Below are 115,343 nucleotides of genomic sequence, written 5' to 3' on the forward strand. Positions count from 1 at the left end.
CTAAAAGCGATTCTTGCTGAACTCTAAAATATGATTGCTCGGGGAATAAAACATATAACGTCATTACCCAAGTTTATTAGGTTAAGTTTAGCTGTTTTTGGAACCGGTATTGCTTCAGGTTTGGTAGGCATCCTTTGTCATTACCTTTTGGAGTTTATACAAATTCTTGTATTTGGTAATGATAAATCGAATTTATTGTCACAGTTTAACTCTGTAAGTCCCTTTCGACGATTTGCAGTATTGCTTGTAGTAGGTGTTTTGGCTAGTTTATTTTGGTATTTCCTTCAGAGACGAGTGTCCCTCCTTTCTATTAGTAAGGCTAAGCAACTCGTTGGTAAGAAGAGTCCAAATTTTCTTGGCCAAAGTCTACATGCTTTGATGCAGGTTGCAATCGTTGGAGCTGGTTCCTCAATTGGTAAAGAAGGAGCGCCTCGAGAATTAGGCGCTCTATTTGGTGGTAGTCTCTCCAAAGCCTTGCATTTGGATGTTGTTGATAGACAATTGTTAATTGCTTGCGGGGCAGGCGCTGGCTTAGCTGCGGTTTACCAAGTCCCCTTTGCCAGTACACTGTTTGTTCTGGAAACCTTAGGTGTTGCTTGGAAATCAAAAAACATTGTTATCATTCTTGTGACAACTTACTTGTCAGCTTATTGTGCTCGCCCAATCGTTGGTAAGGAGGCAATGTATCAAGTCGGTAAAGTTAGCTCAGATCCTGCTAGTCTGATTCAGGTTATTGTTCTTGTATTAGTGATAACTCCGCTGGCGATGATGTTTAGCTTCTTAGCTAAAAAGGCTAGCAAAAGTCGTATTACTGATAAACGCATTCTGTGGACCATGCCACTATCTTATATAGTACTAGGTGGGATTGCAGCTTTATACCCTTTAATCATGGGAAATGGTCAGGTGCTAGCACAATGGTTATTTTCAGGTGGGGTTTCAGCATACCTACCTCTTATCCTTGTCGTCAAAGGACTTGTGGTATGTTTGCTTTTATGGGCAGGCTCTTATGGAGGAACCCTAACCCCTTCCTTTACTTTAGGTGCTGGATTGGGTTTCTTATTGACAAGTTGTCTTGAGATTTTTGGCTTATCACTCAATCCTACTCTAGGAATGTTACTCGGTGCAACCGTATTTTTAGGAATAACTTTAGATGCTCCTCTAACTGGGATAGCCTTAGTTCTAGGTTTTACTGGTCAAGGAGGGCTGGTAGCAGTACCACTAATCTTAGCGAGTCTACTATCGAGGATATTAAAAAATAGATGGAAGAAAAAACAATGAATATTCATTTTATCTTACACGAAACGTTTGAAGTCCCAGGAGCCTATTTAAAATGGGCACAAGACCGTGGGCATAATATCACATCAACCAAGGTATATGAGGAAGAGCTTCTTCCTGAAACCGTTGAAGGTATTGATTTTCTAATTGTTATGGGTGGCCCTCAGTCACCTGATGAGGATCGTCAGGCCTTCCCTTATTATGACCCAGAGGCTGAGATTGCATTTATGCAAAAGGCAATTGCTGCTGATATCTATATTGTAGGGGTTTGCCTAGGTGCTCAACTTTTATCTGTTGCCTATGGTGGTAATTACGAGCATAGTCCAGAACGTGAGATTGGTGTTTTCCCTGTAACATTAACTGAGGCAGGTTTAGCGGATGAGCATGTCAAAGGTTTTGGCAAAACCCTAAACACTGGCCACTGGCATGGTGATATGCCTGGATTGACTTATAATGCAGTTGTTCTTGCTACTAGTCAAGGTTGTCCGCGCCAAATTGTTCGCTTCAGTCCTAAACATTATGCCTTTCAGGCACACTTAGAGTTTGATCCTAAAGCTATTGATTTACTTATAGCTGCTGATGGTGAAGAGTATTTACGTAAGCAAAATAAAGAGTTACCTTTTGTTCAAACACCTGAACAATTGCGTGCCAACGATTATTCTGAAATGAACAAAAAGTTATACGATTTCCTTGATTCATTGACTCAAGCTTAATCCACTTTTAAAGTTGTTATTTATCCACTATATAATAGTAGAAAAATATTTAAAAATAAAAATTAAGAAAGGTAGAGCATGTGTTCTGATTTGAACACGAGCGGAAAGCTAGGAAAATAGATAATCTTCATTTGTTTTCTGTCTGCTTCTTTACCATCAAAAAATAGAAAGGAAGGGTAGTTCGGGTTTGAAACTGAACCCGGGCTAGAGGCTGTGTAAAAAAGATAAATCCTCCTAGATGCGAAGCATCTTTGTCGGATTTCCTATTTTTACTTTGCCTTTTTAACGCCCTTGGTATCTTATATTATGTCTATTCATATTGCTGCTAAGCAAGGAGAGATTGCTGATAAAATTCTTCTTCCAGGGGATCCATTGCGTGCGAAATTCATTGCTGAGAATTTCCTTGAAGATGCTGTATGTTTCAATGAGGTTCGTAACATGTTTGGTTACACAGGAACATACAAAGGTGAACGTGTCTCAGTAATGGGAACAGGAATGGGGATGCCATCTATCTCTATTTATGCGCGTGAGCTTGTCGTTGACTATGGTGTTAAAAAATTGATTCGTGTGGGTACTGCTGGTTCATTGAATGAGGATGTTCACGTTCGTGAGTTAGTTCTTGCACAGGCCGCGGCGACAAACTCTAACATTATCCGTAACGATTGGCCACAATACGATTTCCCACAAATTGCAAGTTTCGATCTCTTGGATAAGGCTTACCACATTGCCAAAGACCTTGGTATGACAACACATGTTGGTAATGTCTTGTCATCTGATGTTTTCTATTCAAATTATTTCGAAAAAAACATTGAGCTTGGTAAATGGGGAGTGAAGGCTGTTGAAATGGAAGCAGCAGCACTTTATTACCTTGCAGCTCAACACCAAGTAGATGCTCTTGCCATCATGACTATTTCTGATAGTTTGGTCAATCCAGATGAAGACACTACAGCTGAGGAACGTCAAAACACTTTCACTGACATGATGAAAGTTGGTCTTGAAACACTAATTGCAGACTAGTGAATTAGTGACAAAAGCCTTTTTTACCATTTGCCAAGTCCGTCTAGGTTTTAAGACAAGACCAGTAGCTATGAGGAATTTTAGAAGCTCTTTGAAATCCGTATTTAATCATCCTTCCTTGGCGGTAAGGGCATAATGGTGCAGGATAATCGAGTTTTGCATGAATCTTGATGTGAGTATCAGTTTCAAAAACGAGTGAAATAATGATATTTGGGTCTTTAGTTCCGATTAATTTTGTGGCGTTCTTAATAAGTCTCATAAGTTTTCCTAATGATGGTTTGGTTGCTTTTCATTATAGCTCTTATGGGATTTTTGTCTGCATTCAAAAAGCTTTATAATCTTTACAGTGGTTTTACCCACTACAGAAATTATAGAGGCTTAATAAAAGGGAGAGCGAAAAGCTCTCTTTTTTTGCTTGATGAAACATAATATTTCTGATAATATAATCGTAATTAATTATGATTTAAGAGGAGCTTTCCCATGTCAGACATTTTACATTATATTGTTGAGCATCCATTTTATTGCCTTATTCTATTAGGAGTTGTTGTACTAGCCTGTGGGTTGGGGCCATTTTCAAGTAGTTCAACAGAAAACAAGCGCTCAGCAATTATTAATAAGCACTACAACGATACTTTTAAGAAATAAGAAGGGCTAAATGCAGTCAGAAAGCAGATATTAGAGATAGGCAAAAGCCTGTCTTTTTTGTATAATAGAAGATAACGATTAGTTTTTTTATAATCACAAGTAAGAACTAGGAAGATAAAAATGCCAAATATTGAAGAATTAAAACAACGACAGGAGAAGATTCGTAACTTCTCTATTATTGCCCATATTGACCACGGTAAATCAACCCTTGCCGACCGTATCTTGGAAAAGACTGAGACAGTGTCAAGTCGTGAGATGCAGGCGCAACTCCTTGATAGCATGGACCTCGAACGTGAACGTGGAATCACTATTAAACTAAATGCCATTGAGCTTAACTATACAGCTAAAGATGGTGAAACATACATTTTCCACCTTATCGACACACCAGGACACGTGGACTTTACTTATGAGGTGTCACGTTCTCTTGCTGCCTGTGAGGGTGCCATCTTGGTGGTGGATGCAGCTCAAGGGATTGAAGCTCAAACTCTTGCCAATGTTTACTTGGCCCTTGATAATGACTTGGAAATCTTACCAGTTATCAATAAAATTGACCTTCCAGCTGCAGATCCTGAACGTGTGCGTACAGAGGTTGAAGATGTCATCGGACTAGATGCTTCTGAAGCTGTGCTTGCATCAGCTAAGGCCGGTATTGGTATCGAAGAGATTCTCGAACAAATCGTTGAGAAAGTGCCTGCACCTCAAGGTGATGTTGAAGCCCCTCTCCAAGCCCTTATCTTTGACTCTGTTTACGATGCTTACCGTGGGGTTATCCTCCAAGTGCGTGTGGTTAACGGAATGGTTAAACCAGGCGATAAGATTCAAATGATGTCTAATGGCAAGACCTTTGATGTTACTGAGGTTGGTATTTTCACACCTAAAGCTGTTGGTCGTGATTACCTTGCGACAGGAGATGTTGGTTATATCGCAGCCTCAATTAAGACCGTTGCGGATACCCGTGTCGGTGATACCGTAACCCTTGCGGATAATCCAGCTGCTGAGCCACTCCATGGCTATAAGCAAATGAACCCAATGGTGTTTGCAGGTCTTTACCCAATTGAGTCAAATAAATATAACGACTTGCGTGAAGCCCTTGAAAAGCTCCAGTTGAACGATGCCAGTCTTCAATTTGAGCCTGAAACGTCTCAAGCCCTTGGTTTTGGTTTCCGTTGTGGTTTCTTGGGTCTTCTTCACATGGATGTTATCCAAGAACGTTTGGAACGTGAGTTTAACATCGACCTCATCATGACAGCGCCATCGGTAGTTTACCATGTTAATACTACTGACGGTGAGATGCTTGAAGTGTCTAACCCTTCAGAGTTCCCAGATCCTACACGTATTGATGCTATTGAAGAACCTTATGTTAAAGCTCAAATCATGGTTCCTCAAGAATATGTTGGTGCGGTTATGGAGTTGGCACAACGTAAACGTGGTGATTTTGAAACCATGGAATACATTGATGATAATCGTGTGAATGTTATCTATCAGATTCCACTTGCCGAAATCGTCTTTGATTTCTTTGATAAATTGAAATCATCTACACGTGGTTATGCAAGCTTTGACTATGAATTGTCAGAATACCGCCGTTCACAATTGGTGAAAATGGATATTCTCCTTAATGGTGACAAGGTCGATGCCCTTAGCTTCATCGTTCACAAGGAATTTGCCTACGAGCGTGGAAAACTTATCGTTGATAAGCTTAAGAAAATCATTCCACGTCAACAATTCGAAGTGCCTATCCAAGCGGCTATCGGTCAAAAAATCGTTGCCCGTACAGATATTAAAGCCCTTCGTAAAAACGTCTTGGCTAAGTGTTACGGTGGTGACGTTTCACGTAAACGTAAACTCCTCGAAAAACAAAAAGCCGGTAAGAAACGTATGAAAGCCATCGGTTCGGTGGAAGTACCCCAAGAAGCCTTCTTGTCTGTGCTTTCAATGGACGAAGAAGAGAAATAAGAGTAATAGTCAGAATGTGATGTTCTGGCTATTTTTGTAAAAAAGTTATGATAAAGAAGATTCTAAAATTTCCCTTCTCAAAGCGTGGAGGGATTTATACTGCGACTATACTCACACTTTTCTTTTTAGGAAATGCTTATACAAAGCATAAATTTCACGAAAAAGCTGTAGAAGAGTTACAGACGGCCCTAAAAGCAGATAAGGTAACTTCCAATGAGATTTTTGGTAGCCGTCAACAATATGTTGCCATTAGTCATGAAGAACCCACTTACTATAATTCTGAAGATAATGTAGCTACAGAAATGATTGGTAGAAATCATTTTGTTCGCTATTACGATACCATGAGTAGTCTGCATCAAGCTCATTTCGTAGTTTATGATATTAACAAAAATTTTGAAAAGAAAATTATTAATTTGACCCCATATTTGAAGAAAATCAAAAATTTTAAAGATATTAAGGAGTTTGGTGTGTCTTTAAGAGAGATCGATGGTTATGATTATGTTTTCTTGACTCCTTCTCAAAGCGATAAGCAATTTGCTTATAATCTAGATACCAATCAATTTTTGACCAGAGACCTACCAGATTATTCTTACAGTAAAGATGAACTGCTATATTTCGGTGATAGGAGTTCTGCTCATAATCAGATGAATGATAGCACCATGTGGGGTTATTTAAAGAGAGAAGGAAACTTAGATGAGCTTTTAAGGAAGTCACCAGCCCCAAAGGACAGCTATTTATCTGCTCAGCTAAACCTTATCATAGAAATTGATAATGTAGACACTTCCAAAGAGGAGAATCAGATTAATCTATTTAATGACAATCCTGGAGTCAAGCATATTTACGAAGAGGCTGTTAATCAGACAAGAACAAACAGTAATACCTTAAAGAAATTTAAAGTATTGACCCGTCAAGGTAAGGAGGGAGATTTTCCGGTCGCTCCAACTGAGCCAGTGAAAAGGAAAGAACCTGATAAACCAAGCGAACCAAAGAAAGTTCCAGAATTTAATGTTTTTCCTGATTCTATTTTTCCTATTAAACCTCTAAGTTTTAGTGAGATTCTTAACCAAAAGGCTCAACAAGACTATCAGAAAGACTATCGAGCTTACGAAAAAGCACGTCAAAAAGTTCAAAAGGATTACGATAGGGAATATAAAGCCTATAAAAAGAAATTGGCTCAATATGAGTCTTATAGAGATAGAGAGTACGAAACACAATCACAAATCTATTTTTCTCCTGAAGAACAAACTAATGATATCTTACATTGGTTGGGAACAAATGGAGAGCAAGCGATTGTAATTTCTGTAGAGGACGGTGCTGGTATCAGGAAGGAAATTCATTCTTTTGCTGATATTAAGGAGTGGGTAGATAAACATGATTACGATAACACTATAAAATCGGACTTTAGAGATTATAAAGGGGTTGACTAAGTATTCTTGAATGCCAATGAGGCTTCTACAAACCCTACACAAGCATTTTTCTCAGCTTTAGGCTATAATAGACAAAAAGGAATCTTGGGAGGGCCACTATGGATATCATGAGTTTTATCCCCAGTCAGCGACAGGCTATTCTGGAGCGTTTTCAGCAAGTGGAGGCCTTGGGATTAGGCGCAGTTCGTATTGAATTGAAGGTTGCTAATCCTGTTGGCATCATCTATGAGTGCTTTATTTTAGCAGGGGAGAATTATTTTTCTTTTCAGGCAGTGGTATCCTTCCGCATTCTCTATGAAAAGGACTTGGAACGCATTTCTTTGGATGTCGTAGATATCCCTGGTCGCTCAAGTTTGTCTAATTATCTCCAGTTACTAGAGATTTTTGAAGGCTTGCAAAATTATCTTAATCGAGAGTTTGCTAAGGTAAAAAATACATGAACATCTGATAGTAATCGGGTGTTTCTTTTTGCGATGGAAGTTCAAAATTTCACAATCTTTTTTTCACAAGATTGTCTGAAAACTGTGCTATAATGATAACAGAATTGTGAAGTGATAAAAGTTTGTGAAAAAACGAGCAGACTTTGACACTTTGTGACTTATACTTGAAAGGAAAATTGGCTCTATCATTTTAGGGCCAGAAGGACTGTGTTCATGTCAGAAGAAAAGCAATTGTATGGTGCGGATTTAGTGGTTGATAGTTTGATCAACCATGATGTTGATTATGTCTTTGGGATTCCAGGTGCAAAAATCGATAGGGTTTTTGATACTTTGGAAGATAAGGGACCTGAATTGATTGTTGCCCGTCATGAGCAAAATGCTGCTTTTATGGCTCAAGGTGTTGGACGTATCACAGGGAAACCCGGTGTAGTATTGGTAACATCTGGTCCAGGTGTCTCAAATTTGGCTACTGGTTTGGTAACAGCGACAGATGAAGGAGATCCTGTTCTTGCTATTGGTGGTCAGGTTAAGCGTGCAGATCTTTTGAAACGTGCCCATCAATCAATGAATAACGTTGCTATGCTTGAACCGATTACCAAGTATGCTGCTGAAGTACATGATGCTAATACACTTTCTGAAACGGTTGCTAATGCCTATCGCCATGCTAAGTCAGGGAAACCGGGTGCAAGCTTTATTTCAATTCCTCAAGACGTGACTGATGCTCCGGTCAGTGTTAAGGCTATCAAGCCTATGACGGATCCAAAACTTGGTTCAGCATCTGTTTCTGATATTAACTATCTCGCACAGGCGATAAAAAATGCCGTATTGCCGGTTTTACTTTTAGGGAACGGTGCTTCATCAGAAGCTGTAACTTACTCTATTCGCCAGATTTTGAAACATGTTAAATTACCAGTTGTTGAAACTTTCCAAGGTGCTGGTATCGTGTCACGTGACCTTGAAGAGGATACTTTCTTTGGTCGTGTAGGTCTTTTCCGTAACCAACCGGGGGATATGTTGCTTAAGAAGTCGGACTTGATTATTGCCATTGGTTATGACCCAATTGAGTATGAAGCACGTAACTGGAATGCTGAAATTTCAGCACGTATTATCGTAATTGATGTTGAACCTGCTGAGGTGGATACTTACTTCCAACCAGAACGTGAATTGATTGGCAATGTAGAAGCAACCTTAGACTTGCTTTTGCCAGCTATTCAAGGCTACAAATTACCTGAAGGATCAGTTGAATATCTAAAAGGGTTAAAAAATACAGTCGTCGAAGATGTTAAATTTGACCGTCAGCCTGAAGAAGGTACGGTACATCCACTCGATTTAATTGAAGTTTTACAAGAACAAACGGATGATGATATGACAGTTACCGTTGACGTTGGTAGTCACTATATCTGGATGGCTCGCTATTTCAAATCGTATGAACCACGTCATTTGCTTTTCTCAAATGGGATGCAAACTTTGGGGGTTGCTCTTCCGTGGGCCATCTCTGCAGCTTTGGTTCGTCCTAAGACAAAAGTCATTTCTGTTTCTGGTGACGGTGGTTTCCTCTTCTCAGCACAAGAATTGGAGACAGCAGTTCGTTTGAAATTGCCAATTGTTCATATTATCTGGAACGATGGCCATTACAATATGGTGGAATTCCAGGAAGAAATGAAGTACGGTCGTTCATCTGGGGTTGACTTTGGTCCTGTAGATTTTGTAAAATATGCTGAGAGCTTTGGAGCGAAAGGTTATCGTGCAACAAGTAAAGAGGAGTTTTCTAGCTTGCTCCAAGAAGCCTTGGCTCAAGCTGTAGATGGACCAGTCCTTATTGATGTTCCAATCGACTATAAAGATAATATTAAACTCGGCGAAACTATTTTGCCAGATGAATTTTACTAAAAAGAGGGTGTAGACATGTCTGAAGCCATAAAATTATTTCAATATAATACTTTGGGAGCCTTGATGGCTGGGCTTTATGGAGGTACTTTAACAGTTGGTGAATTGTTGGAGCATGGAGACTTGGGTCTTGGAACATTAGATTCTATTGATGGGGAGTTGATTGTTCTTGATGGTAAAGCCTATCAAGCTAAAGGCTCTGAAGGTAAAGTCGAAGTGGTAGAAGTTTCTCCAGATGAAAAAGTTCCCTATGCAGCAGTCGTACCTCACCAAGCTGAAGTTATCTTCCGTCAACGTTATGAAATGACTGATAAAGAACTTGAGGATCGTATTGAATCTTACTATGATGGGGTTAATCTCTTCCGTTCTATCAAAATTAAGGGTCATTTTAAACACATGCACGTGCGCATGATTCCTAAATCAAATGCGGATATTAAGTTTGCTGATGTTGCCACTCGCCAACCTGAGTACGAGGTAGATGATATTTCAGGTACCATCGTTGGTATTTGGACGCCAGAAATGTTTCACGGTGTGAGTGTTGCTGGTTATCACCTTCATTTTATTTCAGACGACTTGACATTCGGTGGTCACGTTATGGACTTTGTTATTGAAAATGGTATTATCGAAGTTGGTCCAGTTGACCAACTCGACCAACGTTTCCCAGTTCAAGACCGTCAGTATCTCTTTGCTAAATTCAATGTCGATGAGATGCGTGAAGATATTACCAAGGCTGAATAAAATATTTTAAAGCTATCAATCGATTATAGTTAGAACTTTCCTTGATGATTAGGAAAGTTTTTTTGTTTTTATAATTATTTCGATATCGAAATAATTGACAGATGTAATTATTGATGTTACAATTCGTACTATAAAGTTCGATATGGAACTAAAACTCAAAGAAAGACATGGTGTTTTATAATGGATTATTTGAAAGTGCTAGTCGAAGAGATTCATTCAGTTGTAGTGGCAACGGTTGATGAAACGGGGCATCCACATACAACTGTTATGGATATGATGTGGGAGGATGGGAAAACAGTCTATTTTTTGACAGCTGATTTTAAACCTCTCTACAAGCGTCTTAAGGAAGATGGACGTGTAGCAGTGACAGGGATGACTCAAGGTGCCGGAACTATGGATCGTAAATCTATTTCCCTAACCGGTCAGGTGAAATGGATTGGAAAAGAGCATTTAGAAGAGTTGTTAAAAGCCAATCCATACATGTATGAGATTTATCCGACGGAGGAGGGACGTAGTCACCTACAAGTATTTCGTTTTAAAAATGCAGTAGGCAATTTTTATGATTTGACGCAATTGCCTCCCTATCAAGCAAGATTTGAAATTGAGGGATGATAAGATGACAAAGATTCAAGATGCAAAGAAAATTATTGAAGAAGCAGATAAAATTGTGATTGGAGCGGGAGCTGGCTTATCTGCAGCGGCTGGCTTAACCTACTCAGGCTCACGTTTTGAGGTTTTCTTTAAAGATTATATTGCTCGTTATGGCATGCAGGATATGTACTCTGCAGCTTTTTATCCTTTTGAGACCGCTGAAGAGCGCTGGGGTTATTGGGCTAAGCATATCTATCATAATCGTTACCAGCCAGAGGGACTTTCGCTTTATAGAGATCTTTTCAACTTGGTTAAGGACAAGGATTATTTTGTGATTACGACCAATGTAGATGGGCAGTTTATGAAGACAGGATTTGCTCCGGAACGTTTCTTTGAAGTGCAGGGCAACTACGGAGAGTGGCAGTGCTCCGTTCCTTGTCGTCAGAAAGTCTTTGATAATAGAGGAGCTGTCATGGAGATGCTAAATGAAATCAAGGACTTGAAAATTCCAACCGACTTGATACCGTATTGTCCTCATTGTGGAGCGCCAATGACCATGCATTTACGTGTAGACCAGGCTTTTGTCCAAAATGAGACTTGGGAGGCTTCTTATGAAGCTTATCTAGGATTTTTAGAAGGGATAGAAGATCAAAAGGTTGTCTTCTTAGAATTGGGTGTCGGATACAATACGCCGACCATCATTCGCTATCCTTTTGAGAAAATGACAGCAGTATTTCCAAAGGCCCATTTGATTCGCCTCAATCGTGATGAGCTTGAAGGTTTTGCTGCTACAAAGGAAAAGACAATTTCTATAAATGATGATATGAGGGAGGTACTCCGACAATGGCTAGCAGACTAGAATATTTGATTGATGTTTTAAAAAGCGAGCAAGTATTGACAGAACTAGAGATTCCTGAAAAGGTAGAGGAGCAAGAAGTGTTATATCGGGCTCTTCAAAATGTCCGCTATCCAGCACCGGTGACAGCCGACTTTCTCTACCAACAAGACCGTTATTTACAAGAAAAACTATTAGAAAAAGGAGTTGTAGACTTAAAAGACTTGACTCCGATTCGGCCCAATCTCTACCTGTGGCAAGGCGATATCACTCGTCTGGCGGTTGATGCCATTGTCAATGCGGCCAACAGTAAGCTTTTAGGCTGTTTTGTACCTAATCATTCTTGTATTGACAATGCCATTCACACAGCTGCGGGGGTTGAACTACGTTTAGCCTGTCAGGAGCTCATGCAGGAGCAAGGAGAGGATGAAACTACGGGTCAGGCAAAGATGACCAAGGCCTATAACCTACCTTCCCGCTATGTCCTTCACACAGTTGGGCCTATTATCTATGACGAAGTGACAGATTTGGAAAGACAACAGTTGGCCTCTTCGTACGAAGAGTGTTTGAACTTAGCTTATGAAAAAGGTCTGAGAAGCTTGGCCTTTTGTTGTATCTCAACAGGAGAATTTCGTTTTCCAAATGAAGAGGCAGCTAAGATTGCGATAGAGACGGTTCTACAGTTCCAGAAAGAACACCCTGATATGGTAGTTATATTCAATGTTTTTAAAGATATTGATTATACGATTTATCAAGCATTATTAAAAAAATAATGTTTCTATATAGAAGTAGTTGACGGATGTAACAGACAGTGATACAATAACTTTAATATTTCGATATCGAACAAAAAGGAGACATAATGGACAAGATGTTAGGGGGCTACCAAGCTCTACAGATTCGATTGTTAAACGGGCGTATTTTTCAAAAACTCTTGAGCAAAGAACCAGAAGCTCAATATAGAAGTGAACAAGGAAAAATTTTAACAGTGCTTTGGCAAAAAGAAGATGGTCGAGCAACTGCGACAGATATTGCCCTTGCTTCAGGACTAGCAAACAATACTCTGACTAGTATGATTAAGAAATTAGTTGACCAGGGCTTGGTTACGATTGAACAGAGTGACCAGGACAAGCGCAAGAAGTTTGTCGTTTTGACCGAACTTGGTTGGGCGCAAAAAGAAATCGGAGACCGTGTCAGTAAAGAATTGGGAGAGATTTTCTACCAAGGCTTTTCAGATCAAGAAATCCGAGAATTTGAAGACTTTCAAGAGCGTATAATCTCAAATCTAAAAGCTAAAGAGAATGACATCTAGGGAAAGGAAGTAACAGTTATGATTGGAATAACAGGTGTAACAGGAAAATTAGGTTCTTATGTGGCTAATCTTGTCGATAAGAAAGGAATGGTTTCCGTACACTTAGCACGAAGTCCAGAGCGTGCAAAAGTTTATGCGTCTGCGGAAATCCGTAGAATGTCGTATACCAATACTCCAAAAGTGGTTGAGGCCTTAAAGGGGATCGATACCTTGTTGATGGTTTCTGCTCGGGAAAATCCAGAGCGTGTCAAGGAGCACAAGGAGTTTTTAGATGCTGCAAAGCTTGCGGGGGTGAAGCATATCGTCTATACCTCCTTTTATGGGGCAGATGAGAAGGCAACTTTTACCTTGTCTCGAGATCATGCCCAGACGGAAGCCTATATCAAAGAGTTAGGGTTCACCTATACTTTTTTGAGAGATAATTTTTATTTGGACTTCTTGATTGATATTGCACTTGAAAATGGAGAAATTCGTGGTCCGGCTGGCAGTGGGCAGGTGTCAGCTGTTGCCCGTAAGGACACATCTAGGGTTGCAGCAGAAATTCTTCTAAATCCTAAGGAGTGGGAAAATCAAACCTTGAATTTGACAGGGCCAGAGGATCTTTCCATGGAAGAAATCGTAGCGCTTCTCTCAAAAGAGACAGGTGACGCCATCACGTATGTGGATGAATCAGTAGAAGAAGCTTATGAGTCACGAAAAAAGTGGCCAGCACAAACTTGGGAGTACGATGCTTGGGTCAGTACTTATACAGCTATCAAAGTTGGGGAACAAGCTGGAGTTTCAACAGATGTCGAAAAAGTCCTAGGGCATCCAGCAAGCAGCCTATTGGATATTCTTAGAGACAGAAAACGTATTGAGGAAGAACATGATTGAATACAAAAATGTAGTTCTGCGCTACACTGAAAAAGAGGTTCTTAGAGACGTCAATCTCCGAATTGAGCAGGGAGAATTTATGGTCTTGGTAGGACCTTCAGGATCTGGAAAAACCACCATGCTCAAGATGGTCAATCGTCTTTTGGAGCCGACCAATGGTGATATTTATATGGATGGCAAGCGGATTAAAGACTATGATGAACGAGAGTTGCGTCTTTCTACTGGTTATGTTTTGCAGGCCATTGCCCTCTTTCCAAATCTAACTGTTGCTGAGAATATTGCTCCCATTCCTGAGATGAAGGGCTGGAGCAAGGAACAAATTGCCTCTAAAACAGAAGAACTATTGGACAAGGTGGGTCTGCCTGCTGCAGATTATGCTCATCGCTTACCAAGCGAGTTATCAGGTGGTGAGCAACAGCGGATTGGGATTGTGCGGGCCATCATTGCAGAACCAAAGATTCTATTGATGGATGAGCCCTTTTCAGCTTTAGATGCTATTTCTCGTAAGCAGCTACAGGCTCTTACTAAAGACTTGCACAAAGAATTTGGTATGACGACTATTTTCGTTACTCATGATACGGACGAGGCCCTGAAATTAGGCGATCGGATTGCAGTTCTACAAGAAGGAGAGATTGTACAGGTGGCGGATGCTGAGACCATTCTAACCCGGCCAGCCAACGACTTTGTTGCGGCTTTATTTGGAGGTGCTCACCATGTTTAAACTACTTGCAACCTTTCAAGAACGCTTTGGAGACTGGGTCACTGCACTGGAGCAACATTTGCAACTGTCCTTACTGACCTTGCTCCTTACTATTTTTCTGGCTGTTCCACTGGCTATTTATTTAAGTACGCGCAAGAGAGCGAGCAACTGGGTCCTACAGTTAGCTGGGATTTTCCAGACTATACCTTCCATGGCCCTTTTGGGACTCTTCATTCCCATCATGGGGATTGGAACGCTTCCGGCCTTGGCAGCTCTGGTCATTTACGCCATTTTCCCCATCCTCCAAAATACCATCACCGGTTTGCAAGGAATTGACCCAAGCCTCGAAGAAGCAGGGGTCGCTTTTGGGATGACCAAGTGGGAACGACTTAAAAAGTTTGAAATTCCTTTGGCCATGCCTGTCATCATGTCTGGGATTCGGCCAGCAGCTGTGATGATTATTGGGACAGCAACTTTAGCCGCTCTTGTTGGAGCTGGAGGATTGGGCTCCTTTATCCTTTTGGGTATTGATCGCCGGAACTATAGTCTCATTTTAATCGGGGCTATTTCATCAGCTATTTTAGCCATTCTCTTCAATCTTATTCTCAAATGGCTGGAAAAGGCAAAGCTGCGTACTATTCTAGTGGCCTTTGCTGTCATGGTCCTTGGTTTGGGAGCCAGTTATGCTCCAAGCATCATTCCTCATAAGGAGAAAGACAATCTCGTCATTGCAGGGAAAATGGGACCTGAGCCAGAAATTTTTATGAATATGTATAAGCTTCTCATTGAGGAAAATACTAATATGACGGTGACGGTTAAACCCAACTTTGGGAAGACAGATTTCCTTTACCAAGCCCTGAAAAAAGGAGATATTGATATCTATCCAGAATTTACAGGTACGGTTACAGGGTCTCTCTTGCAGCCAGCTCCTAAAGTGAGTAACGACTCTGAAGAAGTTTTCAAAGCTGCGCGTGATGGTATAAAGAAACAAGACAATCTCGTTTTACTTAAACCCATGGCTTATCAGAATACCTATGCGATTGCAGTTCCAGAAAGTATAGCTGAAGAATATCATTTGAAGACTATTTCTGATCTTAAGGGAGTTCAAGATAAACTGAAGGCAGGATTCACTCTGGAGTTTAACGACCGTGAGGATGGCAACAAGGGCTTGCAGAAGGTCTACGGACTCCATCTACAAGTGGCAACGATGGAACCAGCCCTTCGCTATGAGGCTATCAAGGCTGGTGATATTCAGATAACAGATGCTGAACTTGCTCGCTATGATTTGGTAGTTTTAGAGGATGATAAACATCTCTTCCCTCCTTATCAAGGGACCCCACTCATGAAAGCTGAATTACTCGAAAAACATCCAGAATTGGAAGCAGTCCTCAATAAACTGGCTGGTAAAATCACAGAGGAGCAAATGAGACAGATGAACTACCAAGTAGGGGTAGAAGGCAAGTCTGCTGCTAAAGTGGCACATGAGTTTTTGGTTCAAGAAGGTCTTCTAACATAGAAGCAGATTTCCTTATGAATTCTTAAAAATCTTCGATTTCTATTCGAAGATTTTTTGTTATGAAAATTTTACTTCTCACTTGACAAGTGAGTGAACACTCACTATAATAATCTCATATTCGGAAAGTGAGTAAGCACTCACCTAGGAGGATGCAAATGAAAACATTGCTACATTTACAAGATTTAGAAAAATCTTTTGGTCGTCAAATGGTCTTAGATCACGTTGGTTTTGATTTACAGCCTGGAGAAATTATTGGTCTAATTGGTCCATCGGGTGCTGGTAAATCAACTATGATTAAAACCATGTTAGGCATAGAAAAGGCGGATAGCGGTATGGCTTTAGTCTTAGACCACACCATGCCAAATCGTCACATTCTTGGAGATATTGGCTATATGGCTCAATCAGATGCTCTTTATGAGGCCTTGTCAGGACAAGAAAATTTGGAATTTTTCGGTCAGCTAAAAGGCCTATCAAGAAAAGTCTTAAAGGATGATATTGCCCATGTAGCTCAAGTAGTCGATTTGACAGAACATTTAAATAAGGCAGTATCTGGTTATTCCGGAGGGATGAAACGACGCTTGTCGTTAGCCATTGCACTTTTAGGAAGTCCGCAACTCTTGATTTTGGACGAACCAACTGTTGGTATCGACCCTTCGCTTCGAAAGAAAATCTGGCAAGAGTTGATGGCGCTCAGAGACAAGGGGGTAGGAATCTTAGTCACCACTCATGTTATGGATGAAGCAGAGCTTACGGATAAGGTTGGGCTCTTGTTAGGTGGAAAAATCATTGCCTTTGATACACCAAAAAGTCTCAAAGAAGTCTACGGTGTTTCAAGTATTGAAGAAGTCTTTTTGAAAGCAGAAGGAGAGTAGGATGAGAACCTTGGCTATTGCGAAAAAAGTGATGAAAGAATTGTTTCGTGACAAACGAACTCTTGCCATGATGTTTGTAGCACCAGTCTTTATTATGTGGTTGATGAATCTCATGTTTTCGGCTAGTACAGCCGTGAATATTAAACTAGCAACACAAGATCTGCCAACTAGTTTGGTGACAAAAATGGATGATCTGGACCATGTTAGTGTACAGACTTACAAGGATCTCAATCAAGCAAAGAAAGACTTAGCTGATGAAAAAGTAGATGCAGTGGTTTCTTATAAAAATGGTGAATATCAGGTAGTTTATGCTAATACAGATGCCTCTAAAACATCTATGACTCGACAAGTATTGCGGACGAGTATCGCTAGTGAAGGAAGTAATCAACTAATGGCTCGTGTCAAACAAGCTCTTCCACAATTGAAATTGGAGGCAAAAGCTCCAGAAATCAAGGAATCCTACCAGTATGGTGATAAAAATACAAGCTTTTTTACAAGTATGATTCCAGTTTTGATTGGCTTTGTAGTTTTCTTTTTTGTTTTTTTGATTTCAGGTATGGCACTTTTGAAAGAGCGTACCAGTGGTACACTAGAGCGTTTATTAGCAACTCCAGTCAAACGTTCTGAAATCGTTTATGGTTACATGTTGTCTTACGGACTCATTGCGATTCTTCAAACAGCAGTCGTAGTCCTAGCAGCTATTTGGTTATTAAATGTAGAAGTTGTCGGAAATCTATTTAATGTTATAATTGTTAATGTAGTACTGGCTCTTGTGGCGTTGGCCTTCGGAATTCTCTTGTCTACCTTGGCGAAATCAGAATTTCAAATGATGCAATTTATTCCCCTTGTCATTATGCCGCAGCTCTTTTTCTCTGGAATTATTCCATTGTCATCAATGGGAGACTGGGCTCAAACGGTAGGGAAATTTTTGCCATTGACCTACTCAGGTGATGCAATGAGTCAGATTATTCTTTACGGACGTAGCATTGGAGACGTTTTGCCAAATATCGGCGTTCTACTGATTTTCCTTGTCATTTTGACAATCCTCAATATTGTAGGCTTACGCCGTTACCGTAAAGTTTAAAGGAAAACACAAAAAAATACTAAAAGGGATGACTGTTTAATGGATAAGACTATTTTTGAATCATTTGAAGATTACTTAGAGGAGGCAGATTATCCTCAAGGGAAGAAAAAGATTATGCGGTCGGCAGTAGATCTCATTTCTAGCAAGGGCTATAATGGCACCTCTACCCTTAACATAGCTAAGCATGCTGGACTCAGTCAGGCTACCTTATTTAAGTATTTTAAAACGAAAGTCGATTTGTTAACGGCTATTTTACACCCTGTGGTTCCTGGACTATTCGGAAGTTTTTTTGAAGAACTGTTAACTTTTGAAACGACAGAAGAAAAAGTTCATTATCTTGTCCATAATCGAATGACCTATCTCAAAAAGAATCGTGCTCTGATAAAAATCATTTTTCATGAAATATTCTCTAATAATAAACTAAGAAATGAACAGAAGTTCATCTGGAATTCTATCCAGGATAAACTTCTGATACTCCACAAGGAATTGCTGGCAGATCCACGTGTTAATCCTGAATTAACCATTCCTCAAATGGTTCGCATCTGTGTAGGTCCTTTGTTAGCTTATTTTGCTCAACTATATATCGTTGGCGATAATGGCGAAATGGCAGAAGAGGACTTAGACTTGTTAGAAAAGCAAATCTTAGGTGGTTTGTGGAAGTAGCAATTTTCTAAATATAGAATGAAAAAACAACTTTTAAAAGTTGTCTCAGATTGAAGACAAAGTCCTCAGAAGTTATTCTTCTGGGGACTTTTCTTGCTTTGAAGGAGTATAATAAAAGAAAAAGGTATTTGATGAGGTGCTTCTATGTTTCACAAAGAAAACCCTGAGTACAATCGACGTCAAGTAGGCTTCTATACGCTTGATGAACTTGTACCTAAAGACCATTTTCTAAGAAAAGTTGAGGAAACGATTGATTTTTCTTTTATTTATGATCTTGTCGAGGATAGTTATTCCTCCGATAATGGTCGCCCTAGTCTAGACCCTGTTTTATTAGTTAAAATTCCGTTGATTCAATGTTTTTATGGCATTCGTTCTATGCGCCAAACCATCAAGGATATTGAGGTGAATACAGCTTACCGTTGGTTTCTTGGCTTATCTCTGGACGATAAGGTACCACATTTTACAACTTACGGTAAGAACTATAGCCGACGCTTTCAAAACAAGGAAGTATTAGCACACATTTTTAGTCATGTGCTTCATCATGTTTTGGAAGCAGGGCTCATTGATTCCTCAGAAATCTTCATTGATGGGACCCATATCAAGGCAACTGCTAATAATCATAAGTACAAAACTGTTGTTGTTGATCAAAAAGCTAAATTCATGAGTGAACAACTGGAAATTGAGATTAATTTAGATAGGAGAAAACACGCAAAAAAGTTCTTAAAGCCCGCCAAAAAAGGCGAGGCTAAACCTAAGAAACAATCAACGATAGATCCAGACAGTGGTTGGTTTCACAAGGGAGAGCACAAGGAAGTCTTCGCTTATAATGCTCAGGTAGCTTGTGATAAACATGGTTGGGCCTTGGCTTATACAGTTGAAGCAGGTAACATCCATGATAGTCAGGTCTTCCCTACTCTTTTTGCCAAGCTAGAACCCTTCTCACCTGAATTCATTATTGCGGATTCAGGTTATAAAACACCTAGTATTGCCAAGTTTCTTCTAGAACAAGGGATTACACCAGACCAAGAGGTAAGAAAGATTTTTTACGTCCAAAAGACTTTGTCTATGACGAACATTTTGACTGCTATCTTTGTCCAGAGAACCAGATATTAACTTATCGTACAACGACACGTGAAGGTTATCGAGAGTATAAAAGTAATCCTAAAATTTGTAAGACCTGTCCCTTGTTAGCGATTTGTACTGAAAGTCGGCAGCACCAAAAAATTATTGTGCGTCATATTTGGAAAGATGCTCTAGAAGTCTGTGAAGATATCCGTCATCAAAGTGGGATGAAGGAACTGTACCAACACCGGAAAGAAACGATAGAACGGTTATTCGGAACAGCAAAAGAATACCATAACTTACGTTATACCAGAGAAAAAGGAAAGTCCAAAATGGAAGCTAAGGTTGGTCTTACTTTAGCGTGCCTAAATATCAAAAAATTAGTAAAAATGATGGCAGGAAATACCTATAATTTTACTCAAATACCTCAATATTATTGGATTATGGGAGAATTAAGTATGAATATAAAAAAGACAAACATCGTTTTTTGATGTTTGTCTTCATTCTGAGCAGGTTTATATCCTGTGTATTATTTTTTTGTTTAATAGGAAATTTCTTTGAAATTCCCTATTAAACAAAAATCTCTCCGAGGGATGCGCAGCTCGCGGCAGGGAAGTTTGCCTTGTGGCACCGCTCGCGCGCGAAGTGTGTGCAAGCACACACTTTTTAATGCAAAAAGTTATTGATAATTATTATAAATAAATATATTGTTAGTTGTAACTAATAGTCGTATAATATATTTACCGACGATATCGTCGGTGTGAATGGAGGTTGACGATATGACTGCTAAAAAAAGGCTTATTGCGGCTGAAAGGAAGAGAGAAATTATGAATTCGGCAGCTAAAGTAATTTCCAAAAAGGGATTGGAAAAGGCAACTATGGAGGAGATTATCGCCGGGACTACTTTATCCAAAGGGGGTGTATATCATTATTATGGGAGCGTGAATGAGATTTTTAAGGATATCATGAGGTTTGGAATTGAGTATAGAAATAACGTCATTAAAGAGTATTTAAGCGAATGTAAAAAGGGTGAGGAAATACAGTTTATGGCAAGACAGCTTGTAGACAAGATTATTGATGATAACCCTTATATGCCTCTTTATGTAGAATTCCTAATCGCTCAAAAAAGAAATCCGGAATTAAACACTATGATGCATGATTTACAGACTGAGACTATGGAAAGCTTTAAGAGAGTCTTTAAAAATGATTGGGAATGGCTATATAGCTCTAATGAAGTTCATTTTTTTACTGATTACATGAATGCATTAATACTTGCTTCTAATATTTTAGAGGCTAGGGAGAACTTTAAGAAGAACAGGAGGTATTTGGAGGACATGATTGTTTATTTATTTAAACAAGGAAAGGAGAAAGATAATGGGGGTTTATAAAAAACTATTTCGATATGTTCCGGAGGTTAAATTGCTGGGATATGTGGCAATATTGATATCAGGGATATCAGCTTTTTTGATGGTATATGGATATTACTACATATATTTATTCCTAAAAGAAGTTGTTGTAAATGGAAACTATGAGAATGCAGGATTTTATTCAACAATAACAGTCATTTGTTTAACGATAAGTGCTGCTTTATATCTGACATCAGGGCTTGTTTCTCATAAACTTGCATTTCGCCTTGAGACAAATCTTAGAAAAAGAGGTATTGACGGGCTTACAGACTCAAGCTTTAGATTTTTTGATCTAAATTCCTCTGGTTATATCAGAAAAACCATAGATGATAATGCAGCTAAGACACATATGGCTGTAGCACATATGCTGCCTGACAATTCACAAGCCTTCCTAGTTCCGATATTCACACTGGTCTTGTCATTTTTAATTAGTATCAGAGTGGGATTGCTTATTGTAATATTATCGGTTGTTTGTGGCTTGATTTTATGTATGATGATGGGAAACAAAGATTTTATGAAAAAGTATCAGGAATCATTTGATAAACTCAGTTCAGAAACTGTCGAGTATATCAGAGGCATTCAGGTTGTAAAAATCTTTGGAACCAGACTTAAGTCATTCAAGGCATTATACGAGGCTATTATGGACTATTCAAGGTATGCACTGGATTATTCTATTTCCTGCAAACTGCCCTATGTTGTCTATCAGTTGATATTTTTGGGGCTTATAGCAATCATCAGTATTCCGCTTTGTTTTTTTATTTTAGAAGCTAAGAATCCGAAGTTTATGGCAGTAGAACTTATTATGATATTCTTTCTAAGTGGCGTAATCATGGTTTCGTTTATGAAGATAATGTGGGCGAGCATGAATATTTATAACGCTAACTTTGCCATTGACCACTTAGAAGAATTGTACAAAAAGATGCAGGAAGACAAGCTCTCATACGGAGATAGGACTAATTTTGACAACTATGATATCGAATTTGAAAATGTAAGCTTTTCATACGGCGAGAATAAAGTTCTGGAAGATTTATCATTTTCACTTAAGGAAAAGAGAACCTATGCCCTGGTGGGACACTCAGGTTCAGGAAAGTCTACGATAGCAAAGCTTTTATCAGGGTTTTACAAGGTGGATAAGGGAGCTATTAAGATAGGCGGACACAGACTTGAAGAATACTCGAAAGAAGCTATTATACGAAGCATTTCATTCGTATTTCAAGACAGTAAGCTGTTTAAGAAGTCAATATATGACAATGTTGCACTTGCTGATGAAAAAGCCGGAAGAGAAGAGGTATTAAAGGCTCTAAGCCTTGCTGGCTGTGATGAAATTATCGCTAAGTTTAAGGATGGCGAGAATACAATTATCGGCTCAAAGGGGGTATATCTTTCAGGGGGTGAAAAACAAAGGATAGCTATAGCCAGAGCAATACTTAAAAATTCGCCTATTGTCATAATGGATGAAGCCAGTGCCGCTATAGATGCGGATAATGAGTACGAATTACAAAAAGCCTTCAAGAACCTGATGAAGGATAAGACAGTAATAATGATAGCCCACAGGTTGACAAGCATCAGGAATGTAGATGAAATCATCGTTTTGGAGAATGGCAGGATTGTGGAAAGAGGAGATAATGATTCGTTACTATCTGCACAGGGACTATACTGTAGGCTTTTAAACTTATATGAAACTGCAAATGATTGGAGGGTGTCAAATGAAAAACTATTATAAGAAAAGATATGCCTTATCTGAACAGGGGGCTGCCAATCTTTCAAAGTCGACTTTATACTGCTTTTTGACATATTGTATAAATATCGCTCCAATGTTTATTTTAATGGCATTGTTTAATCAACTTGTCATCGGAAAGGCATATAGTACCATTCAATACATTGTTATGGGAGTGCTTACCTTAGTGCTTATGTATATCCTGCTCTCGAAAGAATATGTAAGTCTTTATAATGCGACATACAAGGAGTCCGCTAACTTAAGAAAGGGTATAGCAGAGAACCTTGCTGACCTGCCATTAGCTTATTTTTCAAAGCACGATTTGTCAGACCTTTCACAAACAATAATGTCTGATGTGGAGAGGATAGAGCATGCTATGAGCCACTCCATCCCTAAGGTAGTAGGTATGTGGATTTTCTTTCCGCTTATGGGGCTAATGATGCTTATTGGGAACTGGAAAATGGGACTTGCAGCCATTATACCTACTCTTCTTTGTTTCTTGATTACACCTTTAGCTAAGCAAAAGGAAGTATTTGAGTACAGCAAATATTTTGGGGTGCTTAGGGAGAATTCAGAGCTTTTTCAGGAAGCCATAGAACTGCAGCAGGAAATAAGCAGCTTCAACCAGTCGGACAAGGTAAAAAAGACCTTGTATAAGAAAATGGAGGAGAGTGAGAGGGCACATTTTAAGGTTGAGCTTTTGTCTATGATTGCCGTAGGGCTATCATCGTCCCTATCCTATATCAGCGTGGCTGTAGTAATAGCAGTGGGTATACAGCTTCTTTCTCATGGTGAGATTAGTCTTCTATACCTTATAGGTTATATCATAGGAACAATCAAAGTAAAAGAGCTCTTTGATATATCTATAGAGGGTATGACGGAAATGTCATATATAGAGCCGGCAGTAAGACGAATTAAAGAGATTAAGAGCGCAGTTCTTCAGGAGGGTGAAGACACGGAGCTTAAGAGCTATGACATAGAATTTAACCATGTATCATTTTCCTATGACAAAGCTACTAAGGTGCTTAAAGATGTGAGTTTTACAGCAAAGCAGGGTGAAGTCACAGCCCTTGTGGGGGTATCAGGTTCAGGTAAAACCTCTGTCTTAAGAGTAGTATCAAGGCTTTATGACTATGATGGAGGCAGCATACTGATTGACGGAAAAGACATTAAAAATATATCGACGGATTCTTTATTTAAGAAGATATCCATAGTCTTCCAGGATGTGACGCTCTTTAATACCAGCATACTTGAAAATATAAGGCTTGGTAGAGAAAGTGCAACTGATGAAGAGGTAAAAGAAGTGGCTATTCTTGCTAATTGCTTGGACTTTATAGAAAAGCTGCCTGAGGGATTTAACACCAAGGTGGGTGAAAATGGTACTGAGCTTTCTGGCGGAGAAAGACAGAGGTTATCGATAGCAAGGGCATTTCTTAAGGATGCACCTATTCTTATACTTGATGAAATATCTGCAAGCCTTGATGTAGACAATGAGAAAAAGATTCAGGATAGCCTAAATAAGCTTATAAAGAATAAGACAGTCATCATCATTTCTCATAGGTTAAAGTCCATAGAAAATGTGGATAAAATAGTTGTTATTGATGATGGCAGGGTTGAAACAGCAGGAACTCATAAGCAACTTTTAGAACAATCAAAGGTATATAAAAATCTTATTGAAAAAACTAACTTGGCAGAAGAATTTAGTTATTAAGGGGGATAGAGATGAAAGAAAATAAGTTAAAAATAAAGGATTTGGTGACTATAGGAGTATTTGCGGTAATATATTTTGTATTTATGTTTGCTGTGGGTATGATGGGAGTGATACCTATTCTCTTCCTTATATATCCTACTATACTGGGGATTGTAACCGGAACAATTATTATGCTTTTTATGGCAAAGGTACAAAAGCCTTGGGCACTGTTTATACTTGGGATGATTTCGCCTATTATTATGCTTTTAGGCGGCCACACTTATGTTGTTGTCCTTCACTCACTGGTGGTGATGTTTATAGCTGAGATGATTAGAAGAGCTGGTGGATATAAGTCTCTTAAGTTCAATATGCTTGCATTTATGGTATTTAATACTTGGATTTGCGGTTCTCTTATGCAGATGCTTTTGGCAAGAGAAAAGTATATTGAATTATCTATGATGATGGGCAAGGAATATGTGGATGCTCTGATAGAACTTATCACCTATCCTCATATGGCGCTTGTTTATGCAGGCGCTCTCATTGGAGGCCTTATAGGAGCGTACATTGGTAAAATCTTACTTAAAAAACATTTTACGAAAGCAGGTATTGCCTGATGTTTTACAATCAGAATAACAGGCTCAATCCCAACCCCATAACCAAATTTATAGCGGTAATTCTACTTGGTATGGGAGTGGCGCATTCTATGAATCACTACTTGGAATGGGCGGCAGTACTTACCATTTCTACAATGTACTTTATAAATGGACTTATAAAGGACGGGATAAAGAACATCCTTGTATTTGGAGTCTTGTTTTTCGTGCCAAATTTCAGTGTGCTTGCTACATTTCCACTTGTTTTGAAGATGCTTCTTTCCCTGGTTTTTGTATGCAGGATGTTTTATCTTCCGTATTCCGCAGGGAAATATATGATAAAAACCTCAGATGTGGGAAGTATCATTTCGTCCATGGATGCTCTTAAAATACCAAGCACCGTATCCATACCGATAACTGTTATGTTTCGCTTCTTTCCGTCATTTGCAGAGGAGAGAAATAATATCAAGATGGCGATGAAGATAAGGGGAATAGATACCAAGAATCCTGTTAAATACCTGGAATACGTACTTGTTCCCCTCCTCATCATATCATCAAACATAGCTGATGATATAGCAAAGGCAGCAGAAACCAAATGTATTGCAAACCCGATAAAGAAAACCAGATATATATCTGTAGGTATAGGTTTGATTGATTTAATTTATATCAGTTTAATAACACTGATTGTTGGTGGAGGTTGGATATGCTGACTATAGAGAATTTATCGCTGTCTTACGGGACAGATAGCAAGGTTTTAAGCGATATTACCTTGAAAGTGAAGGATGGAGAATGTGTGTTGCTCACAGGAGAGAGCGGAAGTGGGAAGTCTTCTGTTATAAATTCCATCAACGGCTTAGCCTTTGAATACGAAAATGCTCAAATATCAGGAAGTATTAAGGTTGGTGAAAAGGAGATTAAAAACCTTGAACTCTATGAAATATCTCTTATGATAGCCAGTGTTTTTCAAAACCCTAAGACACATTTTTTTAATGTGGATACCACTCTTGAACTTCTGTTTTATCTTGAGAATATAGGGCTTGATAAAAAAGAAATGGAAAGCCGAATGAATGAGATGTTAGATGTTTTTAAGATAGATCATCTTTTGGGGCGTAGTATATTTGAGCTTTCAGGAGGAGAAAAACAGATTTTATGTGTTGCTGCTGCTTATATATCGGGGTGTAAAATCATTGTTCTTGATGAACCCTCATCTAACTTGGATGAGAATTATATTGATATCTTAAAAGAAATGCTTATCATTCTTAAAAATAAAGGGATAACCCTAATCCTTGCAGAACACAGGATTTATTATCTAATGGATGTAGCAGACAGAATAATTATCATTCAAAACGGAAGAATAGCGAGAGAGTACACTGCACTGAGCTTTTTGTCGGTTACGGACGCTGAGATAGCTGGTCTTGGACTTCGCTCAAGGTATAAAACAGTCTTAAATAAGCCTAAAAACGATGGTGGCAAAGACCTGATAATCAAGAAACTTTCCTTTAATTTTGCCAACAAGGGAGAGCTTGAAGTGGATGATGTATCCCTTGATTTTGGGAAAATATATGGAATCATCGGAAAGAATGGTTGTGGCAAGTCAACCTTTTTGAGTGTGATGACAGGGCTTTTGGAAAAGGGAAAATGTGAAATAGAATATGATGGAGAAGCTTTAAGCAGGAAAGAAAGACTTAAACAGTCTTCGCTTGTTATGCAGGATGTCAATTATCAGCTGTTTGCCGATTCGGTTGAAGAGGAAATGAGGCTTGGAGTAAAGAAGATTGAAGAAGATAGGATTAATCAGGTATTGTCGGGGCTTGGACTTGCCAAACTAAGGGACAGGCATCCTATGAGCCTTTCGGGCGGTCAAAAGCAAAGGGTTGCGATAGCTTCTGTTCTCTGCAAAAACTCGAGATTCATATTCTTTGACGAGCCAACAAGTGGAATGGATTATAAGAATATGCTCAAAATATCAAAACTGATAAAGAGTATGAAAACAGAGGATAACATCATCTTTATCGTATCACACGACACAGAGCTCTTAAATGAGGTTGCTGACAGTATACTCTGTCTGCAGGATTATAGGATATACAATTAGATGAATGAGTGACTGATACCCTAAGCCTGATAGCGGTTTGGGGTATTATTTTGTAAATGGTTGCCTTTAGTTTGAAGTGAGTTTGAAGTAACTTCAAAGTGGATTGATGTAAATAATTGTGACACCGAATCCTGCTTAGCAGGATTTTTTATCTAAAACGACGAAGTGATTCTAGCATTTCAGTTCTACTTATTAGGTTATATTGTTTGTTACTCTACAGATTTCAGTGCTTCGAGCATATTGACTTTCTTAAGATGTTGGTTCACAAAGATCCCCAGACCTGTCAGAATGACAATGACTACAAGTGTTGGAACGGCATAGATGAGCCAGCCAAGACTTGGATTGAACATGATATTTTCAGGAGGGATAACATCTACCATGTATTGATGCAGTCCAAATCCAACCCCGAATCCAACCAAGATACCAATGAGTGAAAGATAAATTGTTTCTCGATAGATGTAGAGCGTCACTTCTTTATTAAAGAAACCTAGAACCTTAATAGTTGATAATTCACGAATACGCTCTGCCACATTGATATTAGTTAGGTTGAAGAGAACTACTAAAGCAAGGAGTATAGAAACACCAATCAATACTGCCATAACACGGTTAAGTGAGTTGACAATGGTCTTGATTTGTGCTTTTTGACTTGTATTCTGAACAACGCCTGTTACACTATCAAGCTTCATAAATTGACTTGCTGTTTTCTCAACATTTTTATCTGAGTGATTCTTCAGTGTAAGAATATTAGCATTCTGATTAGCTTTTTCACCGAAAGCATTCTTATAAGTCGTTTCATTCATAAAGATGAAGTGTCCCATGTACATCTCAGAAATACCAGCAACTTTGAGTTTAATGTCCTTGTCCTGACTAATTTGAACGGTTAAATAATCACCTACAGAAACACCGGCTAGGTCTGCCAACTTCTCAGAGATAATAATCCCTTTGTCTGTCAAATCTAGTTTTTGACCAGTTTTACGATCATCGAGTTTGATGAAATTTTGAAGAGTGTTTTTATCTTTGTCTTGGATGACAAGTGTTGTGATATCTTGACTATCATTATGACTTCCTACATCTTTTGATAGTGTTTCGTAATGAATAGAAAGATGCTCCTTGACATTGTTTTTGTTTATTAATTGTTGTAAGTTTTCTTTTTCTTCCCTAATTGTCAAGTCAAGTGCAACAAAGATGTTCCTCTGATTAAGTGAGTATCTTTCAAGCTGTTTGAGTTAGCTCAAACAGCTTTTTTGCGGACTGATAGCCATGAATTCGTCTAGGTCTTTCATTGATAGCCTTTGTATAGTCCTCTAAAAGATTCTGATTTAGTTCTTTTAACGAACACCCCTTCGGAATGAACTCTCTTAGTAGTCCATTGAAATTCTCATTTGTACCTCGTTCATAAGATGAATAGGCATGTGCAAAATAAACATCTAATCCCTCTATCTTACTCAATGATGAAAATTCGTTTCCATTATCTGCAGTTATGGACTTAATGGGATAAAGTTTCATACACTCTAAGACTGCTTGATTGACATACTCTGCTTTCTTTTCCACGAGTTTCTTTGTGACAGCATAGCGTGTTTGTCGTTCTACCAAGGTTAGAATAGAAGGTTCTCCTATTGTCTTTCCACCCAGAACAGAATCGATTTCCCAATCTCCAAAACGGGAACGATTATTGATTTCTTCTGGCCTTTCTTCAATTGACTTTCCTAGATGTTTCTTGGTAGAGGGGCGCTTGGTAAATTTCTTACGGATCCGCACTGCTCTTGGCAAATCAATGACCTTAATCTCTAACAATCCTTGATGGATATAGTTATAGAGCGTCTTGGTTGAAGGAACAACTGCATCTACATGTTGGAGTCTATAGGTATGAACAAAGGTATCCACGCTATGCACCCTTGGTTTCTCTCTCATTGCTTCTGTAAATGCTCTCAGAAAGTCATCCGATACGGAATCCAGTTTCAAATAATAGCTGGCTTCTCTAGCATGACGATAACGGTTATGAGCAGCATCTGCATAATAGTGTTGGTAATAGACCTTTTGCCCATTTACTTTTTTCACTTGTGTTATGGAACCACGATTAATTTCACGAGTAATAGTAGAGCGATTTCTCCCTAGTCTACGAGCAATCTCAGCAGGTTTGAGTCCTACGCTTAAATAAGCTTCAATTTCCCCTCGCTCAGCTTCAGATAAGTGCTTGTATGATTGATTTGTGGTAGAATAATTAGTGGACATGTTCATCTTCCTTTATACTGTTTTTCGCAACTCTAGTATATCAGATGAACATGTCTTTTGTGTTGCACTTCATTTTACAATAGGGCTTTTCTTTTTCTTGCTCATTAAGATTATTCTTATTAGCTACAATCATATCGTAACGAATGATGTTAGGGAATTGTCGAGTGTTAAGGTCTCCGATAGAAGAACGAATACCAAGTCCAGCAAAAAGAAGAGCGATTGAACCGCAAACACCGAAAATAGTCATGAACATCCGTTGCTTGTAGCGGAAAATATTACGGGCAGTTACTTTTTGTGTAAAGCTCATTCGTTTCCAGAGAGGGCTGATGCGCTCAAGAAGAATCTTAGAACCTGATGTTGGAGGTTTTGGAAGAAGAAGTTGAGCTGGCTTTTCACCTAATTCGCGTTTAGCAACCACAAAGGCAGGAAGAACAGCGGACAAGAGAGCAAGAATAATAGCTAGAACAGTTTTAAAAGGATAGAAGTGTAGCTCAATTGGTGCGATTAGGATACTCTTCTTAAAGCCACTGTATATGATGGAAGGAAGAAGAATGTGCCCAGTAGCAACACCAATTGTAGTACCTATCATGCTGGTTAAAAATCCATAAATGAGGAATTTACGGATGATGTCCTTATTTTGGTAACCAAGAGCTTTGAATGTTCCAGCCTTAATACGTTCCTCTTCAACGAAGCGCCCCATCGTTACGAAGGTTACCAAGGCAGCAATAAAGTAGAGGATAACAGGAAAGATATTACTTAGATTCCGAAAAGCAGAAGCATTAGTCTCATAGGAAACGTAACCTTGTGACCAAGGAGCTTCACTACGAGTGTAGACATCATAGCTTGGTTCAGCAATGCTATCGATTTTTTCTTGAGCTTCCTTTATCTGCTCCTTCTTTTTATCGATTTCATCTTGTGCTTGTGTCAATTGTTCTTGGACAAGAGGATTCTTATCTTGACCGCTGGCTTTCGCTTGTTCTAGTTTCTTGTTAAGTTCAGTCTCTGCCGTTTGAAGTTGACTTGTTTGTTGGTCAATCTTAGCCTGTGGATCAGCTTTTAATTCTTTCAAACGGTTAGCAGGTTGATTTTTTACTAATTTTTCGAGCTCATTTTCGTGTTTGGAAACCTTGTCAGTGTAATCCTGGGTATAGGGGTTAGCACTATGGACGTCTTTGTAAGCTAAGCGTGCAATCATGTAGACGTCGGAATCAAAACTAGATTCAGGAACTACCGCATAACCTTTGAGTTCCCCACTACCAGCTGTCGATGAACCGAGGTCAACACTTGATAAGATTTCAGAAGACTGAACAAAGCCAGTGATGGTAAAGGTGTGTTCTTTTAAGACATCCTTACCATTGTCACCCTCTTTTTCAGAAAACGAGATCTTGTCACCTATCTTATATTTGTCTTGATAGACTGAAGAAAGAGCAATTTCACCTTGCTTACTTGGAAGTTTTCCTTTTACAACCTCATAAGTTGAGATATCTTTTGGTTTTGAAAATAGTCGAAAGGCATCAGTGGAGTCTTTCAGAACGACATCTTTAAAGTAACCGTACTCAATGTTTGCCTCTGAAGAGACTTGATTTAGGAGGTCTTGATCCGACTGGTTAAGTCCATAGCTACCAGTAACTGTGAGGCCAGCAGTTTGGTGTTTAGTGAAATAGCTTGTTCCCGTGTGTTGCATATCAGGTGTCGTCACCTTTAGACCCACAAGAGCGAAAGAACCCAAGGCCATGAGTGAAGCAATAGAACCCACCCGTCCTTTAGAACTAGAGAAAGACTTTCTGATATCTTTCCAATAAGTTTTACGATTCATGAGACATCCTTTCTAGTACTCGAGGCTATCAATATATTGTGGAGTTGCATTGAGTTCAATACTTTGAACACGCGCATCATGCATACGAATCACACGATCAGCAATCGGAGCAAGCGCCCCGTTGTGAGTGACAATGATAACAGTAGCTCCTTCATTGCGAGCCTTATCTTGGAGAATCTTCAAGACCTGTTTTCCAGTATTGTAATCCAGGGCTCCTGTAGGTTCGTCACAGAGGAGAATTTTAGGATTTTTTGCGACGGCACGAGCAATAGCTACTCGTTGTTGTTCACCACCAGACAATTGTGCAGGGAAGTTGTTGATGCGTTTCCCAAGACCAACATCAATCAAAGTTTGTTCCGCATCTTTAGCATCCGCGACAATTTCAGAAGCCAACTCTACATTTTCTTTGGCCGTTAAGTTTGAGACCAAGTTATAGAATTGAAAGACGAATCCGACATCGTCTCTGCGATAAGCTGTTAATTGCTTCGCATTATAATTGGAGATGTCTTTCCCATCGATAATGACTTTTCCTTCATCGTTGGTATCCATACCACCAAGAATATTGAGAACAGTTGATTTTCCTGCGCCTGAAGAACCGAGTATAACCACTAACTCCCCTTTTTCGATCTCGAATGTGATATCATTGTTTGCGATGATTTCCACATCACCTGTTTTATACCGTTTGTAACTATGTTTCATTTCAATATACGCCATGTGTATTTGTCTCCTTTAAAAGTTATCGGCTGCTAAAACAACAACCTGTTGAATGATTACGAACGTTATTTTATGATTTTTTTAATACGATTGCTACAACAAAAAACAACAATGTGTTGAAATAACGAAGAAAATATGATAATCATAACTGAAAATTCCAGATGATAGTTGACATTTTCAAAATTCGAGATATACTTTAATCAACAATATGTAGAAATAAGGGGTTCGTATGCAACAGAGACAAACGACAACTAAGTCAGATATTAAAGAAGCCTTCATTCAGCTTCTGGCTACAAAAAGTTTAGAGGATATAACGATTAGTCAGTTAACTAAAAAAGCGGGTGTTAACCGCTCGACATTTTATCTGCACTATCTAGATAAACAGGATTTTTTAGAGCAATTAAAAGAAGAAACCATAACGACGGTTCGTATGATTTTGAGGAAAGAAACCTTTTATCCCAAAGAAGCCTTAGAAGCCATCTTGTCTTATTTCCAAGAGAACAGTGCTTTTTTTGCTGAAATTGCAAAAAATCCAAGCTTTCGTTTTGCAGACAACATTCGTTCTTTTATCTTGGGGATGATTGAGTCTACGCCACGTTCTCGACCAGTCATTGTGGCAGCTTATCAAATGCCGGAGCGCTATGCTATTACCATGTATGTTTCTGGTTTGACAGGACTTATTGTCGACTGGATTATCAATGGGACTCAAGAAAGCCCCCAACAATTGACCAAGATTATACTAGGTTCTCCAGGGATGGAGTGGTTTCAGGGGTAAGGTGTAGATGGACAAGAAATAATTTAATTTGATACTTTACTAAATTTTCTACACTCACTTGTAGTTTTAAAACAAGGTTAACAATTTAAGGAGCTGAACTTATCAATGAATCAATATACCATCCAACAATTTATCGTCGATGCTTTTACAGATACCGTTTTTAAAGGCAACCCGGCTGCTGTTTGCCTTTTGGATAAATGGCTGTCAAATGATACCTTACAGAATATCGCTAAAGAAAATAATCTTTCTGAGACAGCTTTTACGGTTAAAAATGGTGACCACTATGAATTACGTTGGTTTACTCCCGGTGGGGAAATCGATTTGTGTGGCCATGCTACCTTGGCAACGGCCTTTGTTCTCTTTCGATTTATTGAAAAGGATGCTGAAAGTCTAACTTTTGCAACACAGAGTGGGGAACTTTTAGTTACCCAAAAAGATGAGTACTATGAGCTGAATTTTCCAGCATACTCCATGCAACAGGTTGCAGTCACAAGTGAGATGGAAGAAGCAATCGGGGTCCGTCCACTTGAAGCATGGCTTGGAAGAGATCTAGTTTGTATCTTGCCACATGAAAATGATGTCATCTATGCAAGTCCAGATTTTGATAAAGTAAAAGCTTTAGATGGGCTCCTCCTGAATATCACTGCAAAAGGAAGCGAGTATGATACTGTGACTCGAAGTTTTGCCCCAAAATTATCAGTCAAGGAAGATCCAGTCTGTGGCTCAGGACACTGTCATGTCATTCCTTTGTGGGCTAATAAGTTGGCACAAGCTGAATTTAGGGCTTACCAAGCCTCTGAAAGGAGTGGACTGCTCTTTTGTCGTTTAGCAGGAGATAGGATTTACCTTGCAGGAAAGGCTGCCCTTTATAGTCGTGGTGAGATTTATGTGACAAACTAGATTTCTTCTTGTAAAAAAATGAAAGTACTAGCAATAACCGTTAAAGTAAATATAAAAACAAACGATGTCTAGCTCAGCTAGGCATTTTAAATTTCACAACATTTTTTGAAGAATTTTCAGAATAGACTTGACAATTTTGAAAATAAGCGTATGATAAGACTATGAACTTTTAAAAATAGTAATTTTACTATATTAACTCATGTCGACTACGGTTGGTATGGTGAAGTGACTAGATGGTTCTAATAACTATTCTATAGAGCGTTGCGTCCGAAAGTCATTCCTGACACGGCTCTTTAAAAACAAAAGGAGAAGATTATGAAAACAGAACCGATTCATCGTACCAGTATGTGGAAATTTAAGTTAAGTGCTGCCACCATGACTTTGATTCCCGCTGCCGTGGGGATTAACTATGTTGCCAAAGCCTTGGCGGAGGGGTTAAAGTTGCCCGTTTGGCTGGGGTCTTTGGGAACCTTTCTTGCCAGCATGTTGGCTGGGCCGGTTGCCGGTGCCATCAGTGGTTTCATCAACAACGTGATCTATGGGCTGACCTTATCGCCAATTTCAACCGTGTATGCGATTACCAGCATCGGAATTGGGATTGCTGTCGGAGTTTTGCACGCCAATGGGTGGTTCTCGTCAGCGCGACGAGTATTTGTTTCTGCTATTATTATTGCCTTCGTTTCAGCTGTCATTTCAACGCCACTCAACGTCATCTTTTGGGGTGGTCAGACCGGTATCGCTTGGGGTGACTCATTGTTTGCGGTAATGGTCGCCAATCATGCACCAGTGTGGCTGGCCTCATTTACCGATGAGTTTGTCTTGGATATTTTGGATAAAGTCTGCGTGGCCTACCTGGCATTCTTCATCTATCGTCAGCTGCCGAAGCGGATGGTGCACTTCTTTAGCGGTGTTAAATGATGACTGATCAAACATTGATTTCTGGAGCGCCACAGGTCAAGCTCAAGTGGTACCAGGTGATCGATCCGATTACTAAGCTCTTGTTCATCTTGGACATGACGTTGTTGAGCTTTGCCAGTATGAATATATTGCTTCAGGCCGGATTAATTCTTGTCGCAACACTGCTATTGTTATTTTCCAAATTGAGTTCTACCATCTTTAAGGCGCTGGGATTCAGCCTGTTTCTGATTTGCACCATGCTGATCATCCAAGGGTTATTTTACAGTCGGAATCAAACTGTGCTGTTTTCTGTGCTTGGGGTGTCGTTCTACAAAGAAGGCCTGATTTACGCCACTACTCTGGGTTGTCGAGTATTGGTGATTATTTTGACCAGTGGCTTTTTTATGGTGACCACGAGTATTTCAGAAAACGCGGCCTATTTGGAACTGTCCGGATTGTCTTATAAAACCGTCTACGTTCTGATGTCGGTGTGTTATATTTTGCCGGAAATGATGCGAAATATGCGGAAAATCCAGCAGGCACAAAAAGTTCGCGGAACCAATCCGCAAAAAACGTTGATTCAGAAATTAAAGTCAGTCCTGCCGGTTCTAATTCCATTGGTGATTAAGACCTTGGATCAATCGATGACGCGGTCGATTTCTCTCCAACTGAGAGGTTTTGATAATCTCAACCGGACTGTCAGAACCTCCCAGCGCGTGTATCGCCTGTCGCGGACGCTGCACATTGGTCTGACTGGATTGGCAATTTTATTGATTGGGTGGAAGATATGGACGAAGATAAACGGATTGTAATTGAAAATTTGACTACCCGTTATCCGGGTACTGAGCAACCACAACTGCGTCAGATTAACGCGGAGGTTCATACCGGCCAGGTGGTTGGGATTATCGGGAATAGCCACTCCGGCAAATCGACTTTGTGCCATGTGCTAGCAGGGGTCATTCCCAAAATTATGTCTGCTGAGATTGAGGGCGACTGGCACATGTTTGGCCAGCGAGTGTCCGACAATTGGCCCGTTTATAATGCCATGAATGGAGTTGTACTGCAAAATCCAGCTGGCCAACTAAGCGGGTTGGCAGACACGGTTGCCGATGAAATCGCCTTTGACTTGATTAATCAGGGAATGGCTGAAGGACTGATTCAAAAACGGGTTGAAGAAGTTGCCACGCAAATGGGGCTGATTGAACAGCTGAATTTGCGTCCCGAGAGCCTTTCCGGTGGTCAGAGCCAGCGGTTGGCAATTGCCACGGCGATTGCGGCTAACCCGGCTGTTTTGATTATGGATGATCCGACCAGTCAGATGGATCCCCTTGGCCGCCGACAATTTTTTCAATGGCTGGCCCAAGTCAAAGAGACGACTGTCTTCATTGTCACCAGTGAAATTGACGATTTGTGCGAAGTCGCCGACGTTGTGTGGGTGCTGCACGAGGGTCAAATGGTAGCCCAGGGCAGGCCGGGTGAGGTGTTTAATCATTTAGCAGCTGACTGGCAGATTCCAGCCCCGACAATCCAGCAACTTGCTCAAAAAATGGATTGGCACTTGGCTGATGGCCGGTATCCGGTGAATTACGCTGATCTGAAGGAGGTTCGTTATGTCCACAATTGAACTGAACAACCTGACGTTCACTTATCCGGAACGGCCCTTTAGCTTGGATGTTGAAGACAAACACTTCGCCGATCCGATGGTGGCGATTGTCGGCCAAAATGGTGCCGGCAAATCAACGCTCTTCAAATTGTTGACGGGCTTGCTGACACCACAAACCGGTGTGATTAAGATCGATGGAGAAAATTTTAATGATCTTAAACCAGTCGAAAAGTTACTGAAGGTTGGAATTACTTTTCAAAATCCTGACGATCAGCTTTTCAACCCGACCGTTCAACGAGAGGTGGAGTGGAGTGTCGCGCAGGTCATGGATGACCAAGACACGATTACGAGGCGGGCTTTAGCGGCTCTAAAAAGAGTTGGCTTGGATGATAAAACAGCTGAAAGTCCATATGACCTGTCATTGTCGGAACGCAAGCTGTTGAGCGTTGCCACAGTTTTGGCAGTGGATCCGGCGATTTATTTATTTGATGAGCCGATGATGTCGCTTGATTGGGAAAGCCGGCGCAAGTTGACCGCAATTTTTCATGAGTTGGCTGATTCGGGCCACCAAGTTGTGACCATCACCCATGACATGGATTGGGTCGCCGCCGAGTTTGAGTCGGTGTATGTTATGGAACACGGGAAGTTTGGCTTCGCCGGCAGTCCACGGGAATTGTTCAGCGATCACGAACTTGTCCAGCGAGTGGGATTACTACCACCGCGGATTATGGACATAGCGGAGTCGATGGGTGATTCACAGACATATTTATCGGTTGATGATTATTGCCAGAAAAATCGAGATGTATAGAAAAAGTCACCTCTGCGGGTTTTCCAGGTTGAAGGATTAACTTCAGCTTCTGGCAAGAACTCACATGGGTGACTTTTGTGTTTAATAACGTTTCATGATCATCGGGTGCTTCCTCAGATGACTCGGTTTGATTTTACTTTGTTTCATGGTCATAATCATATACCATTTCTTCGGTTCTTTATATATATTCCTCGAATGGTCTCCATCCCCTTAATCGTGGATGAGGCAGTCCGGAGACTTCGATAAAATTTATTCCGTCGCTTAATTGGCCTATGATCTTGTTCTATTAAATTGTTCAGATACTTCACAGTTCGATGTTCTGTTTTGGTGTATAATCCGTTTCTCTGTAACTTTCTAAATGCAGATCCTATAGAGGGTGCTTTATCTGTTACGATGACTCTAGGTTGTCCAAATTGTTTATGGAGTCGCTTTAAGAAAGCATACGCCGCCTGAGTATCTCGTTTCTTTCGTAACCAGATATCCAATGTTAAACCGTCCGCATCAATCGCTCGATAGAGATAATGCCAACGCCCCTTAATTTTGATATAGAATTTCATCCATTTTCCACGAATAGAAGGACTGTTTATTTTTCTTTTTCCAGAGATGATAGAGGATTTTACTGTATTCTTGAACCCACCGATAAATCGTAGTGTGACAACATTTATTCCACGGTCATAAAGCAATTCCTGAACTTCACGATAGCTCAGATTGTAACGTAGGTAATAACCAACAGCGACAATGATGACGTCTTGTTGGAATTGTTTGTCTTTAAAATGATTCATCTCTCAAGCCTTACTAACCTTTTTTCTGTTCTTTGAGAAGCTGAAGGTCGTGCCAGTAACTATCTCTTTGGTTTGATTAATTCCGTCATTTATTTGGTGCTTGCCCTACAAAAAGGCTTTTACGGTGAGGTCTTGACAACTCTTTACTTCACAGCCATGCAGCCGATTGGTCTTTTGGTATGGATTTATCAAGCCCAGTTCAAAAAAGAACAACAAGAATTTGTTGCCCGTAAGTTGGATACGGTTGGATGGACCAAGTACCTATCAATTAGTGTGCTTTGGTGGCTAGCTTTTGGTCTTATTTACCAATCAATTGGAGCTAATCGCCCTTATCGTGATTCTATTACTGACGCGACAAACGGTGTCGGTCAGTTCTTGATGACAGCTGTTTATCGTGAGCAATGGATTTTCTGGGCTGCCACTAATGTTTTCTCTATCTACCTCTGGTAGGGAGAAAGCCTTCAAATTCAAGGAAAATACTTCATTTACCTTATCAACAGTCTCGTTGGTTGGTACCAATGGAGTAAGGCAGCTAAGAAAGCTTAGTACTTATGTTTATCAATTATTAAGAGGATCCAGAAGGGTCCTCTTTTTGAGTTTATTTCTCTTATGTAGAAGCTAGTGACGATGCTTATCACATTTAGAATAAAGATAGTAATGTACGTTTACCTAAATCCTTAAAAAGACCTAGATTGGTACTCTAGGCCTTTTTGTATTGTATTATAGAAGTGAGAATCACATGTTATTGGAATAGAAATAGCCAAACATATAGCAAAAAAGTAATAATCAAGTCAATGACAAAACGAATTTGGTGGTGTGATTTATTGAATTTTTTGTTATTTTGACCATTCAGGAGAGCGCCCCCGCAAATTGTCGAGCTAGCAAATAGCCATATATAAAATGCTAAGGTACGATTTACCATAACAAGGAGAAGTGCTAAGATACCAACAATGGCACCTATTATAATAAATCCAGTTCCTAAGCTTTTTTTGCCTTTTAGAATAGCTGATACAGCTGCAGCAAGATGAAGCAGGACAAAAGCAAGAGCTAAGAAGACAGTGATGATGGTTAAGATGAGATAAAGTGACATAGATGTTTCCTTTCTAGGATAACCTGAGTGCTATTTTTTATGATTGATTTTATTAAGAATCATAAATGATACTACAAGATTTAAAACGATAACCAATAAGGTAAAAAGAGAGTATCCAAAGAGTTCGATGGGAATGTTAGGGTTGAGATAGTATAGAGAAAACCAACTCGTTAGAATGCCCGTTAATAATCCAGGAACATAATTTCGAAGGACAATTGTCTGAATCAGATGTCCGAAAACATGGTAGATATAAGCAATTACAATGGTTGTGTAAATAGTATAGTTGTTAAACCAGTAACTAAGAAAAAGTGATAAAAGTAGGATAAGAAATTGCTCCAAGACAATAGCATTGAAGGCAAAAGGCGTGTAATAAGACAGGATTCGATTGTTTGGAAACTGTGTCGATAGTTTCTTGATAAAGGATGGCATCCATATGATTTCTTCCAGTTCGTGAAGCATGAATAAACTCGGAAAAAGCAAATAAAATTGTAGGGGAGACATTAAAGCCAGTCCTTTCTAGATAACATGAGGTTCATTTAGAACTTGCGTACAGTATCTCCAAATAAAACTGGACCACTTCTTGTCCGCTATAGGACTTTCCATTTTTTAACCACCAGCTGAGAGTTTCAATGAAGTGACTGACGACCAGATGCTTAAGGTAAGAGTGCGGAATGTTGGGGTGAGCTTTAATCAGTTCGTCGGCCACCATTGGGTAGACATCGTGTTCCAGCTCTTTTCGCAGCTGCCGGATAAAATAATCATTTTTGGAGAACAAGAGACTGGTCACGTGGTCTTGATTTTTCTTGAAGTGCTGAAAGATATGGGCTAAGTAGTCTTGAGGTGAGAGGTGTTGAGCACGTTCAAACAAGTGGTGAAAGAGTTTTTGACAGAGTTCATCCAATAATAATTCCTTACTCTCGTAATGACTATAGAAGGTCGATCGCCCGACATCAGCGAGGTCAATGATTTCTTGAACCGTTATGGTTTCATATCCTTTTTGGTTGAGTAACTGTAAAAAAGCACTATAGATAGCTTTTCGAGTCTTAGTAATGCGACGATCTTGAGCTGGCATATGGACAATTTGAACAAACTGTTCAATAACGTACATAGAGAACGGTTTGGTTCTATCCTTTCTGTTGATAGTATTGGATAATAGATAAAGAAGAGAAGAGATAATAGTCTCATTTCTCAGAATATCTATAGAAATAAATGTTTGACGCAGTAGCTAGTTGGTCTCTTTTTCGCTCTTTGGCTCCGAAGAGTACCTAATCAGCTTTTCAATGCTGGGAATACGAATAATTTTTTATAAAAATTTATTCTGTCCCACTCCCATTATCATTATATCAAAGGATTAAGTAATATGAAGACAAAACAAGCAGTCTGGTTGGCTTTTTTATTGAATCTAAGCTTTGCCATTGTTGAGTTTATTGCGGGTGGGATTTTTGGATCCAGTGCGGTCCTGGCTGATTCCGTCCATGATTTGGGAGATGCGATTGCTATTGGGATTTCAGCCTTTTTGGAGTGCATTTCAAATCGTGAAGAAGATAGCCACTATACCTTGGGCTACAAGCGTTTCAGCCTCTTAGGTGCCATGGTGACCGCTGTGATACTGATGACAGGGTCTGGCATGGTGATTTTGGAAAATACGGTCAAACTCTTTCACCCCCAACCTGTCAATGAAGAGGGACTTCTCTGGCTTGGAATCATTGCCATCAGTGTAAATGTCTTAGCAAGTCTTGTGATTCGTAAGGGACAAACCAAGAACGAATCCATTCTCAGCTTGCACTTTTTGGAAGACACCTTGGGTTGGGTGGCCGTCATCCTGATGGCGATTGTTCTAAGATTTACCGACTGGTATATTCTGGATCCGCTCCTGTCCCTTGCCATTTCCTTCTTTATTCTATCAAAAGCTATTCCACATTTTTGGAGCACGCTCAGGATTTTCCTAGATGCCGTACCAGAAGGGGTAAACATCCAGAAAATCAAGACGGATTTGGCAGAGTTGGACCATGTCGCTAGTATTAACCAGCTCAATCTTTGGACCATGGACGGCTTGGAAAAGAATGCCATTGTCCATGTTTGTCTGGAGCATGTCAAGCATATGGAGGTCTGTAAAGAATCTATCCGTACCTTGCTCAAAGAAAGGGGCTTTCAAAATGTTACCATTGAGGTGGATGAAGACCTGGCAACCCACCGAGCCCATAAGCGCAATATCGAAGAGCTGGAAGCAGAAAGTGAGCAGGAACACCATCATTAAGGATTGCTTTTTAAACTCTTAGAAGCTTCTCTAGGAGTTTTTTTGATACTAAGTTAACTAAAGTAAGCCTTTTCATGATAAAATAGAACAAACGTGGAACAAGGAGTAATTATGAGTAAAAGAGCTGTATTGATGATGACTTTTGGGTCCCCAGAAGAGATTACCTATGAAGGAGTAGCAGAATTTTTCACAAATATACGCCGTGGGGTACGTCCTGAACTGTATGAAATTCAGACTTTATATGACAATTATGTCCGAATCGGTGGAACGCCGCTCCAAAGGATAACAAAGGAAGAAGTGGACTTGGTTGCTACTGCTCTTGGAAATCAAGCGTCGGTTTACTTTGCCAACAAATTTTCCCGCCCTTTCATCACAGATACGATTAAAGAGATGGAGAATGACGGAATTGAAGAGTGTTTGTGTTTGATTCTAGAGCCCCATTATTCATACTATTCAGTCATGGGCTATGAAAAATTTTTAGAAAGTGATCAAATTAAGTTCCAAATTATCAAGGACTGGTACCGCGAACCTGACCTACTCCACTATTGGGCTGATGAGATCCAAAAGATTTTAGATCAGATTGGAGACGACAGTTATAAGGTGATTTTTTCAGCCCACAGTGTCCCAGTTTTGGCACTAGATTTTGGTGACCCCTATATCGATCAGATTTATGACAATAGTCGCTTGATTGCGGAGATTTTAGGGCTTGAAGAGGAGCAGTACACCAATACTTGGCAGAGTGAGAGTGATATTGGTATTCCTTGGATTAAGCCGGATGTCTTAGAATATCTGCGAGATGAGAGTGACCACCCCGACCACTATATTTTTGTTCCTATTGCCTTTATTAGTGAGCATATTGAGGTTCTTTTTGATAATGATGTGGAATGTAAGGAGCTTTGCCAAGAGCTAGGTGTAGCCTATCACCGACCTCCTATGCCAAATAGCGATTATCGTTTAATTAAGGCCCTTCTTTCAACAATTCAGTCTCATATAGATGGTGACTATAGTTACTATCAACCTCAGCTGGAGACCTTTGATGAGCTGGAAGCTCCTTCTAGCACAGGTCAGATTTTAGATGAGGAAAAGGATATTCAAATGCCCGATTTCGTCAAGAAATTGATTGCTAAAAAAGGTCGCGAAAATGTCAAAATGCCTTATCTGGTCAAGAAAATGCTAGAAAAAAAGTATGGGAAAAAATATGATTAGTTGCTATTGTTTGAAAGTAATTTGGAGGGCTTGATTTGAGCCAGAGCTTAATTAAAAGTGTATACTAACAGTAACTAAAGAAAAAGAGGTAAACATATGAAATCAGCAATTTATACAAAAGCTGGTCAGGTTGGTCTGGCAGAAATTGACCGTCCACAAATTGAGGCTCAAGATGATGCTATTATCCGCATTGTCCGTACCTGCGTTTGTGGTTCCGACCTTTGGAGTTACCGTAATCCCGAAATCGAAGAAGGGCATAGTAATAGTGGTCATGAGGCTATCGGAATCGTCGAAGAAGTTGGTGAGGCTGTCACTACTGTAAAACCATGTGACTTTGTCATCGCGCCTTTCACTCATGGTTGTGGAGAGTGTGATGCCTGTCGTGCCGGTTATGATGGGACTTGTGACCGCCATATCGGCAACAATTGGTCTGGTGGCGTACAGGCTGAGTATATCCGTTTCCATTTTGCCAATTGGGCACTTGTGAAAATTCCAGGTCAACCTTCAGATTACAGCGAAGGCATGCTTAAGTCACTTTTGACTCTTGCTGATGTTATGCCGACCGGTTACCATGCAGCGCGTGTAGCTAATGTGCAAAAGGGTGACAAGGTAGTCGTTATTGGTGACGGTGCTGTAGGTCAATGTGCGGTTATCGCAGCCAAAATGCGTGGTGCCTCACAAATTGTCCTTATGAGCCGTCACCAAGACCGTCAACAAATGGCCTTAGAGTCAGGCGCGACAGCAGTCGTAGCTGAACGTGGTGAAGAAGGAATTGTCAAGGTGCGAGAAATTCTCGGTGGTGGAGCAGATGCTGCTCTTGAATGTGTGGGGACTGAAGCAGCCGTCGACCAAGCTCTCGGTGTTCTCCATAATGGCGGGCGTTTAGGTTTTGTCGGCGTTCCTCATTACAATAACCGTGCTCTTGGTTCAACCTTTGCCCAAAATATCTCAGTGGCAGGTGGAGCAGCCTCAGTTACTACTTATGATAAACAAGTTTTGTTAAAAGCAGTTCTTGACGGTGATATCAATCCGGGTCGTGTATTTACTAATAGCTACAGCTTGGAAGATATTAATCAAGCTTATAAAGATATGGATGAACGTAAGTCTATTAAGTCTATTATTGTGTTTGACTAACGACAAAATTCTAGTAGATGATTTCTACTAGAATTTTTTTAATATAAATCCCAATTCGGAGTTGAAAATTTCTTGGTTCGGGTCAGATAAGAATGCGTAAATAGAACTTCCATTAAAGAACTCATGACCTGGTCGACAGATGGCTTTTATAGGGAGACACCAGACAAGATTTCCTATCGTATTGAAGAGGGCTGTAGCGTTGTAGAGATGGAATGTTCTGCACTTGCATCAGTTGCTCAATTTCGTGGAGCTATTTGGGGCTTACTTCTCTTTACGGCAGATTCCCTTGCGGATATTGACAATTACGATCAACGAGATTGGGGCTCAGAGGCTTTTGATAAGGCTTTGGAGCTTTGTCTGGATATCATTGTCCAGATGTAATCCTAATTCAATAGAAAAAAGAGCATGATTAAAGAATCTTGCTCTATTCGTTTTATAAGCTTTATTTCAAAATATCACGAAGTTCTTGGGTGGTATCAGCTATAAAATCAGGATTTTCTGCCAAAAGAGTTTCGTTTTTCCCAAATCCCCAGGTCACTGCTATTGTTTTGATGCCAACCGTTTTTCCACCGATCAAGTCAAACTTGGTATCACCAACAATGACAGACTGGTCTTTAGGTGCCTGATTTTCAGTAATGGCACGCTGCAAGACATCAGCCTTATGAAAGGCAGTAGGAGTAGATCCATAAATGCCATCAAAATATTCAGTAATTCCAAGGTGTTTGCACATTTCTAGGGCTATAGGCTCATTTTTTGAAGTTGTGATAAAGATTTTCTTGCTAGGATCTTGACTAAGTTGTTGAAGGATTTCTTTTATGCCATCATAGAGGTGAGCCTCCAATTGTCCTTTAGTCTCATAATAGTCACGATAAATTTTTACGGCTTGGGCAGCACCTTCTTCACTAATCTCTTCTTTAAAGGTTACCTCGAGAGGTGGTCCCATAAAGGTGCGAATTTTCTGATCACTAGGAACAGGAAGGCCTAGTCTTTCAAAGGTTTGAACAAAACCATTGTGGATCCCCTCAGAACTATCAACGAGAGTACCATCAAGGTCGAAAAAAATGTATGTGAGTGTCATAGAGTTCTCCAATATAATGTCGTTGGTTTATTATATCATGATAGGTGGGAAATAATCAGATTAAAATAGCTAGGCGTATAAAATATCATCCTACCAATCCAAAAACACCCCAAAATTAAGCTTTTGGGGTGTAAATCACGGGGTGCAATAATTAAGTTATTAACGTAAATGAGGTGTTAGTTACGTTTTGGTTTGACTGCCATGCCTAGGCCGAGTGCCGCACTGATAAGACCAAGTGAAACTAGAGCAGCGGATTGGCTAGAACCTGTTTCTGGGAGTTCTTTATGTGTTGGTTGCAATGGCGTTGGTGCCTCGTAGACCGTACCCTCAACGTAGTATACATTTCCTGGAACAGTTGGTGTTGCTGGTTGCACCGTTTCAGGCTGGTTAGTTGCTTTAGTAACCAAGTGAGTCGTTGCAATGACTTCGTAAGTATCCGTTTGAATACGATAAACACGTCCTTCTTGAACAGTTTCAATCACGTAGTTTGAGAATTGTTTGTTCAAAAGATCGGCGAAATCTTTATCGATATCGAGGTAGAGACCATTCGTTCCTTTTACCAATGGGTCAAAGTCTTTTTCATCATATTTCTTACCAACTACGGTCAAAGAAATCCCAGCATCTTGAAGGGCTTTTAGTGTAGCATCTTTAGTTGGTGTTTTGGGAGTAAGGTCTATATCTTCGTCAGTGACCAAGAAGGCGAAGCGACGATTGTTCTTTCCAGTTCCCCAAGTATAATCAGGTGAAGTTGCAATATGTGATAATGCTGTTGTTGCTTCCTCGTCTGAGCCAGTAGTACGGATGGCTTTTAATTTACCAACAAAAGCGTTCGTATCCGTGGTGAATTTAGAACCTCCGAAATCATGGTAAGTTGTGTTTTTGCTTGATTCATAGTCAACCAAACCAAGACGTGCTTGCACATTTTTAGATTCCAAATCACGCACAAATTTTTCAATGTTATTAGCTACGTCAGTGATATGGCTGTCCATTGAACCAGATTTATCGACAATAAAGACGATGTCAGTAGTTCCCTTGACTTCTTGGCGATTCACCACATCAGCCTCTTTAACAACCTCAACAACAGTCGTTTTATTGACCGTTTCAGTCGTTGTTGCGACATATTCATTTGTTTCTTCAGTTGATGTTGCTGTCTCGCTTGATTTGACAGGCTCTGACTTACCAACAGGTGTGTTCTTGTCAGCAAGCGTTGTTGTTTTAACGGTTGCTGTCGCAGATGCTGTTGCGATAGCCTCAGATCCATCAGTGCTTTCTTTTGCTGTTACCGTTGGCTCTGTAGCATTAACATCGATGCCTACAACATCTCCCACTTTTGCATTTTCTACTGGGATTACCGGCGTATTGGCCTTAGCTTTAATCTCTTCAGTTGCTTTGGCAATAGGTGTTTGAGCTGTTGTTGATTGAGGTGCTGCCTCAGTCGTCGTGGCAGGAGTTGCTGGCGTTGTTGTTGCTGTTTCATCGGCTGATACAGCAGTCCCTGCAAAGATAGTAGCTAGAGCTACAGAAGACAAGATAAGCGATTGCTTACGAAAACGAATCTGTTTTTCCATAATAATTCCCCTTTTTATGAATATAAAAATGATATACTAGCTTCTTTTGAAAAGGTTGTCAATCTTATTTAAGGCTTTTTTAAGTTATTTTTAAATGAGTTTTCAGTGTATTTTAACACATATCTCACCGAAAAAGTACTAATTAGGGAGGTTTAGATTCGTATCGTTTATCTAGTAAATACCATTTCAGACGAGAGAAAATCATTTGTCAGTCACTAACCCTTGAAATACCCGATAAAATATGTTGTAACTTACAAAAAGTAAGACTTCAAAAAGAGACTTTCTACTTAGATTTTAAACATTCAAAGATGATGATATAATCTGACTTTTTTGAGGGTTTACAAGATGCCTTCTTAAAAAATAATAGATGTTTTTTTGCTCAAAGGTTATAGTTATTTTCCGTTAATACATTTTAGGAATCAAAAACACTCAATTCCTTCCAAAAAATCTTAGTCATAGATTGACATTAAAGAAGTTTTAAGATAACTTTAAAGTAACGATTTAATCCGATCTTATCGAGGAGTTGCCATGAAAAAAATAAATCTTCTTTATTTATTAGCTATTCTGGCCATCATTTCTGGTCTTTTACTGTATTACTTGCCAGACATGACGTCTGGACATAATGCAGAGTCAAATAAAACAAGTCAGACTTTTAAGGAGAAGACAATTGTCCATGATTTTGGTACGACAGAGTTGAAAAAAGCTCCAAAACGTATCGTTATCCTCGACAACCTCTATGGTGAAATCTTGGATCCTCTAGATATCACTCCAGTAGGGGCGACAACTGGTCAAGCTGATAGTCAAGAATTTTCAACCCTCTTTAAGAAACAATACAAGGATGCCAAAGTGGTTTCAGTTGGTTGGCAGGGTAATCCAGATTTGGATAAGATTGCTGAGTTAAAACCTGATTTAATCCTTATGACAGGCGAGCAGGAAGACCTCTATGATGAGCTGTCTGAAATTGCACCGACTGTTGGCTACCAAATCAACACCGATGAAAATTGGGACTATCATGAAACCTCTCTTAAGGTGGCAGAAATCTTTGATAAACGTGATGAGATGAAGAAGGATCTCGATAGATTGGATGCTAGGGAGGCCGTTTTCGCGGAGAATGTCAAAGCCAAGTTTGGCAACCAGAAACTGATGTATCTGCGCGTGACTGACAATGACATCCGTTATTATGCTTACGGGCATTTTGGTTATCTCTATGATACTTATCATTTCAATCGAGCGGAAACCTTCAATCCAGATGATATGTTACAAGTTATCGATCCAGATAAACTAAAAGACATTAATCCGGATCTCCTGATTGTTCAAGCAGATTCTCAAGAACTCCTAGATAATAAACTTAAGAATACCCCTGTCTGGACTAGCTTAAAGGCTGTTCAAAATAACAAGGTCATCTATGCTGACTACTCAACCTACATGCTGGGCTTTGGGATTGTCTCCCAAGAAGCTATTATGAAACAGATTTCTGATGAATGGGGATTAAATTAAACTAAAAACGACCGGTAGGGTCGTTTTTCTATGTTCAAAGTAAGTTTAACTGACAAACAAACGTTTAATATGTTTTCTCAAGGCAAAATAGAGCTGAATGGTCATGGGAATCCAAATCAAGGGCTCGCATAGGATAACGCCAAGGTAGCGCATAGAAGGAATGACCAAAAGAACAAAGAGAATTTTTCCAAAAAGCTCAATAAAACTTGAGGTTAAAGGTGTCAGTTTCTTACCAAGACCTTGCAGGCTATTTCTAAAGATGAAGAGCATTCCTAAAATAGGATAAAAGAGAGAACTGATACGGAGGTAGCGACTAGCATTATCAATAATCACAGCATTATTTGAACCAGAGATAAAACCAGCTAAGAAGGGGCTAGCTACATAGAGGAGGACACAAGCAATGACAGACCAAGTTATAGAAACAAGACAAGATTGCTTTAACCCAGCTACTATGCGTTTGAACTGTTTGGCCCCGAAGTTCTGAGAGGTGAAGGTCGTCACCCCAGCAGCAAGTGAAGTCAAAGGGAGAACGGCGAAGGACATAATCCGTCTTGCCGCCACTTGAGCGCTAATGATGAGAGGGCCAAAGCCGTTAATGGCATACTGTAAGGTTACAGTCCCAATAGAAACAATGGAATTCATGAGTCCCATGGCCATGCCTTGTCCAAAAAGATCCAAATAAAGACTTGAATCAAGGACAAAGTCTGACTTACTTGGTAGAAGGAAGGTCACTTTTTTCTTAATATAGTAAAGACAGAGAATTGCCGAAAGTCCTTGAGAAATAATAGTTGCTAAGCCTGCTGATTGAACACCAAGATGGAGTTGGGTAATAAAGAAAAGGTCTAAAACGATATTGACTATAGCTGAAAAAATCAGAAAATAGAGGGCTGTCAGACTATCACCAACCGCTCTGAGGAGACCTGCACAAAGATTATAACCCAAAGTAACCCCAACACAGGAGACAATCATAGAAATATACTGGTAGGACTGCCCGATGATAGAAGCAGGTGTTCCTAAAAATTTTAGCAAAGGATAAAGCCCAAAATGTCCTAGAATCATAACCAAGGCACTTAAGACCAGACCGATGACAACTGTGGCCGCAACGGACTGACGAAGTTTCCTAAAGTCTTGGGCACCATAATAACGTGCGATAACAACTCCCATACCATTTCCAACACCTAAGGCAAAGCCGATAACCAAGTCAAAAATAGCAGAAGAAGCCCCTACAGCAGCCAAGGCATCTGGACCTAAAAAGCGTCCCACAATCATGACATCCGCAGTATTATAGAGTTGCTGGAAAATATTGGATATCAGAATTGGTAGAGCAAAGATTAAAAGAGACCGCAAAATGGGGCCTCGTAAAAGATCAACTGACGAATTTTTCATAGACTTATTATAGCAAGATTGTAATTGTGAAACAATGACAAAAAGCCATCCTAGGATGACTTTCGACTATTTTTTAGATAGCGGGTAAGTATTTGTGTCATATGGTTGTAGCCCGCCGCAATCATTGGAATTTGTATGTAAATATAAGGTAGGGTGTACTGGCTCTTAGTCTCTGATATGAGGTGAAAGAGGATGCCACCAAAGAGATAGAGAAAGGCATAAAGTCCCAACGTTGCTCCGTCTCCCATTCGTTTATAAGTGAAAGCATAGTAGAACACACCACCAAGATATAGGACTAGGAGATAGCCTTGCATATAGGTTACGAAAAAGAGATGCAAGGTCCCGTCGTGATAGATGGAAGTCGCAAACCTATTCCACAAAGGTTGAAACTTGTCTTTACTTGGCCCATTCCAGATGGACTGGAAGCTTCCCTCTGTCCAAGAACTGATAAACTTGGTACTGAAGAACCAACTGGCCTCATCGGGATGTGCTAAGAGATATTGAACACGCTTATCAAAAAGGTGATTGGCACTTTTTTCAATCTTTTCGATATTGCCCTTTTTCTTGGCGTAAATGTCACGGACATAGCCGGTATACCATCCTGGCATGCGTTTAGAATCGGGTTTGTCCTGTAAGCCCATGGCCAGCCAAGCAATCTGAGGTGTCCCAGGAATTTTTTGATGAGTGGTAATCTCGTAGTAACTGGTCGTCGCCTTATGCAAGGTCAAAGGAAAGGCAAAGAAAGCCAAAACTAAAAGTAAATAGCGATACCGTTTTTCTCTAAGCATCAAGAGTATTAGAATACCAGATAGAGCAATAATGAGAATAATATTATTGCTCCTTACCCAGTAAGCCAATGATAGCATGACCACCGAAAGAATCGCATTCCTAGCCCTACCACGCCTTAAGTAACGTAGAAAGAAGAGAATGGCAAAACTAGAAAAGAACAAGCCATACATAAGTCCATAGGCAAACATGATGTTAAAGACTAAGGGTAAGAAACCAAAGCTCATGATGACAGCCAAACGACTAACTAAAGGCCTCGTAAACAGTTCATCCGTGATTTTCCAAGTAGCATAGTTCATACCAATGACCATGCCAAGATTCAATACATAGAAAACTGAGATAACTGGTAAAGGAATTAGATAGAGAACCAAGCGTTCAAAACTAAGCAACCCCAACTGATGCGGATAGCGGTAGAAGTAGGCTCCTGGTTTTATTAAGGAGAAGTTGCCAGCATTGAACTGGACCGCCCCTTTAAAGACAGTACCTGCATCGTCTCGACCAGCAAAACTGGTCAGAAAAATCAACAGTAGGCCAAAACTCACAAAGCAAACGGAAAAAAAGATGAAAATCTGCTTTGTTGTCAGTTCCTTTAAGATCTTGGGCCAGAGAAGGGTCAAAAGCAGAATGAACCCACCTGAAACATAAACATACCAAGGAACGCTACTAATCTCTGCCCACTCAAAGTATCCCGTCATCATGGTTGTGCGAATGAAGAAAGCAGTCACAAATAAAAGCCCAAAGACTAAGAGCCCCACATAGCGCCCTAACCATTCTAAAACAGAACTCGTATATGACATAAGAGCCTTCATGCTGAAAGTCTCCTTTAATATAGGTAATTACCCTTATAGTTTAGCACAGTCGCCGGAAAAATGTAATGAAAATCAGAAGAAAATCTCATTCATCAACGAAAGAAATTGCTCTAATGAAAACATAGAAAAACTCTCTCGTTTCTATAACAAGAGAGTTTGATTTTGTAAAGCAGACTATTTCATCCGCATACTATCAATTTTTTCTTCAGTCGGTGTGACACGTAAGGTCTTTTGTCCCGTATAAGTTACAAATCCAGGTTTACCGGCTGTTGGTTTGTTGAGTTTCTTAACATCAATCATATCGACTTGAACCAAGTTTGACAGACGAGCCTTAGAGTAGTAGGCTGCCAATTCAGCCGCATCTGTTTTGACCTCATCAGTAGGGTTAAGATTGTCCTTGATAACCACGTGACTCCCTGGAATATCCTTGGCGTGGAACCAGAGCTCACCCTTTTTAGCCATCTTGAAGGTCAACTCCTCATTTTGCAGGTTGTTACGACCAACCATGATAATGGTCTTACCATCAGAAGCCAGATACTGTTCAGGTTTCTTGCGTTTATGACGTTTGTCAGTTGAACGACGTTTCATAAAGCCAGCCTGAACAAGCTCCTCACGAATATCCTCGATTTCATCCATGTTGGCTTGAGAAAGACTGAATTCCACACTCTCCAGATAATCAATAGTCTGCTTGGTTTCCTCAATCAAACCAGTCAAGTGCTTAACAGCTTCCTTGAGTTTCTGGTATTTCTTGAAGTAACGCTGAGCATTTTGGTTAGGCGTTAGGGCCACATTTAGGGGAATTGTAATCTTTTCACCAGTGTAGTAGTTGTCTAGCTCGACACTATCCTTATCATTTGGAACCATGCTGAGGTAAGTGGTCAAAAGTTCACCTTTTTGACGGAATTCCTCGGCATTTTCAGTCGCTGCAAGCTCTTTCTCCTGTTTAACAAGCTTTTTCTTGTTTTTTTCCAACTCATTTTGCACTCGGTGGATCAAATCACTAGCTTGTTGTGCCACACGGTCACGCGCCGCCTTGTCCAAGTAGTAGTAGTCTAAAAGGGCTGACAAGGTTTCAAATTCAGGTTGGTCCTGACTATCTGAGAATCTTACAGCTGAAAATGCTTTAGCTGTTAAGTTTGGCTCAACTTCACGATTGAAGAAGGCACGGAAATTCTTGAGTTTATCAGTTTCAAGTAAGGCTGACAATTCATTGGCCGTGTCACGCCCCAAACCTTGGAAAAGTTTTTGAAGATTTCTAGCTGACAAATCCTCAGTTTGTAGGATCTCAAAGAGTTTTTCGTCTGGAATGTCGAAAGGATTCTTAGCATCCGTCTTCGGTGGAGCGATGTAGGTAGATCCAGGCAGAATAGTGCGGTAACTATTTTGTGAGAAACCAACGTGCTTGATAGATTCGATGATTTTGCTCTCGTTTTTGTCAATCAGGATAATGTTGGAGTGTTTCCCCATGATTTCCATAACAAGAGTAACCTTAACGCTATCACCGATTTCATTTTTATTAGAGACGGAAATCTCAAGGACACGGTCGTTTTCCAGTTGCTGGATATCCTCGATAACCGCTCCCTGAAGGTATTTCCGCATAATCATGGTATAAGTGTTTGGATTCTGCGGATTTGGCAAGTCAGCCTTGGTCGTCTGAATACGCCCAAAGACAGGATGAGCCGAAAGCAGAAGCTTGTAATTCTGACGATTGTTACGAATGGTCAGGACTAACTCACGCTCAAAAGGCTGATTAACCTTCTGGATACGCCCGTAGAGCACCTGCTCACGCAACTCAGTCGTCATATGATGAAGAAAAAAGCCGTCAAAAGACATGGTGTACTTCCTTTCTTGTTAGTGATAATAATTGTTTTATTTTAAAAATAAAATTTTCTGTGAGACTTTCCTTAGGTGTTGGCGGACGTCAGCGAACTTTTACAAAGTTCCATGACTAATTTTTGAGCCTAACGTCTCAAAAATTCCGAGCGCCTGAAACCTTTTAGTTTCAGGCGCTTTTAACACGGCGGAAAGTCTCGGTTAATTGCTCGCTCTGCTCGCAAAAAAGTTATTTCAAAAACTTGAAGAGTTTATGAACTTTGTTAGTTATTTTTAAATAAATTGCATACGTTATGAACGTAAATATTGCCTAACTATTATAGCACAAAGAGAGTAAAAATGCTTTGGATGGGTAGTCGGAATTGAGTTTGTTATTATTATGGACCATTCTTTATTACAAAAATTGTTACGCTAAAACAGTTAAAAGTTATGTCTTAGATTATAATGAATACCTTTGAATTTATATCTGACTTGTGGTATCATTTAATATGCTGAAAATTAAAGGAGCATTAAATGAACGATATTAAAAAGATATGCAATGCGACTAATTTGAAATACCTAGCTGTTGCACTTATGTTTTTGGACCAAATCTATCAGATGTTCGGGAGTATGGGGGCACCTATATGGTTGACGATGTTGGGACGTCTGTCTTTCCCAATTTTCCTCTTTCTTGCTGCTGATAGTTTTCACTACACTCATGATCGTATGGCTTTTCTCAGGCGTCTGCTTTACATGAGTTGGTTTATGATCATTGGCAACGCCATCATTGGTAGTATTTTTCATAATGGTAGTATCGGTTTAACCAACAATGCCTTTTCAACCTTCTTTATCACTGGGATTTTTATTTGCTCTTGGGATTTGTTGGCTAAGGGGCTTCGCGATAAATCGAACAAGGAGTTGATTCAAGGGATTGGTGTCTTTCTCTTGCCAATTCTATCATCTATTCCGGTTGTAATCCTTTCAGGCATATTTGAAACGCCACATGCAAACCCAATCGTTGTGCAGATTGTAGCCTTTACCTTGTCACTTGTGCCAAGTATTATCATGGTTGAGGGTGGCTTTGTGATGGTTATTTTGGGGTTGCTATTCTATATTTTCCGTACCAATCGCATTGCTCAAATCATTGTCTTGGCTGTTATTTCTGTGATTGCCCATCTCTTTGATCCGACGGGTGTGCAATGGATGATGGTCTTTGCTGCGATTCCTATGTATTTCTATAACGGTAAGCGTGGTAGTGGTAACAAGAATTTCTTCTATATTTTCTACCCAGCCCATATTTATCTCTTGTGGATCCTAGCAAGTTTGTTTAGATAAGATGTCAAAGACAGTCCTTGTACTGTCTTTTTTCGTGCTCAAGGGCCATTTTTATGGTTTGTTTCCTGCTTCTAAAACTGCTATAATTTAAGGCGTAATAGAATCAAGTGATAAGTCAATTGGAGGTATATCATGACAAAAGTAGCAGTAGTATTTGCGGACGGATTTGAAGAAATCGAAGCCTTGAGCCCAGTGGATGTCTTTCGCCGAGCAGGATTTGACTGTAGCATGCTAGGACTTGAAAGTGCGTCAGTAACTGGCTCACACGGGATTCAAGTCGCTATGGATGGTGTATTTGATGGCAATTTTGCGGATTATGACTTGGTGGTCCTTCCTGGAGGTATGCCTGGCTCAACTAATCTACGCGATAACGAAACTTTGATTGCCTCTCTTCAAGAGGCTGCAAAAGCTGGAAAATATGTTGCTGCTATTTGTGCGGCACCAATTGTTCTCGAACGTGCTGACTTGCTCGAAGGGCGTAAATTCACATGTTTCCCAGGTGTTGAAGAGCAAATTACTTCTGGCGAGCATCAAACTGACTTGGTAGTTGTTGACGGCAATATTGTCACTAGCCGTGGTGCTGGAACAGCCCTAGCCTTTGCATACGCCTTGGTTGATTTGTTGGGTGGCGATGGTCAGCAGTTGGCCCATACTATGGTTTACGACAGATTGTTCCAATAATCTTATTTAAGACTCTTGTTCAAGAACTCTAACACTCCTTGTTAGGAATATTGACAATTTATGTTACTCTATGTGATGATAGAGAATGTATCAAACAGAGGGCCTAGTTATAGGCTGGAGAGACCTTAGCTTAATTTTATGAGCTTTGGTTTTTTCTTTTCTCCTTTGACATCTGTCTTGAAAACGGTTATAATAATCACAAAATAACCTTTAAATGAGTCCAGAGAGGCTTAAAAGGTCGGACAGGTGAAAAAACAGGGTTCTCCTGTGATTTTTTGTGCGACCTTGCCATGTGGCGAGGTTTTTTTGATGACATTTTGCAGTTTAGAAAGGGTTGTCATGATTTTAGTTGAAGATTTAATCATTGTGAGTCAGCGTGAGATTGCACCTCGTATTTTCGAAATGGTGCTTAAGGGAGAGATGGTTGCAGATATGAAGGTTGGTCAGTTCGTCCACCTCAAGGTGCCAGACCCAAGCAAGCTCCTTCGTCGTCCTATTTCCATTTCAGAGATTGACTATGACAAGAAAGAGGCAACCATTGTCTATCGAGTGGAACGCGAGGGAACTGCCATCCTTTCTAAGATGGTAGCTGGGCAAACCATTGATACCATGGGGCCTCAGGGAAATGGTTTTGATATTTCCGTTATTGAGGCTGGGCAGAAAGCTCTCCTTGTTGGTGGTGGTATTGGTGTACCGCCTTTGGTTGAGACGGCTAAGCAGTTGAAGGCTAAGGGTGTTGAAGTTGTATCAGTCATTGGTTTTGCCAATAAGGATGCTGTCATCTTGGAGGATAAGCTCAAAGCTTGTGGTGATGTTTATGTGACAACTGATGACGGTTCATACGGTATCAAAGGTTACGTTTCGACAGTTATTGATGGTTTCGACTGGACTCCAGATGCCGTGTATAGTTGCGGAGCTCCAGGCATGCTTAAATATGTCGATAGCAAGTTTGAAAACCATCCTCATGCCTATGTTTCTATGGAAGCTCGTATGGCTTGTGGTATGGGAGCTTGTTATGCCTGTGTGGTTCACGTTAAAGGAGAATCTGACGCCAAAAATCTTCGTGTTTGCGAGGAAGGGCCAGTCTTCCCTACCGGAAAAGTCATCGTCTAGGAGGTTACCATGTCAGAGATTAAATCAGAAAATCGTTTAGCTATTAGCCTTCCAGGGATTGATTTGAAAAATCCTATTATCCCAGCCTCAGGTTGCTTTGGTTTTGGTCAAGAGTATGCCAAGTATTATGATTTGGACAAACTCGGGTCAATTATGATTAAGGCAACGACTGCCAACCCTCGTTTTGGTAATCCAACACCCCGCGTGGCAGAAACTCCATCAGGCATGCTTAATGCCATTGGCTTGCAAAATCCAGGTGTTGATGCTGTCTTGTCTGAAAAACTCCCTTGGTTGCAGGAGCATTATCCTGAGCTTCCAATCATTGCCAATGTGGCTGGATTTTCAAACGAAGAATATGCGGAAGTTTCTCACAAGATTTCCAAAGCTAGCAACGTCAAGGCTATCGAGCTCAATATCTCCTGTCCAAACGTAGACCATGGTAATAACGGCCTTCTCATTGGACAAGTTCCAGAGCTTGCCTATGCGGCAGTAAAAGCTAGTGTCTCTCACTCTGATGTGCCCGTCTATGTCAAACTGACACCAAGCGTGTCTGATATTACAAGTGTCGCCAAGGCAGTCGAAGATGCCGGTGCGACAGGTTTCACTATGATTAACACCTTGGTTGGTACACGCTATGACTTGGCTACTCGCAAACCTATCATTGCCAATGGCCAAGGTGGTATGTCAGGCCCAGCTGTCTTCCCAGTAGCCCTTAAGCTTATACGCCAAGTTGCTCTAGCATCAGACCTCCCAATCATCGGTATGGGTGGCGTGGATAGTGCCGAAGCGGCTATCGAAATGTTTATCGCTGGTGCTTCAGCCATCGGTGTCGGAACGGCCAACTTTGCAGATCCCTATGCCTGCCCTAAAATCATCGACCGCCTCCCTGAAGTCATGGACAAGTACGGCATCACAACACTTGAAGACTTACGTAAGGAAGTTAGAACAGACTTGTTGGGGAAATAGAATAAAAATAGCATTTTTAAGGAGTTCAACAAAGGTATAATTACTTTCATCTCCCTTTGACATTCCCTTATAAAAGCGCTATAATAGAACAAATTGAACTGAACCTTTAATCGAGTCCAGAGAGGCGAGAAAGGTGTACTGAGATGCTACGGCATCACTAAAGGGTAGGGACTGCCCTATTTTCGTGCAACCTTCGCTGACTGGCGGAGGTTTTTTGTGTGAAAGGATATAAGAAATGAGAGAAAATCGTCCTGTTATTGCCCTTGATTTCCCGACCTTTGAGGATGTGAAGGCTTTCCTTGCTAAGTTTCCCGCTGGTGAAAAGCTCTATGTGAAGATTGGTATGGAACTTTACTATGCAGCTGGGCCTGAGATTGTGCGCTACGTTAAAGAGCTTGGCCATAGTGTTTTCCTTGACCTTAAGCTTCACGATATTCCAAATACTGTGAAATCAGCTATGCGTGTCTTGTCTAACCTTGGCGTTGATATGACTAATGTGCATGCGGCTGGTGGTGTGGAAATGATGAAGGCTGCGCGTGAGGGCTTGGGAGATGGTCCAATCTTGATTGCTGTAACACAGTTGACCTCTACCTCTGAAGAGCAGATGCGTGATTTCCAAAATATCCAAACCACACTTCAAGAATCAGTGGTTCATTATGCTAAGAAGACTGCTGAAGCAGGTCTTGATGGTGTTGTCTGCTCAGCACACGAAGTAGCAAAAATCAAAGAAGCGACAAATGAAGATTTCGTTTGTTTGACACCTGGTATCCGTCCAGCAGGAGCAGCAGTTGGTGACCAAAAACGTGTCATGACACCTGCCGATGCTCGTCAAATTGGTTCAGATTACATTGTTGTAGGTCGTCCAATTACACAAGCTGATGATCCAGTAGCAGCTTATCACGACATTAAGGTCCAATGGAACGGTCAATAAATTTTCAAAAAGACCTTATTTCATAGGAAAATAGATGGAATTAGGTTATAATAAAGAATAGAAAACGCTTTACGGAGGATAATAATTATGACATTAGCATCACAAATCGCATCTGACTTGCTCGATATCAAGGCTGTTTACCTTAAACCTGAAGAACCATTTACATGGGCATCAGGAATCAAATCACCAATCTACACAGACAACCGTATTACTTTGTCTTATCCAGAAACTCGTACCCTTATTGAAAATGGTTTTGTGGAAAAGATTAAAGAAGAATTCCCTGAAGTAGAAGTGATTGCAGGTACTGCAACTGCTGGTATTCCTCATGGTGCGATTATCGCTGACAAGATGAACCTTCCATTTGCCTACATCCGTAGCAAACCAAAAGATCACGGTGCTGGTAACCAAATCGAAGGTCGTGTGGTTAAAGGCGAAAAAATGGTTGTTGTTGAAGACTTGATTTCAACTGGTGGTTCAGTACTTGATGCTGTAGCAGCTGCAGAGCGTGAAGGGGCTGATGTTATCGGTGTTGTGGCTATCTTTACTTACGAATTGCCAAAAGCTGAGAAAAACTTTGCGGATGCTGGTGTGAAATTGGTTACTCTTTCAAACTACACTGAGTTAATTAAAGTCGCTAAAGTTCAAGGTTACATCACAGCAGACGGACTTCAACTTTTGAAGAAATTCAAAGAAAATCAAGAAACTTGGCAAGACTAATTATCAAGATTTAAGGCGGAACGTTTTAGGCGTTTCGCTTTTTTTAGTATAATTTAGGAAAAGATAAGCAGGGAGAGTATATGATGACAATTAATGAGTGGTCAGATGCAACTACAATGGCTGAAGCCGTGCAAAATAAGACGGTCAGTCCCCGAGAACTAGTGGAGACTACCATTCGTGAAGCAGAGAGGACGAATCCTAAAATCAATGCTATCGTCAGTCAACGCTACGAGAAAGCATTGAAAGAAGCAGAAACTAGAGACTTTTCAGATAGGCCTTTTGCTGGAGTTCCAATTTTCCTAAAGGATTTGGGGCAAGAGCAAGCTGGTGAGCCGTCAACCGCGGGTTCTCGCCTATTTACAAGTTATCGTGCAACGGAAACGGATAATTATGTTAAGAAACTTGAGGAACTGGGCTTCATTATTTTAGGGCGTTCTAGCACTCCTGAGTTTGGCTTCAAAAATATCAGTGATGCTCAGAGTCATGGTCCTGTTAATTTGCCTGACGATGTGACACGTAATGCTGGTGGATCAAGTGGTGGTGCGGCAGCTCTTGTGAGTTCTGGCATTTCTCCCTTGGCCCCAGCTAGTGACGGTGGAGGCTCTATTCGTATTCCAGCCTCCTTTAACGGCCTAATTGGTCTTAAGCCTACCAGAGGACGAATTCCTGTCGGTCCTAGTTCTTTCCGTGGCTGGCAGGGAGCCTCTGTTCAGTTTGCTTTGACTAAGACTGTACGAGATACAAAACGTTTACTCTATCACATGCAGACGTGTCAGATGGAAAGTCCCTTTATTATACCGAAGCTTAGCAAAGTGTCTTTAGAAGAACCAGTTAAACCTTTGAAGATTGCTTTTTCGACTCTCTCTCCTATTGGTGGTAAGGTGTCTGAATCTGCTATTGCAGCGACAAAAAAAGCTGCTAGAAAATTGGAAAGTCTAGGACATTATGTGCATGAAATCAGCGACCAGCCCTTGAATGGGGTTGAAGCCATGCAGTCTTACTACATCATGAATAGTGTCGAGACGGCTGCCATGTTTGATTCCATAGAGGCTGGTTTAGGACGGAAGATGACCCTTGAAGATATGGAGTTGATGACTTGGGCTATTTTCCAATCTGGGCAAAAGATTCCTGCTAAAATTTACTCTAAAATTCTAGCCCAGTGGGATCAGTATAGCCATCAGATGGCGAATTTTCATGAGACTTACGATATTCTTCTAACACCAACAGTTGCGGATGTGGCACCTAAGCATGGACAGTTTGCCCTTTCTGAAAACTTACAAAATCAACTCAAACATATGGCTGATTTTGACTGGCCAAAGCAGCAGGAACTTATTTGGGAAATGTTTGCGGACAGCTTAGACTGGACACCTTTCACGCAACAAGCTAACCTGACGGGACAACCTTCGATTTCTTTACCTGTCTATCGGGAGGAGCAGGGTCTCTCACTCGGTGTTCAACTGACAGCTGCCAAGGGAAGAGAAGACCTCCTCTTACACTTAGCCCAACAGATGGAAGAATGTTCGATTTTTAGCTAGACATTCTCATTTCCGGTTCAATATTTTGTGAAACCCTTTCAAATAGTGTAGGCTAAGATTATAAGTTTTTAACTTAACTTCATTTTTTAAGGAGACACACATAGATGAAAAAGAGATTTTTCGCCGTATTTAGCCTAATTTTGGCTGCGGTCTTTTTGGTTGCCTGCTCGTCACAGAGTACAGGTGAGAAGAACTGGGAAAAGATTGAGAAACGTGGGAGCATCAAGGTTGCGACTGCTGGAACACTTTACCCACAAACCTACCACGATGATAAGAATAATCTGACTGGTTATGACGTTGAGATTCTCAAAGAAGTTGGAAAACGCCTTAAGTTGAAAATTGACTTCACGGAGATGGGCGTGGATGGCATGCTTACCGCTGTAAATAGTGGTCAAGTAGATATCGCTAACTACTCACTCGAAGATGACAACAAGAACGTTAAAAAATTCTTGCGCTCTGAACCATACAAGTATTCATTCACTTCTATGGTAGTTCGTGAATCAGATAATTCAGGAATTTCTTCATGGAAGGACCTCAAAGGCAAGAAAGCAGCTGGTGCTGCAAGTACCAAGTACATGAAGATTGCCAAAAAAATGGGTGCTGAACTCGTCGTATATGACAATGTTACCAATGACGTTTATATGCAAGACTTGGTAAATGGTCGTACAGACGTTATCGTCAACGATTACTACTTGCAAAAGATGGCAGTAGCTGCTATCAAAGATAAGTACCCTGTTAAGATCAACGACGGCATCTACAGTAACCCTTACTCAACAAGCTTTACTTTCTCATTGAAGAATAAAACCCTTCAAGAAAAAGTTAATAAAGCTATCAAAGACATGAAGAAAGATGGTACCCTTACCAAGATTTCAGAGAAGTTCTTTGCTGGTCAAGACGTTACAAAGAAAACCAAAGTTGACTACACTGAGATTGATATCTCTGATGTTGAATAATATGAGCGATCCAATTGGATCGCTTATTTGCTAAAGAAATGTTTAGAAAGATAGACTTATGATTATTGATTTTTCACTGATTCTAAAAAGCATTCCCTATGTTCTATCAGGTTTGCCCTATACATTGGGGATCTCCCTTTTAAGCTTTATGGTGGGGAATGTATTTGCCATCATCCTTGCCTTTATGCGGATGTCGCAAAAACCTTGGTTGAAGTATCCTGCCCGTGTTTATATTTCCATCATGCGTGGCGTCCCTATGTTGGTCGTGCTCTTCATTCTTTACTTTGGTCTGCCTTACGTTGGTGTTCAGCTGCCCGCCCTTCTTTGTGCCTTTATTGGTTTCTTATGTGTTAGTGCTGCTTATATGGCAGAGATTTTTCGTTCATCCATAGCTGCCGTAGATAAGGGGCAGTGGGAAGCCGCTCGCTCTCTTGGTCTTCCGCAGAAGTCTATTATCCGTCGGATTATCTTACCTCAGGCCATGCGTATAGCAGTAGCACCACTTGGTAATGTCATTATCGACATGGTAAAGAGTTCCTCGTTGGCGGCTATGATTACAGTGCCTGACATTTTCCAAAACGCTAAGATTATCGGTGGGCGTGAGTATGACTACATGTCCATGTATATCCTAATCGCCCTTATTTACTGGACTTTGAGCTTTACTCTTGAACTGCTTCAAGGTTATCTTGAAAAACGTTTAGCTACCTATTGATTTTTGAAAAAATTGTTTGAATATCTAATAAAATGTTGAAATTTATTTAATTCTAATCTTATAAATGTGGTATAATAAAAACGATTTAAAAATCAGAAAGGTATTTTGGAATGAAGAAGAAAACAGTCGTTGCAACGACCGTATCAACCCTACTTGTCTCAACTGCCATCTTGGCCAATGCTGTCCATGCTGACGAGGTAGAAACTCATGCAACTATAACAGCACCAAGCACTGAAGTAGTAGCTACAGAGGCAACTACCAATGCGACATCTACTGTAGCAACAACTGCATCTAGCGAGTCTGCAGCACCAGTAGCTAGTTCAACATCAGTTGTTACTGCTTCAACAGCTGAAACAAGCGAAACACCCGCTGCTACAGCAAGTGAAACTGCAACTGTAGCAGCAACTCCTACAACAGAAGTCGTGACAAATGCTAGCACAAGTGCCAGCAACGACACTGTAACTGTCCTTCACACCAACGATGTTCATGGTCGTATGGTTGAAGATGATCGTAACGGGGTTATTGGTGATGCTCTTTTGTCTGGTATCGTAAATGATTCTCGTTCAAAAGGAACAACTCTTGTCTTTGACTCTGGGGACTCATTCCAAGGTCTTCCGATTTCAAACAGTTCTAAGGGTGAAGACATGGCAAGCGTCATGAATGCTGTTGGTTTTGATGCCATGACAGTGGGTAACCATGAATTTGACTTTGGTCTCGACCAATTGCGTCGTTTGAGCAAACAAATCAATTTCCCAATCATCACATCTAACGTATATGTAGATGGCGTCCGTCTTTTCCAACCATCTACAATCGTTGACAAAACACCTGGTGTTGATGGAGATGAAGTAGTCGTTATTGGTGTCACTACACCTGAGACAGCTACTAAGACACACCCACGTAATATCCCTGGTGTCTCTTTCACTGATCCTATTACTGAAGTTAAGGCTGTTGTTGACCAAGTGGAATCAAATGCCCGTGCCGAAGGTAAGGAATACAAGACTTATGTTGTCCTTAGTCACTTGGGGATTGATACAACAACTCCAGTTGAATGGCGTGGATCAACTTTGGCAGAAGCTCTTTCAAATTATGCACCTTTGAAAGGAAAACGTGTTCTTGTCCTTGATGGTCACTCACACACTCTTCACACAGCGACATACGGCGATAACGTTACTTACAACCAAACTGGTAGCTACCTTAACAATGTTGGCCGCGTCGTTTATAATTCTGACCGTGTCTTGTCACATGGTGTGATCTCACACGACGAAGCTAAGAAAAATTATCAAGTTAACCCAACAGTTAAAGCTATGATTGATGATATCCAAGCTAAGTACAAGGCGGATTCTTCAAAAGTCGTTATTGAAAATAGCCCAGTTAAACTTAGCGGTGACCGTATGGACGTTCGTGTTCGCGAAACTAACCTTGGTAATGTGGTCGCCGATGCTCTCTTAGATTACGGACAATCAGCTTTCACACACAAGTCTAACCTTGCCGTAACAAATGGTGGTGGTCTTCGTGAAACAATTGCCAAAGACAAACCAATCACTAAAGGTGATATCATTGCCGTTCTTCCATTTGGTAACTCAGTTGCTCAAATTCAAGTAACAGGTCAAAATATCCATGATATGTTTGTCAAATCTCTTGGTTCTATTCTCCAAGTTGACGAAAGTGGTAAAACTGTTCTGGATGAAAATGGTCAACCTCTCCTTGAACCATCTGGCGGTTTCCTTCAAGTTTCTGGAGCTCGTGTTTACTATGACACAACTCTTCCAGCTGAAAAACGTATCTTGTCAATTGACATTTTGGATCCAGAAACTGGTGTTTATAAACCACTTAACACAAACGAAACATACTATCTTGTAACCAACGACTTCTTGGCTGCTGGTGGTGATGGCTTCACAATGTTGGGTGGCCCTCGTGAAGAAGGTCCTTCAATGGATACCGTCTTTGCGGATTACTTGACACGTGCAGACCTTTCTAAGTATGCAGTTATCAATCCAAACTCACGTACCATTTCAATTTCAAGTGCTGATTTTGCTGCCTTGAACAAAAAAGAAAATGCAGCAGACCCTACACTTAATCCTTTGGCACCAGTCACTCCATCAACTATTGCTAAAGATTTAGAAACTAGCAAACCAGTGGTTTCTAAAGTAGTAACGACTCCTAATGGTAAAGTATTCTTCATTTCAACAAGAAGCGAAGCACTTAAAGAAACTGAAAAAGTGACAGAATCTTCTGCTCAAACTGAAGTTCTTCCTACAACTGGTGACAAGGGGTCACACGCAGGCCTCCTTGGACTTGGTATGTTGCTAACTCTCTTTGGACTTAGTGGAAAACACAAAGGTAAGGAGAAAAACTAAGAAGTTTGCAGATAAAAAAAGAGTTAGCCGAATGGTTAACTCTTTTTTGTTTTCTTCTTGTTGCTATGTGTTTTTCGATACTGGCTTGGTGTTTGGTCGTAATAGTGTTTAAATTGGCGGTTGAAATTGGATAGGTTATTAAAACCAACATTAGTAGCAATTTCCAAAACTGGTTTAACGCTATTACGAAGCTCCTCGCAAGCAGCATTGACTCTTGCCTGAATGATAAATTCTGTACAAGAGGTACCTGTATGTTGCTTAAAAATCGTCATAAAGTGGGTCTTACTATACCCCATAAGCTCTGATAACTTTTCAATCGTGAGATTTTCGGCATAGTGTTGGTTAATGTAATCAATGATTTCCCGAATCTTTTCATTCTTACGATAATGATCATCAGAAGTTTTTCGCTCTACCAAACGATAGAAGTAGAGGAGGTAGATTAATTCTTCTAGTTTTGACTTGAGAAGAAGTTCATAGTGACGATCTTTCTGACGAATCATCTTAAAAATCTCAAAGAGGAGAGCTCTAATTTCTCTATACCCCTCGTCTGACGATCTCAGGCATTGTTTAAACTTGAAATTAGAATTCTGCAAAGGCTGTAGGTAGCGTAGACTAAGCGGATCCACCAGCGACTGCCCCAACATATCCAAATGAAAATGTAGGGTGTCCGTATGATGAGGCTGATTATCTACGGGGTGAATCGAATGAAGGCCATTCGGACGTATTAAAAAGATATCTCCAGCCTGACTATCAAAATAGTCATAATCAATATGATAACGAGCAGTCCCCTCATAAACATATTGAATCTCAAGCTCAGGATGCCAATGAAAAAGAATATCAGGGCGCCCATTTTCAACCTTGGTTTCCGTCAATCGAAATGGAAGCAGATTATCGTCAAAGTCTATCAAATGTTTTAAATCAGTATCAGTAGTTGCTTGACTCATGGCAAACCTTTCAAAATCATAGGATAGTACCATGATAGCATTTTCTTTCTTAAAAAGCTTGAGTAAATCGTCTGATGGTATTGATAGGTTTTATTTTACATAATTTTATTTCTGTATTTATGATGCAAAAATAAAAAGATGACAGAGCATCTTTTTACATAAATTTAGTTATGTTTATTTTCCTAGACAGAACTGGCTAAAGAGTTGTGTAATGAGTTCATCTGGGGCAGCGTCACCAGTAATTTCTCCCAGAATTTCCCAAGTGCGTGTCATATCAACCTGTAGGAGGTCAACAGGCATGCCTAATTCAAGACCTTGATTGACTGCTTCAAGGCTTTCGAGGGCTTTTTCAATGAGTGAAATGTGACGGGCATTTGAGAGATAAGTAGCATCTTTCTCCACTAGACCAGCATTATCAAAGAAGAGCTGATTGATACGATCTTCAATTTTGTCAATGTTTTCATTCTTGAGGACTGAAATTGGGATAACATCTTCAGGAAGCTCTTCCATTTGGATTGCTTGTGGAAGGTCTGTCTTATTTAGGAGAATGATACGATTGCTATTTTGGCTGATTTCGAGTAATGTACGGTCTTGCTCAGTTAACGGTTCCGAGCTATTAAGGACAAGAAGAACCAGGTCAGCCTCTTCGAGAGCTTTCTTAGAACGTTCCACACCAATCTTTTCAACAACATCATCTGTGTCACGGATACCTGCGGTATCAATTAACTTAAGTGGAACGCCTTTGATATTAACGTATTCTTCAATGACATCACGTGTTGTACCCTCAATGTCTGTAACGATAGCCTTCTCCTCACGTAGGAGATTGTTAAGAAGACTAGATTTTCCGACATTTGGTCGACCAATGATTGCTGTTGAAAGACCTTCTCGTAGGATTTTTCCTCGTTTGGCAGTAGCCAAAAGATTTTCTAGAAGTGCTTGGAATTCTTGAGTCTTTTCACGGACAAGATTTGTAGTAACTTCTTCAACATCATCATACTCTGGATAATCAATATTCACTTCGACTTGAGCTAAAGTGTTAAGGATTTCTTGGCGAGTGTTGTTAATGAGATGCTTGAGCGAACCATCAAGTTGAGAAACGGCAACGGCCATAGCCTTATCAGTCTTAGCACGAATCAAGTCCATGACAGCTTCAGCCTGGGTCAAGTCCACACGACCATTCAAGAAGGCACGTTTAGTAAATTCTCCAGGTTCGGCCATACGAGCACCAGAACGGATAAGGAGTTGAAGGATTTCATTGGTTACAGCGACACCACCATGGGTGTTGATTTCCACGACATCCTCACGCGTAAAGGTCTTTGGTGCACGCATAACACTGACCATGACTTCATCAATGGTTTCATCATTTTCCACGATATGACCGTAATTGATAGTATGTGAAGCGACCGTTTCTAGATTTTTTCCTTTAAAAACCTTATTAGCAATAGCAACAGCATCGGTTCCAGATAAGCGAACAATACCGATAGCACCTTCACCTAAAGGCGTTGAAATTGCAGTAATCGTATCAAATTCTTTGGTAATTGACATAGTTATTCCTTTGGATTTTTTCTGTATTAGTTGTAAAATGATTTAATTTCATTGTAACGCAAAAGACCAGTAGTAGCAAGGATTGGTGCCGATAAAGTCAAGAAAAAAGAGCCTAGGCTCTTTTTGTTTATTTGTGACGTTCAAAGTATGATTTAGTTTCTTTGAAAATGATTGGTGAGAGGACAAGGAGGGCAATCAAGTTAGGCAATGCCATCAAACCGTTTACGATATCCGCAATTTTCCAAACAACATCAAGAGTGAGGTAACCACCAAGAGCAACCATGACTACAAAAATGAGGCGGTAGAGTGGAAGGAATTTCGTTGATTTGAAAATGAATTCGAAACAACGTTCACCGTAGTAAGACCAACCCAAGATTGTTGTAAAGGCAAAGAGAACCAAAGAAAGTGTCAAGGCAATTTCACCAAATGTACCAAAAACAGATGAGAAGGCTGCTTGTGTCATTGGGGCACCTTCTAGGCTACCTGACCATTGACCCGTTACAAGGATAGCAAGACCAGTAAGCGTACAGATGATGATCGTATCAATGAAAGTACCTGTCATTGAAATCAAACCTTGTTCAACAGGTTCTTCGGTCTTAGCAGCAGCTGCAGCGATAGGAGCTGATCCAAGACCTGACTCATTTGAGAAGACACCACGCGCAATACCAAGACGCATTGCAACCATGACTGTCGCACCAGCAAAACCACCAACGGCTGCTTTACCAGTAAAGGCAGATTGGAAGACCGTTTCAAGGACTGGAAGAAGTTGATTAAAGTTAGTAAAGATAACCACAAGAGCTGCTAGGATATAAAGTCCAGCCATAAACGGTACGACTTTTTCAGAAACTTTTGAGATAGATTGAATACCACCAAAAATGATAGCAGCAGTGATAAGGGCAAGTAGGATACTTACGATTTTTGGTGACCAGTCAAAGCTATTTTGAAGTGAGGCGGTGATTGAGTTTACTTGAGAGAAGGTACCAATCCCCAACCATGCTACAAGTACACCTGCAAAGGCAAAGAAGTATGCTAAAGGTTTAGCGATTGTTTGCCATTTCCCAGAAAAACCATGTGTGATGTAATACATTGGTCCACCAGATACATTACCTTGGTCGTCAAGTGTACGGAATTTAATAGCCAAAAGACCTTCGGAATATTTGGTTGCCATACCAAAGAAAGCGGCAATCCACATCCAGAAAAGGGCACCAGGTCCACCTGTCTTGATGGCAGTAGCTACACCGACAATGTTACCTGTACCAACAGTTGCTGCGAGAGCAGTCGCAAGGGCTGCGAAACTAGAAATATCTCCTTCCCCTTTATCTTCAGCAAAGATAAGTTTAAAAGCTTTAGGAAGACGAAGAACTTGCAAAAGACCAAGACGAATTGTAAGGTAAATCCCAGTTCCTACAAGAAGGACCAGAAGGGGTGGACCCCAGACAAAATCATCAATGGTAGTAAAAAAGTCTAACATAAATTTACAATCTCCTTTAACCGAGACGTCAAAAAAGAGGTTTGGCTTAACCAGACCTCTGAGAATACAAAGCTATTACTACAAGTTAAAAAACTTGCGATGCTTTCTGTCCTTTTACCTGAGAGTTTCGGTTGTTACCCCTTGCCCCTTCGGTGTCTTGTATACAGCTAAGGCTGCTTCAAGATCTCTCCAGAAGTCCGTCAATCACCAGTCATCCTGATGACATCACTCGGTTCTTATTTTATTGTGATTCTATCTTATCGAAAAAAACGAACAGTGTCAACACTAATTTTCATCAAAACTATAAAAATCCGAATATTATTCTTTAGAATGTCTTCCTCTAAAGCTAGGAATATGGGCAATCTTAAGCAAAGTACTTCCAATAAAAACAAACAATTATCTTCTAAAGTTATTTCAGATCCATTATGAATAGAATCTGCATTTTCATCCAAAAAATGATAAAATAGTAGAGCTTATTTTTGAGAATGGAGAATATGATGAACCCATTATTAACTGGTATGAATGACAAACAGGCCGAAGCCGTCCAAACGACTGAGGGGCCTTTATTGATTATGGCTGGTGCAGGATCTGGGAAGACACGTGTGCTTACCCACCGCATTGCCTACCTCATTGACGAGAAAATGATTAACCCCTGGAATATCCTAGCCATTACCTTTACCAATAAGGCAGCTCGTGAGATGCGTGAACGTGCTATGGCTTTAAATCCAGCAACTTCAGAAACCTTGATTGCAACCTTCCATAGTATGTGCGTGCGAATTCTTCGTCGTGAAGCGGACCATATTGGCTACAACCGAAACTTTACGATTGTAGATCCTGGGGAACAACGTACTTTGATGAAACGTATTCTCAAGAATCTGAACCTGGACCCTAAGAAGTGGAATGAACGTGCCATCTTAGGGACGATTTCCAATGCAAAAAATGACCTCTTGGATGAAGTGGCCTATGAGCACCAGGCCGGTGATATGTACACCCAAATCGTTGCTAAATGTTACAAGGCCTATCAGGAAGAGCTCCGTCGAAGTGAAGCTATGGATTTTGACGATTTGATTATGATGACTTTACGTCTCTTTGACAAAAATCCTGATGTTCTCGCCTATTATCAGCAGCGTTATCAGTACATTCACGTGGATGAGTACCAAGATACCAACCATGCTCAGTATCAGTTGGTAAAACTCTTGGCATCTCGCTTCAAGAATATCTGTGTCGTAGGTGATGCGGACCAATCAATCTACGGTTGGCGTGGGGCTGATATGCAGAACATCCTTGACTTTGAAAAGGACTATCCTGAAGCCAAGGTAGTTCTCTTGGAAGAAAACTACCGTTCAACCAAGAAAATTCTCCAAGCAGCCAATGAAGTTATCAAGAACAACCGAAACCGCCGTCCTAAGAAACTTTGGACTCAAAATGACGACGGTGAACAAATCGTTTATTACCGTGCTAATGACGAGCGTGATGAAGCTGTTTTTGTTGCTTCAACTATTGATAACATCATTCGTGAAGAAGGTAAGAACTTTAAGGATTTCGCTGTGCTTTACCGTACCAATGCTCAGTCTCGTACCATTGAAGAAGCCTTGCTCAAGTCTAATATTCCTTATACCATGGTTGGAGGTACCAAGTTCTATAGCCGTAAAGAAATTCGTGATGTCATTTCTTACTTGAACTTGATTGCCAATCCTGCAGATAATATTAGCTTTGAACGTGTGGTTAATGAACCTAAACGTGGAGTTGGGCCTGGTACGCTTGAAAAGATTCGTAACTTTGCCTATGAGCAAAACATGAGTCTCCTAGATGCATCAGCTAATATTATGTTGTCACCAATTAAAGTGAAAGCAGCTCAGGGCGTTTACGATTTTGCCAACATGATACTGAATCTACGTGACCAGCTAGATGGGCTAAGTATTACTGAAGCGGTAGAGGCTGTTTTAGATAAGTCTGGTTATCTGGATGCTCTTTCTATGCAACAAACACTTGAAAGTCAAGCACGCATTGAAAATATCGAAGAGTTCATGTCTGTTACTAAGAATTTTGATGAAACCAACACCGATGGTTCGGAAGACGAGACTGGTATTGACCGTTTAGGCCGTTTCTTGAACGATCTAGCCTTGATTGCTGATACGGACGATGGTGATATGGAAGCAGCAGAAGTAACCTTGATGACTCTCCATGCTGCTAAAGGACTTGAATTCCCAGTTGTCTTTCTTATCGGTATGGAAGAGGGAGTCTTCCCCTTATCTCGTGCTTCAGAAGATCCAGAAGAACTCGAAGAAGAGCGTCGCTTAGCTTACGTAGGTATTACCCGTGCTGAAGAGATTCTTTTCCTTACCAACGCTAATACACGTACGCTTTTTGGTAAGACTAGCTATAATCGCCCTAGCCGTTTCTTACGTGAAATTTCAGATGATTTATTACAATATCAAGGTCTAGCACGTCCAGCCAATTCATCATTTGGTGTTCGTTTTACAAAGGAAGAGCCAACACAATTTGGTCAAGGCATGAGTTTACAACAAGCACTGCAGACTAGAAAAGCAAATGCACAACCTCAAAGACATACTGGTGCTCAGCCATTTTCAAAAGCTACTGGCGGACTACCTTTTGGTAAGACTTCAGACTCTGGCAATTCAGCTACTGACTGGGAAATCGGAGATATCGCTCACCACAAGAAGTGGGGAGATGGTACCGTTCTAGAAGTAACTGGAAGTGGCAAGACACAAGAACTTAAGATAAAATTCCCAGAAGTTGGACTTAAAAAAGTTTTGGCAAGCGTAGCACCGATTGAGAAGAAATAGAAAGGGACCGAAAGGTCCTTTTTATAAGCCCTTCCTATCACATTGATAAAAAATTTCTATTAGACAGCTAGCTTTTATGGGTGTAGAATGAAGACAACTTTTGTTTTGGAGGACACCCATATGTCACGAGAATTTTCATTTGAAACCTTACAATTACACGCTGGACAAACACCTGACAAGGAAACAAAATCACGTGCGGTTCCAATTTACCAAACGACTTCATATGTTTTTGACGATGCTCAAGAAGGTGAAGATCTCTTTGCCCTTAGAAAACCGGGTAATATTTACACACGTATTACCAATCCAACAGTAGCAGTACTTGAAGAACGTATTGCAGCCCTCGAAGGTGGTGTTGGTGCCTTGGCTACGGCTTCAGGTATGGCTGCAATCACCTATGCGGTCCTTGGTTTGGCACATGCTGGCGATCATGTTGTTGCTGCGACAACCCTCTACGGTGGAACATTCAATCTCTTAAAAGAAACTCTTCCACGCTATGGTGTCACAACAACTTTTGTAGATGTTGACAATCCTGAAGAAATTGAAGCTGCTATCAAAGATAATACCAAACTTGTCTTGATTGAGTCTTTGGGTAATCCGCTTATCAACATTCCTGATTTTGAAAAGATTGCTGAAATTGCTCACAGCCATAAGATTCCATTGGTTGCTGACAATACTTTTGGGACTCCATATCTCATCAATGTTATCTCCCATGGTGTAGATATCGTAGTTCATTCTGCGACTAAGTTTATCGGTGGACATGGAACAACTATCGGTGGTCTTATCGTCGATTCTGGTAAATTTGACTGGGAAGCTTCAGGCAAGTTCCCACAATTGGTTGACGAAGACCCATCTTACCACAATATCAGCTATACACGTGATGTTGGTCCAGCAGCATTTATCACTGCCCTTCGTACCCAACTTTTGCGTGACACAGGGGCTGCCTTGGCACCTTTCAATGCTTTCTTACTTTTACAAGGACTTGAAACACTTTCACTTCGTGTCGAACGCCATGTCGAAAATGCTAAAAAAATCGTAGACTTTTTGGAAAATCATCCAAAAGTTGAAAAAGTTAACTATCCTGGATTGCCATCAAGTCCTTACTATGACTTGGCACAAAAATACTTCCCTAAAGGACCAGGTTCTATTTTCACTTTCCATGTTAAAGGTGGACAAGAAGAAGCACGTACCGTTATTGATAATCTTGAAATCTTCTCAGATTTGGCTAACGTTGCTGATGCAAAATCTTTGGTGGTTCACCCTGCAACAACAACTCACCAACAATTGGCAGAAGCAGATTTGCTAGCTTGTGGTGTCACTCCAAATCAAATTCGTATCTCAGTTGGTTTAGAAAATGCAGATGATTTGATTGAAGATTTAAAACTAGCCCTTGATAAAATTTAAGTATTCTGATACTAAATATTTTAACCAGCTCTATAGCTGGTTTTTTGTTATACTACCCCTATGAAATTTGTTTTTGATTTGGATGGAACCCTATGTTTTGATGGTATGACTATGTCAAAAGAACTACAAGAGGTTCTTTTAACAGCACCTAAATACGGTCATGAGATTATTTTTGCAACAGCACGCTCTTACAGAGACTGTCTTAGTATTTTGGAGGGAGAATTGAAAAAGCTGACAGTAGTTTTGGCTTAAACGGTGGTGAAGTCTTTCAAGATGAGTGTTTAGTATCGCAATACACAATACCTTCTTATGCTCTCAGAACGATTGTTAGCTACTGTGATACCTATAATCTCCCTTATTTTATTGATGATACCTTTAATTATGCTATTCAAAATCCTGAACAGATTCCTTTCCTTTCAAATGTTGACTCATTAAATAAAGCAAGGATTTTGCCTGTCCAAGAACTTAATAAGCCCATTAAAGCTGTTATTCCACTTGCAGAGCATGAGGATATCCGAGAAGACCTTATCTTTAATCTAAACAAACTGGAATGTTTAGACCTTATTTACCACGATATAGAAAGGTGTCTCTACATTAATCCTAAAGGAGTGACTAAGGCTAGTACAGTTTTAAACCACTTTGGCAGAAACTTTGTAACTTTTGGAAATGACCAAAATGATATTTCTCTTTTCAAAAATGCTATATATGGTGTGCAAGTTGGCAATTATCCTTACCTGAAAGACTTTGCGGATGAAGTCATTCCTGCAATTAATACAGTGATTGCGAAAAAAATTAAACAACTGTTTGAAAAGTTCTAAACAAATGCTTAGTCTTCTTGCTCTATTTACAGTACAATAGTAAAAAAAGTATTGGAGGACTAGCATGCCAACATTTATTGGAAAACCAGTTACAGTAGCAGAAGACAAACAACTTCAAGTTGGAGATACCTTGCGTGACTTTAATTTGACAGCAACAGATTTAACGAAAAAATCACTTTCAGAATTCGATGGAAAGAAAAAAGTTATCTCTATCGTTCCATCAATCGATACTGGTATTTGTTCAACTCAAACACGTACCTTTAACAAGGAATTGTCAGAACTAGATGATACTGTAGTTATTACTATTTCAGTGGACCTACCATTTGCACAAGCTCGTTGGTGTGGTGCTGAAGGACTTGAAAATGCCATCATGCTTTCTGACTACTATGATAATAGTTTCGGTAAAGACTATGGTGTCCTTATTGAAGAATGGCACTTGTTAGCGCGTGCAGTATTAGTGGCAGACGCTGACAACAAGATTACTTATGTCGAATATTTGGACAATATCAATACTGATCCAAACTATGAAGCGGCAGTAGCAGCAGTTAAAAGCTTATAAAAAGGGGCCCCGGTCTCTTTTTTATTTTGCCTTTCTTACAGTTTTTACTTGCAAAAGTATTAGCTTCTTGCTATTATTGTATAGCAATACTCAATACGGATAGTAAAATATAAAAAGGAGATTCAATGTCTGAAAAAGAAAGACCTCAACTGATTATCGATTACGAAGCTAACACAGACAAACTTGTTCGTTTAGGCGATGTTGTCGATCAATTTAAAGGAAAAGCTGTCCCTGCTAAGGCAGAACCTGGCGAATTCGCTGTCATTAATCTATCGGATATGACACCCAACGGCATTGCTTACGATGACCTAAAAACATTTTCTGAGGAACGCCGCAAACTTTTACGCTTTCTCTTAGAAGATGGAGATGTGCTTATTGCATCTAAGGGAACTGTTCAAAAAGTTGCCGTTTTCGAAGATCAGGGCAAGCGTGAAGTTGTTGCCTCATCCAATATTACAGTATTACGACCTAAGGAAAAACTCCGTGGTTTCTACATAAAGTTCTTCCTTGAGACCGAAATTGGTCGTGCCTATTTAGATTATGCTGATAAGGGAAAGGCTGTCCTCAATTTATCGACAGCTGACCTCTTGGACATCAAAATTCCTGAGATACCGATTGTTAAGCAAGATTACCAAATTGCGGCCTATCTACGTGGGCGTGCCGATTTCCACCGTAAGATGGTTCGTGCAGAGCAAGAGTGGGAAAATATCCAGCATAATGTTACAGAAGCTCTATTTGGAAATTAACCAAAAGCCAGCAAACTAGGATTTGTTGGTCTTTTTTTATTATTCTCGTGTATAATGGTAGTAGTAAATATGTTATTAGGAGGTCATTATGACTACCAACACCATAGATTTATCACAACCAGTCGCAACAATCATAAAAGAGCATCCAGAGGTTAAGGATTTACTGATTGACCTTGGTTTTAAGCCCTTGTCTAACCCAGCTATGCTAAATACTGTCGGTAAGGTAACCAGTCTAAAAGCCGGCTCTAAGTTAGCTAATATTCCCCTAGATAAAATCAAGCAAACCTTACTATTCAATGGTTATGATGTCATCGGAGACTAATATGGAAAATAATCGTATTCAAATACTCAAAGAAATTCTCCTAGATTTACACCATGGAGCCAGTCCTGAGAGTGTTCAAGAGCGCTTCAATCAACACTTCAAGGGAGTATCTGCCCTTGAAATCTCTATGATGGAGCATGAATTGATGTCATCTGAAGATGGGGTTACCTTTGAAGATGTTATGAGCCTTTGTAATGTCCACGCTAACCTTTTTAAAGGAGCTATTGCAGATGTGGAAGTGGCGGACGCTAATCAAGAGGGCCACCCTGTCTATGTCTTTAAACAAGAGAATTTAGCCCTACGTTCAGCTATTCTCCGTATCCGACGTATCATAGAAAATATCAGTAAGCCTGAAAATGAAGACTTCAAATCTGACCTACTCAATGGGCTTAAGCATCAGATGTCTTTATTAGGACAATTTCATAACCATTACACACGTAAAGAAAAGCTCTTCTTTCCAATAATGGAGCGTTATGGTCATGATTCTCCTCCAAAAGTTATGTGGGGAGTAGATGATGACATCCGGAAACTCTTTCGAGATGCAGAGACTAAACTCCAAGAACTCCCAAAAGGAGATTTCGAAGAATTTTCAAAGTCCTTCGAGGCTTTTTCGGAAGAATTTGAAGCCATGATTTTCAAGGAAGAGGCTATCCTACTTATGATTCTGCTTGAAACCTTCACGCAGGATGATTGGCTTTCGATTGCCGAGGAAAGTGATGCCTATGGCTATGCAATTATAAAACCTACAGCCGTCTGGAAACCTAAGCGTGAGCGTTTTGAGGAAGCCAATACGGAGACATTGCAAGAACATTCTGGTCTGAGCACTGACGAACATACGGGCAATACCCGAATTATTGAAACCCCAGAAGGGCAATTTACCATCAGCTTCACCCCAAAGCCAAAAACCGAAACTGTCGTAGATAGAGAAACAACTCAACCTTTTGGCAATGGTTATCTTTCCGTGGAGCAGGCCAATCTCATCCTCAATCATCTTCCTTTGGAAATCACTTTCGTCAATAAAGACGATATCTTCCAATACTATAATGATAATGTTCCCGCCAATGAAATGGTTTTTAAACGAACACCTAGCCAAATTGGACGAAACGTTGAACTTTGTCATCCGCCAAAAGTGCTTGATAAGGTCAAGAAAATCTTTGAATTACTAAGAAGTGGAGAGCGTGACCAAGTTCCAATGTGGTTCAAATCTGAACGTTTAGGAAAATTCGTCTATGTTACCTATGCAGCTGTCAGGGATGACCAGGGAGACTTTCAGGGCGTCTTAGAGTATGTGCAAGATATTAAACCTTTCTTTGAACTAGAAAGCGATCTTAAAAGAGACATTGATTAAAAAGCTAGCAGTCCTGCGACTGCTTATGACTATAATCCGTAAGAGGTTAGAGACTTTGCTCTCTGCCTCTTTATGTTTCTACCTAGCTCTTTAGGATTGCTTTTGATATAATTAAAAGTATGATTTCAGGAATTATTAATCTAAAAAAAGAGGCTGGAATGACCAGTCATGATGCTGTATTTAAACTACGCAAAATATTACAAGAGAAAAAAATCGGACATGGTGGTACCCTTGATCCAGATGTTACTGGTGTCCTACCTATAGCAGTTGGAAAAGCGACTCGTGTCATTGAATACATGACTGAAGCAGGGAAGGTCTACGAAGGAGAAATTACCATTGGCTTTTCGACAACTACCGAGGATGCTAGTGGAGAAATCGTCCAAATAACTCCAGTAACAGAGCTTGATGAAGAAGCCGTTGACAAGGCAATGGCAAGTTTTGAGGGAGAAATCACACAAATTCCCCCTATGTACTCAGCAGTTAAGGTCAACGGAAAGAAACTTTATGAGTACGCACGCGCTGGAGAAGAAGTAGAACGTCCACAACGTCAAGTGACCATTACCGAATTTGTCCGTACCTCACCCATCGAGCTAGAAAACGACACTGCGAGATTCACCTTCCGTGTTGCTTGTAGCAAGGGAACTTATGTCCGTACCTTATCTGTTGATTTGGGTGCTAAACTCGGCTACGCGAGTCATATGTCTGCTCTTCGTCGAACAGCCTCAGCTGGTCTAACCTTAGATAAGGCACTAACACTCTCACAAATTTCAGAAATGGTAGAAGCAGGGGATACGTCCTTCCTCCTTCCTATCGAATTTGGTGTTCAGGATCTGCCAACAGTACAAGTCACTGAAGATGATGCTAAAGAAATCTCATTTGGTCGCTTTATTGCTATTGATAGCCAAGAACCCTTGGTTGCGGCCTTTTTAGAAGACAAAGTTCTAGCCATCATGGAAAAACGAGGTCAAGTTTATAAACCTAGAAAAGTATTAAGTCAATGAAAATAACTTATATTAACGATTATAAAGATATCCATCAGGAAAAGGAAACAGTCCTGGTCCTAGGATATTTCGATGCGCTCCACCGTGGTCACAAGGTTCTTTTTGATAAGGCTCGTCAGATTGCTGATGACAAACAGCTTGAAGTAGCTGTCCTTACCTTTAATGAAAGTCCTCAACTGACTTTTCAACGGTATACGGATGATCTCCTTCTGCATATTACAGCACCTCAAAGGCGTTGTGATCTTTTTGAAGCCTATGGAACAGATCAGCTTTATTTAACAGATTTCAATAGTGATTTTGCCCGAACGAGTTCAGATGATTTCATTGCCCGCTATATTAAGCGTTTAAAAGCTCAAGAGGTTGTTGTGGGCTTTGATTACAAGTTTGGCCATCATCGAACAGATGTGGACTATCTTGCCCGTAATTTTTCTGGTAATGTCCATGTCATTGAAGAGCAACAAAGCGATGGTGAAAAGATTTCGTCAACACGTGTACGTCAATTAATACGAGAAGGTAATGTTAAAGAAGCCAATAAACTTCTTGGCCACGAATTCTCGACACGTGGCATCGTGGTACATGGTGATGCCCGTGGACGAACCATTGGTTTTCCAACTGCTAATTTAGCACCAATCGACAGAACTTTTCTACCTGCTGATGGCGTCTATGTTGCTGATGTGGTGATTGATGGTAAACGCTATCGTTCCATGACTAGCCTAGGTAAAAACGTTACCTTTGGGGGAACAGAACTCCGCCTTGAAGCCAATATCTTTGATTTTGAAGGCGATATTTATGGAAAAACAATCGAAGTTTTTTGGCTAGATTATATCCGTGATATGATTAAGTTCAATAATATAGAGGAACTTTGTGCTCAACTGGAGGCCGATAAAAAAATCGCGGAAAAATTTTAAGAAAGCGTAGCCAAAACTAATCAAATAATGTATAATGATTAGGAATGTTAAAGTGAAAGGGGTGTTTGCATGGTAACTTTATTTTTATCACCTAGCTGCACCAGCTGTAGGAAAGCACGAGCTTGGTTGACCAATCATGAAGTTGCTTTTGACGAACACAATATTATCACGAGCCCATTAACTCACGATGAGTTGATGAAGATTTTGTCTTACACGGAAAATGGTACTGAAGATATCATTTCAACCCGTTCAAAAGTCTTTCAGAAGCTGAATATCGATGTGGATGATTTGACCATCAAGGAACTCATTCAACTGATTTCTGAATATCCAAATCTTCTTCGTCGACCTATTATTTTGGACAACAAACGCATGCAAATCGGTTTCAACGAAGATGAAATTCGTGCCTTTTTGCCTCGTGATTATAGAAAGCAAGAATTGCGTCAAGCGACCATTCGAGCTGAAATTGAGGGTAACAATGACTAAAGGAAATTATTCCTACCCACTCGATCCATCATGGAGCACTGAGGAAATCACCACAGTGCTTCATTTTTTGAGTCAGGTAGAAAAAGCATACGAGAGCAAGGTTGACCGTGACCAACTCTTGCAAGCCTATAAGGCATTTAAAACCGTTGTCCCAGGCAAAGCTCCTGAAAAGCAACTAGACAAGGCCTTTGAAGAAGCTAGCGGTTTTTCAACCTATCAAGCTGTCAAAGCTGCTAAAGCAAAAGATAAAGGATTTGTATCACTTGGAAAATAAACTGATTTTCGCCAAAGAAATCATCAAAGAAGCTGGTGCTTTTATTAAAGAAAGTTTAAGTAAAACAATCACGGTCGAAGAAAAAACAGCTTTTGATGATTTAGTCACTAATATTGATAAACAAACACAAGATTTACTCGTGGCACGTATTAAATCTGCCTTTCCTTCAGACAATATTTTCGCTGAAGAAAATGGCTTGGTGCATAATATCAAGGATGGAAACGTCTGGGTCTTGGATCCAATTGATGGAACGGTCAATTTTATTGTCCAACAAGATAATTTTTGTGTGATGATTGCCTACTATGAAGATGGGCAAGGAAAATTTGGTCTCATTTATAACGTCATGGCTGATCAACTTTTCTATGGTGGTGGCCAGTTTGATGTGTATTGCAATGACAAATTGCTTCCAGCCTATAAAAGTCGCCCATTAGACCGCTGCCTAGTCGCTAGCAATGGAGCCATGTATGCTAAAAATTTTCACGGCTTAAAAGACCTTATTGATAAGACCTTAGGTGTTCGTGTCTACGGTGGTGCCGGTTTAAGCATGTCAAAAGTCCTATCTGGTCAAATTTTAGCTTACTTTTCAGTTATTTACCCATGGGACTATGCTGCAGCAAGTATTATGGGAGAAAAATTGGGTTATCACCTTGAGACCATTACTGGAGAACCACTGGATTATTCTAGTCGTCAAGCTGTGATGCTTGTGCCCAAAGACAGACTTGAAGAAATCAAGGATATTATGGGCTCAGAAAATTAATTTAAAACAAAAACCATACTGGACAAATCAGAACAGTAAGTTCTCTTGGTTAGTCCAGTTTTTTGATAGAAAGGAAACTATGCAATTTCCATCAGACTTTATAGAAAAATATAATAAGCTCCTTGGAGATGAAGCGGAGGAATTCTTTGCATCATTTGATCAAGAACCCGTGTCCGCCTATCGTACCAACCCTCTGAAAAAGCAACAGAAAAACTTTCCTGATGCCATTCCTGAAACACCTTGGGGCCATTACGGTAAAATTTCTGGAAAATCTGCCGACCATGCAACTGGTTTAGTTTATTCTCAGGAACCAGCTGCTCAAATGGTTGCTCAAGTAGCAGCTCCGGCCAAGGGAAGTCGAGTCTTAGACTTGGCAGCTGCTCCAGGCGGAAAGTCTACTCATCTTCTAAGCTACTTAGACAATACTGGACTGCTCGTCAGCAATGAAATCAATCCAAAGCGTAGTAAAATTCTGGTTGAAAATATAGAACGTTTTGGGGCTAGAAATGTTGTTGTGACTAACACGTCAGCGGATAAACTAGCCAAAGTTTTCAAAAATTACTTTGATACGATTGTCTTTGATGGACCCTGTTCTGGCGAAGGAATGTTCCGTAAGGACCCTGATGCAATCCAATATTGGCACAATGAATACCCTAGTGAATTGGCACAATTACAGAAGGACATCTTATCAAACGGTTTGAAGATGCTCGCTCCAGGTGGACAATTGATCTACTCAACTTGTACCTGGTCTCCTGAGGAAAACGAAGGTGTTGTCGCTTGGATTTTAGAAAATTACCCTGATCTTGAATTAGTAGAAATCCCTAAATGGAATGGCATGAGAGGTGGGATTGATTTTCCAGAAACAGCTCGAATGTATCCGCACCATTTCAAAGGTGAAGGCCAGTTTGTGGCAAAATTCCAGGATAAGCGCGTGGCTGAGCAGGCACGTATCAAAGAGGGAAAATCTAACCTTAACAAGGAGCAGAAGCAACTCTGGGAAGATTTTGCAAAAAAACACCTTAAGACTGATCTAGATGGTTTACTCCAAGTTTTTGGGGACAATCTTTATCTGCTTCCTAAGGGACTTCCTGACCTTTCTAAAGTTAAAATCGCTCGTAATGGACTGCATCTTGGTGTCTTCAAGAAAAAACGTTTCGAACCAAGTTTTGCGCTTGGAATTGCATTAACCTCAGATGAAGCTGTTTCAAGTATAGAGCTAACTCAAGACCAGTTTGCCCAATATGTTTCTGGTAATGTTGTTACTCTTGACCAAACGCAACCAAACGGTTGGTATCAGCTTTTAGTGGACGGCAATGGATTCGGATTTGCCAAAATCGTTGGAAACACGGTTAAAAACTACTATCCTAAGGGATTGAGATTCCATGTATAAGGGCCTGTAATCAAACTTTAATATGACTTAATTATCTTATACTTGGTATAATTAGATAGATGTCTTTTTACAGCATATATATAAGACACTATCTTACTTAAGTTACAAAATGTCGGAGGACAAAAATGAAAAAAACAAAAGTCCTTGCAGTGATTCTATCACTGGCAATGGCCATGCTAGTCTTAACTGGCTGTGCCTCTTGGATTGACCGTGGCCAGTCCATTACAGCAGTTGGTTCTACGGCCCTTCAACCCTTAGTGGAGGCGGCAGCAGATGGGTTCGCTGAAAAGAACCCTGAGAATATCGTTAACGTTCAGGGTGGCGGTTCTGGTACTGGACTTTCTCAGGTACAATCCGGTGCCGTTCAAATTGGTAACAGTGACCTTTTTGCCGAGGAAAAATCTGGAATCGATGCCAGTAAGCTTGTTGACTATCAAGTTGCCGTTGCTGGAATTGCAGTGATTACAAACAAAGAAGTCTCTGTAGATAACTTGACAACCGAACAACTTCGCAAGATTTTCACTGGGGAAATCACAAACTGGAAACAGCTTGGGGGTAAAGACCTAGAGATCACTATTATTAACCGTGCAGCTAGCTCAGGATCACGCGCGACTTTCGATGCAGTGATTATGGACGGCAAATCACCAATACGTACCCAAGAGCAAGATTCTAATGGTATGGTTAAGTCAATCGTTGCTCAGACACCAGGAGCTATTTCCTACCTATCATTTGCCTACCTTGATGATTCTGTTAAAACATTGAAGTTAAATGGATTTGAACCAAAAGCTGAAAATGTTGCAACAAACGATTGGCCTATTTGGTCTTACGAGCATATGTATACCAAGGGAAAACCGAATAGCTATACCAAACAATTCTTAGATTACATGATGAGTGACGAAGTCCAAGAAAATGTCGTCGCAAAAATGGGTTACATTTCCATCCATAGCATGAAAGTTACAAAGGATGCTGATGGTAAAGTCTCAAAGAAGAGTGAGGAGTAAGCATGAAAAATGAAGAATTGGTGAAACAATTAACATCACCCTCTAAAAATTCACGCCTCGAGAAGTTTGGTAAAACAATCACTTTCCTTTGTTTAGCTTTGATTGTTTTTATCGTAGCCATGATTTTACTTTTCGTTGCTCAAAAAGGGCTGGCGACTTTCTTTGTTAATAAAGTTAGCTTGATCGAGTTCCTCTTTAGTGGCGATTGGTCGCCATCTGAAGGCAAGTTCGGAGCTCTTCCAATGATTTTGGGATCATTCGTAGTTACCTTGCTCTCAGCCTTGGTAGCAACGCCATTTGCCATTGGAGCAGCCATCTTTATGACTGAAATTTCTCCGAAAGGGGCTAAATTCTTACAACCAGCTATTGAACTTTTGGTTGGGATTCCATCTGTTGTTTATGGTTTCATTGGTCTCCAAGTCGTGGTTCCATTTGTTCGCTTAATTTTTGGTGGCACAGGGTTTGGTATTCTTTCAGGTACCTTTGTCTTGTTCGTCATGATTCTACCAACCGTAACCTTTATGACAACAGATACGCTTCGTGCAGTGCCTCGTCACTACCGTGAAGCTAGTCTGGCAATGGGAGCTACACGCTGGCAAACGATTTGGCGTGTGACACTTAACGCGGCTAAACCAGGTATTTTCACGGCCGTTATCTTTGGTATGGCCCGTGCCTTTGGTGAGGCTCTTGCCATCCAAATGGTCGTCGGAAATTCCGCAGTGATTCCAACTTCTTTAACGACACCAGCAGCAACATTGACATCTGTCTTGACTATGGGAATCGGGAATACAGTCATGGGGACTGTTTCAAACAATGTCCTTTGGTCTCTCGCCTTGGTTCTCTTATTGATGAGTCTTGGTTTCAATATGTTGGTGAAATTCATTACCCGTGAGAGAAAGAGAAATTATGAACGCTAAAAAAATTGATAAAATTGCCATCGGCACACTCTATGTGATTGCTGGCATTATTGTAACAATCCTGGCAGCCTTGATTCTCTATATCTTGGTTCGCGGAATACCACACATCAGCTGGTCATTCTTGACTAGTCGATCATCATCTTACAAAGCTGGTGGAGGAATTGGGGTTCAACTCTACAATTCATTCTTCCTTTTGGTTATTACCCTGATTATTTCTGTGCCTCTTTCTATGGGAGCTGGGATCTTCTTATCAGAATATGCTAAAAAAGGACGCCTTACCAACTTTGTTCGTACCTGTATTGAAATCCTTTCTTCACTACCTTCAGTAGTGGTCGGACTCTTTGGTTATTTGATTTTTGTTGTCCAATTCCAGTATGGATTTTCAATCCTATCTGGTGCCTTGGCTTTAACGGTCTTTAACCTACCACAAATGACTCGTACGGTTGAAGATAGTTTGCGAACAGTCCACCATACCCAACGTGAAGCTGGGCTAGCTCTAGGCTTGTCTCGATGGGAAACGATTTTACACGTTGTTGTTCCAGAGGCATTGCCTGGTATTGTTACTGGTATCGTTCTTGCTTCTGGCCGTATTTTCGGGGAAGCAGCAGCGCTTATCTATACAGCAGGTCAATCTGCACCAGCACTTAACTGGAGCGACTGGAATCCGCTTAGTATCTCTAGTCCAATCTCAATTTTCCGCCAAGCAGAAACACTTGCTGTTCACATCTGGAAGGTCAACTCAGAAGGTACGACACCTGACGCCACTGCAGTATCTGCTGGTTCAGCAGCAGTACTCTTGATTTTCATTTTGATTTTCAACTTTGGTGCACGTCGTTTGGGAGCTTACCTCCATAAGAAATTAACATCCGCTTAAAGGAGTTATCATGACAAAATACAATTGGGACGAGCGTCATATTATCACCTTCCCAGAGAAGGAGCTCGCTCTTGAAACAAAGGACTTGCATGTCTATTATGGTCAAAAAGAAGCCATCAAAGGTATCGACATGCAATTCGAGAAAAATAAAATTACGGCTCTTATTGGCCCTTCAGGATGCGGGAAATCAACCTTTCTTCGTAGCCTAAACCGTATGAATGATACGATTGATATTGCTAAGGTTACTGGACAAATCCTTTATCAAGGCGTCGATGTCAATGCAAGCAATATCAATGTTTATGAAATGCGTAAACATATTGGAATGGTTTTCCAACGTCCAAATCCATTTGCCAAGTCTATCTACAGAAACATTACCTTTGCTCACGAACGTAAAGGTGTAAGAGATAAGCAAACCTTGGACGAGATTGTTGAGACATCACTTAAGCAAGCAGGTCTTTGGGATCAGGTTAAAGATGATCTTCATAAATCTGCCTTTACCCTATCAGGTGGTCAGCAGCAACGTCTTTGTATTGCAAGAGCTATTGCCGTGAAACCGCAGATTCTCCTCATGGATGAGCCTGCAGCTTCACTGGACCCTGTAGCTACTATGCAGCTAGAAGAGACCATGTTCGAACTTAAGGAAGATTACTCTATTATCATCGTGACGCACAATATGCAGCAGGCAGCGCGTGCTAGTGATTATACAGCATTCTTCTACCTTGGTGATCTTATCGAATATGATGAAACCAAGAAAATCTTCCAAGATGCCGCCCTACAGTCAACTAATGACTATGTATCAGGACGTTTTGGATAGAAAGGAGCACTTATGACTGAACCAATCATTTCAATCAATGATTTATCGGTGTATTTCAATAAGAAAAAAGCCCTCAATAACGTGACAATGGATTTCTATCCAAATGAAATCACAGCTCTTATCGGTCCTTCAGGATCGGGAAAATCAACCCTGCTCCGTTCTATCAACCGAATGGGAGATTTAAACCCCGAGTGGACACTTACTGGTGCTGTTTCTTACAACGGTCACAACGTCTACAGTCCTCGAACAGACACCGTTGAGCTCCGTAAAGAAATCGGAATGGTCTTCCAACAACCTAACCCTTTTCCAATGTCAATCTATGAAAACGTTGTTTACGGACTTCGTATCAATGGTATCAAAGATAAGGCTGTCCTTGACAAAGCAGTAGAAGAGTCACTAAAAGGTGCTTCAATCTGGGAAGAGGTTAAAGACCGTCTCCATGACTCAGCACTTGGACTTTCAGGAGGGCAACAGCAACGTGTCTGTATTGCACGGGTACTTGCCACGTCTCCAAAGGTTATCCTTCTTGACGAACCAACGTCTGCCCTCGACCCTATCTCCGCTGGTAAGATTGAGGAAACCCTATATAACCTTAAAGACCAATATACCTTGCTGCTTGTTACACGTTCTATGCAACAGGCAAGTCGTATCTCACAACGAACAGCCTTTTTCCTCGATGGAGAACTCATTGAGTATTCATCAACGAAAGACATGTTCCTAAATCCACAACATAAAGAAACAGAAGATTATATTACCGGTAAATTCGGTTAAGAAAGGACAGATTACTAAAACAATTATGATGTTACGAACACCCTTCGAAGAAGAATTAGAAAAACTCCACAACCAATTTTACGCTATGGGTACAGAGGTTGCTGCTCAGCTTAAGAAAGCTGTACGTGCCTTTATCAGCCACGACCGTGATTTGGCTAAGGAAGTCATTGAAAATGACGAAATCGTCAATAACTACGAAACCAAACTTGAGAAAAAATCGCTTGAAATTATCGCTCTTCAGCAACCTGTATCAAGTGATTTGCGAACAGTTATCACAGCGCTCAAAGCATCTAGTGACGTTGAACGTATGGGTGACCATGCCGTTGCTATCGCTAAAGCAACTATCCGCATTAAAGGTGAAGAACGCCTAACTGAAATTGAAGCTGAAATCAAGAAAATGGGGAAAGCAGTTCGCCACATGGTCGAAGATGCTCTAGATGTTTACTTGAACAGTGACGAAAAACGCGCTTATGAAATCGCAGCTTCAGATGAAATCATTGATAACTATTTCCGTGATATTCAAGCCATGACAGTAGAAGGTGTTCGCAAGAATCCTGATGCTGCCTTCGCTGCCAAAGAATATTTCCAAGTACTTATGTATTTGGAACGTATTGGTGACTATGCCCGCAATCTCTGTGAGTGGGTTGTCTACCTCAAGTCTGGGAAAATCATAGAACTGTAGGCAAAGCTTCCAATCTATGTTATAATGGGTCTGTATTGAATAATTCAGACCCTTTTCTTTTGCAAAAGAGTCTGATATCGAAACATATGTCAGTCTGTTTCGATACGAAAAGTTAGATTAGGAGTATATACGTATGACAGCATCTGTTGCTCGTTTTATCGAAAGTTTCATCCCTGAAAACTACAATCTTTTCTTGGACATTAATCGTTCTGAAAAGACCTTTACAGGGAATGTTGCCATCACAGGTGAAGCCCTTGATAACCATATCTCCCTTCACCAAAAAGACCTTACCATTAGTTCCGTTCTCTTGGATAATGAATCATTGAACTTCCAAATGGATGATGCTAACGAAGCCTTCCATATTGAACTTCCAGAGACCGGTGTTTTGACGCTTGTCATTGAATTCTCTGGTCGTATTACAGATAATATGACAGGGATTTACCCATCATATTACACCTACAATGGTGAGAAGAAAGAAATTATTTCAACGCAGTTTGAATCTCATTTTGCGCGTGAAGCCTTCCCATCAGTTGATGAACCAGAAGCCAAAGCCACTTTTGATTTCTCATTGAAATTTGATGCTGAAGAAGGCGATATCGCCTTGTCAAACATGCCTGAAATCAATAGCCATTTGCGTGAAGAAACTGGGGTTTGGACTTTTGAGACAACCCCTCGTATGTCAACATACCTCCTTGCCTTTGGTTTTGGAGCTCTTCAAGGTAAGACAGCGAAAACACAAAACGGAACTGAAGTTGGTGTCTTCGCTACAGTTGCACAAGCTGAAAACAGCGTTGACTTTGCCCTTGATATTGCGGTTCGTGTCATTGATTTCTACGAAGACTACTTCCAAGTTAAGTATCCTATCCCATTGTCATACCATCTCGCGCTTCCTGACTTCTCAGCAGGTGCCATGGAAAACTGGGGACTTGTTACCTATCGTGAAGTTTACCTACTAGTAGACGAAAATAGCTCAGCTGCAAGTCGTCAACAAGTAGCTCTTGTGGTTGCCCACGAATTGGCTCACCAATGGTTCGGTAACCTTGTAACGATGAAATGGTGGGATGATTTATGGCTTAACGAAAGCTTTGCCAATATGATGGAGTATGTTTCAGTAGATGCCATTGAACCTAGCTGGAACATCTTTGAAGACTTCCAAACAACTGGTGTACCTCATGCCCTCCAGCGTGATGCTACAGATGGTGTTCAGTCTGTCCACATGGAAGTTAATCACCCAGATGAGATTAACACCCTCTTCGATAGTGCTATCGTTTATGCCAAAGGTAGCCGTCTCATGCATATGCTTCGCCGTTGGTTAGGTGACGAAGCCTTTGCCAAAGGACTTAAAGCTTACTTCGAAAAACACCAGTACAACAACACTATTGGACGTGACCTCTGGAATGCACTCTCTGATGCTTCTGGTAAAGATGTCTCTAGTTTCATGGATACTTGGTTGGAGCAACCAGGTTACCCTGTTGTTAGTGCAGAAGTTGTTGATGACACCCTTATTCTTAGTCAAAAACAATTCTTCATTGGCGAACATGAAGATAAAGGGCGTCTTTGGGAAATTCCATTGAACACAAACTGGAAAGGACTTCCAGACACACTCTCAGAAGAGCGTATTGAGATTCCAAATTATAGCCAGCTTGCTGCTGAAAATAATGGAGCTCTTCGCCTTAATACAGCAAATACGGCACATTACATCACAGACTACCAAGGACAACTCTTGGACCAACTCTTAGAGGAATTTGCTAACCTTGATACTGTAAGTAAACTTCAAATTTTGCAAGAACGTCGTCTTCTTGCTGAAAGTGGCCGTATCTCCTATGCAAGCCTAGTGGCTCTTCTTGATCTTGTCGAAAAAGAAGAAAGTTTCTTAATTGCACAAGCTAAGTCTCAAATCCTCGCTGGTTTGAAACGCTTTATCGATGAGGATACAGAAGCAGAAGTACACTACAAGGCTTTGGTACGTCGTCAATTCCAAAATGACTTTGAACGTCTTGGTTTCGATGCCAAGGATGGAGAGTCAGATGAAGATGAAATGGTTCGTCAAACGGCACTAAGCTACTTGATTCAAGCAGACTATCAACCAGCAGTCCTTGCAGCTGCAAGTGTTTTCCAAGCTCATAAAGAAAACATTGAAAGCATCCCTGCAAGTGTCCGTGGTCTTGTCCTCATTAACCAAATGAAACAAGAAGACAGTCTTACCCTTGTTGAAGACTATGTCAATGCTTACGTCACAACAAATGACAGTAACTTCCGTCGTCAATTGACTCAAGCAATTTCATACCTTAAAAACCAAGAAGGTCTCGACTACGTACTAGGTCAGCTTAAAGACAAACATGTCGTTAAACCTCAAGACTTGTACCTCTGGTATATGAATTTCCTCAACAAATCATTTGCTCAAGAAACCGTTTGGAACTGGGCAAAAGATAACTGGGATTGGATTAAGGCAGCCCTTGGTGGTGATATGAGCTTTGATAGCTTTGTTAATATTCCAGCATCAATCTTTAAAACGCAAGAACGTCTTGATCAATATATTGCTTTCTTCGAGCCACAAACAAGTGATAAAGCCTTAGAACGTAATATCTTGATGGGAATTAAGACAATTGCTGCACGAGTAAACTTGATTGAAAAAGAAAAAGCAGCCGTTGAATCTGCCCTTAAAGATTATTAATAAGTAAAACAAGCTTTCCATGAAGGAGAGTTTGTTTTTTATGTACGATAGTTTACATAAATATAGTTATGTATTAAAAAGAATAATAAAACAACTTTAGCATAATTAAATTTATGTAAACTAAAACCAACCACTCCAAATAGGAATGGTTGGGATAGCTAATTATAAATTGTCTAGAGCATTTTTTTGCTCATCATTAACAATATGTGTGTAAAGATCGGTAACCTGAGTGGAAGCATGGCCAAGTTGGTGACTCACTAAAACTTGAGACTTGGTGGCATCATAAAGACGTGTTGCCAAAGTATGTCGTAGTTTATGGGGAGTGACGCGAATCTTGAAATCCTGAGAATATTTGGCAACCATTTTTTCGATACTTGAAGCATCAATACGGTTTGGGATCCCTCGATATTCCGTTAAAAAGAGAGCAACATCTTGCTTTTCAGCCTTATAGCGTTTATCACGTATACTGAGATAAGTTTCAAGATAGGGCTTTGCAAAACTTGCTACATTAACTGAGTCACGTTTGCCACCTTTTCGAGTGACGTCGATGACCATCATTTTTAGATTGATATCTTTAAGGTCCAGATTAACAGCTTCAGAGAGTCGAACACCTGAAGCCAGCAGCAAGGCAATGATAGCCAAATCACGCTCTTTATTCTTATAAAACGAAGATTTGGCGCGATTTGAGAGCTTGACTTCGTATTCATTTTCTACATAATCAAGAAATTCCATGGTTTCATCGCCAAGAAAGAGTTTCTGTTTGATATTCTCAGCACGTGCAGCCAAGGTTTCTTTCTTTTTCTTAGTAGAAACTTTTTTCATAACGTTACGATAGAAATATGGCTCGCCGTCAGGTCCCTCGACCTCCTCCGTTAAATACTTATAGAGACTAGATAGAGCTGAAAGCGTCCGATTAATAGTTGTTTGTGAAACTCCCTGTTTCTTGGAATAGGTATTTAAAGATGGACGTTCACGTAGATAAAGCACAAATGACTCCATATCTTTTTTAGTTAGATTTTCCAAGGTTTTGATGTCAATTGAGGCAATATCATCAGCATCTGAAATACCTGAGTCAATTAACCAGTCAAAAAAGCGTTTATATTCCTTAAGGTATTCGTATAAGGTCGTAAAAGAATATGGAACCGATAGTTTAGATTGATAATACTCCAAGACAAACCAGGGCATCAGAGATTTGTATTCTTCAATTTTTTCGAGTAAGAGTTCACGTTTCATTTATTTTTTCTCCAAAGTTACTTAATAGAAGTATATCACACCCTTATCTTTCTTTCAAGAAAATTACAGTTTTTCGGAAAGATGCTATAAGGTGTTTTTCACTTAAAGGCTTTATAGGTTTAATGTCCGAATATATAAAAACCACACTAAATCAATCATAAACCAACTTTTGAAAAAATCTTTATAACGTATTATTTACTTATAGAATTTTCACAAGAAAAAACAACCTGGAGTTTTCCAGATTGTTCAAACAATGATTAAGCTACGATAGCTTTTGCAACCTCCTCGGTTGTCATACGTGAGAAATAATGTGTTGTGTCAATGGTTTTAAGCTTAGCCAAGACATCTTCGTACTCGTAAGGTACACCAACCAGCAAGTCTTCAATATCAGACACATCTCCGATACCAAAGAAATCTCCGTAAATCTTAACAGATTTAATGATAGAATTTTCAACATTGGCATAGGTTGAGATTTTACCAGCCGTGTAACGAACATTACGTTCTACTGTGTATTCTGGTGATTGACCGTATGTCCAGTCCCAGGTATTGAATTGCTTCTCATAAGACTCTTGAATCTTAGCCAATTCATCCTCAGAAAGGACGTATTCAGTCATGTCAGGGTAAAATTCCTTCATTTTTTCCAAGATTTTATCTGAGAATTCATTTACTGTGATTTTTTCTGGCAATTCGTCTACAATGTTTGTCACACGAGCACGAACAGATTTAACACCTTTTGATTCAATTTTGTCTTTGCTGACTTTGAGGGCTTGACCAAGAACGGACATATCAACGTCAAAGAGCAAGCAACCATGGTGCATCATACGACCTTTATAGTAAGCTTGAGCATTTCCACAGAACTTTTTACCGTCGATTTCAAGGTCATTTCGGCCAGTAAATTCAGCTTTAACTCCCAAATCAGCAAGTGTTGCGATTACAGGTTGAGAGAAAGTCTTAAAGTCAAAAGCGCCTTCATCTGCCTTATTTGAAATAATAGTATAGTTGAGGTTATTCAAATCGTGATAAACAGCGCCACCACCAGACAAACGACGAACGACCTTAATACCATGAGCATCTGTATATTCTTTGTTAATCTCTTGAATGGTATTTTGATGCTTACCGACAATGATAGCTGGACGGTTAATCCAAAGAATGAACAGTTCATCTTCATTCACCAATTCACGAAAGGCATAGGCTTCCAAAGCAATATTATAGGCAGGATCATTTGATGTGTTTACAATATATTTCATGAGGTCTCCTCTTGTAATGTGATACTTATATTATAAAGGAAAACGGTGACAAAGTACACGAAGACGCCTTAGGTATAAGGATTTTCATGATATAATAGTAAAAAATATATGGGGAGTTTTGGAATGATACAAAATCCTAGTAAATTAAGTCTCTTTTTCTCGAGACTAACCAATAAAATAAATAAAAAGGTCAAAATAGCATTTGCTCTGCTTCTTTTTGTTGCTCTTGGAATGTTTCTCTATAATGCCTACCAAAGAGCCTATAAGCCTTATCTCTACGATAAAAACAATTACTATTACAAAGCCTATAATTACAGCGTCAAGAAGATCATACCTCAAAGAAAAGTTGTCTACATATAAGGTCGGCCATTATATCGATAAAGGAATTGATCCCCGCAGACTTCTATTGCATATCACTTTTACTGATAAGACCAAAATCACTTTACCATTTGGACAGGTGACTTCTACTGAAAACTTTTTCGACCGTTATGAACGCTATTTTGATCGTAAAATTTTTGAGGTTGGTCCGGGTTTTGATGAAGAATGGTTTTCGAATGCAGAGAATTACAGACAAATGATTCAGCGTTTCCCTGGATTACATAATAAAACAATAGATGCCGACTTCGACTTATATCTAAGGGACTTCCTATTTATGATAGTTCCAGGTGATACCCTCTATCAAACTGGGGCTGTGGAAGATGGTGTCAGTGAATACCACTTTCGGTTAAAAAATCCCAAATCAGGAAAAATGCAAAGCTATATTATCTACGGAAATGAAGGAGACATCCCACTCTGGGATTGGCAGGCTCCCTTTGTTACCGTAGATAAGGATTTTGCTAACAAAGAAAGAATTCAGGAATTCTTCGACGACTACGATATTAGAGAGTATGGAAATTATTGGGGTGGCAGATACAATGTAACGTTTCCTCACTTAAATTCCTTACAGATTCTTACCTACAAGAAGAATCCAGAAATGCAAAAAATGAAATCCATTATCTAAAATACTCAACATCTAAAACTTATGATTCATCAAATAAAGAAGCCTATATGAATGATATACTGAATTATCACTCATAGGTAACATAACATTATTTATGTAAATACAGCTAATTTATCTATTGGCTGTTTTTTTCATGCAAAAAAACAAGACCATTTCTGATCTTGTTTTCCTTCTATGCAACTAGAATATTATTTTGTGTGCCAGATGTCTTTGTCATACTGTTCGATTGTACGGTCAGATGAGAAGAATCCTGCTTCAGCAATGTTGTAAACAACTTTTTTGTTCCATGCATCTTGATCTTCGTAAGCTGCGTATACTTCTTCTTTCTTGTCGATGTATTCAGCCAAGTCAATCAATGTCATGAACCAGTCTTTAGAGATAAGTTCATTGCGGAGACGTTTCAAGCGTTCTTTATCTCCAACTTTAACGAGGTCTTCGCTTACGATAAAGTCAACAGCTGCTTTGATGTTAGCATCTTTTTCGTAGTAATCACGTGATACATAACCTTCTTTTTCATAAAGGTCAATGATTGTATCAGAGTCTTTACCAAATGTGAAGATGTTTTCTGGTCCTACCAATTCAGCAATCTCAACGTTGGCACCGTCCATTGTACCAAGTGTAAGGGCACCGTTAAGCATGAATTTCATGTTACCTGTACCTGAAGCTTCTTTAGAAGCCAATGAGATTTGTTCTGAGATATCTGTTGCTGGGATAAGGTGTTCAGCAACAGTTACGTTGTAGTTTTCAACCAAGTGAACGTTGAGGTATTTGCTTACTTCTGGATCATTGTTGATGAGTTCAGAAAGTGACAAGATCAAGTGGATAATGTCTTGAGCAATAACGTAGGCAGGAGCTGCTTTACCACCAAAGATGATAGTGATTTTACGTTTTGGAAGGTTTCCTTTTTTGATTTCCAAGTATTTGTGGATGACATACAAAGCGTTCATTTGTTGACGTTTGTATTCGTGGAAACGTTTGATTTGTGTATCAATGATTGAGTTTTCATCAAGATCGATACCTTTGTTGGCTTTAAGATAACGTTTAAGTGACAACTTGTTATCATATTTGATTTCAGACAAACGTTTGTGAACTGCTGGATCATCTGCAAAGGCAGCCAATTTTTCCAATTGAGTTGCGTCAGTAAGGTAACCATCACCAATCAATTCTTTGATGTAGTCAGCAAGTTCTTGGTTTGAGAATTCCAACCAACGACGGAATGTAATACCGTTTGTTTTGTTGTTGAAGCGTTCTGGGTAAAGGTCGTAGAATGGTTTCAACTCAGAAGATTTAAGGATTTCTGTGTGAAGTGCTGCTACACCGTTAACGCTTGTAGAGAAGTGGATATCCATGTGTGCCATGTGAACACGGTTGTGTTCGTCAATGATTTGAACACGTGGATCTTCGTATTTTTCACGAATGATAGCATCCAATTTCTTGATGATAACAACAAGGTGTGGAACAACTTCTTCAAGGTAGTCAAGAGGCCATTTTTCAAGGGCTTCAGCCAAGATAGTGTGGTTTGTGTAACCAACCATTTTGCTTACGATTGCTACTGCTTCATCAAATTCAAATCCATGTTTTTCTGTCAAAAGTCGAATCAATTCTGGAATTACCATTGATGGGTGAGTATCGTTGATTTGTACGTAAGCGTAATCTGGAAGGTCGTGAAGGTTAGAACCACGTTCGATAGCTTCGTCAATCAAAAGTTGAGCAGCGTTTGATACCATGAAGTATTGTTGGTAAATACGCAAGAGCTCACCTTTACGAGTTGAGTCATCTGGGTAAAGGAAAAGTGTCAAGTTCTTTTGGATTTCGTCTTGATCAAAAGTGATTCCTTTATCAATCAAACCGTAGTCCACACCATTGATATCAAAGAGGTTAAGGTAGTTCTTAGTTTCTTTCTTATAACCCAAGATATCCAAACGGTCCAAACGAGATTTCAAAGTAAAGTTTTTGAATGGAACATCGTAAGAGATATCAGTTGGTACCAACCATGATTGATCTTCAATCCAGTAGTTTGGTTCTGCATCTTGTTTGTTATCTTTGAAGACTTGTTTGAAGAGACCACAGTGGTAGTTAAGACCAACACCTTCACCGTTGATGCCAAGTGTTGACATAGAATCGATGAAACATGAAGCCAAACGTCCCAAACCACCGTTACCAAGAGATGGTTCTGGTTCAACGTCTTCAATTTCGCTGATTGATTTACCAGCAGCATCCAATTCAGCCTTAACATCTTTGTAGATACCCAAGTTGATCAAGTTGTTAGACAAAAGTTTACCGATCAAGAATTCAGCTGAGATATAGTAAACTTTACGTTTGCTATCGTTTTTAGGTTTTGGAGCAGCTGCTTCTTTTACGAATTCCAACAAAAGATAGTAGATTTCTTCGTTTGAAAGGTCCTTAAGATTTTTGTTTTTTGCTTCAACATATTGTGTAAATGTAGCCATTTTAGTTATTACCTCGATTATATCTTTCTGTAATGTCTGTCAAAAATTCTTTCTTGTCGACAGTAATTTCACCTGGAAGCATACGCCATTTCCAGTTTTGACCAACTGTGTTAGGGAAGTTTGTACGGCTATTTTCAGGTTTATCAAGGATATCCTGCATAGTCGCAATAGCTGTGTTGCTTACTGTAGCAAAGAGTGTGCGAAGAAGAGCACGTGTGATTGGTTCACCTTGACGACGGTTGATGTAAGCATCAGTGTAATCACGTTGCTCTTGCGTCAAGTTGTCGTACCAACCATTGATTACTTCGTTATCATGTGTACCTGTGTAAGCAACTGAATGTTGTGTGTATACGTGTGGAATGTCAATGCTGTTTCCAGTAGTATCGTAGAAACCAAATTGAACGATCTTCATTCCAGGGTAGCCACAGTCTGCAAGAAGTTTACGTGTCTTATCATCAATGTTACCAAGGTCTTCGGCAATAATTTTAAGATCACCCAATTCTTCTTTGACCACTTTGAAGAGGTCATAACCAGGTCCAGGAACCCATTCACCATTTTCAGCAGTTTCATCTCCACCAGGAATTTCCCAGAAGTCAGAGAAACCTTTGAAGTGGTCGATACGCAAGTAATCATAAAGTTTGAATGATTCTTGAATACGGAATACCCACCAAGCATAATTTTCAGCTTTGTGTTTATCCCAAGCGTAGATTGGGTTACCCCAAAGTTGACCAGTAGCTGAGAAGTTATCTGGTGGAACTCCGGCAATGTAACGTGGTTTACATTCGGCATCTAGTTTGAAGAGGTGTGGTTGTGTCCAAACTTCAACACTATCAGCTGAGATGTAGATTGGCATGTCACCAATGATTTGAATACCATTTTTGTTAGCATAGGCTTTAAGTTCTGCCCATTGACTAAAGAAGAGGTATTGCACTACTTGGTGGTAAGTGATGACATCAGCAAGTTCTTTGCGAAGTTTTTCAAGAGTTGCCTCATCGCGTTTAACTGCTTTTTTGTCATCCCAATCTTGAAGTGCTTTGTTATCAAAGTGTTCTTTGATAGCCATGAAATCAGCATAATCTGCTAACCAGTTAGCATTTTCAGATTTGAAAGATTCAAACTTCTTAGCTTCTTTTTTGTCAGCCAAGATTGCTTTGACTGCTTTTTCAAGAAGTGGGCGACGTGCTTCATAAACTTTAGCATAGTCGATAAACTCTGGATCTGATCCAAAGTCAGCGCCTTTAACATCAGCTTTAGTTAGAAACTTGTCACGAATAAGGAAATCCAAATCGATGAAGTGTGTGTTTCCCGCTACCGCAGAGAATGATTGGTAAGGTGAATCCCCATAACTTGTTGTAGTAAGTGGCAAGATCTGCCAGTAAGTTTGTTTTGTTTCTTTTAAGAAATCAACAAAGTCATAGGCTGCTTGACCGAAAGATCCGATCCCGTAGTCACCTGGAAGTGATGTGATGTGCATCAATACACCGCTTGCTCGTTTGTTCATAAAGTTTACCTCAAATTATTTTTTACACTTATGATTATAATGCAAACGTTTGCATAAGTCAAGAATTTTTAGCAAAAAAATAAAATTTTTTATATCTTTTTTAAAAAACATTCGTAAAACAAGCGCTTTCAAGTAATAATGACTTCTAGCTGAGTGATAAAGAAACTCTAGTTTTTTAAGTAGTTATCTAATAATAAAAAAGTGGTTGGTAACTTAATACCAACCAGGTCAATATAGCATTATTAGACTTTATCTATTTGTGACACTTTCTCTTTCAATGAGTTTAAATGGGATAGTCACTTTCTCTGACTTAGATTTAGCGTCTTTGAGAAGAGCCAAGAGTCTCAAGACACTTTTCTTTCCAAGTTCTTGAATATTAATGTCAAATGTAGTCAAGAAAGGATGCATGATTTCTGCAAAAGTCGAATTATTGAAAGAAATAATAGCATAATCTTCAGGAACTCTAAATCCTTGATTGTTCAGCCATTGAATAAGACGAAGGGCGATAAGGTCATCCTTAACAATCAAAGCTGTCGGAGAAAATCTTTCCAATTCTTTCTTTAAATCCTCGATTGTTCGTGCTGAAAAGACAAGTTCAGGTAGGACATCCAAATTTTGTTCGTCACTTGCTTCCTTATACCCTTGATAACGTTCCTGCCCCACTTGTCCAAAAAGATCATCAGTGACAAAACCAATCTTTCGGTGCCCTTTTGCCTGGAGGTAATTTACAGCTTCATGTCCTAATTCCTTATTATCATTATCAATATAGGTTACTTTATTTTCATTATCTACTGCTGCTCCAACCACTACAAAGGGTACTTTTTCTTTTAATAGGTAATCTTTAACAGGATCTTTCTTTTCTGAATAGAGGATTATAAAGCCATCTGCCCGTTTTTGACGATGCATGAGCTCAACTTGCTTAACTAATTCCTCTAGCGTAGCACCCGTAGCAAAACTAACGACCTGAGAATGACAACTAGCTTCTTCATTGATTGCTGTTAGAATTTCCATATAGAAGGGCTGGCTGATATTTTCTCGGTCTGTTAAAGGAGGAAGAACAACCCCTAAACTATGCGTTAAGCCTGTTGCCAACATTTGTGCTGCTGAATTGGGTACATAACCTAATTCTTCCATAGCTGCTCTTACTTTAACTTTAGTTTCTTCTGATATAGCCGGATTATCTTTTAAAGTCCTACTTACCGTTGATGGGCTAACACCAGCCTTCTTAGCAACATCCTTAATTGTAGCCATTATGTCCCTCTCATTCTTATAAATATATTTATAGTCGAAAATTATAAGAACAATTATAAACTAGATGGATATTTTTTGCAATCGTTTGCAAAAAGTTAAAAAATTTTTTATAAAATACTTGACAGATGGAAACGGTTGCATAATGTTTATCGTAAACTAAATTTCTGGAGGAAATAGAAATGAAAAAATGGCAAAAGGTATTACTTGGTAGTGCTGGATTACTTGTGGCTGGATCGCTCTTGGTAGCTTGTGGGTCAAACTCAAGCAAGAGCTCAAGCTCAGATAGCAAGACTTTGAAACTTTGGGTACCAACTGGTGCTAAGAAATCTTACTCAGATACAGTAGCACAGTTTGAAAAGAAATCTGGTTACAAAGTTGATATGGTTGAAATGGAAGATCCAAATGCTCAAGAAAACTTGACTAAGGATGCTTCTACTGCTGCAGATGTCTTCTCACTTCCACATGACCAACTCGGTAAATTGGTAGATGCTGGAGCTATCCAAGAAATCCCAGAGCAATACTCAAAAGAAATTGCTGAGCAAGATACTGAACAAGCTGCTGTAGGTGCTCAATACAAAGGTAAAACTTACGCCTTCCCATACGGTATCGAAACTCAAGTTACATACTACAACAAATCTAAACTTAATGAAGAAGATGTGAAATCATATGAAACAATCACTTCTAAAGCTAAATTTGGTAGCAACTTGAAAGAAGTTAACGCTTATGTAACTGCTCCTCTCTTCCTTTCAGTTGGTGACACACTCTTTGGTCCTAACGGTGAAGATGTGAAAGGTACTAACTGGGGTAACGAAGCTGGTGTGAATGTTCTTAAATTCATCGCAGCTCAAAAAGACAATAAAGGATTTGTCAATGTCGATTCAGCTAACATGATGGCTAAATTTGAAGATGGTTCTGTTGATGCTTTCCAATCAGGACCATGGGACTACGCTGCAGCTGTTAAAGCTGTTGGTAAAGACAATCTTGGTGTTGCTGTTTACCCAACAGTTAATATCGGTGGTCAAGAGGTTCAACAAAAAGCCTTCATGGGTGTTAAACTTTACGCAGTTAACCAAACACCATCTAAAGGTAACGCAGAACGTATCGCTGCTTCTTACCAATTGGCACAAGCTTTGACAAGCAAAGACAGTCAAAACAACCAATTCACTAATGAAGACCGTCACATCATCCCAGCTAACAAAGAAGTTCAAGCTTCTGAAGCTGTTCAAAAGGATGCACTTGCACAAGCTGTAATTACTATGGGTTCATCTGATCAGTACACAACTGTTATGCCTAAACTTAGTCAAATGTCAGTCTTCTGGACTGAAAGTGCTGCTCTTATGAGTGATGCATATAACGGTAAAATCAAGGAAGACCAATTCCTTACTAAATTACAACAATTTGATAAAGATTTGGCAGCAGCTAAATAAGAATCCTAACTATGAGAAGGTAAAGAGGCAGGTCGAGTCCTAGCCTCTTTATCTATCACTAATTAATCATTTATCTGAGGAGATATCTATGTCACAAACAATCTACGACACAACTCCTATGCGCCAGGTCTTCAAAGAAGGTACATGGGATGTCAAATTATCCTTTCTGGTAATGGGATTGGCAAACTTGGTCAACAAACAGTTCACCAAGGGCTTGCTCTTCCTCCTTTCTGAGATTGCCTTCTTAGTAGCCTTCGTTATTCAAATCATCCCTGCACTTAAAGGTATGATTACCTTGGGGACTCAAGAACAAGGTGAGGCTATTAAAGAAGTTAATGGGGTTAAGCTTACTGTTCAGGTCGCTGGAGATAACTCTATGCTCTTGTTGATTTTTGGACTTGCATCATTAATCTTCTGTGCAGTTTTTGCTTATATTTACTGGTGTAACCTTAAGAGTGCTCGTCATCTCATGGCTCTCAAACAGTCTGGACGTAAAGTTCCTAACTTTGTTGAAGACTTCAAGACCTTGGCTGATGGTCGTTTCCACATGGGACTTATGTCTGTACCATTGATTGGAGTTTTGCTCTTCACAATCTTGCCTTTGATCTACATGATCTGTTTGGCCTTTACTAACTTTGACCACAATCACCCAGCACCTAAATCACTCTTTGACTGGGTTGGTTTCTCAAGTTTTGGTGAGGTTCTGCAAGGTCGTATGGCTGGTACTTTCTTCCCTCTTTTGACATGGACTTTGATTTGGGCAGTTGCTGCAACAGCAACAACTTTCTTCTTCGGTATTGTCCTTGCTCTCTTGCTCAACACTAAGGGGCTTAAATTCAAGAAAGTATGGCGTACACTCTTTGTTATCACTATCGCCGTTCCTCAGTTCGTATCCCTTCTTTTGATGCGTAATTTCCTTAATGACCATGGTCCTTTGAATGGTTTGCTTCAAACCTTGCATCTCACTAATGGACCAATTCCATTCTTGACTGACCCTCTCTGGGCTAAGTTCTCTATTATCTTTGTTAATATGTGGATTGGTATTCCGTTCACAATGTTGGTCGCAACTGGTATCATCATGAACTTGCCAACTGAGCAGATTGAAGCTGCTGAAATTGATGGAGCAAGTAAATTCCAAATCTTCAAGAGCATCACTTTCCCACAAATTCTCTTAATCATGGCACCATCATTGATTCAACAATTCATCGGTAATATCAATAACTTCAACGTTATCTACTTCCTTACTGGTGGTGGACCTACTAACTCTGAATACTATCAAGCAGGTTCAACTGACCTCTTGGTAACTTGGCTCTACAAACTGACTGTTAGCGCTAAAGACTACAACTTGGCATCTGTTATCGGTATCTTGATTTTCGCCATCTCTGCAACATTCAGTCTCTTGGCCTACACAAGATCATCTTCATTCAAGGAAGGGGCTGCTAAATAATGAAACGTAAGAAAAATCTTTACCTAACTGGTACTTATATTCTATTGACAGTTCTAGCTGTTATCTGGTTGATTCCTATTATTTGGATCTTCCTTACAAGTTTCCGTGGTGAAGGAGCTAATGCGGTACCTTACTTCTTCCCTAAGACTTACACATTTAATAACTACATTAAACTGTTTACCAGCGATGCTTACCCATTTGGAAAATGGTTCATCAACACCTTCATCGTTGCCACATGTACATGTATACTCTCAACTTTGATTACCGTAGGTATGGCCTACTCACTTAGCCGTATTAAATTCAAACACAGAAATGGCTTCTTGAAATTGGCACTTGTACTTAACATGTTCCCTGGATTCATGTCAATGATTGCGGTCTACTACATTTTGAAGGCCCTCAATTTGACACAAACCTTGACATCTTTGGTCTTGGTATATTCTGCTGGGGCAGCTCTTGGTTTCTACATTGCGAAAGGTTTCTTTGATACCATTCCTTACTCATTGGATGAATCAGCAATGATTGATGGCGCAACTCGTCTTCAAATCTTCACTAAGATTACCTTGCCACTTTCTAAACCAATCATCGTCTACACTGCCCTCATGGCCTTCATGGGACCTTGGGTAGACTTCATCTTTGCATCTGTTATCCTCGGTGACGTTAAAGATAAATATACGGTTGCCCTTGGACTCTATCAAATGCTTAACCAAGACGCTATCAATGAATGGTTCCTTCCATTTACCGCAGGTGCTATTATCATCGCCATCCCAATCACCCTTCTCTTTATCTTCATGCAGAAATACTATGTTGAAGGTGTAACCGGCGGATCAGTTAAATAATAAAGGATAAATGATATGACAACTCTTAAACTGGATAAAATTTACAAAAAATACCCAAATGCAACTCACTACTCTGTCGAAGATTTCAGTATCGATATCAAAGACAAGGAATTCATCGTTTTCGTAGGTCCTTCAGGATGTGGTAAATCAACAACTCTCCGTATGGTTGCTGGTCTCGAAGAAATCACAGAAGGTAAACTCTATATCGATGGTGAAGTGGTTAATGACAAATCACCAAAAGATCGTGACATTGCCATGGTATTCCAAAACTATGCACTTTACCCTCACATGACTGTTTATGAAAATATGGCCTTTGGTCTTAAACTTCGTAAATATAAAAAAGACGATATCGACAAACGTGTGCGTGAAGCTGCTGCTAGCCTTGGTTTGACTGAGTTCTTAGATCGTAAGCCTGCAGACCTATCTGGTGGTCAACGTCAACGTGTAGCTATGGGACGTGCTATCGTTCGTGATGCTAAAGTCTTCCTTATGGATGAACCTCTCTCAAACTTGGATGCTAAGCTTCGTGTGACCATGCGTGCTGAAATTGCTAAAATTACTCGTAATATTGGTGCAACTACTATCTACGTTACCCACGACCAAACAGAAGCTATGACTCTTGCTGACCGTATCGTTATCATGAGTTCTACTAAAAATCCTGATGGTTCTGGTACTATCGGTCGTATCGAACAAATTGGTACCCCTCAAGAACTTTATAATGAGCCAGCTAATAAATTTGTTGCCGGATTTATCGGAAGTCCTGCTATGAACTTCTTCAATGTTAAGGTTGATGGCAACCGTATCACTAACTCTGAAGGCTTGGATATTGTAATTTCTGAAGGACAAGCTAAAATCTTGAAAGAAACAGGTTATCAAGGCAAGAAAGTTATCTTTGGTATCCGCCCAGAAGATGTTTCAAGCCGTCCAATTGTTCAAGAAGTTTATCCAGATGCCAATGTAGATGCTGAAGTCGTCGTTTCAGAGCTTCTTGGTGCAGAAACAATGCTTTACCTAAAACTTGGAGAAACTGAGTTTGCTGCCCGTGTTGATGCGCGTGACTTCCATAATCCAGGTGAAAAAGTTAACCTTACTTTCAACGTTGCTAAAGGTCACTTCTTCGACGCTGAAACAGAAAAACGTATCAGTTTGTAAGATAAAAAAATCAGCCCTCTTGAGCTGATTTTTTGTTTGGCATGATTAACCTACATTCTAACTAATACTTCCTATCACTCACTAAACATATCTCTTTCAATCTATGATATAATATCCTTTGGCACCTCGACACCGCCTACGAAGGGAGGTGAGTTTGCCTATGATGGATTTACTATTCAAAACTATCATCGGACCTATTGTGGTCGGTGTTATCCTTCGTCTGATCGACAAGTGGTTAAACAAGGATAGATAGTGCTAAAAAAGACCCCGAGCTTATGTGGAAGTTAGCTTGGGGTCTTTTCTTGCCTATGATATAGACTTACTATTCAATACAAGTGTATTATGTCATAAAAGCTTAGAATTGTCAAGAAACTTGAAGGTAACCTTTAGATAGAGATCTTAGTCTTTAGTCTTGTCTTCTTCGTCTTTTTTATCATCAGTTTTATTTACGGCTGCTTTAAACTCGGCTAGCATTTTACCGATAGATTGACCGAGTTCTGGCAAGCGTTTAGGACCAAAGATGAGGAGGGCTCCTAGGACAATAATGATAAGTCCTGGAGCTCCGATATCACGTAGAATTCCCATGAGATCTCCTTTCTATTTATCTTTATATTTTCTTTGTTTACGTTTATAAATCAGCTTACTAAGAGTTACGCTAACTTCATAGAGCAAGATTAAGGGAGCAGTCATAGCCAAGTCACTAATAAAGTCGGCTGGTGTCAAAACAACTGCCAAAACCAAGAGAATAAAGTAAGCATAGCGTCTATAGCGTGCCAGAAATACTGGTGTCAAAATGCCAATGGACGTTAAGAAACACACAATTACGGGAAGTTCAAAGAGAACAGCTAGAGGCACTGTCGTATGCAGTAAAAAACTAAGGTAGTTTTGTGCTGTAATTTGTGTATCAAAGAGCCCTTCACCTAGTTTCAAAAGCACTTCCAAGATAGCTGGACTAACAAAATAATAACCAAAGGCCAAACCCAATACAAAACAGACAAAAGTCGCTGGAATATAGGCAAAAATGGCACGCGCTTCATTGTCCCTCAAACCAGGTTTCACAAACTGCCAAATCTGGTAGGTGGTAAAAGGCAAGGTGACCGTAAAAGCCATGAGACTGGCTAAGTTAATGTAAATCCAGAGAATATCGTTAGGTCCTAGAACCAATAAGGGCTTATCAAATCCTCTAGTCAGATAAGCATAGAGCTCCCCAGCAAACAACAGGGTGATACAGAAAACTAGGAAAAAGCATAACACTACTGCAATAAAACGTCTCCGAAATTCCACCAGATGCTCAACAATGGTCATCTCGTCCTTACTTCTTGCCATGCTGTTTCACCGTTACAAAGGCAATAATAACAATAAAGATAAGTTGTGGAATTAGGACTTCCCAGCTAGGATAGATACCAGCCCAATCAATTGTTGGGAAACCACTAATCAAATGATTGGACATCATATTAGTCAACTGAAGGGCATGAATGCTGACACCGAGCATCTTGAAGGCCAAGGCATAAATCAACCAAGTCAAAATAAAGAAGATACGATGCGGTTTAATATAGTGACTAGCTTTAGTCATAGCCACAGCAATAATAACAAGAACTGCAATGGCTAAAGCAATACCAATCAAGAAATTAGCTGTCGTGATACGTGGGATAATACCAACATAGAAAAGAATGGTCTCGGCACCTTCACGGAAGACAGCCAAGAAACTAAGGGCAAACATGGATACAAAACTTCCAGTAGCCGTCACTGTCTTCATCTGACGGTCCATCAAGTCATTCCACTGTTTAACTGACGACTTGCTGTGGAGCCAGATTCCAATCAGAATCATCATCGCAACTGCAAAGATACCAACGCCACCTTCAATAATTTCACGGTTAGCCCCTGAGGTCACAGCTGGAAAGACAACTTGTAAGATAACTGCTATAAGTGCGCTGGCAAGAACACCAGCAATGGCTCCGCCATAAACCCATTTGAGTCCCTTACGCATCTTGGCTGCCTTAAGAGTTGTCACAAGGGCCATAACGATAAGGAGGGCTTCGACCCCTTCACGCAAGAGAATCAACATGGCATCAAAGGCATTATAAGGAGCACTGGTATCGATAGCTGATAGGTCTGTAATCAAGGCTTGCAGTTTGTCCTGATAAGCTTTTTCTTTCCCCTTAACCATGATAACCGGTGTTTCACTCTCCACGCGCGTATAGAGGCTTGGGTTAGTCGTGCTCACGTCACCTTCAATGGTTGGCCAGATAGTGATGAACTTCTTCATAGTTGCCACAGCCGTTTTTTCATCACCTGATTGGAATTGACCAAGAGCTTTTTCCAAGAGCTTAATACCATCTTTTAGGGTTAAACTTGAGCTTGTACTATCAAGAGGGACGCCCTTGATAAAGTCATCAATCCCACCCTTGAGATCATCGTAAGATGACTGGATACTGGTGAAATCAGTAGGCTCCGTCTCAATGCTGCTGCGTAAAAGTGAAATAGCCGTCTCAATCTTGCCGTAGTAGGCAGTACTATGGTCACGGACAACAGCTTCATTTCGCGTCCAAGCATTATTCAATTCGCCGTAAGTTTTGCGGGTCGCAGTTAGATCTTTAGCCGTAATGGCATTCTGTAAGTTCTTGAAATAAGGATTGAGACGGGTCTCAAGTTTTTCCTTTTCGGCATCCAAGTCAACAGGATTTTGCTCTTTCTCAAATTTAAGAAGGGCTGACGAGATAGAGGTTAGGTCTTCTTCTGTCACATCACCTTTAATATCAAGAGCCTTGCTAACTTTTTTACCAGCCTTGGAATCGTGATTTTCTTTAGTTTCGAAATCAGTCTTAATCTCAGCAACCAATTCCTTAGCTTTTGCTTGATCCTTGTTTTGAACAGCAGTTGTTGCATCTGTGATTTTGATATAGAGATCACTATAGGATTCAGCAGCAACTGGATAGGTCCAAAATAGAGCTAGAAATCCAAGCAAAACGAGGAGTTTATTCAAAGAGTGCTTGACCAAGGTAGCCTCCTTTCTCCACGCCAGCAAAGCAAGCAAAGAGCCCACTTCCGATATGGGTGATGTACTCATTCATCTTGTCTACAGCACCAAGATTGGTCTGTATTTTGACAAAACGGTCTGGGTCCTTCTGGTAGGCAATGAAAATCAAACCTGCATCAAACTGGCCAGTTCTCTCATCAATACCATCAGAATAAGAATAAGAACGACGTAAGATAGGAAGGTCTACTTCTTTAGCCAAACGCACATGAGAATCGACTGGTAGTTTTGATAAATCTACTTCGTCAAATTCATCTTTCTTACCAAAGGGAGCACCTGATTCCTTGTAACGGCCAAAGGTGTTTTCTTGTTCCTGCAAATTGGTACGATCCCAAGTTTCCAAGTGCATCTGTACCAGACGAAGAGCCATGTAAGAACCATCCTTCATCCAATCTTTACTATCCGTCCAGACAACCTTGTCGAATTCCTTTTCCGTCGTAACATTGGCAGTACCGTCCTTGAAGCCAAAGAGATTTCGAGGCGTTTCCTTACGGTCTCCGATAGCTGCAAAACCTGATTTGCTCCACTTCATGGTGATTTTATTACGACCTTTGCGGATCAGATTTCGAACAGCATGGAAGGCTACTTGTTCATCGTCCGCACAGGCTTGAATGACGATATCCCCACCTGTATACTTGTCCTGCAACTGCTCCTTTGGAAATGGAGGCAAATCACGGAAGAGCTTAGGATGCTTGGATTCCAAGCCAAGTTTTTTAAGAAAATCAGCCGAAACACCAAAAGTAAGGCTCAAGCGATAGGGGTTGAGTCCCACTGTTTCACCTGTATCTGTTGGAGGTAAGAGGTCATTAGAACCATCTTTTTTGACCAGCTCTCCTTCGACCAATTTACTGCTATAATCTGTCCAGTCTTTAAAGAGCTGGATCACTTCTTTTTTATCAGTTGTATGAAGATCTAGCACCACCAAGTAGCAAGCCTTCTGCATGGGAGTCGTAATCCCAGCCTGATGCTTACCAAAAAAACTAATATCTTCATCCCCATCTAGGGCTTTTTTTGTTGAACTATCCTGATTAGCGAAAAAAGCAGATGCACCAGAAAGACCAAGCGCAAGCCCAGCCCCTCCAATACCTGCTTTTTTAAGAAATTCACGACGGTCCATTTTTTTATCTAAAAATTTTTCGTCAGTCATTTTTCTTATTTCCCATCTAGGATAACACCCATTTGTGATAATGGTTCACCAAGTTTAGTTACAGCTTCGGCCAATTCCTTAGTATCTGCCTCACTCAAATCTGTATAAGACTTATAGTTTTTCTCATCAGTCATGTGTTTGTCCAAAAGACCATTGACATTCTTGAATTCTGTTTCCAAAGTCTTAACAAGCTTAGCATCTTTCTTTTGGATCAACGGCTTAAAGAGTTCGAAGATTTTCTCTGCCCCTTCAATATTGGCACGGAAGTCGTAAAGATCGGTATGTGAAAAGACCTCTTCTTCACCTGTAATCTTTTGAGTAGCCACTTCGTTAAGAAGGTCTACAGCTCCAGTCAACATGATATCTGGAGTGACTTTAACAGTTGCAATTTTAGCCTTGAGCTCCTTAATATCGTTGACCAATTGATCTGCATAGGCAGCTGTACCATCTGTCGTGTTGTCTTGCCACATGATACGTTCAATACGGTGGAAACCTGACCAGCCATCTTCTGATTTATTTTCGTCCATGTAATCAACCAAACGGTAGTCGATTTTCACATCAGACTCACCAAAGCTTTCGGCAATTGGTTCTGAACGTTCGTAAGCCATACGAACCAATGGGTATTGTTTCTTAGCTTCTTCAAGATTTCCTGACTTGAGGGTTTCACTGAATCCTTCAGTATCTTTCAAAAGCTGATCGATTTCGCCTTCAACGAAAGTCTTGTAATCACTTGTAGCCTGCTTCAATTGTTTTTGCTCACTGGCTGTGAGTTTTGAGCTAGTTGAGCTAGAATTACTTGAATTACCAGATTTGGCACAAGCCGTCAATAAAAGCCCTGATGCCAAAAGAACAACACCAAGTTTGTTAAGTTTTTTCATGAATGTCTCCTATTTTCAAGATAGTGTTCGACATTTGTCGTTATATATGTGAATCGTTTGTTATTTCGATATGAAAAACGAACGATGATAAGTCAATAATGGTCTCTCATATGTAAGAGAACTTATTCTAAACTAACAGAAGAAACCAGCACTGTCAACGGTTTTAGGCTATTTAAGAACTATTCTAAAGAGCAGATAAGAATGATTCTAAATAAAAGAAAAACAACAGGAAATAACCTGTTGTTACTAATTATTTTGTTCGACGTTTTCGAAGGAATCCTAGGCTTAGAATGCTTAAGAGACCTGTTACAAAGAGTCCACGATTTGTCTTTTCACCAGTAGATGGCAGTTGCTTATCAGTTTGACGACTAGCTTCAGTCTTAGCCTGACCATTGCCATGGTTAACAAGATCAGCATCTCCGACAAGGTCCTCTTGACTTGAGGTCTTGACACTTGTTTTAGTTACCTCAGTCTCTTTTCCACCAAATGACTCAGTCTTCTCAGAAGGCTTAGCTACTTCCTCAGTTGGTGTCTGAGCATTGGTTAAACGAATAATAGTCGCTGTTAATGGATCCAAAGTCAAAATATGATTATCGATTGTCACACCTGACAGCTCACTAATTCCAGATAGATTAACTTGATTGCCATCTGCTAAAACCATATAGGATAGACCATTTGTAAGCTTACTCAAATCAAACTGACGAGCCTTGCTATCAGCATTGACATAGACAAGGTAACGGTCTCCATTGGAAGCAATTGTTTGGTATCCTAATACCAAATCCTCTTGAGCGACATTATCCTGACCAGGAACTGTCAATAGCGTCACACGGGCATCCACATCTGCTTTAGATTTGAAATTGAAGGCATCTGTCGACTTACGTAAGGCAATTAACCCTTTGGTAAAGGCACGAGTTTTCGTATTTTCTGGGAAGGCCTGGCTATCAGTCGCCTTAGTCCAGTCAAAATGGTTAACCGCATCACTAGAATCATAAGAATCATGGATGAAGTAAGGATAGTCAAATGGATTACCCTTTTCATCAACTAAGAGGTGTGACTTGTTCGGCACCTTATCCTCAGATACAGGGTAGCGGTAGGCAGGATCACGGAACTGTTTGGTGCGGCCGTATTCCTGACCAGAGTGAATAAATGGTGTTCCCTGAGCAGTCAAGACCATAAGGTTTCCTAGACGCAAGCGACGATGAATTTCAGCATTATTCTCAGGCTTGCTTGGATCCTTCTTGATTGATTGGGCGATGATATCAAAAAGGGTCAAATTATCATGAGCAGCAATATACTGGATAACATCTCCTGGTGAATCAGCCTCAAAGTTAGTTGGTTGTGCCTTGATATTATCAAAAACTTTATTAATATCACGTTTTCCACCTGTGATGAAGGCCGGTGTTCCCTCGTTCGGATAACCTGATTTGAGAGTATTTCGAATATCATCTGAAAATACAGCTACGGTATCTGTGTCTTTCATCCAAGACTGATCGGCAGGCTGAACAGGGCTATTTTCATCGCCAGCATAAGTCACCCAACCCTCACCAAGCATAATGAGATTTGGATTAAGGGCACGTGCAGTATTGTAAGCTTGCTCGATACTTTCAGCATCATGGTCACCCATCATATCAAAGCGGAAACCATCTACTTTATATTCCTTAGTCAAATAAGCAATGGAATCCACCAAGACACGACGGCTCATATAGTGAGTCGTACCTAGACGACCGCCTCCAAAACTCGAACGAGGAGTGCCATCAGCATCCATAAAGTGATAATAATTTGGCTCAAGGTCTTCAAAAATAGCTGTCTTGGCTGTATGATTGTAAACCACATCCAAGATAACACCCATACCATGGGCATGGATAGCTGCAACTAAATTCTTGAATTCTTCAATACGTTTAGCTGGATCACTAGTTTTTTCAGAATACATACCCGTCAAAGAGAAATAGTTTTGTGGATCATAGCCCCAGTTGTAGTTACTATCGCTTGATGCATAAGCATCCAAACGCTTCCCATTTTGCAATTCATTAACGAAATAGTAGCTCAATACTGGCAAAAGCTGAATATGAGTAACCCCAAGGTCTTTAAGATAATCCAAACGCTCCGCAAAGGCTGCAAAAGTACCAAACTGGTGTTTCAATTCAGCTGAGATAGCCTTGTCAGAGGTGAAATCACGGACATGAGCCTCATAAATGATAGCATCTTCACGAGACTTAAAGTTAGGAATCTTAGCGTAGTCAAGATCTTTTGGTCCATAATTAGCAGGATCTACAAAGGCAGCCTTGGCAATCTTGTGTTCAGGACCCTTGCTAGCATCGTCACTATTCCAAGCTGCCAGAGACTTAGCATAAGGATCAAGAACAATTACTGACTGATCACCACGTTTAATGCGGTATTGATAGAAATAGCCTGTTAAGTTTTCAAGGCCAAAATCAGTCGCAAGTAGGTCAGCTTGCCAAGTACCTCGAGGGCCTTTGCTTAGAGCGTGTTCAGCCAGCACCTTGTCTTGATTATTTTTATCATAGACAATGATGTCTACTTGATCAGCACTTGGTGACCAAAGTGTCACATGTGCCTTAGTACCATTTTCTTCTAAACGAGCACCCAATTCACCATCATAACTGTAGAGGGCATCCTTTAATTGCCAGCTCTCAGATGTTTTAAAACTATCACTGCCCAAAGTGACCTTATAAGGCAGATTTTCTGCAGCAAAATCACCTGTTAATGTAGCTTTTTTGAGTTTAGCATCCAAGTCAAGCTGTTTAAGAGTTACACTGTTACCATCCTTATCCGTCACCTTAAGGTCTTTGAGAATATCTTCAGATGAGACCTCGTCTAAGTTGGTGAAGCTAAGTTCGATTTGGCTTGGACTAAGCTGCTGAGCCCCAGTCAAACGCACATCCTTGACAAAGTAAGGGTTGGTGTAGACTGTCGGATCAGTATCTCGTACGAAAAGCTGACGAGATTTTTTCAAGTCACTAAATTTATAATCATTTGATTGAATTTTCACATCATCTCCTGTTTTGCTCTCATCTAAGAGTAAAAATCCTATCGATTTTGCCGCTTGTGTTAGTGGAATATCTAAGTAGGCACCATACTTACCATTCGGTTGGAAATTGACACCATCAGGCCAATTGCTTGGAGCGTCCTTAACATCACCCCAATACCAGACAGACTTATTGCTATAGTCACCATCCGTACGGAAATAATTGATACGAACGTGGTCTTGAGGGATAGGTTGATAGCTGTAAACTTGGAAATCCTTGTCAATCCAGGCTTCATTCATTTGAGGGCTAAGAATTTCGACTGCTTTATCCCCTGAAAGGTTCGTTCCAGCGGCATTATTAATCAAGAAGCTAAGTTTTTTAGGTGCTGAAGACAACTTCACATCTAAATAGACACCATAATCATCCTGTTTAGCTTCAGCAAATGAGGTTGCCCCTGTCGGCCAGGCCCCCTTCTGAGATGATGGTGTCTCAACATCATCCCAAGTCCAAAGTCCAAGCGATGCCTTGTCTGGACTTGGCAACTCTTGGAAATGCAAGCGAATAGACCCATCAGCAATAGGATCCTCAGATGCATTCGTAAGAGCTTGACTATTACTAGTACTTACTGTTTTTGGCGTGTTTTCGCTAGTTTCAGTTAGCTTGGGAATCTCAGTACGGCCAGTATTTTCTTCTGGAAGAGAAACTGGCTCATTTTCCTTGGACACCGTGGCATTCTCAGCTGCTACAGGAGCTGTTGGCGTTTCAGTTACTAGTCCACTGGTAGTAAGACTAGGATCAGCTGGTTCTACCTGTGTGCTAGAGTCGGGCGTTGATACTGCTTCATCTGCTTTTACTCCTTGAACTGCAGCAAAGCTCAAAAAAATAGCTCCAATGGTTACAGAAGCCAAACCTAACTTGTACTTGCGAAGGCTATAACGAAGAACTTTTTCATCATTAGCTTGAGTATTTCTTTTCATAGAAACTCCTTTTGTTAACGTTTTCATGTTTTTTAATATACCATTTAGCTTTCATTTATGCAAGCGTTTTCTCTCTTTGAAAATTAAAAAAGAGAGAACCATAAGATTCTCTCAATCTATTAATTATAAATAGAATAGTAACGCTTAATCCCTGCCACAATTGCATTAGCTAAAGTCTCCTGATAAGCAGAGGTATTCAAACGGGCTGCTTCTTGAGGATTTGACAAGAAACCTAGTTCAAGAAGGACTGCCGGAGCTGTTGTCTCACGCAAGACTGCAAAGGTTTGACGCTTCACGCCCTGATTCTGAGCACCAGTCGCATTAATCAGGCTAGACTGGATGGCATTGGCCAAGGTATCACTCATGCTCAATCGAGTCGGATTAGCATGGTAGGTTGCATTAATACGTGATGGATATTCTGCATAAGGTTGGTAATAATAAGTCTCAATACCCTGTGCTGCAGAACTTCCTGAAGCATTGATGTGAATACTTACGAAGATATCAGATTCAGAAGCATTGGCTGCATGTGAACGATCCGTCAAATCAACATACGTATCACTTGTACGAGTGGTCACAACTTGATACCCTTCTGCTTCTAGTTTAGCTTTCACGCGGCTTTGGATAGCCAAGGTCAAGCTCTTTTCAGAAATACCAAAGTAAGAAGCACCTGGATCATAGCCACCATGCCCAGCATCGAGATAGACAACCTTATTTAAAACATCGTAATTTCCTCTTGATGCCGAACCGATTTTCTTAGGGGCTACCACATCAGCTGAAGTTGCCCCAAAGCCGATATTCTTCCCTGAAGCATCAACAATATAGCCATGAACGATGTACTTGCCTGAATTCCACTTGTGTTGGCTTGCTGAAATAGTTACTTTATAAGAACCATCATCCTGTTTTGTCGCATTATGCCAAACAAGATCATCCTGACCATTTTGTTCAGACCAGACTGGGATAAGGACACCTGAAATACCACTTGGATTCGTCAGATTGGTGATAAGAACATCAAAGGTTCCACGATTTTTATCATTGTTAGCAATAGTCAAAGTTCCCTGAGTCTTAGTGATATCAAGTGTCACTTGTTTACCACCTAGGCCAATGTATTTACCATCATTGTCAACCAGATAGACATGAGAATTATACAGACCACTATCACCCTTATGGTTGCTTGAACGAACGGTTACCTTATAGTCTCCATTAGCTTGCATAGTTGCCTTGTACCAAATGATATCATCTTGACCGTTCTTTTCAGACCAGGTTGGAACTAAGACTTCTTTAAAACCTCGTGGTGCAATCAAATTTGAAATGACAACATCATAACTACCAGTAGCATTGTTGAGACCAGTGATAGCAAGGTCGGCTTTAGGTTCTGACAAAGTAACATTTGTTTGTGTGCCTCCCACACCGATTTGTGAACCATCGTTTTGGATATAGTAAAGATGAACATTATAAATACCTGTAGAGTATTTATGGTTAGCCACTTGGACAGTAACTTTGTAACTACCATTTGTTTGACGTACTGCTTCATACCAACGAATATCATCTTGCCCGTCAACCTCAGACCAGATAGGCACTTGAACCGTACGCACACCCTTAGGACTATAGACATCACTGATGACTACATCAAAAGTTCCTGAATCTTTATTATTTGTAATAGAAATAACACCTGTAGGTTTAGATGGATCATTTCGTTCTACAAAAGCTTTTTGAACAAAGCGTTTTTGACCTCTAGCATCAATGTAAAACACTTGCGCTTCATATCTACCATTAGCATTCTCGTGATCACTAGCTTTCACCGTTACAGTGTAAGAGCCATCTGCTTGTCTGGTCGGTGTATACCATTTGATATCACTCATTCCATTCGCATGTGACCAAAATGGAATTTTAACTTCTTTGTAGCCTTCTAAACCTTTGAGATTTTTGGCAATTATTGTAAATGTTCCATTGTTCTCATTTTTAGATATACTCAAGTTGGCAGATACTGGAACCGTCGGTTGGCCATGAGAATAGTCAGAAAAAGCTTTTTGAACAAAACGTTTTTGACCTTTAGCATCAATGTAAAATACTTGCGCTTCATATCTACCATTAGCATTCTCGTGATCACTAGCTTTCACCGTTACAGTGTAAGAGCCATCTGCTTGTCTGGTCGGTGTATACCATTTGATATCACTCATTCCATTCGCATGTGACCAAAATGGAATTTTAACTTCTTTGTAGCCTTCTAAACCTTTGAGATTTTTGGCAATTATTGTAAATGTTCCATTGTTCTCATTTTTAGATATACTCAAGTTGGCAGATACTGGAACCGTCGGTTGGCCATGAGAATAGTCAGAAAAAGCTTTTTGAACAAAACGTTTTTGACCTCTAGCATCAATGTAAAATACTTGCGCTTCATATCTACCATTAGCATTCTCATGATCACTAGCTTTCACCGTTACAGTGTAAGAGCCATCTGCTTGTCTGGTCGGTGTATACCATTTGATATCACTCATTCCATTCGCATGTGACCAAAATGGAATTTTAACTTCTTTATAGCCTTCTAAACCTTTGAGATTTTTGGCAATTATTGTAAATGTTCCATTGTTCTCATTTTTAGATATACTCAAGTTGGCAAATACTGATATTTCCGGCTTCTTACCAATAAAAACTTGAGTTGTTGTTCCACCAACACCAGTTAATTGGCCATCTTTTTGAACATAATAAAGGTGAACATTATAAAGGCCTGTTGAGTTTTTATGAGCTGAAGCTTTAACGTTTACTGTGTAAGTTCCATTATTTTGACGGTTAGCCGTATACCAGATAATGTCATCTTGGCCATTAATTTCTAACCAAATTGGAACAGAGACTGTTTGAACACCATTTGGTGCTTTGACATTAGAGATGACAACATCAAAGCTACCAAGAGTTGGATTGTTATTAACAATAGAAATAGTCCCACTCAAATCGCCTTGAGTTGGATCTGCTTCGACACTGGCATTAGCAGTAAATCGTCCTGTGTAGTCCACGCTTTGGTCAAAGACATGTTTACCTGGCAAGAGATTAGCTGTAGCTGAAAATTGCCATGCACCAGTTTTGGCATTATAGCGCATGTTTTTAGCGCTCGTTGCTGTAAGACTTGACGATGGGTACTGGGCAACCCAGAAATTCTCAATACCAAATTGAGAGGTTGAGACAGGTCCACGGTAGCCTAGATTGTTCTCATCCAACCAGCTGGCACTTGTGTAGAACATCAAGTTGTTGTATCCATGCTTACGCATTTCGTTAACCCAAGCTTGGGTGTTACGGTTGATATTTGGAAGCATATTAGAATCTTCGAAGTCATTAACCATAACAGTACTCTTTGGAAGGTTCAGTTTTTGTGCAGCTTGGATATAGAAACGAGCCTCTGCACGTGCTTCTTCCTCAGTTGTGTATCGAGAAAAATGATAGGTTGATACTTGAAGACTAGCAATTTGAGCATTGCGAACTTGTGATGGTGCTTTAGGGTTGTTGTACCAAGTGTCCTCAGTCAACTTGACAACGACACCACCCACACCTTGACGTGCAAGAGCACGATAGTCATCTACACTGATATCACCATTATGGCTGCTGACATCGATAAAAGTCTTTGGTTGGACCTTAAGCGTTGGCGAAGGAACATCCGTTGAATTCGTCAATTTAGCAGGTGTTGCTACAGCGCTGTTTGACGTTTCAGAATTTGTCGCACTTGTAGAAGCTGTTGCACTTTCTGAACTTACAACTGAAGACGTTACTGAAGTTGATGCCGTTGCAGCCTCGGAACTCTGTGAAGCAGGAGACGTAGATACCGCTGGAGCACTAGCTTTTGCCACTTCACTCGTAGCTGCGGGTGCTGAAACAGTTGATTTAGGAGTTACAGGTAAGGCTGCTTCTCCACCAAAAATTTCAGCCGCTATCACAGATTGATACTGATTTCCCTCAGTAACAGAAGGAGTATTGGTCGTCGCCACTTCATCAGCTTGAGCAACCTGAGTTGTGACAGCCAAAAGAACAGCCGCACTGGCATAGTAGATAAAATCTTTCGTTCGCATTTAACTTTCCTTTTGCATTTTTAATATGTCAACCATTTTACCATAGAAAAACTCTAATGGAAAGCTTATTGTTAAAAATTTCTAAATAAAATAAAAATATTATAAAACCTTAAGTACTTATGAACTTACTATTCGTACAACATGAAAACCTTTTAACTATATATTTGAATTACTCTTTGAAAAGCAGGGAAAGAATTATGCTATATCACTAAAGATGAAAATATGTGACAAAAGAAAAATTCCCGAACTTCTATCCGAGAATTTTATCAGCTTTATTTACGTTTTGGTGGGTTATGGATAGCTTCTCCAAGTACGTCAGCAAAGGCTTCATACATGTTTTCAGAGAAGGTTGGGTGACCGTGGATAGATTGCAAGAGTTCATCTACAGTCAATTCATTTTCCATAATTGTTGACGCTTCGTTAATCAATTCAGCTGCGGCTGGACCGATAATGTGAACACCAAGGATTTCATGGTACTTCGCATCTGCAACGACTTTAACAAAACCTTGAGCTTCATTTGAAGCGATGGCACGTCCGTTACCAGCAAAGCTTGATTTACCAATGAGAACATCACCGTATTTAGCGCGTGCATCTTCTTCAGTAAGACCACACATAGCGACTTCTGGGTGAGTGTAGACAGCTGCTGGCGTGTAGTCAAGGTGAGCCTTACGG

General features: G+C 40.2%; 102 protein-coding genes, 4 pseudogenes and 1 riboswitch (2 of these 107 cut by a window edge). Of the genes and pseudogenes, 76 read left to right on the plus strand and 30 right to left on the minus strand.

What is annotated here, in order from left to right; genetic code table 11:
• The 4 genes from NST80_RS04660 to deoD form a co-directional block, all read left to right on the plus strand.
• A protein-coding gene (locus NST80_RS04660) for a purine-nucleoside phosphorylase (protein WP_004182449.1) crosses the window boundary here: on the plus strand, positions 1-27 show its final stretch. Its footprint begins 783 nt before the window's first position; 27 of the gene's 810 nt are visible here — the last part of the coding sequence; its start codon lies off the left edge, out of view; it ends in the stop codon at positions 25-27.
• A gap of 3 nt (positions 28-30) precedes the next feature.
• Positions 31-1,278 carry a chloride channel protein gene (locus tag NST80_RS04665; protein ID WP_004182450.1) on the plus strand — a complete coding sequence of 416 codons (1,248 nt, stop codon included), beginning with the start codon at positions 31-33 and terminating at the stop codon, positions 1,276-1,278.
• Positions 1,275-1,988: a type 1 glutamine amidotransferase gene (locus NST80_RS04670; RefSeq protein WP_045771611.1), complete on the plus strand. Its 714-nt coding sequence runs from the start codon at positions 1,275-1,277 to the stop codon at positions 1,986-1,988. Before NST80_RS04665 ends, NST80_RS04670 begins: the two co-directional genes overlap by 4 nt.
• 306 nt (positions 1,989-2,294) lie before the next feature.
• Positions 2,295-3,005: a purine-nucleoside phosphorylase gene (gene deoD, locus NST80_RS04675; protein ID WP_004182452.1), complete on the plus strand. Its 711-nt coding sequence runs from the start codon at positions 2,295-2,297 to the stop codon at positions 3,003-3,005.
• A 73-nt stretch (positions 3,006-3,078) separates the two neighbouring features.
• On the opposite strand, the pseudogene NST80_RS04680 reads toward deoD, so the two are convergent.
• Positions 3,079-3,264: pseudogene (locus tag NST80_RS04680) on the minus strand (ISL3 family transposase); the annotation flags it as partial.
• Between the two features lie 221 nt (positions 3,265-3,485).
• Between NST80_RS04680 and NST80_RS04685 the strand changes: the two are divergent.
• The 23 genes and pseudogenes from NST80_RS04685 (at position 3,486) to NST80_RS04795 (ending at position 27,095) form a co-directional block, all read left to right on the plus strand.
• On the plus strand, positions 3,486-3,650 hold the full coding sequence (locus NST80_RS04685) for a hypothetical protein (protein ID WP_002883920.1): 165 nt from the start codon (positions 3,486-3,488) through the stop codon (positions 3,648-3,650).
• A gap of 120 nt (positions 3,651-3,770) precedes the next feature.
• On the plus strand, positions 3,771-5,603 hold the full coding sequence (gene lepA, locus NST80_RS04690) for a translation elongation factor 4 (protein WP_004182454.1): 1,833 nt from the start codon (positions 3,771-3,773) through the stop codon (positions 5,601-5,603).
• Between the two features lie 47 nt (positions 5,604-5,650).
• The gene (locus NST80_RS04695) at positions 5,651-7,030 is read left to right on the plus strand and encodes a hypothetical protein (protein ID WP_342504650.1); all 1,380 of its coding nucleotides are present in this window, start codon (positions 5,651-5,653) and stop codon (positions 7,028-7,030) included.
• A 98-nt stretch (positions 7,031-7,128) separates the two neighbouring features.
• Complete coding sequence (locus NST80_RS04700) at positions 7,129-7,470, plus strand: hypothetical protein (protein WP_342504651.1); 342 nt, start codon at positions 7,129-7,131, stop codon at positions 7,468-7,470.
• A gap of 213 nt (positions 7,471-7,683) precedes the next feature.
• Positions 7,684-9,360: an acetolactate synthase AlsS gene (gene alsS, locus NST80_RS04705; RefSeq protein ID WP_021146813.1), complete on the plus strand. Its 1,677-nt coding sequence runs from the start codon at positions 7,684-7,686 to the stop codon at positions 9,358-9,360.
• Between the two features lie 15 nt (positions 9,361-9,375).
• Positions 9,376-10,095 carry an acetolactate decarboxylase gene (budA, locus tag NST80_RS04710; RefSeq protein ID WP_002891043.1) on the plus strand — a complete coding sequence of 240 codons (720 nt, stop codon included), beginning with the start codon at positions 9,376-9,378 and terminating at the stop codon, positions 10,093-10,095.
• A gap of 180 nt (positions 10,096-10,275) precedes the next feature.
• Complete coding sequence (locus tag NST80_RS04715; protein WP_096832866.1) at positions 10,276-10,707, plus strand: pyridoxamine 5'-phosphate oxidase family protein; 432 nt, start codon at positions 10,276-10,278, stop codon at positions 10,705-10,707.
• Positions 10,708-10,711: 4 nt separating this feature from the next.
• Positions 10,712-11,545 (plus strand): Sir2 silent information regulator family NAD-dependent deacetylase, encoded by an 834-nt coding sequence (locus NST80_RS04720; RefSeq protein WP_183138188.1) that lies wholly within the window; start codon positions 10,712-10,714, stop codon positions 11,543-11,545.
• Positions 11,530-12,294, plus strand: coding sequence for a protein-ADP-ribose hydrolase (locus NST80_RS04725; RefSeq protein ID WP_183138189.1), 765 nt, complete (start codon positions 11,530-11,532; stop codon positions 12,292-12,294). Before NST80_RS04720 ends, NST80_RS04725 begins: the two co-directional genes overlap by 16 nt.
• 86 nt (positions 12,295-12,380) lie before the next feature.
• On the plus strand, positions 12,381-12,830 hold the full coding sequence (locus tag NST80_RS04730; protein ID WP_183138190.1) for a MarR family transcriptional regulator: 450 nt from the start codon (positions 12,381-12,383) through the stop codon (positions 12,828-12,830).
• Positions 12,831-12,848: 18 nt separating this feature from the next.
• A complete protein-coding gene (locus NST80_RS04735; protein WP_183138191.1) occupies positions 12,849-13,703 on the plus strand; it encodes an SDR family oxidoreductase in 855 nt (284 codons plus the stop codon).
• Positions 13,696-14,424, plus strand: coding sequence for an ABC transporter ATP-binding protein (locus NST80_RS04740; protein ID WP_183138192.1), 729 nt, complete (start codon positions 13,696-13,698; stop codon positions 14,422-14,424). Before NST80_RS04735 ends, NST80_RS04740 begins: the two co-directional genes overlap by 8 nt.
• Entirely contained in the window at positions 14,417-15,919 is a 1,503-nt protein-coding gene (locus tag NST80_RS04745; protein WP_183138193.1) for an ABC transporter permease/substrate-binding protein, read from the plus strand. The genes NST80_RS04740 and NST80_RS04745 overlap by 8 nt, the downstream gene beginning before the upstream one ends.
• 155 nt (positions 15,920-16,074) lie before the next feature.
• A complete protein-coding gene (locus tag NST80_RS04750; protein ID WP_013990539.1) occupies positions 16,075-16,791 on the plus strand; it encodes an ABC transporter ATP-binding protein in 717 nt (238 codons plus the stop codon).
• A 1-nt stretch (position 16,792) separates the two neighbouring features.
• Positions 16,793-17,875, plus strand: a complete 1,083-nt coding sequence (locus tag NST80_RS04755; RefSeq protein ID WP_013990540.1) for an ABC transporter permease — start codon at positions 16,793-16,795, stop codon at positions 17,873-17,875.
• Between the two features lie 39 nt (positions 17,876-17,914).
• Complete coding sequence (locus NST80_RS04760) at positions 17,915-18,538, plus strand: TetR/AcrR family transcriptional regulator (protein ID WP_013990541.1); 624 nt, start codon at positions 17,915-17,917, stop codon at positions 18,536-18,538.
• 144 nt (positions 18,539-18,682) lie between these two features.
• Positions 18,683-20,161, plus strand: a pseudogene (locus NST80_RS04765) (IS1182 family transposase).
• 218 nt (positions 20,162-20,379) lie between these two features.
• Positions 20,380-20,988, plus strand: a complete 609-nt coding sequence (locus tag NST80_RS04770) for a TetR/AcrR family transcriptional regulator (RefSeq protein ID WP_013990544.1) — start codon at positions 20,380-20,382, stop codon at positions 20,986-20,988.
• Positions 20,975-22,729, plus strand: a complete 1,755-nt coding sequence (locus NST80_RS04775) for an ABC transporter ATP-binding protein (protein ID WP_013990545.1) — start codon at positions 20,975-20,977, stop codon at positions 22,727-22,729. The genes NST80_RS04770 and NST80_RS04775 overlap by 14 nt, the downstream gene beginning before the upstream one ends.
• Positions 22,713-24,434, plus strand: coding sequence for an ABC transporter ATP-binding protein (locus tag NST80_RS04780; RefSeq protein WP_183138195.1), 1,722 nt, complete (start codon positions 22,713-22,715; stop codon positions 24,432-24,434). Before NST80_RS04775 ends, NST80_RS04780 begins: the two co-directional genes overlap by 17 nt.
• 11 nt (positions 24,435-24,445) lie before the next feature.
• A complete protein-coding gene (locus NST80_RS04785) occupies positions 24,446-25,027 on the plus strand; it encodes an MptD family putative ECF transporter S component (protein ID WP_013990547.1) in 582 nt (193 codons plus the stop codon).
• The gene (locus tag NST80_RS04790) at positions 25,027-25,713 is read left to right on the plus strand and encodes an energy-coupling factor transporter transmembrane component T (protein WP_013990548.1); all 687 of its coding nucleotides are present in this window, start codon (positions 25,027-25,029) and stop codon (positions 25,711-25,713) included. Before NST80_RS04785 ends, NST80_RS04790 begins: the two co-directional genes overlap by 1 nt.
• Entirely contained in the window at positions 25,707-27,095 is a 1,389-nt protein-coding gene (locus NST80_RS04795; RefSeq protein ID WP_041817220.1) for an ABC transporter ATP-binding protein, read from the plus strand. The genes NST80_RS04790 and NST80_RS04795 overlap by 7 nt, the downstream gene beginning before the upstream one ends.
• A 209-nt stretch (positions 27,096-27,304) precedes the next feature.
• Here the strand turns inward: NST80_RS04795 and NST80_RS04800 are convergent, their stop codons facing one another.
• The 4 genes from NST80_RS04800 to NST80_RS04815 are packed head-to-tail and all read right to left on the minus strand — an operon-like array spanning position 27,305 to position 31,857.
• On the minus strand, positions 27,305-28,264 hold the full coding sequence (locus NST80_RS04800) for an ABC transporter permease (RefSeq protein ID WP_342504652.1): 960 nt from the start codon (positions 28,262-28,264) through the stop codon (positions 27,305-27,307).
• 43 nt (positions 28,265-28,307) lie between these two features.
• Positions 28,308-29,327 carry an IS30-like element IS1139 family transposase gene (locus NST80_RS04805; RefSeq protein ID WP_171021848.1) on the minus strand — a complete coding sequence of 340 codons (1,020 nt, stop codon included), beginning with the start codon at positions 29,325-29,327 and terminating at the stop codon, positions 28,308-28,310.
• Positions 29,328-29,367: 40 nt separating this feature from the next.
• Positions 29,368-31,143: an FtsX-like permease family protein gene (locus tag NST80_RS04810; protein ID WP_342504653.1), complete on the minus strand. Its 1,776-nt coding sequence runs from the start codon at positions 31,141-31,143 to the stop codon at positions 29,368-29,370.
• Between the two features lie 12 nt (positions 31,144-31,155).
• A complete protein-coding gene (locus tag NST80_RS04815; RefSeq protein WP_183138197.1) occupies positions 31,156-31,857 on the minus strand; it encodes an ABC transporter ATP-binding protein in 702 nt (233 codons plus the stop codon).
• A 229-nt stretch (positions 31,858-32,086) separates the two neighbouring features.
• On the opposite strand from NST80_RS04815, the gene NST80_RS04820 reads away from it, so the two are divergent.
• From NST80_RS04820 to NST80_RS04845, 6 genes are all read left to right on the plus strand, one after another.
• The gene (locus NST80_RS04820; protein ID WP_183138198.1) at positions 32,087-32,632 is read left to right on the plus strand and encodes a TetR/AcrR family transcriptional regulator; all 546 of its coding nucleotides are present in this window, start codon (positions 32,087-32,089) and stop codon (positions 32,630-32,632) included.
• Positions 32,633-32,737: 105 nt separating this feature from the next.
• A complete protein-coding gene (locus NST80_RS04825; RefSeq protein ID WP_183138199.1) occupies positions 32,738-33,532 on the plus strand; it encodes a PhzF family phenazine biosynthesis protein in 795 nt (264 codons plus the stop codon).
• Between the two features lie 315 nt (positions 33,533-33,847).
• On the plus strand, positions 33,848-34,450 hold the full coding sequence (locus tag NST80_RS04830) for a membrane protein (protein ID WP_045771624.1): 603 nt from the start codon (positions 33,848-33,850) through the stop codon (positions 34,448-34,450).
• Positions 34,450-35,241, plus strand: coding sequence for an energy-coupling factor transporter transmembrane component T (locus tag NST80_RS04835; protein ID WP_183138304.1), 792 nt, complete (start codon positions 34,450-34,452; stop codon positions 35,239-35,241). The genes NST80_RS04830 and NST80_RS04835 overlap by 1 nt, the downstream gene beginning before the upstream one ends.
• Complete coding sequence (locus NST80_RS04840; RefSeq protein ID WP_022496220.1) at positions 35,217-36,053, plus strand: ABC transporter ATP-binding protein; 837 nt, start codon at positions 35,217-35,219, stop codon at positions 36,051-36,053. The genes NST80_RS04835 and NST80_RS04840 overlap by 25 nt, the downstream gene beginning before the upstream one ends.
• Entirely contained in the window at positions 36,040-36,840 is an 801-nt protein-coding gene (locus NST80_RS04845) for an ABC transporter ATP-binding protein (protein ID WP_183138200.1), read from the plus strand. The genes NST80_RS04840 and NST80_RS04845 overlap by 14 nt, the downstream gene beginning before the upstream one ends.
• Before the next feature lie 155 nt (positions 36,841-36,995).
• On the opposite strand, the gene NST80_RS04850 is transcribed toward NST80_RS04845, so the two are convergent.
• Positions 36,996-37,622 (minus strand): IS6 family transposase, encoded by a 627-nt coding sequence (locus NST80_RS04850; RefSeq protein WP_229056977.1) that lies wholly within the window; start codon positions 37,620-37,622, stop codon positions 36,996-36,998.
• Between the two features lie 39 nt (positions 37,623-37,661).
• Here NST80_RS04850 and pnuC point away from each other — a divergent pair.
• A pseudogene (gene pnuC, locus NST80_RS04855) lies at positions 37,662-38,168 on the plus strand (nicotinamide riboside transporter PnuC); the annotation flags it as partial.
• 196 nt (positions 38,169-38,364) lie between these two features.
• Here the strand turns inward: pnuC and NST80_RS04860 are convergent.
• Genes NST80_RS04860 through NST80_RS04870 form a run of 3 tightly spaced genes read right to left on the minus strand, consistent with a single transcriptional unit; the run spans position 38,365 to position 39,784 of the window.
• Positions 38,365-38,712 carry a hypothetical protein gene (locus NST80_RS04860; RefSeq protein WP_004182472.1) on the minus strand — a complete coding sequence of 116 codons (348 nt, stop codon included), beginning with the start codon at positions 38,710-38,712 and terminating at the stop codon, positions 38,365-38,367.
• Positions 38,713-38,742: 30 nt separating this feature from the next.
• Positions 38,743-39,213, minus strand: coding sequence for an HXXEE domain-containing protein (locus NST80_RS04865; protein ID WP_004182473.1), 471 nt, complete (start codon positions 39,211-39,213; stop codon positions 38,743-38,745).
• A gap of 31 nt (positions 39,214-39,244) precedes the next feature.
• On the minus strand, positions 39,245-39,784 hold the full coding sequence (locus tag NST80_RS04870) for a TetR/AcrR family transcriptional regulator (RefSeq protein WP_155164481.1): 540 nt from the start codon (positions 39,782-39,784) through the stop codon (positions 39,245-39,247).
• Positions 39,785-40,072: 288 nt separating this feature from the next.
• Between NST80_RS04870 and NST80_RS04875 the strand changes: the two genes are divergently transcribed.
• The 4 genes and pseudogenes from NST80_RS04875 to NST80_RS04890 all read left to right on the plus strand — a co-directional run.
• The gene (locus NST80_RS04875) at positions 40,073-40,969 is read left to right on the plus strand and encodes a cation diffusion facilitator family transporter (RefSeq protein ID WP_118171847.1); all 897 of its coding nucleotides are present in this window, start codon (positions 40,073-40,075) and stop codon (positions 40,967-40,969) included.
• A gap of 111 nt (positions 40,970-41,080) precedes the next feature.
• Positions 41,081-42,175, plus strand: coding sequence for a ferrochelatase (gene hemH, locus NST80_RS04880; RefSeq protein WP_118171846.1), 1,095 nt, complete (start codon positions 41,081-41,083; stop codon positions 42,173-42,175).
• Between the two features lie 96 nt (positions 42,176-42,271).
• On the plus strand, positions 42,272-43,309 hold the full coding sequence (locus NST80_RS04885; RefSeq protein WP_183138201.1) for an alcohol dehydrogenase catalytic domain-containing protein: 1,038 nt from the start codon (positions 42,272-42,274) through the stop codon (positions 43,307-43,309).
• A gap of 114 nt (positions 43,310-43,423) precedes the next feature.
• A pseudogene (locus tag NST80_RS04890) lies at positions 43,424-43,690 on the plus strand (phosphorylase); the annotation flags it as partial.
• Between the two features lie 61 nt (positions 43,691-43,751).
• On the opposite strand, the gene NST80_RS04895 reads toward NST80_RS04890, so the two are convergent.
• Positions 43,752-44,387 carry an HAD hydrolase-like protein gene (locus NST80_RS04895; protein WP_045768687.1) on the minus strand — a complete coding sequence of 212 codons (636 nt, stop codon included), beginning with the start codon at positions 44,385-44,387 and terminating at the stop codon, positions 43,752-43,754.
• Between the two features lie 176 nt (positions 44,388-44,563).
• Positions 44,564-45,955: a VWA domain-containing protein gene (locus NST80_RS04900; protein WP_118058034.1), complete on the minus strand. Its 1,392-nt coding sequence runs from the start codon at positions 45,953-45,955 to the stop codon at positions 44,564-44,566.
• 528 nt (positions 45,956-46,483) lie between these two features.
• On the opposite strand from NST80_RS04900, the gene NST80_RS04905 reads away from it, so the two are divergent.
• Positions 46,484-47,452, plus strand: coding sequence for an ABC transporter substrate-binding protein (locus NST80_RS04905; RefSeq protein WP_045771635.1), 969 nt, complete (start codon positions 46,484-46,486; stop codon positions 47,450-47,452).
• A 45-nt stretch (positions 47,453-47,497) separates the two neighbouring features.
• On the opposite strand, the gene NST80_RS04910 is transcribed toward NST80_RS04905, so the two are convergent.
• The 3 genes from NST80_RS04910 to NST80_RS04920 all read right to left on the minus strand — a co-directional run bounded on the left by NST80_RS04910 (position 47,498) and on the right by NST80_RS04920 (position 52,266).
• Positions 47,498-48,838 (minus strand): MATE family efflux transporter, encoded by a 1,341-nt coding sequence (locus NST80_RS04910; protein WP_118171845.1) that lies wholly within the window; start codon positions 48,836-48,838, stop codon positions 47,498-47,500.
• Between the two features lie 50 nt (positions 48,839-48,888).
• Positions 48,889-50,433, minus strand: coding sequence for a hypothetical protein (locus tag NST80_RS04915; protein WP_118171844.1), 1,545 nt, complete (start codon positions 50,431-50,433; stop codon positions 48,889-48,891).
• 174 nt (positions 50,434-50,607) lie between these two features.
• Positions 50,608-52,266: an NFACT RNA binding domain-containing protein gene (locus NST80_RS04920; protein ID WP_118171843.1), complete on the minus strand. Its 1,659-nt coding sequence runs from the start codon at positions 52,264-52,266 to the stop codon at positions 50,608-50,610.
• A 513-nt stretch (positions 52,267-52,779) separates the two neighbouring features.
• Between NST80_RS04920 and NST80_RS04925 the strand changes: the two genes are divergently transcribed.
• From NST80_RS04925 to nt5e, 10 genes are all read left to right on the plus strand, one after another.
• Complete coding sequence (locus NST80_RS04925) at positions 52,780-53,580, plus strand: TraX family protein (RefSeq protein WP_013990577.1); 801 nt, start codon at positions 52,780-52,782, stop codon at positions 53,578-53,580.
• A gap of 132 nt (positions 53,581-53,712) precedes the next feature.
• Positions 53,713-54,261: a DJ-1 family glyoxalase III gene (locus NST80_RS04930; RefSeq protein WP_013990578.1), complete on the plus strand. Its 549-nt coding sequence runs from the start codon at positions 53,713-53,715 to the stop codon at positions 54,259-54,261.
• Positions 54,262-54,600: 339 nt separating this feature from the next.
• Positions 54,601-55,374: a dihydroorotate dehydrogenase electron transfer subunit gene (locus NST80_RS04935; RefSeq protein ID WP_013990579.1), complete on the plus strand. Its 774-nt coding sequence runs from the start codon at positions 54,601-54,603 to the stop codon at positions 55,372-55,374.
• A 9-nt stretch (positions 55,375-55,383) separates the two neighbouring features.
• A complete protein-coding gene (locus tag NST80_RS04940; protein WP_183138202.1) occupies positions 55,384-56,340 on the plus strand; it encodes a dihydroorotate dehydrogenase in 957 nt (318 codons plus the stop codon).
• Between the two features lie 235 nt (positions 56,341-56,575).
• Entirely contained in the window at positions 56,576-57,271 is a 696-nt protein-coding gene (gene pyrF, locus NST80_RS04945; protein ID WP_118171839.1) for an orotidine-5'-phosphate decarboxylase, read from the plus strand.
• Positions 57,272-57,358: 87 nt separating this feature from the next.
• Entirely contained in the window at positions 57,359-57,988 is a 630-nt protein-coding gene (gene pyrE, locus NST80_RS04950; protein WP_004182503.1) for an orotate phosphoribosyltransferase, read from the plus strand.
• Positions 57,989-58,071: 83 nt separating this feature from the next.
• The gene (locus tag NST80_RS04955; protein ID WP_118171904.1) at positions 58,072-59,523 is read left to right on the plus strand and encodes an amidase; all 1,452 of its coding nucleotides are present in this window, start codon (positions 58,072-58,074) and stop codon (positions 59,521-59,523) included.
• Positions 59,524-59,627: 104 nt separating this feature from the next.
• Complete coding sequence (locus NST80_RS04960) at positions 59,628-60,476, plus strand: transporter substrate-binding domain-containing protein (RefSeq protein ID WP_049553698.1); 849 nt, start codon at positions 59,628-59,630, stop codon at positions 60,474-60,476.
• 58 nt (positions 60,477-60,534) lie between these two features.
• Entirely contained in the window at positions 60,535-61,188 is a 654-nt protein-coding gene (locus tag NST80_RS04965) for an amino acid ABC transporter permease (RefSeq protein WP_049553697.1), read from the plus strand.
• 110 nt (positions 61,189-61,298) lie between these two features.
• On the plus strand, positions 61,299-63,545 hold the full coding sequence (gene nt5e / locus NST80_RS04970) for a cell surface ecto-5'-nucleotidase Nt5e (protein WP_049553696.1): 2,247 nt from the start codon (positions 61,299-61,301) through the stop codon (positions 63,543-63,545).
• Positions 63,546-63,580: 35 nt separating this feature from the next.
• Here nt5e and NST80_RS04975 read toward each other — a convergent pair whose 3' ends face one another.
• The 3 genes from NST80_RS04975 to NST80_RS04985 all read right to left on the minus strand — a co-directional run bounded on the left by NST80_RS04975 (position 63,581) and on the right by NST80_RS04985 (position 67,505).
• Positions 63,581-64,522, minus strand: coding sequence for an AraC family transcriptional regulator (locus NST80_RS04975; RefSeq protein WP_183138203.1), 942 nt, complete (start codon positions 64,520-64,522; stop codon positions 63,581-63,583).
• 141 nt (positions 64,523-64,663) lie between these two features.
• Positions 64,664-66,034 (minus strand): tRNA uridine-5-carboxymethylaminomethyl(34) synthesis GTPase MnmE, encoded by a 1,371-nt coding sequence (gene mnmE, locus NST80_RS04980; RefSeq protein ID WP_045768697.1) that lies wholly within the window; start codon positions 66,032-66,034, stop codon positions 64,664-64,666.
• Positions 66,035-66,161: 127 nt separating this feature from the next.
• On the minus strand, positions 66,162-67,505 hold the full coding sequence (locus NST80_RS04985; protein WP_045768698.1) for a sodium:alanine symporter family protein: 1,344 nt from the start codon (positions 67,503-67,505) through the stop codon (positions 66,162-66,164).
• Positions 67,506-67,601: 96 nt separating this feature from the next.
• Positions 67,602-67,708: riboswitch (glycine riboswitch) on the minus strand.
• 294 nt (positions 67,709-68,002) lie between these two features.
• Between NST80_RS04985 and pcrA the strand changes: the two genes are divergently transcribed.
• The 21 genes from pcrA to NST80_RS05090 all read left to right on the plus strand — a co-directional run bounded on the left by pcrA (position 68,003) and on the right by NST80_RS05090 (position 88,052).
• On the plus strand, positions 68,003-70,312 hold the full coding sequence (gene pcrA, locus NST80_RS04990; protein ID WP_013990590.1) for a DNA helicase PcrA: 2,310 nt from the start codon (positions 68,003-68,005) through the stop codon (positions 70,310-70,312).
• Positions 70,313-70,432: 120 nt separating this feature from the next.
• Positions 70,433-71,713 carry an O-acetylhomoserine aminocarboxypropyltransferase/cysteine synthase family protein gene (locus tag NST80_RS04995; RefSeq protein WP_225901257.1) on the plus strand — a complete coding sequence of 427 codons (1,281 nt, stop codon included), beginning with the start codon at positions 70,433-70,435 and terminating at the stop codon, positions 71,711-71,713.
• 60 nt (positions 71,714-71,773) lie between these two features.
• Positions 71,774-71,965: an HAD hydrolase family protein gene (locus NST80_RS05000; protein WP_252370842.1), complete on the plus strand. Its 192-nt coding sequence runs from the start codon at positions 71,774-71,776 to the stop codon at positions 71,963-71,965.
• Between the two features lie 47 nt (positions 71,966-72,012).
• Positions 72,013-72,531, plus strand: a complete 519-nt coding sequence (locus tag NST80_RS05005) for an HAD hydrolase family protein (protein WP_252370843.1) — start codon at positions 72,013-72,015, stop codon at positions 72,529-72,531.
• Between the two features lie 64 nt (positions 72,532-72,595).
• The gene (gene tpx / locus NST80_RS05010) at positions 72,596-73,090 is read left to right on the plus strand and encodes a thiol peroxidase (RefSeq protein WP_037611582.1); all 495 of its coding nucleotides are present in this window, start codon (positions 72,596-72,598) and stop codon (positions 73,088-73,090) included.
• 125 nt (positions 73,091-73,215) lie between these two features.
• Complete coding sequence (locus tag NST80_RS05015) at positions 73,216-73,836, plus strand: restriction endonuclease subunit S (protein WP_014633121.1); 621 nt, start codon at positions 73,216-73,218, stop codon at positions 73,834-73,836.
• 88 nt (positions 73,837-73,924) lie between these two features.
• Positions 73,925-74,158: a DUF1858 domain-containing protein gene (locus NST80_RS05020; RefSeq protein ID WP_004182516.1), complete on the plus strand. Its 234-nt coding sequence runs from the start codon at positions 73,925-73,927 to the stop codon at positions 74,156-74,158.
• 1 nt (position 74,159) lies between these two features.
• Entirely contained in the window at positions 74,160-75,506 is a 1,347-nt protein-coding gene (locus NST80_RS05025) for a DUF438 domain-containing protein (protein ID WP_183138204.1), read from the plus strand.
• A gap of 119 nt (positions 75,507-75,625) precedes the next feature.
• The gene (truB, locus tag NST80_RS05030) at positions 75,626-76,507 is read left to right on the plus strand and encodes a tRNA pseudouridine(55) synthase TruB (protein ID WP_183138205.1); all 882 of its coding nucleotides are present in this window, start codon (positions 75,626-75,628) and stop codon (positions 76,505-76,507) included.
• Complete coding sequence (locus NST80_RS05035) at positions 76,504-77,415, plus strand: bifunctional riboflavin kinase/FAD synthetase (protein ID WP_183138206.1); 912 nt, start codon at positions 76,504-76,506, stop codon at positions 77,413-77,415. The genes truB and NST80_RS05035 overlap by 4 nt, the downstream gene beginning before the upstream one ends.
• Positions 77,416-77,484: 69 nt before the next feature.
• Entirely contained in the window at positions 77,485-77,898 is a 414-nt protein-coding gene (locus tag NST80_RS05040; protein ID WP_013990597.1) for a Spx/MgsR family RNA polymerase-binding regulatory protein, read from the plus strand.
• The gene (locus NST80_RS05045) at positions 77,891-78,172 is read left to right on the plus strand and encodes a UPF0223 family protein (RefSeq protein WP_004182521.1); all 282 of its coding nucleotides are present in this window, start codon (positions 77,891-77,893) and stop codon (positions 78,170-78,172) included. The genes NST80_RS05040 and NST80_RS05045 overlap by 8 nt, the downstream gene beginning before the upstream one ends.
• Entirely contained in the window at positions 78,162-78,929 is a 768-nt protein-coding gene (locus NST80_RS05050; RefSeq protein WP_013990598.1) for an inositol monophosphatase family protein, read from the plus strand. The genes NST80_RS05045 and NST80_RS05050 overlap by 11 nt, the downstream gene beginning before the upstream one ends.
• A 79-nt stretch (positions 78,930-79,008) precedes the next feature.
• Positions 79,009-80,319 carry an RsmB/NOP family class I SAM-dependent RNA methyltransferase gene (locus NST80_RS05055; RefSeq protein ID WP_118171831.1) on the plus strand — a complete coding sequence of 437 codons (1,311 nt, stop codon included), beginning with the start codon at positions 79,009-79,011 and terminating at the stop codon, positions 80,317-80,319.
• Positions 80,320-80,444: 125 nt separating this feature from the next.
• Complete coding sequence (locus tag NST80_RS05060; RefSeq protein ID WP_073686990.1) at positions 80,445-81,320, plus strand: phosphate ABC transporter substrate-binding protein PstS family protein; 876 nt, start codon at positions 80,445-80,447, stop codon at positions 81,318-81,320.
• Between the two features lie 2 nt (positions 81,321-81,322).
• Positions 81,323-82,237 (plus strand): phosphate ABC transporter permease subunit PstC, encoded by a 915-nt coding sequence (gene pstC / locus NST80_RS05065; protein WP_002885101.1) that lies wholly within the window; start codon positions 81,323-81,325, stop codon positions 82,235-82,237.
• Positions 82,227-83,111, plus strand: coding sequence for a phosphate ABC transporter permease PstA (gene pstA / locus NST80_RS05070; protein ID WP_022495957.1), 885 nt, complete (start codon positions 82,227-82,229; stop codon positions 83,109-83,111). The genes pstC and pstA overlap by 11 nt, the downstream gene beginning before the upstream one ends.
• Before the next feature lie 10 nt (positions 83,112-83,121).
• The gene (gene pstB, locus NST80_RS05075) at positions 83,122-83,925 is read left to right on the plus strand and encodes a phosphate ABC transporter ATP-binding protein PstB (protein ID WP_003092580.1); all 804 of its coding nucleotides are present in this window, start codon (positions 83,122-83,124) and stop codon (positions 83,923-83,925) included.
• Between the two features lie 12 nt (positions 83,926-83,937).
• Positions 83,938-84,696, plus strand: coding sequence for a phosphate ABC transporter ATP-binding protein PstB (gene pstB / locus NST80_RS05080; protein ID WP_002884992.1), 759 nt, complete (start codon positions 83,938-83,940; stop codon positions 84,694-84,696).
• 28 nt (positions 84,697-84,724) lie between these two features.
• Entirely contained in the window at positions 84,725-85,378 is a 654-nt protein-coding gene (phoU, locus tag NST80_RS05085; protein WP_014634489.1) for a phosphate signaling complex protein PhoU, read from the plus strand.
• A gap of 133 nt (positions 85,379-85,511) precedes the next feature.
• Positions 85,512-88,052: a M1 family metallopeptidase gene (locus NST80_RS05090; RefSeq protein ID WP_118171829.1), complete on the plus strand. Its 2,541-nt coding sequence runs from the start codon at positions 85,512-85,514 to the stop codon at positions 88,050-88,052.
• 162 nt (positions 88,053-88,214) lie between these two features.
• On the opposite strand, the gene xerS is transcribed toward NST80_RS05090, so the two are convergent.
• Both xerS and NST80_RS05100 read right to left on the minus strand, forming a co-directional pair.
• Positions 88,215-89,285: a tyrosine recombinase XerS gene (gene xerS / locus NST80_RS05095; RefSeq protein WP_004182528.1), complete on the minus strand. Its 1,071-nt coding sequence runs from the start codon at positions 89,283-89,285 to the stop codon at positions 88,215-88,217.
• A 257-nt stretch (positions 89,286-89,542) separates the two neighbouring features.
• Positions 89,543-90,532 (minus strand): lipoate--protein ligase, encoded by a 990-nt coding sequence (locus NST80_RS05100; protein WP_004182529.1) that lies wholly within the window; start codon positions 90,530-90,532, stop codon positions 89,543-89,545.
• Between the two features lie 244 nt (positions 90,533-90,776).
• Between NST80_RS05100 and NST80_RS05105 the strand changes: the two genes are divergently transcribed.
• Positions 90,777-91,532, plus strand: a complete 756-nt coding sequence (locus NST80_RS05105; protein ID WP_229056976.1) for a hypothetical protein — start codon at positions 90,777-90,779, stop codon at positions 91,530-91,532.
• Positions 91,533-91,720: 188 nt separating this feature from the next.
• Here the strand turns inward: NST80_RS05105 and glgP are convergent, their stop codons facing one another.
• From glgP to NST80_RS05120, 3 genes are all read right to left on the minus strand, one after another.
• Positions 91,721-93,982 carry a glycogen/starch/alpha-glucan family phosphorylase gene (glgP, locus tag NST80_RS05110; protein ID WP_183138207.1) on the minus strand — a complete coding sequence of 754 codons (2,262 nt, stop codon included), beginning with the start codon at positions 93,980-93,982 and terminating at the stop codon, positions 91,721-91,723.
• A gap of 1 nt (position 93,983) precedes the next feature.
• Entirely contained in the window at positions 93,984-95,483 is a 1,500-nt protein-coding gene (gene malQ, locus NST80_RS05115) for a 4-alpha-glucanotransferase (protein WP_118171827.1), read from the minus strand.
• Between the two features lie 249 nt (positions 95,484-95,732).
• Positions 95,733-96,734: a LacI family DNA-binding transcriptional regulator gene (locus NST80_RS05120; protein ID WP_004182534.1), complete on the minus strand. Its 1,002-nt coding sequence runs from the start codon at positions 96,732-96,734 to the stop codon at positions 95,733-95,735.
• Positions 96,735-96,913: 179 nt separating this feature from the next.
• On the opposite strand from NST80_RS05120, the gene NST80_RS05125 reads away from it, so the two are divergent.
• The 5 genes from NST80_RS05125 (at position 96,914) to NST80_RS05145 (ending at position 101,849) form a co-directional block, all read left to right on the plus strand.
• Positions 96,914-98,161, plus strand: coding sequence for an extracellular solute-binding protein (locus NST80_RS05125; RefSeq protein ID WP_045768709.1), 1,248 nt, complete (start codon positions 96,914-96,916; stop codon positions 98,159-98,161).
• Positions 98,162-98,249: 88 nt separating this feature from the next.
• A complete protein-coding gene (locus NST80_RS05130) occupies positions 98,250-99,608 on the plus strand; it encodes a sugar ABC transporter permease (protein WP_004182536.1) in 1,359 nt (452 codons plus the stop codon).
• Positions 99,608-100,444 (plus strand): sugar ABC transporter permease, encoded by an 837-nt coding sequence (locus tag NST80_RS05135; protein WP_004182537.1) that lies wholly within the window; start codon positions 99,608-99,610, stop codon positions 100,442-100,444. The genes NST80_RS05130 and NST80_RS05135 overlap by 1 nt, the downstream gene beginning before the upstream one ends.
• A 15-nt stretch (positions 100,445-100,459) precedes the next feature.
• A complete protein-coding gene (ugpC, locus tag NST80_RS05140) occupies positions 100,460-101,596 on the plus strand; it encodes a sn-glycerol-3-phosphate ABC transporter ATP-binding protein UgpC (RefSeq protein WP_004182538.1) in 1,137 nt (378 codons plus the stop codon).
• Between the two features lie 160 nt (positions 101,597-101,756).
• Positions 101,757-101,849, plus strand: coding sequence for a type I toxin-antitoxin system Fst family toxin (locus NST80_RS05145; RefSeq protein WP_004182539.1), 93 nt, complete (start codon positions 101,757-101,759; stop codon positions 101,847-101,849).
• Positions 101,850-101,995: 146 nt separating this feature from the next.
• Here the strand turns inward: NST80_RS05145 and NST80_RS05150 are convergent, their stop codons facing one another.
• The 8 genes from NST80_RS05150 to lpdA all read right to left on the minus strand — a co-directional run.
• Entirely contained in the window at positions 101,996-102,181 is a 186-nt protein-coding gene (locus tag NST80_RS05150) for a twin-arginine translocase TatA/TatE family subunit (protein ID WP_021144181.1), read from the minus strand.
• A gap of 12 nt (positions 102,182-102,193) precedes the next feature.
• On the minus strand, positions 102,194-102,922 hold the full coding sequence (gene tatC, locus NST80_RS05155; protein WP_183138208.1) for a twin-arginine translocase subunit TatC: 729 nt from the start codon (positions 102,920-102,922) through the stop codon (positions 102,194-102,196).
• Positions 102,909-104,594, minus strand: a complete 1,686-nt coding sequence (locus NST80_RS05160) for an FTR1 family protein (RefSeq protein WP_045772433.1) — start codon at positions 104,592-104,594, stop codon at positions 102,909-102,911. The genes tatC and NST80_RS05160 overlap by 14 nt, the downstream gene beginning before the upstream one ends.
• Positions 104,572-105,777, minus strand: coding sequence for an iron uptake transporter deferrochelatase/peroxidase subunit (gene efeB, locus NST80_RS05165; protein WP_014633147.1), 1,206 nt, complete (start codon positions 105,775-105,777; stop codon positions 104,572-104,574). Before efeB ends, NST80_RS05160 begins: the two co-directional genes overlap by 23 nt.
• Positions 105,778-105,782: 5 nt before the next feature.
• A complete protein-coding gene (gene efeO, locus NST80_RS05170; RefSeq protein ID WP_014633148.1) occupies positions 105,783-106,655 on the minus strand; it encodes an iron uptake system protein EfeO in 873 nt (290 codons plus the stop codon).
• Between the two features lie 250 nt (positions 106,656-106,905).
• Complete coding sequence (locus NST80_RS05175; protein ID WP_118171825.1) at positions 106,906-110,619, minus strand: pullulanase; 3,714 nt, start codon at positions 110,617-110,619, stop codon at positions 106,906-106,908.
• Between the two features lie 119 nt (positions 110,620-110,738).
• On the minus strand, positions 110,739-114,671 hold the full coding sequence (locus NST80_RS05180; protein WP_342504525.1) for a GBS Bsp-like repeat-containing protein: 3,933 nt from the start codon (positions 114,669-114,671) through the stop codon (positions 110,739-110,741).
• Between the two features lie 272 nt (positions 114,672-114,943).
• Positions 114,944-115,343: the 3' portion of a dihydrolipoyl dehydrogenase gene (lpdA, locus tag NST80_RS05185; protein WP_049529174.1), read on the minus strand. 1,358 nt of this gene lie beyond the right edge of the window; 400 of the gene's 1,758 nt are visible here — the last part of the coding sequence; its start codon lies beyond the right edge, outside the window; the stop codon is at positions 114,944-114,946.

It is taken from the genome of Streptococcus sp. FSL K6-1323, from assembly GCF_038630745.1.
Classification (GTDB): Bacteria; Bacillota; Bacilli; order Lactobacillales; family Streptococcaceae; genus Streptococcus; species Streptococcus salivarius_D.

Coding starts and splice junctions, on each gene's coding strand:
- NST80_RS04920 (WP_118171843.1), bottom strand. CDS start 52,266: ATGTCTTTTGACGGCTTTTTTCTTCATCATATGACGACTGAGTTGCGT.
- NST80_RS05035 (WP_183138206.1), top strand. CDS start 76,504: ATGAAAATAACTTATATTAACGATTATAAAGATATCCATCAGGAAAAG.
- NST80_RS04830 (WP_045771624.1), top strand. CDS start 33,848: ATGAAAACAGAACCGATTCATCGTACCAGTATGTGGAAATTTAAGTTA.
- NST80_RS05175 (WP_118171825.1), bottom strand. CDS start 110,619: ATGAAAAGAAATACTCAAGCTAATGATGAAAAAGTTCTTCGTTATAGC.
- NST80_RS04860 (WP_004182472.1), bottom strand. CDS start 38,712: ATGTCACTTTATCTCATCTTAACCATCATCACTGTCTTCTTAGCTCTT.
- NST80_RS04715 (WP_096832866.1), top strand. CDS start 10,276: ATGGATTATTTGAAAGTGCTAGTCGAAGAGATTCATTCAGTTGTAGTG.
- NST80_RS05045 (WP_004182521.1), top strand. CDS start 77,891: ATGACTAAAGGAAATTATTCCTACCCACTCGATCCATCATGGAGCACT.
- NST80_RS04930 (WP_013990578.1), top strand. CDS start 53,713: ATGACAAAAGTAGCAGTAGTATTTGCGGACGGATTTGAAGAAATCGAA.
- NST80_RS04805 (WP_171021848.1), bottom strand. CDS start 29,327: ATGTCCACTAATTATTCTACCACAAATCAATCATACAAGCACTTATCT.
- glgP (WP_183138207.1), bottom strand. CDS start 93,982: ATGGCTACATTTACACAATATGTTGAAGCAAAAAACAAAAATCTTAAG.
- NST80_RS04985 (WP_045768698.1), bottom strand. CDS start 67,505: ATGTTAGACTTTTTTACTACCATTGATGATTTTGTCTGGGGTCCACCC.
- pyrF (WP_118171839.1), top strand. CDS start 56,576: ATGAGAGAAAATCGTCCTGTTATTGCCCTTGATTTCCCGACCTTTGAG.
- NST80_RS05120 (WP_004182534.1), bottom strand. CDS start 96,734: ATGGCTACAATTAAGGATGTTGCTAAGAAGGCTGGTGTTAGCCCATCA.
- lepA (WP_004182454.1), top strand. CDS start 3,771: ATGCCAAATATTGAAGAATTAAAACAACGACAGGAGAAGATTCGTAAC.
- NST80_RS04955 (WP_118171904.1), top strand. CDS start 58,072: ATGACAATTAATGAGTGGTCAGATGCAACTACAATGGCTGAAGCCGTG.
- efeO (WP_014633148.1), bottom strand. CDS start 106,655: ATGAAAAAACTTAACAAACTTGGTGTTGTTCTTTTGGCATCAGGGCTT.
- NST80_RS04875 (WP_118171847.1), top strand. CDS start 40,073: ATGAAGACAAAACAAGCAGTCTGGTTGGCTTTTTTATTGAATCTAAGC.
- NST80_RS04795 (WP_041817220.1), top strand. CDS start 25,707: ATGCTGACTATAGAGAATTTATCGCTGTCTTACGGGACAGATAGCAAG.
- pcrA (WP_013990590.1), top strand. CDS start 68,003: ATGAACCCATTATTAACTGGTATGAATGACAAACAGGCCGAAGCCGTC.
- NST80_RS05020 (WP_004182516.1), top strand. CDS start 73,925: ATGACTACCAACACCATAGATTTATCACAACCAGTCGCAACAATCATA.
- NST80_RS04845 (WP_183138200.1), top strand. CDS start 36,040: ATGTCCACAATTGAACTGAACAACCTGACGTTCACTTATCCGGAACGG.
- NST80_RS04815 (WP_183138197.1), bottom strand. CDS start 31,857: ATGGCGTATATTGAAATGAAACATAGTTACAAACGGTATAAAACAGGT.
- pstB (WP_003092580.1), top strand. CDS start 83,122: ATGACAAAATACAATTGGGACGAGCGTCATATTATCACCTTCCCAGAG.
- pyrE (WP_004182503.1), top strand. CDS start 57,359: ATGACATTAGCATCACAAATCGCATCTGACTTGCTCGATATCAAGGCT.
- NST80_RS04885 (WP_183138201.1), top strand. CDS start 42,272: ATGAAATCAGCAATTTATACAAAAGCTGGTCAGGTTGGTCTGGCAGAA.
- deoD (WP_004182452.1), top strand. CDS start 2,295: ATGTCTATTCATATTGCTGCTAAGCAAGGAGAGATTGCTGATAAAATT.
- budA (WP_002891043.1), top strand. CDS start 9,376: ATGTCTGAAGCCATAAAATTATTTCAATATAATACTTTGGGAGCCTTG.
- tpx (WP_037611582.1), top strand. CDS start 72,596: ATGCCAACATTTATTGGAAAACCAGTTACAGTAGCAGAAGACAAACAA.
- NST80_RS04960 (WP_049553698.1), top strand. CDS start 59,628: ATGAAAAAGAGATTTTTCGCCGTATTTAGCCTAATTTTGGCTGCGGTC.
- NST80_RS04725 (WP_183138189.1), top strand. CDS start 11,530: ATGGCTAGCAGACTAGAATATTTGATTGATGTTTTAAAAAGCGAGCAA.
- NST80_RS05135 (WP_004182537.1), top strand. CDS start 99,608: ATGAAACGTAAGAAAAATCTTTACCTAACTGGTACTTATATTCTATTG.
- NST80_RS04935 (WP_013990579.1), top strand. CDS start 54,601: ATGATTTTAGTTGAAGATTTAATCATTGTGAGTCAGCGTGAGATTGCA.
- pstC (WP_002885101.1), top strand. CDS start 81,323: ATGAAAAATGAAGAATTGGTGAAACAATTAACATCACCCTCTAAAAAT.
- NST80_RS04940 (WP_183138202.1), top strand. CDS start 55,384: ATGTCAGAGATTAAATCAGAAAATCGTTTAGCTATTAGCCTTCCAGGG.
- NST80_RS04780 (WP_183138195.1), top strand. CDS start 22,713: ATGAAAAACTATTATAAGAAAAGATATGCCTTATCTGAACAGGGGGCT.
- truB (WP_183138205.1), top strand. CDS start 75,626: ATGATTTCAGGAATTATTAATCTAAAAAAAGAGGCTGGAATGACCAGT.
- NST80_RS04770 (WP_013990544.1), top strand. CDS start 20,380: ATGACTGCTAAAAAAAGGCTTATTGCGGCTGAAAGGAAGAGAGAAATT.
- NST80_RS04905 (WP_045771635.1), top strand. CDS start 46,484: ATGAAAAAAATAAATCTTCTTTATTTATTAGCTATTCTGGCCATCATT.
- alsS (WP_021146813.1), top strand. CDS start 7,684: ATGTCAGAAGAAAAGCAATTGTATGGTGCGGATTTAGTGGTTGATAGT.
- NST80_RS04790 (WP_013990548.1), top strand. CDS start 25,027: ATGTTTTACAATCAGAATAACAGGCTCAATCCCAACCCCATAACCAAA.
- NST80_RS04865 (WP_004182473.1), bottom strand. CDS start 39,213: ATGTCTCCCCTACAATTTTATTTGCTTTTTCCGAGTTTATTCATGCTT.
- NST80_RS04665 (WP_004182450.1), top strand. CDS start 31: ATGATTGCTCGGGGAATAAAACATATAACGTCATTACCCAAGTTTATT.
- NST80_RS05180 (WP_342504525.1), bottom strand. CDS start 114,671: ATGCGAACGAAAGATTTTATCTACTATGCCAGTGCGGCTGTTCTTTTG.
- NST80_RS05100 (WP_004182529.1), bottom strand. CDS start 90,532: ATGAAATATATTGTAAACACATCAAATGATCCTGCCTATAATATTGCT.
- NST80_RS04840 (WP_022496220.1), top strand. CDS start 35,217: ATGGACGAAGATAAACGGATTGTAATTGAAAATTTGACTACCCGTTAT.
- NST80_RS04900 (WP_118058034.1), bottom strand. CDS start 45,955: ATGGAAAAACAGATTCGTTTTCGTAAGCAATCGCTTATCTTGTCTTCT.
- NST80_RS04975 (WP_183138203.1), bottom strand. CDS start 64,522: ATGGTACTATCCTATGATTTTGAAAGGTTTGCCATGAGTCAAGCAACT.
- NST80_RS05040 (WP_013990597.1), top strand. CDS start 77,485: ATGGTAACTTTATTTTTATCACCTAGCTGCACCAGCTGTAGGAAAGCA.
- NST80_RS05105 (WP_229056976.1), top strand. CDS start 90,777: ATGCCTACCAAAGAGCCTATAAGCCTTATCTCTACGATAAAAACAATT.
- NST80_RS04870 (WP_155164481.1), bottom strand. CDS start 39,784: ATGCCAGCTCAAGATCGTCGCATTACTAAGACTCGAAAAGCTATCTAT.
- NST80_RS04850 (WP_229056977.1), bottom strand. CDS start 37,622: ATGAATCATTTTAAAGACAAACAATTCCAACAAGACGTCATCATTGTC.
- phoU (WP_014634489.1), top strand. CDS start 84,725: ATGTTACGAACACCCTTCGAAGAAGAATTAGAAAAACTCCACAACCAA.
- tatC (WP_183138208.1), bottom strand. CDS start 102,922: ATGGCAAGAAGTAAGGACGAGATGACCATTGTTGAGCATCTGGTGGAA.
- nt5e (WP_049553696.1), top strand. CDS start 61,299: ATGAAGAAGAAAACAGTCGTTGCAACGACCGTATCAACCCTACTTGTC.
- NST80_RS04825 (WP_183138199.1), top strand. CDS start 32,738: ATGAATCAATATACCATCCAACAATTTATCGTCGATGCTTTTACAGAT.
- pstA (WP_022495957.1), top strand. CDS start 82,227: ATGAACGCTAAAAAAATTGATAAAATTGCCATCGGCACACTCTATGTG.
- efeB (WP_014633147.1), bottom strand. CDS start 105,777: ATGACTGACGAAAAATTTTTAGATAAAAAAATGGACCGTCGTGAATTT.
- NST80_RS04775 (WP_013990545.1), top strand. CDS start 20,975: ATGGGGGTTTATAAAAAACTATTTCGATATGTTCCGGAGGTTAAATTG.
- NST80_RS05150 (WP_021144181.1), bottom strand. CDS start 102,181: ATGGGAATTCTACGTGATATCGGAGCTCCAGGACTTATCATTATTGTC.
- NST80_RS04910 (WP_118171845.1), bottom strand. CDS start 48,838: ATGAAAAATTCGTCAGTTGATCTTTTACGAGGCCCCATTTTGCGGTCT.
- NST80_RS05025 (WP_183138204.1), top strand. CDS start 74,160: ATGGAAAATAATCGTATTCAAATACTCAAAGAAATTCTCCTAGATTTA.
- NST80_RS04965 (WP_049553697.1), top strand. CDS start 60,535: ATGATTATTGATTTTTCACTGATTCTAAAAAGCATTCCCTATGTTCTA.
- NST80_RS04735 (WP_183138191.1), top strand. CDS start 12,849: ATGATTGGAATAACAGGTGTAACAGGAAAATTAGGTTCTTATGTGGCT.
- NST80_RS04670 (WP_045771611.1), top strand. CDS start 1,275: ATGAATATTCATTTTATCTTACACGAAACGTTTGAAGTCCCAGGAGCC.
- NST80_RS04820 (WP_183138198.1), top strand. CDS start 32,087: ATGCAACAGAGACAAACGACAACTAAGTCAGATATTAAAGAAGCCTTC.
- hemH (WP_118171846.1), top strand. CDS start 41,081: ATGAGTAAAAGAGCTGTATTGATGATGACTTTTGGGTCCCCAGAAGAG.
- NST80_RS04995 (WP_225901257.1), top strand. CDS start 70,433: ATGTCACGAGAATTTTCATTTGAAACCTTACAATTACACGCTGGACAA.
- NST80_RS04755 (WP_013990540.1), top strand. CDS start 16,793: ATGAGAACCTTGGCTATTGCGAAAAAAGTGATGAAAGAATTGTTTCGT.
- NST80_RS04740 (WP_183138192.1), top strand. CDS start 13,696: ATGATTGAATACAAAAATGTAGTTCTGCGCTACACTGAAAAAGAGGTT.
- NST80_RS04685 (WP_002883920.1), top strand. CDS start 3,486: ATGTCAGACATTTTACATTATATTGTTGAGCATCCATTTTATTGCCTT.
- NST80_RS05145 (WP_004182539.1), top strand. CDS start 101,757: ATGATGGATTTACTATTCAAAACTATCATCGGACCTATTGTGGTCGGT.
- NST80_RS04720 (WP_183138188.1), top strand. CDS start 10,712: ATGACAAAGATTCAAGATGCAAAGAAAATTATTGAAGAAGCAGATAAA.
- NST80_RS04925 (WP_013990577.1), top strand. CDS start 52,780: ATGAACGATATTAAAAAGATATGCAATGCGACTAATTTGAAATACCTA.
- xerS (WP_004182528.1), bottom strand. CDS start 89,285: ATGAAACGTGAACTCTTACTCGAAAAAATTGAAGAATACAAATCTCTG.
- NST80_RS04895 (WP_045768687.1), bottom strand. CDS start 44,387: ATGACACTCACATACATTTTTTTCGACCTTGATGGTACTCTCGTTGAT.
- NST80_RS04760 (WP_013990541.1), top strand. CDS start 17,915: ATGGATAAGACTATTTTTGAATCATTTGAAGATTACTTAGAGGAGGCA.
- ugpC (WP_004182538.1), top strand. CDS start 100,460: ATGACAACTCTTAAACTGGATAAAATTTACAAAAAATACCCAAATGCA.
- NST80_RS05015 (WP_014633121.1), top strand. CDS start 73,216: ATGTCTGAAAAAGAAAGACCTCAACTGATTATCGATTACGAAGCTAAC.
- malQ (WP_118171827.1), bottom strand. CDS start 95,483: ATGAACAAACGAGCAAGCGGTGTATTGATGCACATCACATCACTTCCA.
- pstB (WP_002884992.1), top strand. CDS start 83,938: ATGACTGAACCAATCATTTCAATCAATGATTTATCGGTGTATTTCAAT.
- NST80_RS05125 (WP_045768709.1), top strand. CDS start 96,914: ATGAAAAAATGGCAAAAGGTATTACTTGGTAGTGCTGGATTACTTGTG.
- NST80_RS05055 (WP_118171831.1), top strand. CDS start 79,009: ATGCAATTTCCATCAGACTTTATAGAAAAATATAATAAGCTCCTTGGA.
- NST80_RS05090 (WP_118171829.1), top strand. CDS start 85,512: ATGACAGCATCTGTTGCTCGTTTTATCGAAAGTTTCATCCCTGAAAAC.
- mnmE (WP_045768697.1), bottom strand. CDS start 66,034: ATGTCAATTACCAAAGAATTTGATACGATTACTGCAATTTCAACGCCT.
- NST80_RS04835 (WP_183138304.1), top strand. CDS start 34,450: ATGACTGATCAAACATTGATTTCTGGAGCGCCACAGGTCAAGCTCAAG.
- NST80_RS04700 (WP_342504651.1), top strand. CDS start 7,129: ATGGATATCATGAGTTTTATCCCCAGTCAGCGACAGGCTATTCTGGAG.
- NST80_RS04915 (WP_118171844.1), bottom strand. CDS start 50,433: ATGAAGGCTCTTATGTCATATACGAGTTCTGTTTTAGAATGGTTAGGG.
- NST80_RS04695 (WP_342504650.1), top strand. CDS start 5,651: ATGATAAAGAAGATTCTAAAATTTCCCTTCTCAAAGCGTGGAGGGATT.
- NST80_RS05060 (WP_073686990.1), top strand. CDS start 80,445: ATGAAAAAAACAAAAGTCCTTGCAGTGATTCTATCACTGGCAATGGCC.
- NST80_RS05000 (WP_252370842.1), top strand. CDS start 71,774: ATGAAATTTGTTTTTGATTTGGATGGAACCCTATGTTTTGATGGTATG.
- NST80_RS04810 (WP_342504653.1), bottom strand. CDS start 31,143: ATGAATCGTAAAACTTATTGGAAAGATATCAGAAAGTCTTTCTCTAGT.
- NST80_RS04785 (WP_013990547.1), top strand. CDS start 24,446: ATGAAAGAAAATAAGTTAAAAATAAAGGATTTGGTGACTATAGGAGTA.
- NST80_RS04745 (WP_183138193.1), top strand. CDS start 14,417: ATGTTTAAACTACTTGCAACCTTTCAAGAACGCTTTGGAGACTGGGTC.
- NST80_RS04730 (WP_183138190.1), top strand. CDS start 12,381: ATGGACAAGATGTTAGGGGGCTACCAAGCTCTACAGATTCGATTGTTA.
- NST80_RS04750 (WP_013990539.1), top strand. CDS start 16,075: ATGAAAACATTGCTACATTTACAAGATTTAGAAAAATCTTTTGGTCGT.
- NST80_RS05130 (WP_004182536.1), top strand. CDS start 98,250: ATGTCACAAACAATCTACGACACAACTCCTATGCGCCAGGTCTTCAAA.